The sequence below is a fragment of the Modestobacter lacusdianchii genome (assembly GCF_054177765.1).
In genome coordinates this window covers 55068-154970 of record NZ_JBJJTJ010000010.1, presented here as the reverse complement: position 1 = coordinate 154970, position 99903 = coordinate 55068, and the positions used below count along the sequence as shown (strand labels likewise).

102 protein-coding genes, 1 tRNA gene and 1 riboswitch (1 of these 104 cut by a window edge) are annotated in these 99903 nt (G+C 74.9%); of the genes, 52 read left to right on the top strand and 51 right to left on the bottom strand.

What is annotated here, in order from left to right; all coding sequences use genetic code 11:
- Positions 1-228 precede the first annotated feature (228 nt).
- The 3 genes from ACJTNH_RS09930 to ACJTNH_RS09920 all read left to right on the top strand — a co-directional run bounded on the left by ACJTNH_RS09930 (position 229) and on the right by ACJTNH_RS09920 (position 3214).
- Positions 229-789 (top strand): hypothetical protein, encoded by a 561-nt coding sequence (locus ACJTNH_RS09930; protein WP_458175112.1) that lies wholly within the window; start codon positions 229-231, stop codon positions 787-789.
- Positions 790-880: 91 nt separating this feature from the next.
- Positions 881-1846, top strand: coding sequence for a DUF389 domain-containing protein (locus ACJTNH_RS09925; RefSeq protein WP_458175110.1), 966 nt, complete (start codon positions 881-883; stop codon positions 1844-1846).
- 45 nt (positions 1847-1891) lie between these two features.
- The gene (locus tag ACJTNH_RS09920; RefSeq protein ID WP_458175108.1) at positions 1892-3214 is read left to right on the top strand and encodes a CynX/NimT family MFS transporter; all 1323 of its coding nucleotides are present in this window, start codon (positions 1892-1894) and stop codon (positions 3212-3214) included.
- An 8-nt stretch (positions 3215-3222) separates the two neighbouring features.
- On the opposite strand, the gene ACJTNH_RS09915 is transcribed toward ACJTNH_RS09920, so the two are convergent.
- Both ACJTNH_RS09915 and dcd read right to left on the bottom strand, forming a co-directional pair.
- Positions 3223-3996 carry a methylase gene (locus ACJTNH_RS09915; protein WP_458175106.1) on the bottom strand — a complete coding sequence of 258 codons (774 nt, stop codon included), beginning with the start codon at positions 3994-3996 and terminating at the stop codon, positions 3223-3225.
- Between the two features lie 89 nt (positions 3997-4085).
- Complete coding sequence (gene dcd, locus ACJTNH_RS09910) at positions 4086-4691, bottom strand: dCTP deaminase (RefSeq protein WP_458175104.1); 606 nt, start codon at positions 4689-4691, stop codon at positions 4086-4088.
- Between the two features lie 116 nt (positions 4692-4807).
- On the opposite strand from dcd, the gene ACJTNH_RS09905 reads away from it, so the two are divergent.
- The 5 genes from ACJTNH_RS09905 (at position 4808) to ACJTNH_RS09885 (ending at position 9924) form a co-directional block, all read left to right on the top strand.
- The gene (locus tag ACJTNH_RS09905) at positions 4808-5386 is read left to right on the top strand and encodes a PAS domain-containing protein (RefSeq protein WP_458175102.1); all 579 of its coding nucleotides are present in this window, start codon (positions 4808-4810) and stop codon (positions 5384-5386) included.
- Complete coding sequence (locus tag ACJTNH_RS09900) at positions 5383-6342, top strand: methyl-accepting chemotaxis protein (RefSeq protein WP_458175100.1); 960 nt, start codon at positions 5383-5385, stop codon at positions 6340-6342. The genes ACJTNH_RS09905 and ACJTNH_RS09900 overlap by 4 nt, the downstream gene beginning before the upstream one ends.
- A 133-nt stretch (positions 6343-6475) precedes the next feature.
- Positions 6476-9166 (top strand): S8 family serine peptidase, encoded by a 2691-nt coding sequence (locus ACJTNH_RS09895; RefSeq protein WP_458175098.1) that lies wholly within the window; start codon positions 6476-6478, stop codon positions 9164-9166.
- 85 nt (positions 9167-9251) lie between these two features.
- Positions 9252-9322, top strand: a tRNA-Gly gene (locus ACJTNH_RS09890).
- Positions 9323-9378: 56 nt separating this feature from the next.
- On the top strand, positions 9379-9924 hold the full coding sequence (locus ACJTNH_RS09885) for a GNAT family N-acetyltransferase (protein WP_458175096.1): 546 nt from the start codon (positions 9379-9381) through the stop codon (positions 9922-9924).
- A gap of 39 nt (positions 9925-9963) precedes the next feature.
- Here ACJTNH_RS09885 and fdhA read toward each other — a convergent pair whose 3' ends face one another.
- Entirely contained in the window at positions 9964-11190 is a 1227-nt protein-coding gene (gene fdhA, locus ACJTNH_RS09880) for a formaldehyde dehydrogenase, glutathione-independent (protein WP_458175094.1), read from the bottom strand.
- 216 nt (positions 11191-11406) lie between these two features.
- On the opposite strand from fdhA, the gene dhaK reads away from it, so the two are divergent.
- The 3 genes from dhaK to dhaM are packed head-to-tail and all read left to right on the top strand — an operon-like array spanning position 11407 to position 13450.
- Positions 11407-12408 (top strand): dihydroxyacetone kinase subunit DhaK, encoded by a 1002-nt coding sequence (gene dhaK, locus ACJTNH_RS09875; RefSeq protein ID WP_458175092.1) that lies wholly within the window; start codon positions 11407-11409, stop codon positions 12406-12408.
- A gap of 2 nt (positions 12409-12410) precedes the next feature.
- Positions 12411-13037, top strand: coding sequence for a dihydroxyacetone kinase subunit DhaL (gene dhaL / locus ACJTNH_RS09870; RefSeq protein ID WP_458175090.1), 627 nt, complete (start codon positions 12411-12413; stop codon positions 13035-13037).
- A 2-nt stretch (positions 13038-13039) separates the two neighbouring features.
- Complete coding sequence (gene dhaM, locus ACJTNH_RS09865) at positions 13040-13450, top strand: dihydroxyacetone kinase phosphoryl donor subunit DhaM (RefSeq protein WP_458175088.1); 411 nt, start codon at positions 13040-13042, stop codon at positions 13448-13450.
- 161 nt (positions 13451-13611) lie between these two features.
- Here the strand turns inward: dhaM and ACJTNH_RS09860 are convergent, their stop codons facing one another.
- Genes ACJTNH_RS09860 through ACJTNH_RS09850 form a run of 3 tightly spaced genes read right to left on the bottom strand, consistent with a single transcriptional unit; the run spans position 13612 to position 15794 of the window.
- Positions 13612-14640, bottom strand: coding sequence for a type III polyketide synthase (locus tag ACJTNH_RS09860; protein ID WP_458175086.1), 1029 nt, complete (start codon positions 14638-14640; stop codon positions 13612-13614).
- 43 nt (positions 14641-14683) lie between these two features.
- A complete protein-coding gene (locus tag ACJTNH_RS09855) occupies positions 14684-15430 on the bottom strand; it encodes a methyltransferase domain-containing protein (protein WP_458175084.1) in 747 nt (248 codons plus the stop codon).
- Positions 15431-15440: 10 nt separating this feature from the next.
- Positions 15441-15794, bottom strand: coding sequence for a DUF3140 domain-containing protein (locus ACJTNH_RS09850; protein WP_458175082.1), 354 nt, complete (start codon positions 15792-15794; stop codon positions 15441-15443).
- Positions 15795-15843: 49 nt separating this feature from the next.
- Here ACJTNH_RS09850 and ACJTNH_RS09845 point away from each other — a divergent pair, with 49 nt between their 5' ends.
- From ACJTNH_RS09845 to ACJTNH_RS09790, 12 genes are all read left to right on the top strand, one after another.
- A complete protein-coding gene (locus ACJTNH_RS09845; RefSeq protein ID WP_458175080.1) occupies positions 15844-16341 on the top strand; it encodes a DUF6328 family protein in 498 nt (165 codons plus the stop codon).
- A 33-nt stretch (positions 16342-16374) separates the two neighbouring features.
- Positions 16375-17298, top strand: a complete 924-nt coding sequence (locus ACJTNH_RS09840) for a ribokinase (protein ID WP_458175078.1) — start codon at positions 16375-16377, stop codon at positions 17296-17298.
- Positions 17299-17348: 50 nt separating this feature from the next.
- On the top strand, positions 17349-17510 hold the full coding sequence (locus ACJTNH_RS09835) for a hypothetical protein (RefSeq protein ID WP_458175076.1): 162 nt from the start codon (positions 17349-17351) through the stop codon (positions 17508-17510).
- A gap of 345 nt (positions 17511-17855) precedes the next feature.
- Positions 17856-18905, top strand: coding sequence for a metal ABC transporter solute-binding protein, Zn/Mn family (locus ACJTNH_RS09830; RefSeq protein WP_458175074.1), 1050 nt, complete (start codon positions 17856-17858; stop codon positions 18903-18905).
- Positions 18902-19699, top strand: coding sequence for a metal ABC transporter ATP-binding protein (locus ACJTNH_RS09825; RefSeq protein WP_458175072.1), 798 nt, complete (start codon positions 18902-18904; stop codon positions 19697-19699). The genes ACJTNH_RS09830 and ACJTNH_RS09825 overlap by 4 nt, the downstream gene beginning before the upstream one ends.
- Positions 19700-19702: 3 nt before the next feature.
- Positions 19703-20584 carry a metal ABC transporter permease gene (locus ACJTNH_RS09820; protein WP_458175070.1) on the top strand — a complete coding sequence of 294 codons (882 nt, stop codon included), beginning with the start codon at positions 19703-19705 and terminating at the stop codon, positions 20582-20584.
- Positions 20585-20662: 78 nt separating this feature from the next.
- Positions 20663-20788, top strand: a complete 126-nt coding sequence (locus ACJTNH_RS09815; protein ID WP_458175068.1) for a hypothetical protein — start codon at positions 20663-20665, stop codon at positions 20786-20788.
- A 140-nt stretch (positions 20789-20928) separates the two neighbouring features.
- On the top strand, positions 20929-21564 hold the full coding sequence (locus ACJTNH_RS09810) for a TetR/AcrR family transcriptional regulator (RefSeq protein WP_458175066.1): 636 nt from the start codon (positions 20929-20931) through the stop codon (positions 21562-21564).
- A 68-nt stretch (positions 21565-21632) separates the two neighbouring features.
- On the top strand, positions 21633-22055 hold the full coding sequence (locus tag ACJTNH_RS09805; protein ID WP_458175064.1) for a hypothetical protein: 423 nt from the start codon (positions 21633-21635) through the stop codon (positions 22053-22055).
- A 37-nt stretch (positions 22056-22092) separates the two neighbouring features.
- A complete protein-coding gene (locus ACJTNH_RS09800) occupies positions 22093-22245 on the top strand; it encodes a hypothetical protein (RefSeq protein WP_458175062.1) in 153 nt (50 codons plus the stop codon).
- Between the two features lie 83 nt (positions 22246-22328).
- Positions 22329-22562 (top strand): hypothetical protein, encoded by a 234-nt coding sequence (locus ACJTNH_RS09795; RefSeq protein WP_458175060.1) that lies wholly within the window; start codon positions 22329-22331, stop codon positions 22560-22562.
- A gap of 22 nt (positions 22563-22584) precedes the next feature.
- A complete protein-coding gene (locus ACJTNH_RS09790; protein WP_458175058.1) occupies positions 22585-22764 on the top strand; it encodes a hypothetical protein in 180 nt (59 codons plus the stop codon).
- Between the two features lie 86 nt (positions 22765-22850).
- On the opposite strand, the gene ACJTNH_RS09785 is transcribed toward ACJTNH_RS09790, so the two are convergent.
- From ACJTNH_RS09785 to ACJTNH_RS09765, 5 genes are read right to left on the bottom strand one after another with little or no spacing between them, the layout of a single operon-like run.
- Positions 22851-23165, bottom strand: a complete 315-nt coding sequence (locus ACJTNH_RS09785; protein WP_458175056.1) for a response regulator transcription factor — start codon at positions 23163-23165, stop codon at positions 22851-22853.
- Between the two features lie 20 nt (positions 23166-23185).
- Positions 23186-23446: a response regulator gene (locus ACJTNH_RS09780; RefSeq protein ID WP_458175054.1), complete on the bottom strand. Its 261-nt coding sequence runs from the start codon at positions 23444-23446 to the stop codon at positions 23186-23188.
- 38 nt (positions 23447-23484) lie between these two features.
- Positions 23485-24711 (bottom strand): sensor histidine kinase, encoded by a 1227-nt coding sequence (locus ACJTNH_RS09775; protein ID WP_458175053.1) that lies wholly within the window; start codon positions 24709-24711, stop codon positions 23485-23487.
- A gap of 53 nt (positions 24712-24764) precedes the next feature.
- Positions 24765-25580, bottom strand: coding sequence for an ABC transporter permease (locus tag ACJTNH_RS09770; protein WP_458175052.1), 816 nt, complete (start codon positions 25578-25580; stop codon positions 24765-24767).
- A gap of 45 nt (positions 25581-25625) precedes the next feature.
- Positions 25626-26567, bottom strand: coding sequence for an ABC transporter ATP-binding protein (locus ACJTNH_RS09765; protein ID WP_458175051.1), 942 nt, complete (start codon positions 26565-26567; stop codon positions 25626-25628).
- A gap of 176 nt (positions 26568-26743) precedes the next feature.
- Here ACJTNH_RS09765 and ACJTNH_RS09760 point away from each other — a divergent pair, with 176 nt between their 5' ends.
- Both ACJTNH_RS09760 and ACJTNH_RS09755 read left to right on the top strand, forming a co-directional pair.
- Complete coding sequence (locus ACJTNH_RS09760) at positions 26744-27664, top strand: 3-methyladenine DNA glycosylase (RefSeq protein ID WP_458175050.1); 921 nt, start codon at positions 26744-26746, stop codon at positions 27662-27664.
- A 17-nt stretch (positions 27665-27681) separates the two neighbouring features.
- Entirely contained in the window at positions 27682-28521 is an 840-nt protein-coding gene (locus tag ACJTNH_RS09755; protein WP_458175049.1) for a tyrosine-protein phosphatase, read from the top strand.
- A 168-nt stretch (positions 28522-28689) separates the two neighbouring features.
- Here the strand turns inward: ACJTNH_RS09755 and ACJTNH_RS09750 are convergent, their stop codons facing one another.
- Together ACJTNH_RS09750 and ACJTNH_RS09745 are read right to left on the bottom strand one after the other, a co-directional pair.
- On the bottom strand, positions 28690-28845 hold the full coding sequence (locus ACJTNH_RS09750; protein ID WP_222194547.1) for a hypothetical protein: 156 nt from the start codon (positions 28843-28845) through the stop codon (positions 28690-28692).
- Between the two features lie 305 nt (positions 28846-29150).
- Entirely contained in the window at positions 29151-30869 is a 1719-nt protein-coding gene (locus ACJTNH_RS09745) for a phosphoenolpyruvate--protein phosphotransferase (RefSeq protein WP_458175046.1), read from the bottom strand.
- Between the two features lie 226 nt (positions 30870-31095).
- Here ACJTNH_RS09745 and ACJTNH_RS09740 point away from each other — a divergent pair, with 226 nt between their 5' ends.
- The 4 genes from ACJTNH_RS09740 to ACJTNH_RS09725 are packed head-to-tail and all read left to right on the top strand — an operon-like array spanning position 31096 to position 35321.
- Complete coding sequence (locus tag ACJTNH_RS09740) at positions 31096-31869, top strand: DeoR/GlpR family DNA-binding transcription regulator (protein WP_458175044.1); 774 nt, start codon at positions 31096-31098, stop codon at positions 31867-31869.
- Positions 31866-32885 carry a 1-phosphofructokinase family hexose kinase gene (locus ACJTNH_RS09735; protein WP_458175042.1) on the top strand — a complete coding sequence of 340 codons (1020 nt, stop codon included), beginning with the start codon at positions 31866-31868 and terminating at the stop codon, positions 32883-32885. Before ACJTNH_RS09740 ends, ACJTNH_RS09735 begins: the two co-directional genes overlap by 4 nt.
- 17 nt (positions 32886-32902) lie before the next feature.
- Positions 32903-35029: a PTS fructose transporter subunit IIABC gene (locus tag ACJTNH_RS09730; RefSeq protein WP_458175040.1), complete on the top strand. Its 2127-nt coding sequence runs from the start codon at positions 32903-32905 to the stop codon at positions 35027-35029.
- Between the two features lie 31 nt (positions 35030-35060).
- Positions 35061-35321 (top strand): HPr family phosphocarrier protein, encoded by a 261-nt coding sequence (locus tag ACJTNH_RS09725; protein ID WP_458175038.1) that lies wholly within the window; start codon positions 35061-35063, stop codon positions 35319-35321.
- Between the two features lie 71 nt (positions 35322-35392).
- Here the strand turns inward: ACJTNH_RS09725 and ACJTNH_RS09720 are convergent, their stop codons facing one another.
- The 6 genes from ACJTNH_RS09720 to pdhA form a co-directional block, all read right to left on the bottom strand.
- Positions 35393-35920: a flavodoxin family protein gene (locus tag ACJTNH_RS09720; protein ID WP_458175036.1), complete on the bottom strand. Its 528-nt coding sequence runs from the start codon at positions 35918-35920 to the stop codon at positions 35393-35395.
- 258 nt (positions 35921-36178) lie between these two features.
- Entirely contained in the window at positions 36179-36637 is a 459-nt protein-coding gene (locus ACJTNH_RS09715) for an SRPBCC family protein (protein ID WP_458175034.1), read from the bottom strand.
- A gap of 224 nt (positions 36638-36861) precedes the next feature.
- A complete protein-coding gene (locus tag ACJTNH_RS09710; RefSeq protein WP_458175032.1) occupies positions 36862-38046 on the bottom strand; it encodes an AGE family epimerase/isomerase in 1185 nt (394 codons plus the stop codon).
- Positions 38047-38048: 2 nt separating this feature from the next.
- A complete protein-coding gene (locus ACJTNH_RS09705) occupies positions 38049-39557 on the bottom strand; it encodes a dihydrolipoamide acetyltransferase family protein (protein ID WP_458175030.1) in 1509 nt (502 codons plus the stop codon).
- A 3-nt stretch (positions 39558-39560) separates the two neighbouring features.
- Complete coding sequence (locus ACJTNH_RS09700) at positions 39561-40541, bottom strand: alpha-ketoacid dehydrogenase subunit beta (protein WP_458175028.1); 981 nt, start codon at positions 40539-40541, stop codon at positions 39561-39563.
- A complete protein-coding gene (gene pdhA / locus ACJTNH_RS09695) occupies positions 40541-41680 on the bottom strand; it encodes a pyruvate dehydrogenase (acetyl-transferring) E1 component subunit alpha (RefSeq protein WP_458175026.1) in 1140 nt (379 codons plus the stop codon). Before pdhA ends, ACJTNH_RS09700 begins: the two co-directional genes overlap by 1 nt.
- A 217-nt stretch (positions 41681-41897) precedes the next feature.
- On the opposite strand from pdhA, the gene ACJTNH_RS09690 reads away from it, so the two are divergent.
- Positions 41898-42386 carry an Lrp/AsnC family transcriptional regulator gene (locus ACJTNH_RS09690; protein ID WP_458175024.1) on the top strand — a complete coding sequence of 163 codons (489 nt, stop codon included), beginning with the start codon at positions 41898-41900 and terminating at the stop codon, positions 42384-42386.
- An 18-nt stretch (positions 42387-42404) separates the two neighbouring features.
- Here the strand turns inward: ACJTNH_RS09690 and ACJTNH_RS09685 are convergent, their stop codons facing one another.
- Positions 42405-42647 carry a DUF3253 domain-containing protein gene (locus ACJTNH_RS09685; RefSeq protein ID WP_458175114.1) on the bottom strand — a complete coding sequence of 81 codons (243 nt, stop codon included), beginning with the start codon at positions 42645-42647 and terminating at the stop codon, positions 42405-42407.
- 102 nt (positions 42648-42749) lie between these two features.
- Between ACJTNH_RS09685 and ACJTNH_RS09680 the strand changes: the two genes are divergently transcribed.
- Both ACJTNH_RS09680 and ACJTNH_RS09675 read left to right on the top strand, forming a co-directional pair.
- Entirely contained in the window at positions 42750-43268 is a 519-nt protein-coding gene (locus ACJTNH_RS09680) for a hypothetical protein (protein ID WP_458175022.1), read from the top strand.
- 68 nt (positions 43269-43336) lie between these two features.
- Positions 43337-43957, top strand: coding sequence for a pyridoxamine 5'-phosphate oxidase family protein (locus ACJTNH_RS09675; protein WP_458175020.1), 621 nt, complete (start codon positions 43337-43339; stop codon positions 43955-43957).
- On the opposite strand, the gene ACJTNH_RS09670 is transcribed toward ACJTNH_RS09675, so the two are convergent.
- The 4 genes from ACJTNH_RS09670 to ACJTNH_RS09655 all read right to left on the bottom strand — a co-directional run bounded on the left by ACJTNH_RS09670 (position 43942) and on the right by ACJTNH_RS09655 (position 47658).
- The gene (locus ACJTNH_RS09670) at positions 43942-44670 is read right to left on the bottom strand and encodes an aspartate/glutamate racemase family protein (RefSeq protein WP_458175018.1); all 729 of its coding nucleotides are present in this window, start codon (positions 44668-44670) and stop codon (positions 43942-43944) included. The genes ACJTNH_RS09675 and ACJTNH_RS09670 overlap by 16 nt on opposite strands.
- Positions 44670-45995, bottom strand: coding sequence for a serine hydrolase domain-containing protein (locus ACJTNH_RS09665; RefSeq protein WP_458175016.1), 1326 nt, complete (start codon positions 45993-45995; stop codon positions 44670-44672). The genes ACJTNH_RS09670 and ACJTNH_RS09665 overlap by 1 nt, the downstream gene beginning before the upstream one ends.
- A gap of 8 nt (positions 45996-46003) precedes the next feature.
- On the bottom strand, positions 46004-46345 hold the full coding sequence (locus tag ACJTNH_RS09660) for a DUF3817 domain-containing protein (RefSeq protein WP_458175014.1): 342 nt from the start codon (positions 46343-46345) through the stop codon (positions 46004-46006).
- Positions 46346-46515: 170 nt separating this feature from the next.
- Positions 46516-47658: a C40 family peptidase gene (locus tag ACJTNH_RS09655; RefSeq protein ID WP_458175012.1), complete on the bottom strand. Its 1143-nt coding sequence runs from the start codon at positions 47656-47658 to the stop codon at positions 46516-46518.
- A 16-nt stretch (positions 47659-47674) separates the two neighbouring features.
- Positions 47675-47829, bottom strand: a riboswitch (cyclic di-AMP (ydaO/yuaA leader).
- A gap of 445 nt (positions 47830-48274) precedes the next feature.
- On the opposite strand from ACJTNH_RS09655, the gene ACJTNH_RS09650 reads away from it, so the two are divergent.
- The 3 genes from ACJTNH_RS09650 (at position 48275) to ACJTNH_RS09640 (ending at position 51171) form a co-directional block, all read left to right on the top strand.
- On the top strand, positions 48275-48727 hold the full coding sequence (locus tag ACJTNH_RS09650) for a GNAT family N-acetyltransferase (protein ID WP_458175010.1): 453 nt from the start codon (positions 48275-48277) through the stop codon (positions 48725-48727).
- A gap of 87 nt (positions 48728-48814) precedes the next feature.
- Positions 48815-50275, top strand: coding sequence for a phytoene desaturase family protein (locus tag ACJTNH_RS09645; RefSeq protein ID WP_458175008.1), 1461 nt, complete (start codon positions 48815-48817; stop codon positions 50273-50275).
- A 62-nt stretch (positions 50276-50337) separates the two neighbouring features.
- A complete protein-coding gene (locus ACJTNH_RS09640; protein WP_458175006.1) occupies positions 50338-51171 on the top strand; it encodes a YhjD/YihY/BrkB family envelope integrity protein in 834 nt (277 codons plus the stop codon).
- On the opposite strand, the gene ACJTNH_RS09635 is transcribed toward ACJTNH_RS09640, so the two are convergent.
- The 3 genes from ACJTNH_RS09635 to ACJTNH_RS09625 all read right to left on the bottom strand — a co-directional run bounded on the left by ACJTNH_RS09635 (position 51162) and on the right by ACJTNH_RS09625 (position 54778).
- Complete coding sequence (locus ACJTNH_RS09635; protein WP_458175004.1) at positions 51162-51743, bottom strand: putative glycolipid-binding domain-containing protein; 582 nt, start codon at positions 51741-51743, stop codon at positions 51162-51164. The two genes, ACJTNH_RS09640 and ACJTNH_RS09635, sit on opposite strands and share 10 nt — an antisense overlap.
- Positions 51744-51831: 88 nt before the next feature.
- A complete protein-coding gene (locus tag ACJTNH_RS09630; RefSeq protein WP_458175002.1) occupies positions 51832-52686 on the bottom strand; it encodes a PPK2 family polyphosphate kinase in 855 nt (284 codons plus the stop codon).
- A 22-nt stretch (positions 52687-52708) separates the two neighbouring features.
- On the bottom strand, positions 52709-54778 hold the full coding sequence (locus tag ACJTNH_RS09625; protein WP_458175000.1) for a HelD family protein: 2070 nt from the start codon (positions 54776-54778) through the stop codon (positions 52709-52711).
- 101 nt (positions 54779-54879) lie between these two features.
- Here ACJTNH_RS09625 and ACJTNH_RS09620 point away from each other — a divergent pair, with 101 nt between their 5' ends.
- Positions 54880-55611 carry a YsnF/AvaK domain-containing protein gene (locus ACJTNH_RS09620; RefSeq protein WP_458174998.1) on the top strand — a complete coding sequence of 244 codons (732 nt, stop codon included), beginning with the start codon at positions 54880-54882 and terminating at the stop codon, positions 55609-55611.
- A 28-nt stretch (positions 55612-55639) separates the two neighbouring features.
- Here the strand turns inward: ACJTNH_RS09620 and ACJTNH_RS09615 are convergent, their stop codons facing one another.
- A complete protein-coding gene (locus ACJTNH_RS09615; protein ID WP_458174996.1) occupies positions 55640-56272 on the bottom strand; it encodes an alpha/beta hydrolase in 633 nt (210 codons plus the stop codon).
- 280 nt (positions 56273-56552) lie between these two features.
- Between ACJTNH_RS09615 and ACJTNH_RS09610 the strand changes: the two genes are divergently transcribed.
- Positions 56553-58379: an NAD(P)-binding domain-containing protein gene (locus ACJTNH_RS09610; RefSeq protein WP_458174994.1), complete on the top strand. Its 1827-nt coding sequence runs from the start codon at positions 56553-56555 to the stop codon at positions 58377-58379.
- A 36-nt stretch (positions 58380-58415) separates the two neighbouring features.
- On the opposite strand, the gene ACJTNH_RS09605 is transcribed toward ACJTNH_RS09610, so the two are convergent.
- The 4 genes from ACJTNH_RS09605 to ACJTNH_RS09590 all read right to left on the bottom strand — a co-directional run bounded on the left by ACJTNH_RS09605 (position 58416) and on the right by ACJTNH_RS09590 (position 63657).
- Positions 58416-59084, bottom strand: a complete 669-nt coding sequence (locus tag ACJTNH_RS09605) for an acVLRF1 family peptidyl-tRNA hydrolase (RefSeq protein WP_458174992.1) — start codon at positions 59082-59084, stop codon at positions 58416-58418.
- Positions 59081-60340: an alpha/beta fold hydrolase gene (locus tag ACJTNH_RS09600; protein ID WP_458174990.1), complete on the bottom strand. Its 1260-nt coding sequence runs from the start codon at positions 60338-60340 to the stop codon at positions 59081-59083. Before ACJTNH_RS09600 ends, ACJTNH_RS09605 begins: the two co-directional genes overlap by 4 nt.
- Entirely contained in the window at positions 60340-61554 is a 1215-nt protein-coding gene (locus tag ACJTNH_RS09595; protein ID WP_458174988.1) for an MFS transporter, read from the bottom strand. The genes ACJTNH_RS09600 and ACJTNH_RS09595 overlap by 1 nt, the downstream gene beginning before the upstream one ends.
- A 288-nt stretch (positions 61555-61842) precedes the next feature.
- Positions 61843-63657, bottom strand: coding sequence for a phosphoenolpyruvate carboxykinase (GTP) (locus ACJTNH_RS09590; RefSeq protein ID WP_458174986.1), 1815 nt, complete (start codon positions 63655-63657; stop codon positions 61843-61845).
- A 180-nt stretch (positions 63658-63837) separates the two neighbouring features.
- Here ACJTNH_RS09590 and ACJTNH_RS09585 point away from each other — a divergent pair, with 180 nt between their 5' ends.
- Positions 63838-64998, top strand: a complete 1161-nt coding sequence (locus tag ACJTNH_RS09585; protein WP_458174984.1) for an NADH:flavin oxidoreductase/NADH oxidase — start codon at positions 63838-63840, stop codon at positions 64996-64998.
- A gap of 99 nt (positions 64999-65097) precedes the next feature.
- On the opposite strand, the gene ACJTNH_RS09580 is transcribed toward ACJTNH_RS09585, so the two are convergent.
- Both ACJTNH_RS09580 and ACJTNH_RS09575 read right to left on the bottom strand, forming a co-directional pair.
- Entirely contained in the window at positions 65098-65598 is a 501-nt protein-coding gene (locus ACJTNH_RS09580) for an SRPBCC family protein (protein ID WP_458174982.1), read from the bottom strand.
- The gene (locus ACJTNH_RS09575) at positions 65595-65924 is read right to left on the bottom strand and encodes an ArsR/SmtB family transcription factor (RefSeq protein ID WP_458174980.1); all 330 of its coding nucleotides are present in this window, start codon (positions 65922-65924) and stop codon (positions 65595-65597) included. The genes ACJTNH_RS09580 and ACJTNH_RS09575 overlap by 4 nt, the downstream gene beginning before the upstream one ends.
- Positions 65925-66008: 84 nt before the next feature.
- Between ACJTNH_RS09575 and ACJTNH_RS09570 the strand changes: the two genes are divergently transcribed.
- The 3 genes from ACJTNH_RS09570 to ACJTNH_RS09560 all read left to right on the top strand — a co-directional run bounded on the left by ACJTNH_RS09570 (position 66009) and on the right by ACJTNH_RS09560 (position 67183).
- Positions 66009-66245 (top strand): hypothetical protein, encoded by a 237-nt coding sequence (locus ACJTNH_RS09570; protein WP_458174978.1) that lies wholly within the window; start codon positions 66009-66011, stop codon positions 66243-66245.
- 104 nt (positions 66246-66349) lie between these two features.
- The gene (locus ACJTNH_RS09565) at positions 66350-66592 is read left to right on the top strand and encodes an acyl carrier protein (RefSeq protein WP_458174976.1); all 243 of its coding nucleotides are present in this window, start codon (positions 66350-66352) and stop codon (positions 66590-66592) included.
- Between the two features lie 90 nt (positions 66593-66682).
- The gene (locus tag ACJTNH_RS09560; protein WP_458174974.1) at positions 66683-67183 is read left to right on the top strand and encodes an FBP domain-containing protein; all 501 of its coding nucleotides are present in this window, start codon (positions 66683-66685) and stop codon (positions 67181-67183) included.
- Here the strand turns inward: ACJTNH_RS09560 and ACJTNH_RS09555 are convergent.
- On the bottom strand, positions 67170-67646 hold the full coding sequence (locus ACJTNH_RS09555; RefSeq protein ID WP_458174972.1) for an NUDIX hydrolase: 477 nt from the start codon (positions 67644-67646) through the stop codon (positions 67170-67172). The genes ACJTNH_RS09560 and ACJTNH_RS09555 overlap by 14 nt on opposite strands.
- Positions 67647-67696: 50 nt before the next feature.
- Here ACJTNH_RS09555 and ACJTNH_RS09550 point away from each other — a divergent pair, with 50 nt between their 5' ends.
- On the top strand, positions 67697-68659 hold the full coding sequence (locus ACJTNH_RS09550; protein WP_458174970.1) for an NAD(P)H-dependent flavin oxidoreductase: 963 nt from the start codon (positions 67697-67699) through the stop codon (positions 68657-68659).
- Positions 68660-68701: 42 nt separating this feature from the next.
- Here ACJTNH_RS09550 and ACJTNH_RS09545 read toward each other — a convergent pair whose 3' ends face one another.
- The 4 genes from ACJTNH_RS09545 to ACJTNH_RS09530 all read right to left on the bottom strand — a co-directional run bounded on the left by ACJTNH_RS09545 (position 68702) and on the right by ACJTNH_RS09530 (position 71226).
- Positions 68702-69394, bottom strand: a complete 693-nt coding sequence (locus ACJTNH_RS09545; protein WP_458174968.1) for a DsbA family oxidoreductase — start codon at positions 69392-69394, stop codon at positions 68702-68704.
- Between the two features lie 40 nt (positions 69395-69434).
- Complete coding sequence (locus tag ACJTNH_RS09540; RefSeq protein ID WP_458174966.1) at positions 69435-70451, bottom strand: cation diffusion facilitator family transporter; 1017 nt, start codon at positions 70449-70451, stop codon at positions 69435-69437.
- Between the two features lie 75 nt (positions 70452-70526).
- Positions 70527-70820, bottom strand: coding sequence for a DUF1905 domain-containing protein (locus tag ACJTNH_RS09535; protein ID WP_458174964.1), 294 nt, complete (start codon positions 70818-70820; stop codon positions 70527-70529).
- Positions 70821-70860: 40 nt separating this feature from the next.
- A complete protein-coding gene (locus tag ACJTNH_RS09530; RefSeq protein WP_458174962.1) occupies positions 70861-71226 on the bottom strand; it encodes a MerR family transcriptional regulator in 366 nt (121 codons plus the stop codon).
- Between the two features lie 97 nt (positions 71227-71323).
- On the opposite strand from ACJTNH_RS09530, the gene ACJTNH_RS09525 reads away from it, so the two are divergent.
- Positions 71324-72028 (top strand): SDR family oxidoreductase, encoded by a 705-nt coding sequence (locus ACJTNH_RS09525; RefSeq protein ID WP_458174960.1) that lies wholly within the window; start codon positions 71324-71326, stop codon positions 72026-72028.
- Between the two features lie 150 nt (positions 72029-72178).
- On the opposite strand, the gene ACJTNH_RS09520 is transcribed toward ACJTNH_RS09525, so the two are convergent.
- On the bottom strand, positions 72179-72556 hold the full coding sequence (locus ACJTNH_RS09520; protein ID WP_299953032.1) for an FKBP-type peptidyl-prolyl cis-trans isomerase: 378 nt from the start codon (positions 72554-72556) through the stop codon (positions 72179-72181).
- 297 nt (positions 72557-72853) lie between these two features.
- Here ACJTNH_RS09520 and ACJTNH_RS09515 point away from each other — a divergent pair, with 297 nt between their 5' ends.
- Positions 72854-75526: an ATP-binding protein gene (locus tag ACJTNH_RS09515; protein WP_458174958.1), complete on the top strand. Its 2673-nt coding sequence runs from the start codon at positions 72854-72856 to the stop codon at positions 75524-75526.
- A gap of 9 nt (positions 75527-75535) precedes the next feature.
- Here the strand turns inward: ACJTNH_RS09515 and ACJTNH_RS09510 are convergent, their stop codons facing one another.
- Positions 75536-76579 carry a heparan-alpha-glucosaminide N-acetyltransferase domain-containing protein gene (locus tag ACJTNH_RS09510; RefSeq protein ID WP_458174956.1) on the bottom strand — a complete coding sequence of 348 codons (1044 nt, stop codon included), beginning with the start codon at positions 76577-76579 and terminating at the stop codon, positions 75536-75538.
- A 191-nt stretch (positions 76580-76770) separates the two neighbouring features.
- Here ACJTNH_RS09510 and ACJTNH_RS09505 point away from each other — a divergent pair, with 191 nt between their 5' ends.
- A complete protein-coding gene (locus ACJTNH_RS09505) occupies positions 76771-77691 on the top strand; it encodes a polysaccharide deacetylase family protein (RefSeq protein WP_458174954.1) in 921 nt (306 codons plus the stop codon).
- Between the two features lie 6 nt (positions 77692-77697).
- Here ACJTNH_RS09505 and ACJTNH_RS09500 read toward each other — a convergent pair whose 3' ends face one another.
- The 4 genes from ACJTNH_RS09500 to ACJTNH_RS09485 form a co-directional block, all read right to left on the bottom strand.
- Positions 77698-78960 (bottom strand): acyl-CoA dehydrogenase family protein, encoded by a 1263-nt coding sequence (locus tag ACJTNH_RS09500; RefSeq protein ID WP_458174952.1) that lies wholly within the window; start codon positions 78958-78960, stop codon positions 77698-77700.
- 95 nt (positions 78961-79055) lie between these two features.
- Positions 79056-80288 carry an amidase gene (locus tag ACJTNH_RS09495; protein ID WP_458174950.1) on the bottom strand — a complete coding sequence of 411 codons (1233 nt, stop codon included), beginning with the start codon at positions 80286-80288 and terminating at the stop codon, positions 79056-79058.
- A gap of 95 nt (positions 80289-80383) precedes the next feature.
- Positions 80384-81178, bottom strand: a complete 795-nt coding sequence (locus ACJTNH_RS09490; RefSeq protein ID WP_458174948.1) for a CPBP family intramembrane glutamic endopeptidase — start codon at positions 81176-81178, stop codon at positions 80384-80386.
- Entirely contained in the window at positions 81175-82089 is a 915-nt protein-coding gene (locus tag ACJTNH_RS09485) for an NAD(P)H-binding protein (protein ID WP_458174946.1), read from the bottom strand. The genes ACJTNH_RS09490 and ACJTNH_RS09485 overlap by 4 nt, the downstream gene beginning before the upstream one ends.
- A 102-nt stretch (positions 82090-82191) precedes the next feature.
- Here ACJTNH_RS09485 and ACJTNH_RS09480 point away from each other — a divergent pair, with 102 nt between their 5' ends.
- The gene (locus ACJTNH_RS09480) at positions 82192-82590 is read left to right on the top strand and encodes a DUF2237 family protein (protein ID WP_458174944.1); all 399 of its coding nucleotides are present in this window, start codon (positions 82192-82194) and stop codon (positions 82588-82590) included.
- An 89-nt stretch (positions 82591-82679) separates the two neighbouring features.
- Here ACJTNH_RS09480 and ACJTNH_RS09475 read toward each other — a convergent pair whose 3' ends face one another.
- Together ACJTNH_RS09475 and ACJTNH_RS09470 are read right to left on the bottom strand one after the other, a co-directional pair.
- Positions 82680-83633 (bottom strand): EamA family transporter, encoded by a 954-nt coding sequence (locus ACJTNH_RS09475; protein ID WP_458174942.1) that lies wholly within the window; start codon positions 83631-83633, stop codon positions 82680-82682.
- A gap of 270 nt (positions 83634-83903) precedes the next feature.
- Positions 83904-84386, bottom strand: a complete 483-nt coding sequence (locus ACJTNH_RS09470; RefSeq protein WP_458174940.1) for a hypothetical protein — start codon at positions 84384-84386, stop codon at positions 83904-83906.
- Positions 84387-84570: 184 nt separating this feature from the next.
- Between ACJTNH_RS09470 and ACJTNH_RS09465 the strand changes: the two genes are divergently transcribed.
- Positions 84571-84999, top strand: coding sequence for a hypothetical protein (locus ACJTNH_RS09465; protein ID WP_458174938.1), 429 nt, complete (start codon positions 84571-84573; stop codon positions 84997-84999).
- Complete coding sequence (locus ACJTNH_RS09460) at positions 84996-86258, top strand: glutathionylspermidine synthase family protein (protein ID WP_458174936.1); 1263 nt, start codon at positions 84996-84998, stop codon at positions 86256-86258. Before ACJTNH_RS09465 ends, ACJTNH_RS09460 begins: the two co-directional genes overlap by 4 nt.
- Before the next feature lie 66 nt (positions 86259-86324).
- Here the strand turns inward: ACJTNH_RS09460 and ACJTNH_RS09455 are convergent, their stop codons facing one another.
- Both ACJTNH_RS09455 and nhaA read right to left on the bottom strand, forming a co-directional pair.
- A complete protein-coding gene (locus ACJTNH_RS09455; protein ID WP_458174934.1) occupies positions 86325-87329 on the bottom strand; it encodes a DUF2332 domain-containing protein in 1005 nt (334 codons plus the stop codon).
- Positions 87330-87342: 13 nt separating this feature from the next.
- Positions 87343-89997 (bottom strand): Na+/H+ antiporter NhaA, encoded by a 2655-nt coding sequence (nhaA, locus tag ACJTNH_RS09450; RefSeq protein ID WP_458174932.1) that lies wholly within the window; start codon positions 89995-89997, stop codon positions 87343-87345.
- 114 nt (positions 89998-90111) lie between these two features.
- On the opposite strand from nhaA, the gene ACJTNH_RS09445 reads away from it, so the two are divergent.
- A complete protein-coding gene (locus ACJTNH_RS09445; protein WP_458174930.1) occupies positions 90112-90876 on the top strand; it encodes an SDR family NAD(P)-dependent oxidoreductase in 765 nt (254 codons plus the stop codon).
- A gap of 152 nt (positions 90877-91028) precedes the next feature.
- On the opposite strand, the gene ACJTNH_RS09440 is transcribed toward ACJTNH_RS09445, so the two are convergent.
- Entirely contained in the window at positions 91029-94403 is a 3375-nt protein-coding gene (locus tag ACJTNH_RS09440) for a pyruvate carboxylase (RefSeq protein ID WP_458174928.1), read from the bottom strand.
- A gap of 139 nt (positions 94404-94542) precedes the next feature.
- Between ACJTNH_RS09440 and ACJTNH_RS09435 the strand changes: the two genes are divergently transcribed.
- Both ACJTNH_RS09435 and ilvA read left to right on the top strand, forming a co-directional pair.
- On the top strand, positions 94543-95463 hold the full coding sequence (locus ACJTNH_RS09435; protein WP_458174926.1) for an SDR family NAD(P)-dependent oxidoreductase: 921 nt from the start codon (positions 94543-94545) through the stop codon (positions 95461-95463).
- A 544-nt stretch (positions 95464-96007) separates the two neighbouring features.
- On the top strand, positions 96008-97267 hold the full coding sequence (ilvA, locus tag ACJTNH_RS09430; RefSeq protein WP_458174924.1) for a threonine ammonia-lyase IlvA: 1260 nt from the start codon (positions 96008-96010) through the stop codon (positions 97265-97267).
- Between the two features lie 93 nt (positions 97268-97360).
- Here ilvA and ACJTNH_RS09425 read toward each other — a convergent pair whose 3' ends face one another.
- Entirely contained in the window at positions 97361-98419 is a 1059-nt protein-coding gene (locus ACJTNH_RS09425) for a zinc-dependent dehydrogenase (protein WP_458174922.1), read from the bottom strand.
- A 383-nt stretch (positions 98420-98802) separates the two neighbouring features.
- On the opposite strand from ACJTNH_RS09425, the gene ACJTNH_RS09420 reads away from it, so the two are divergent.
- Positions 98803-99903: the 5' portion of a PTS mannitol transporter subunit IICBA gene (locus ACJTNH_RS09420; RefSeq protein WP_458174920.1), read on the top strand. 978 nt of this gene lie beyond the right edge of the window; only the first 1101 of its 2079 coding nucleotides appear in the window; it begins with the start codon at positions 98803-98805; the stop codon falls past the right edge of the window.

The following is a 99903-nucleotide window of genomic DNA, read 5'->3' as shown; positions in this document are numbered from 1 at the left end:
TGGTCGCCGCCGAACTCAACGGCCGACCCCGCCAGACCCTCGGCTGGCGAACCCCCGCCGAAGCCCTCAACGACCTACTCTCACCACCTCAACCAACAGGTGATGCAACGACCGCTTGAACTCACCTCACCTGATCACCGACTGTCCCCCTGCACCAGCGTTGGTGCGGGGGGACAGTCGTCGGTGCAGGGGGACGGCGGGGGACGCCGCGCGGGGGACACTGACCCGGTGAGCTTCATCTTCGGCGGCGTCCGCGGCCACGAGGACCCGGAACTGGCGGCCGGCAACCGCCGCACCCGGATGCACTACGCCCGCGACGTCAACGACGAGCGCGCGCTGGCCGACGAGCGGCCGGCCATCCGCCGCGGGCGGAACTGGACCTGGCTGGCGGTGGCGGTGGCCGTCATGTCTGTGCTGGCCCTCGCCGGCGGGCGCGGCCCGCAGGACGTGCCGCTGACCGCCGACTGCGACCAGCCGGCGATCGCCGTGGAGTCCAGCCTGGTCACCGCGGGGCAGCCACTGCGGTTCCGGCTCACCGGCCCGGACGACGTCGACTACCTCGTGACCCTGGACGGCGCACCAGTGCGCGGGGACGCCGGCGGGACGGTGGCCTACACCGAGACCCCGGCCGGTCCGACGTTCCAGCTGGCGCAGTGCCTGAGCCCGACCCTCCGGCTGGCCACCCCGGCCGGCGACGGCCCGCACGAGCTGGCCGCGTCCCGGGTGGCCGCCGACGGCACGACCGAGGTCGTCACCGCGGTCACCCTCACGGTCACCGGCACCCGGTAGACCCCGGTCGGCCGCAGGCCCGCCCGGCGACGGGAGGCCCCACCGGGCGACCTGCGGGGAGTCCAGGGGGGCGGCACGGTAGACATCCCCCGTGCTGCTCCACCTGCGGGTCACCGTGCCGGCCGACCGCACCGACGCCGTCACCGACCTGCTCGACGCCTGTCCCGGCGTCGCACACCTCGCCGTGCTGCCCGCCGCCTCGTTGCGCCCGGCCGGTGACGTGTTCCTCGTCGACGTGGCGCGGGAGTCCGCCGACTCCCTGGTCAACGGACTGCGCCGGCTGCGGGTCGACGTCGACGGCGGCATCGCCATGGAGGCGGTGGACGCGGCCGTCTCCCGGATGGCCGAGGACGCCGAACGCCGGGCGCCCGGCGACGGGACCGACGCCGTCGTGTGGGAGCAGGTGGTGCGCACCACCGACACCGACGCCGCCCTGTCGGTCTCCTACCTGGCGTTCCTCACCATCGCCACGCTGCTGGCCACCGTGGCGATCGTCAACGACTCGGCGGTGCTGCTCATCGGTGCGATGGTGCTCGGCCCGGAGTTCGGTCCGCTGGCCGCGCTGGCCGTGGGCCTGGTGCACCGCCGGCGGGCGATGGCCCGCCGGGCGCTGGTCTCGCTGGCGGCCGGCTTCGCGGTCGCGATCGCGGTCACGGCGCTGGCCGTGCTGGCCGCCCGCGGGCTGGGCTGGTTCGGCCCCGAGCTGCTGGCCGAGGAGCGCCCGGCCACCGGCTTCATCACCCAGCCCGACCGGTGGTCGGTGGTGGTGGCCGTGCTGGCCGGGGTGGCGGGCGTGCTGTCGCTGACGTCGGCCCGCTCCGGGGCGCTGGTCGGCGTCTTCATCTCGGTGACCACCGTGCCGGCGGCCGGTGACATGGCGCTGTCACTGGCGCTCGGTGGCGGCACCGAGTTCCGCGAGGCGACCACGCAGCTGGCGATCAACCTGGTCGGCATCGTGTTCGCCGCGCTGGTGACGCTGGCCGTGCAGCGGGCGCTGTGGCACCGGGTGCCGGCCACGGCGCCCCGGGTCCGGGCGGTCGGCCGCGCCCACCACTGACCCGCTCCGCGGCGATCGCGCCGGGGTGGAGCAGGATGGTCGGACGTGACCCGCTCCGCCACCCCCGCCCACGCGACGAGCCGCCGGGGCCTGGTCCTGGTCGGGACGGCGATCGTGCTGACCGGCTTCAACCTGCGCACCGCGGTCAACAGCGTGGGCCCGGTGCTGGAGGAGATCGAGCACGGCCTGGGCATCTCCTCCGGGCTGGCCGGGCTGATCACCAGCATGCCGCTGATCTGCTTCGCGCTGATCGGCTTCGCCGGGCCCCCGCTGGCGGCCCGGTTCCGCGACGGGCACGTGCTCGCCGCGGCGCTGCTGGTGATGACCGTCGGCCTGCTGCTGCGGGTGGCGGTGCCGAGCATCTGGGTGTTCCTCGTGGGCACCGTGGCCACGATGGTCGGCGGCGCGCTGGGCAACGTGCTGCTGCCCGGGCTGGTGAAGCGCTGGTTCCCCTCCCGCACCGGCCTGCTGGTCGGCGCGTACAGCACGGCGCTGGCGATCGGCGGCGCGGTCGCCAGCGTCTCGACCGCCCCCATCGCCGAGGCGGTCGGCGCCGACGGGTGGCGCTGGGCGCTCGGCGTCTGGGCGGTCTTCGCCCTCGTCGCCGCGCTGCCCTGGCTCGCCGTCCCGGTGCGGCCGGGAGCCTCGCGCGGCGGGCACACCGCCGTCCGGCTGCGCGCGCTGGGCCGCAGCCGGCTGGCCTGGACGATGGCCGCCTTCTTCGGGCTGCAGGCCATGCAGGCCTACGTGATCGTCGGCTGGACGGCGCAGTACCTGCGCGACCAGGGCATGTCCGCGCACGCGGCCGGCTTCCTGGTCGGGCTGAACGCGCTGATCGTCATCCCGCTCAACGCCGTCGTCCCGCTGGGGGCGGTGCGCCAGCACCTGCAGCGGCCGATGCTGCTGGCCTTCATCGCCTGCTACCTGGCCGGCTGGACCGGCCTGCTGGTGGCCCCGCTGACCCTCACCTGGCTGTGGGTCTGCCTGCTGGGCCTGGGCATGGGCACCTTCGCGATGATCCTGGCGCTGTTCGGTCTGCGGGGGCGCACGCCGGAGTCGGTCGGTGCGCTCTCCACCGTCGCCCAGGGCTGGGGGTACGCCCTGGCCGGCGTCGGCCCGCTGCTCGTCGGCCTGCTGCGCGGGCTCACCGGCGGCTACACCGGCATGTTCGTGCTGGTCTACGCCGGCGTCGGCCTGCTGCTGGTCACCGGCTGGGCGATCTGCCGGGAGCGGTACGTCGACGACGAGGTGCCCGGGGCTGTCGTCCCGGCCGACCGCCCCATCCCCGACCGCGCCGTGCCCGGGCGGGACGACGAGGTGGAGGTCGCCGGCGCGGAGCCCCCGGTGGCCCTGCGCCCGCGCGAGTAGCCGGCCGCTCAGGCGGAGAGCTGGAGGGCGCGCTTGAGCTCGGTCGCGCGGTCCCGGCCCACGTGCGGGGAGCGGGTGAGCAGGGCGACGGCGACCACGTACTCGTCGTCCCCGGCCCAGCCGTGGCCCTCGGCGGTGAGCCGGGCGATGTGCTCGCGCACCTTGGGCTCGCGGCTGTAGGCGCCGAACTCCAGGCCCATCGCCAGGAAGTTCACCACCCGGTAGCCCAGCTCGGCGGCGGTGTCCAGGGTGGCCGCGGGGTCGGAGTAGCTGGGCAGGGCGACCAGCAGGTGGTCGAAGCCCGCCTTGAGCAGCCGGAGCACCAGGTCGTTGCCGTACCAGCCGCCCCACAGCTCGGGCATCATGATGTCGCCGTCCGGCGCGGGGATGTAGGGCGGGTTGGCGATCACCGTCGAGACGCTGCGGCCGCTCGGGGAGTCGGCCCAGCCGAAGAAGTCGCCGTGCTCGACGGTGTACCGGTCGGCGACGTCGAGGCCGCTGATCGTCTGCCGGGCCCGCTCGACCGAGGTCGCGCTGATGTCGGTGCCGTGCACCCGCAGGCCGGGCACCGCCCGCACCACGTGCGCGATGGCCCGCGCGTCACCGCTGCCGAGCTCCGCCACGCCCTCGCTCTGCCAGGGCACCACCGACGCGTACTGGGTGAGCAGCAGCTGCACGGAGAACGCGTAGTGCGCCGACTCCTCGGCGCAGTCGAAGAAGCCGTCCACGACGTGGTTGCCCGACGGCGGGGGCAGCAGAACAGCGGTGTCCCGGGGGTCCATGCCGACCTCCCTACCCCGCTGCGCGCTCCGTCACCCGGCGCCGACGCACCGTTCACCCGCTGGTGCGCCCAGCGTCGCCCGGGGACGGCTCAGGACGGCGGGGTCGCCGGGTCCGCGCGGCGGGTGTCGGCGCGGCTGAAGTTGCGGAACGAGCGGGACGGCGTGGGCCCCCGCTGGTCCTGGTAGCGCGAGCCGTAGACGGCCGACCCGTAGGGGTGCTCGGCGGCGGAGCTGAGCTGGAACAGGCACAGCTGGCCGATCTTCATCCCCGGCCACAGCGTGATCGGCAGGTTCGCCACGTTCGACAGCTCGAGGGTGATGTGCCCGGTGAAGCCCGGGTCGACGAAGCCGGCGGTCGAGTGGGTGAGCAGCCCGAGGCGGCCCAGCGACGACTTCCCCTCCAGCCGGGCGGCGAGGTCGTCGGAGATGCGCACGACCTCCAGCGTCGAGCCGAGCACGAACTCGCCCGGGTGCAGCACGAACGGGTCGTCCCCGGTCGGCTCGACCAGGGTGGTCAGGTCGTCCTGCTGCTGGGCCGGGTCGATGTGGGTGTACCGGGCGTTGTTGAACACCCGGAAGAACCGGTCGAGCCGGACGTCGATGCTCGAGGGCTGCACCATCGCGGGCTCGTAGGGCTCGATGCCGAGCCGTCCGGCGGTCAGGGCGGCACGGATGTCGCGGTCGGACAGCAGCATGGCGCGGAGTCTAGGGACCACCTGGCGACGGCGGCCGTCGTCCCGTCCACCCGGCCGTCGGACTGCCGATGACGAGGGGGCACCCGCCCGAACTCCAGCGCACAGAAGGGGGCGAGATGGTCACGACACGGCCGGCGCCCGACGAGGCCCGACCGAGGCGGCAGGTCGTCCGACCGACCGGCGTCGAGCGGACGTTCTCCGCCGACGAGCTCATCGTCTCCAAGACCGACACCCGGGGCGTGATCAGCTACGCCAACGACGTCTTCCTGCGGGTCAGCGGCTACGACCTGGACGAGGTCCTGGGTCAGCCGCACAACATGATCCGGCACCCGGAGATGCCCAAGGCGGTGTTCAAGCTGCTGTGGGACACCCTCGCCGAGGGGCAGGAGGTCTTCGCCTACATCGACAACCTGGCCGCCGACGGCGCCAACTACTGGGTGCTCGCACACGTGACGCCGTCCTTCGGCGCCGACGGGCGGGTGGTCGGCTACCACTCCAACCGGCGCCGCCCCTCGGCCCGCGCGGTGGCCGCGGTGCGACCGCTGTACGCGCAGCTGGTCGCCGAGGAGCGCCGCCAGCCCAACGGCCGGGCCGCGGTCGAGGCGTCGAGCCGGCTGCTGGGCGAGCTGGTGGCACAGCAGGCGTCGTCCTACGAGGAGTTCGTGTGGTCGGTCATCGGGGAGGAGGAGCTGTGAGCCCGCGTCGCCGTGCCGAGGGCCAGCTGAGCGCGGCCGCGGAGCTGGAGGTCTACCGGGCCTTCGTCAAGCAGCTCGTGGCGGCGTGCGAGAGCGCGGCCGCCGGCGACCTGGAGGCGCGCAGCCGCCCGGTGCCGGGTTCCTGCGACGTCCCCGAGCTCGTCGCGCTGCACAACAGCGTCAACCGGGTGCTGGACGTCTCCGACGCGTTCGTGCGCGAGGCCGGTGCGGCGCTGACCTCGGCGGCCGAGGGCCGCTTCCACCGCCGCCTGCTGCTGACCGGGCTGTCCGGTGCCTACCGCCGGGGAGCCGAGGTGATCAACACCGCCCGCGCCGCGATGCGGGAGTCGGCGGCCCGGGTGGCCGAGGCGCAGACCTCCCGGCTGCGGCTGGCCGACGAGTTCGAGACCGTCGTGCTCGGGATGAGCGAGCAGGTCGCGACGGCGTCCACCGAGCTGTCCGCGTCGGCGCACGGGCTGACCGCGGCCGCCACGGCGGCCAGCGCCGAGGTGTCCGCCGCCCGCGGCACGATCGACTCGCTGACCCGCTCGTCGGCGGAGATCAAGGGCATCGTGGCGATGATCGACTCGGTCGCGGCACAGACCCGGCTGCTGGCGCTCAACGCCACCATCGAGGCGGCGCGCGCCGGCGAGGCGGGCAAGGGGTTCGCCGTGGTGGCCTCCGAGGTCAAGGACCTCGCCGACGAGACCGCCCGCTCGACCGAGCGGATCACCGCCCAGGTGGAGTCCATGCGCACCGCGTGCGACGACGTCGCCGCCGGCATGAGCACCGTGGGGACGACGGTGGCGGAGATGAACGGCCTGGTCGACGGGATCGCCGCCGCGGTGGACGGCTCGGCGTCGCTCGGCCCGGCCGGGGACACCACCGGGCTGTCCCGGATGGCGGAGAAGCTGCGCACCGAGATGACCGGCTTCCTCGCCGAGATGCGCAGCTGACCCACCGCTGAGCGCGGCCGGCCGCTGGTCACCCGATGGGGCGAACCGCGGCCGGCCTGCTCCAGCGCGGCCGCCGGAACGCCGATGCCCTCCCGTCGAGCGCCCTCTCCGGGCGCGGGTGGAGGAGGACCGGATGGGTCTCGTGCGGACCAGCAGTCGGCAGGTGCGTGCCGTCGCCGTGGTGGCGGCCGCGCTCACCGGGTTCGGCGGCGCCGCCGCGGTCGACGCGATGGCCGGACGTGACCTGCCGATCGCCGAGGCCGACGGTTTCGGCGAAGGCGACGGACTCATCCGTTATGTGGTCACCGCCGCCAGTGGCGAGGCCACGCCCGAACTGCTCGCCACCCTGGACGGCACCGCCGGGGTCGAGTCTGCTCAGCCGCTCCCCGACGGGACGGCGCTGGTCGCCGCAGACGGGCTGCCGCCCGCAGCCTTGCGCTCGGTCCCCGGCGTCGCCGATGTCGAAGTGTCACCTCCGGTGCCGGTGCTGGGGTGGGTGAGCGATCCCTATGCCGCGCAGTACGGCTGGAACCTCGAGAACGACGGCACCAACGTGTACCAGCAGGCGGCCACGGCTGACGCGGATGTCGACGTCACCGACGGTTGGGCCGCATCGACCGGGCGGGGCATCGTGATCGCGCTGACCGACACCGGCTTTGACTCCGATCACCCCGACCTGGTCGGCTCGCTGTGGAACAACCCGGACCAGCCGTGCGGCTCCACCGACACCGACGGCAACGGCCTGGCTGGCGACTGCCACGGTTGGAACTTCTACACGGAGACCGCGGACATCGACAACGGCGCCGGCGGCTCGCACGGTGCCTCGGTGGCCGGGGTGCTGGGTGCCCGGGCCAACAACGGCGTTGGCTCGGCCGGCGTCGCCCCGCAGGTCAGCATCATGCCCCTGGTGATCGGCGGTGGGGGCCACGTCGACGCCAACCTGGGTGCAAAGGCGATCCGCTACGCCGTCGACCACGGCGCCACCATCGTCAACGCCTCCTGGGGCGGCCAATTCGCCGGCCAGCCGCTGGACAACCTGAAGTCGGCGATCGCGTACGCAGCGAGCAAGGGCGTGCTCGTCGTCGCCGCGGCCGGGAACGACGCGGCCAACCGGGACACGTCGATCCTCTACCCGGCGAGCCTGCCCGATGCCAACATCATCACCGTCGGCAGCTCGAACGCCGTCGACGGCGTCTCGGACAGCTCCGCCTACGGGGCGGCCATGGTCGACCTGTTCGCGCCCGGCAACAAGGTCGCGACCACGTGGAACGACGGCGGCATGCGGACGGTGTCCGGCACCTCGATCGCCGCACCGCACGTCGCAGCCGCGCTCGCCCTCTACCGGAATGAGATGCCCAGCGCGACCGCAGCAGAACTGAAGACCGCTCTGCTGGAGGACGTGGACCCGGTCCCGGTCTTCGCCGGGAAGTCGGTGACCGGCGGCCGGCTCACCCTGCGCCACCTCGCGCCGCCGCCGGCTGATCGCGTCGACTACCTGTTCAGCAGCATGACCAGCCCAGCGGGCACGGTCACGCCGGTCGTGCGCACCACCGGCCCCGACAGCCCCGGCACCTACGCCGTCACCGTCGGGCTCGGCATGGAGCACGCCGGTGAGGTGTGGGCTCTGGCGGACACGCCGATCTCGCTGTCCGGAACGTCCCTCACCACGGACGACGCCGGCACGGTCACCTTCCCGCTCGGTGCGCTGAGCACCGCGAGGAGCCTCACCCTGTCGCCCTCGGTCGAGCTCGGCGACGGCCGGTACGCGCTGAGCGTCCAGCTGACCAAGGACGGCAGGGCGCTGGGTCGCCCCTACGCTGCGCCGCTGCTGGTCGGCACCGCCGTTCCCGCGCCCGGCAGCCCGACGCCGGGCACGACGCCCGGCGACCCGACCCCGGGCACGACCGGCCCCGGCAACGGCACCACGCCGCCCGGCACGACTACGCCCGGCAGCCCGACGCCGGGGGCAACCGACCCGGACAGTGACACCACGCCGCCCGGCACCACGCCGCCCGGCACGACGCCACCCGGCACCCCAGCCCCCGGCACGACCGAGCCTGGCAGCGACACCACCCCACCGGGCACGGAGGACGGCACGCCCGTCCCCGGGAGCACCACGCCGGTCCCCGACCAGGACTCCAGCCCGGTGCCCACGCCCGATGGCGGGACCGACCCGGCACCGGGGGACGGCACCGTCCCCAACACCCCAGCGGGGAGTACGCCGCCCGGGACAACTCCCGACGGGGGCACCACGCCGGACACCACGGTGCCGGCGCCCGGCACGACGCAGCCCGGCACCGACCCGGATGACGAGCCGGGCGAGGAGACTCCGCCGGTGGTCACCTATCCCGAGGTGGGGCCGTTCGGGCTGACCAGCGTCTCGCCGTCCGTGGTCGGCACAGACGGGGGGACCCGAGTCACCATCACCGGGACCCGCGTGCCCGACCAGGTGCGGGTGCTGGTCGGCGCGACGGGCTCCGCGACGGTCGTGCGGTCCGACGACACCTCGATCGTCTTCATCGCCCCGGCGTTGGTGGCCGGCATCTACGACGTCTCGGTGTTCAGCCCGGGCGTCGCGGAGCCGACCGTGCTCGCGGGCGGACTCCGATACGTCGACGACCCCGACGTGGCCGCGCCGGACCAGAACTCCGGGACCGATGCTCCGGGAGACGACACCGATGGAACGGGTGGTGACTCGGCGCTGCCGACCGAGGCGGTGGGTCCCGATGGCCAGCGGCTCGTCCGTTCGGCAGCGTTCGGTTCGCTGGGGACGTCGTTCTGGTCGCTGAGGTGCAGCATCAGCTGCACCGGTGTGCAGTTGTGACCAGCTGAGACGCAGTCGCCCCCGACCGGGTACCGGTCGGGGGCGACGGTCTTGCTAGGCTGTCCACACAGGTCACTGGCCTGACGCGGGTGTAGTTCAATGGTAGAACATCAGCTTCCCAAGCTGACAGTGCGAGTTCGATTCTCGTCACCCGCTCTCCTCCTCCGGGCACTCCCGCTGCGCCGCACGCGCCGCTCGGCGACGCTGGCCCGGTGAGTTCCTCCCCCGCGGTCCGCACCGTCCCGACGGCTGACCTCTCCCCCGCCGAGCTCGACCGGCTGCGCACCTTCCTGGACACCGCCTACGCGGGCCGCTTCGGTGACGACGACTGGTCGCACGCGCTGGGCGGCGTGCACGTGCTCGCCACGGTGGACGGCGAGCCCGCGGGGCACGCGGCGGTCGTCGTCCGGCAGCTGATCGTCGGCGACACCACACTGCGCACCGGGTTCGTCGAGGCGGTCGCCACCGCCTCGCCCCTGCGCCGCCGCGGGGTCGGGACGGCGGTGATGGCCGAGGTCGAGCGCCTGGTCCGCGGCGGCTTCGAACTGGGCGCGCTCGCGGCGAGCGAGGACGGCGCCGCCCTCTACGCCCGCCGGGGCTGGCTGCGCTGGACGGGGCAGACCGCCGCCCTCACCCCCGACGGCATCGTCGACAGCCCGGACGAGGCGGTGTTCGTGCTGTCCACCCCGGCCACCCCGGCGCCGCTGGACACCGCCGTCCGGCTGGTGTGCGACTGGCGCCGCGGCGACCTGTGGTGACGCCGGCCCGGGGGTGGGCACCCCGGGCCGGCGACGACCTCAGGCAGCCTTCGTGCCGACCATGCCGTGCGGGTCGATCACGTACTTCTTCGCCGCACCGGAGTCGAAGTCGCGGTACCCCTGCGGCGCCTCGTCCAGCGAGATGACCGTGGCGTTGACCGCCTTGGCGATCTGCACCTTGTCGTTGAGGATCGCCTTCATCAGCCCGAGGTTGTAGCGCATCACCGGGCACTGCCCGGTGGTGAACGAGATCGACTTCGCCCAGCCGGTGCCCAGGCTCAGCGACAGCGCGCCGACCTTGGCAGCCTCGTCGATGCCGCCCGGGTCACCGGTGACGTAGAGCCCCGGGATGCCGATCGCACCGCCGGCAGCGGTGACCTCCATCAGCGAGTTGAGCACCGTCGCCGGGGCCTCCTTGCCCGCGCCCTCACCGTGGCCACGGGCCTCGAAGCCCACCGCGTCGACGCCCGCGTCGACCTCGGGCACGCCGAGGATCTGCTCGATCTGGTCCTGCGGTGCCCCCTTGGAGACGTCGACGGTCTCGCAGCCGAAGCTGCGCGCCTGCGCCAGCCGCTGCTCGACGAGGTCGGCGACGATCACGACGGAGGCGCCCAGCAGCTGGGCGCCGACGGCCGCGGCGAGCCCGACCGGGCCGGCGCCGGCGATGTACACGGTCGACCCGGGCTTCACCCCGGCGGTGACCGCCCCGTGGAAGCCGGTCGGGAAGATGTCCGAGAGCATGGTCAGGTCCAGGACCTTCTCCATCGCCTGGTCCCTGTCCGGGAACTTCAGCAGGTTCCAGTCGGCGTAGGGCACCGTCACGTACTCGGCCTGCCCGCCGACCCAGCCGCCCATGTCCACGTAGCCGTAGGCCGCACCAGGGCGGGCCGGGTTCACGTTCAGGCAGATCCCGGTCTTGCCCTCCTTGCAGTTGCGGCAGCGGCCGCAGGCGATGTTGAAGGGCACCGAGCACAGGTCGCCGACCTCGATGAACTCGACGTCGGGGCCCTTCTCGACGACCTCGCCGAGGATCTCGTGGCCCAGCACCAGGTTCGGCGGGGCCGTCGTCCGGCCGCGGACCATGTGCTGGTCGCTGCCGCAGATGTTGGACGTGACCACCTTGAGGATCACGCCGTGGTTGAGCTTGCGGCCCACGTTCGCCGGGTTCACCCCCGGCCCGTCCAGCAGTTCCAGCTTCGGGTAGTCGGTCTCGTGCACCTCGACCTTGCCGGGCTCGATGTACGCAACGCCTCTGTTGCCGGCCATCTGGCAGCTCCTCACCTCGCGGGACCGTGTCTGGGTCGCACCGCCCTCCGGCGTCCGGCTCCTCTCGTCTCATGCGGTGGAGGGCATGCGACCCGAGTGTGCTCCAGGTCACCGGCCGGTGCCCAGCGTCGTCCGACGATGCGGACCACCCCCCGTTGCCGTGAGACGTGGCCCACTCCTACGGTTCGCTGGCACCCAGATGATCAGGAGCCTGCGATGAAGAAGCTCATCAACGACCCGGCCGACGTCGTCGACGACGCCCTCCGGGGCATGGCCGCCGCCCACCCCGACCTGCGGATCGACCCCGCGCACCGGATCGTCTTCCGCGGCGACGCCCCCGTGGCGGACAAGGTGGGGCTGGTCTCCGGCGGCGGCTCCGGTCACGAGCCGATGCACGGCGGCTTCGTCGGCATGGGCATGCTCGACGCGGCCTGCGCCGGCGAGGTGTTCACCTCGCCCGTGCCCGACCAGGTGGTCGCCGCCACCCAGGGCGTGGACGTCGGCGCCGGCGTGCTGCACATCGTGAAGAACTACACCGGCGACGTGATGAACTTCGAGATGGCCGCCGAGCTGGTCGCCGCCGAGTCGGGCACCGAGGTCGTCTCGGTCGTCACCGACGACGACGTCGCCGTCACCGACAGCCTCTACACCGCCGGACGCCGCGGCGTGGGCGTCACCGTGCTCGTCGAGAAGCTGGCCGGCGCCGCCGCCGAGCAGGGCCGCCCGCTGGCCGAGGTCGCCGAGGTGGCCCGCCGGGTCAACGGCCAGGGCCGCAGCATGGGCATGGCGCTCACCTCCTGCACCGTGCCGGCCGCCGGCAGGCCCACCTTCGACCTGCCCGCCGACGAGATGGAGCTGGGCGTCGGCATCCACGGCGAGCCCGGCCGGCGCCGGGTGCCGCTGGCCCCGGCCCGCGAGGTCGCCGAGATGCTGCTGGAGCCGGTGCTCGCCGACCTGGACTTCACCGGCGGCGACGGGGTGCTCGCCTTCGTCAACGGACTGGGCGGCACCCCGCTGCTGGAGCTCTACGTGGTCTACGCCGAGGTGCAGGCGGTGCTGGCCAAGGCCGGCGTTCCGGTGGCCCGCTCGCTGGTCGGCTCCTACATGACCAGCCTGGAGATGGCCGGCTGCTCGATCACCCTGCTGAAGGTGGACGACGAGCTGATCCGGCTCTGGGACGCCCCGGTGCGCACCCCGGCGCTGCGGTGGGGGGTCTGAGCATGGCGCTGGACACCGACGCCCTGGGCGCCTGGGTGCGCGAGTTCGCCCGCGCCGTCCGCGAGCACCGCGACGAGCTGACCGAGCTCGACTCGGCCATCGGCGACGCCGATCACGGCACCAACATGGACCGCGGGATGACCGCCGCGGTCACCGCCCTGGACGCCACCCCGCCGGCCGATGCCGCAGCGCTGCTGAAGACCGTGGCGATGACGATGATCAGCAAGGTCGGGGGCACCAGCGGCCCGCTGTACGGCACGTTCTTCCTCCGGATGTCCGGCGCACTCGACGACGGCTCCCCGGCCGCCTTCGCCGCCGCCTTCCGGGCCGGCGTCGAGGGCGTGGTGGCCCGGGGCAAGGCCGAGCCCGGGGACAAGACGCTGCTCGACGCACTGCTCCCGGCCGCCGACGCGCTCACCGAGGCGGTCGGCGCCGGGCAGGAGCTGGACGCCGCCCTGCGCGCAGCCGCCGACGCCGCGGGGCGGGGCCGCGACGCGGTGACGCCGTCGGTCGCCCGCAAGGGCCGGGCCAGCTACCTGGGTGAGCGCAGCGCCGGCCACGTCGACCCGGGGGCCGCCTCCGCCGTCCTGCTGGTCGAGGCCGCCGCGACGACCCTGGCGAGGAGCTGACCGTGGCGCAGGTGGGGATCGTCGTCGTCTCGCACAGCCGGCCGCTGGCCGAGGCCGCGGTCGAGCTGGCCCGGCAGATGCTGCCCGGCTCCACCGTGCCGATCGAGGTGGCCGCCGGCACCGACGACGGCGGGCTGGGCACCGACGCGGTCGCCGTCTCCGCCGCCATCACCGCGGCCGACTCCGGCGACGGTGTCCTCGTGCTGATGGACCTCGGCAGCGCGGTGATGTCGGCCGAGACGGCGCTGGAGCTGCTCGACGACGACGTCCGGGCCCGGGTGCTGCTCAGCGCCGCGCCGCTGGTCGAGGGCCTGGTCGGCGCGGCCGTGGTCGCCGCCGGCGGCGCCGACCGCGACCGGGTCGCCGCCGAGGCCCTCCGCGGCCTGGCCCCGAAACAGGCCCACCTGGGCTGAGCGCTCCGGCGCCGGGCGGGTTGCCGCACGGCGGGTTGAGCCGGGTGAGCTGACGGTGAGCCGAGTCGTGGCGCGGCTCAACGTCAGCTCACCCGGGTTGACCCAGCCGGCGACAGGCCAGCCGACGTGGCAGCCGGTCCACTCGGGCGGATCCGCCGCGCTCAGGCCGGGAGCAGGAGGGTGGCGTAGAGGGTCAGGCCGGGGCCGAACGCCATGGCCACGATCGGGCCGTCGACGTGGGCGAGCTCCTCGAGCACCAGGAGCACGGTCGCCGACGAGCAGTTGCCGTGCTCGGCCAGCACCTTGCGCGAGGCGGTCATCTGCTCCTCGGCCAGCCCCAGCTCGTCCCGGACGACGTCCATGATCCGCGGGCCGCCGGGGTGCACCGCCCAGCCGGCGACGTCCTCGATGCGCAGGCCGGCCCCGGTGAGCAGCTCGTCGACGACGCCACCGACGTGCCGGGACAGCACGTCGGGCACCTTCGGCGACAGCCCCATCCGGAAGCCGAGGTCGGTGACGTCCCAGGTCATGTGGTCGGCGGTGGCGTGGTCGGTGCGGGCGACCATCCCGGCGACCCGGCGGCCCTTCCCGGCGCCGGGCTCGACGACGACCGCGGCCGCGGCGTCGCTGAACAGCGCGTGGGTGACCACCTGCTCCAGGTCGGCGACGGTCGGCTGCACGTGCAGGCTGGTGAGCTCCAGGCACAGCAGCACGGCCGGACGGGACCGGGCCGTCACGAAGTCGCTGACCGCGGCCAGCCCGGGGAGCGCGGCATAGCAGCCCATGTGGCCGACGAGCAGCCGCTGCAGCCCCAGCGGCATGCCGAGGTCGCTGGACAGCCGGATGTCGATGCCCGGTGTCGCGTAGCCGGTGCAGGTGGCCACGGCGAACTGCCCCACGTCACCCGGCGCCAGGCCGGCCGCGTCCAGCGCGGCGGCGACCGCCTGCTTGCCCAGCGGCATCGCCTCGGTGACGAAGCGCTCCATCCGCGCCCCGGTGCCCCACTGCGACACGTCCTCGTCGACGGGGTTGACCACCGCGTGCCGACTGCTGACACCGGCGCCGCGGAACACCCGCTCGGCGGCCCGCAGCCCGGCGTACCTCTCGGCGAAGTACCCGTCCCAGACCTCGCCCTGCTCGTACCGGGCGGGCAGGGCGTGCCCCGCGCCGGTGACGACGGCGGCGGTCACCAGGCCGTTCCCGGCGCGTGCGGGGCCACGGGACGGCTGTCGCTCATGCCCCGACGGTACGTGCGGACCCCGTCGTCCGCCGCTCGGCTGCGGGCACCGGGCTCTTGGTGGCCGTGCCGGCGAAGAGGATCCCGGTCCACGGCATGGTCCGCATCCGCACGCCCTCCCGCCGCCCGCGCCGCCAGGCGACCAGGTCGCGGACCGAGGGGCGCAGGCCGACCAGCCGCAGGTCCAGGCCGAGCCCGCGGGCGGTGGCCAGCAGCTCACGGCGGTCGACGAACAGCGCGGGGTCGTGGATGCCCGGGGGTGGTCCGCCGGGCAGCCGCTCGGCGATCCGCACGGCCACCAGCGGGGCGAGCCGGGAGGCCGCGATCGAGTCGATGACCAGCAGGCCCCCCGGCTTGAGCAGCCGGGCGCTCTCGGCCAGCACCTGACCGGGGTCGGCGACGTGCTCGAGGATCTCCCCGGCGGTCACCACGTCGGCGCACCCGTCGGCCAGCGGGACGGCGAGCACCGACCCGCGGACGGCGGAGACCCCGTGCCGGCGGGCGATCTCGAGCCCCGCGCGGCCGATGTCCACGCCGACGTGCCGGTACCCCAGCCGCTGGACGTGCGGGGCCATCAACCCGCCGCCGCAGGCCAGGTCGACCAGCACGGCGTCAGGGGTGGCCGCCGGCGGCACGTGCCCGGCCCGGGAGGCGGCGATCCACTGCAGCATCGCGAACCCCCCGCGAGGGTCCCACCACTGGTCGGCCAGCTGGTCGTACTGCGCGGGGTCGTTGCGCTGCACGCCGCGGACGCTACTTCTTCTTCAGCGGGTCGTGGCCCCAGTTCATCAGCGAGTACCGCCACCGCGACGTCTCGACGTCCTCCTTGGCCGGCTCCTGCGCCAGGTGACGCTGCACGTAGCCGTGCACCTTGCGCATGTGCGCGAGGTCGTCGTCGGTGAGGTCGGCCTTCTTCGTGTGCAGGAGCTGCACGATCCGCCGGCCCGACTCGTGCCCGGTCGACTCCCCCGACCCGCCGCTCTTCTGCCCGACCGACTGGGACTCCTCGGTGCCCAGCCACTCCTCCAGCTCGCCGGCGGTCATGTTCACCGCCTCACCGAACTCGCGGCGGATCGTGTCGGCGTCCTCGGCCTCGTGCTCGGGCATGATCGTCTCCCCGGGTGTCGGTCGGCTGCGCCTGCGGTACCGCAGGCAGGTGGCGGAGAAACGGAGCGACGCCGAGCGGTCGGCGCAGGCCCGCGGGGAGAGCCCCGACGCGGTGCTGGACCGCAACGTCAACGAGGTGCTGCAGGAGATCCGGGTGGCGATCACCGCCGTCCAAGTGCTGTTCGCCTTCCTGCTGACCCTGCCGTTCCAGTCCCGCTTCGCCGACCTGGGCACGTTCGGGACGACGGTCTACGCGGTGACGATGATCAGCACCGCCCTGGCCACGGTGGTGCTCATCGCCCCCGTGTCCTTCCACCGGATGCTGTTCCGGCGGCGGCAGAAGGCCGCGATCGTCCAGTTCGCCGACCGGTCGCTGGTGGTCGGGCTGACCCTGCTGCTCACCGGCATCACCAGCGCGGTGCTGCTGGTGCTGGACGTCGTGCTCGGCCGCGGCCCGGCGGTCGTGGTCTGCGCCGCCGTCGTCGTCATCGGGCTGGTCACCTGGTACGGGTTGCCGCTGCGGCAGCGGGCCACCCGGCCCTCCTAGGCTGCCTCCCGTGGTGATCACCGGGAGCACGCCGTGTCCGTGACCGTGGTGGGCAGCCTCAACGAGGACGTCGTGGTGACCGTCGACCGGCTGCCCGGCCGGGGCGAGACCGTCGTCGGCTCGGGGGTCGCGGTGCTGCCCGGCGGCAAGGGCGCCAACCAGGCGGCCGCGGCCGGCCGGCTGGGCACCGGCGTGCACATGGTCGGCCGGGTCGGCGACGACCCCGCCGCCGGCCGGCAGCTGGCCGCGCTCGCCGACTGCCGGGTGAACGTGGGCCGGGTGCACCGCACCCCCGGCGCACCCACCGGGACGGCGACGATCCCGGTGGAGGCCGACGGCGGGGAGAACCTGATCGTCGTGGTGCCCGGGGCCAACGCCGAGCTCACCCCGGCCGACGTGGACGTCGAGTCGGTCCACCGGGCCGGGGTGCTGCTGCTGCAGCTGGAGACCCCGCTGGCCACCGTGCAGGCCGCCGCCACGGCGACCCGGGGCACCGTCGTCCTCAACCCCGCGCCCCCGCAGCCGCTGCCGGCCGAGCTGCTGGCCCGGGTCGACGTGCTGGTGCCCAACGAGCCGGAGCTGCGCCGGCTGGCCGGGGCCCCCGACGGCGACCTGACGCTGCCCGACCTGGCCGGGCTGGCCCGCGGGCTGGCCGCCACCGACGTGGTGGTCACCCTCGGCGCCCGGGGGGCGCTGGTCGTGCCGGGGGCGGGCCCGGCGCTGCTGCAGGCGCCACCGCCGGTGCGCCCGGTGGACACCACCGGGGCCGGGGACTGCTTCTGCGGGGCACTGAGCAGTGCGCTCGACCGGGGTGAGGCGCTGGCCGACGCGGTCCGCTACGCGGTCACCGCGGCTGCGCTCTCCACGACCGGGGCCGGCGCCCGGGGCGCGCTGCCCGACGACGACGCCGTCCGGGCCCTGCTGCCGGACACCCCTGCGGCGACCGACGTCGGCTGAGGCCGGCGGGGCGATGGTTGCCGCCGCGCGGGCCGGGGCACGGGGCGGACATGACCGAGAACACCGGGCACACCCCGCACTCCGAAGAGCCCGCCGAGGGCAAGACCGACGCCGAGCAGCCGGACTCCGGCCGGACCCCGCACCCCCAGGAGCCGGCCGAGGGCGGCGCCGAGCAGGGCACGGACCCGGAGAACCGGATCAGCGAGGTCTGACCTCGCATCGGAGCCGGCACCGGCCTGGCCGCGTCAGGGGCGGCCGGTGCCCGGCTCCGCCGGGTCCGCCGGTGCCGGCACCGGCTCGGCCGGGGGCGTCGCGGCCGGCGGGGGCTCGGGCGCAGGGGCCGGCGGGCGGTCCGGGGCGCGCGGCGCCCGGCGTGGCGGCGCGGTGGGTGGTCGGACCGGGGTACGCCCGGGCTGGATGGGCACGGCCGGGACGCTAGTGGAGGCGCCGCGGGGCTGGGCGGGCCGGTGTGGCAGGGCCGACGTCGACGGCTGGTCGTCCCAGGGTGATACTGATTGTGACGACCATTCCCAGTAGCTGCCCCAGTGAGGACCGCCGTGCCCCGCCTTGCCCTCTCCCGCCGTCCGGCGCTCACCGCGCTGGCCGCCACCGCCACGCTGACCCTGGCCGCCTGCGGCGGCTCCAGCGGCGCCGGCACCACGACGAGCGAGGCCGACGCGGACAGCTGCCCCGGCGAGGTGCTCGACGTCGTCGTCTCGGTGAGCCAGTGGGGCTCCGTCGTCGAGCAGCTGGGCGGTGACTGCGCCAACGTCACCACCGTGCTCGCCTCCTCGGCGGTCGACCCGCACGACTACGAGCCGACGACGGCCGACATCGCCGCCTTCGGCGACGCGGACCTGGTCGTGCTCAACGGCGCCGACTACGACCACTGGGCCGCCGACGCGGCCGCCACCGCCGACTCCGACCCGGTCGTGGTCGACGCGGCCGAGGTGGTCGGCATCGAGACGGGGGAGCACGCCGAGGGCGAGCACGCGGAGGGCGAGGAACACGCCGAGGGCGAGGAGCATGCGGAGGGCGAGGAGCACGCCGAGGAGGAGGGGCACGCCCACGGTGGGGTCAACCCGCACCTGTGGTACTCCCCCGAGTACGTCCAGGACGTCGCCGCCGAGGTGACCGCGCAGCTCAGCGAGCTCTCCCCCGACGCCGCCGACCACTTCACCGAGCAGGCACAGGCCTGGGAGTCCGACCTGCAGCCCTACCTGGACGAGGTGGCGAGCCTGCAGTCCGCCGCCGCCGGGCGTTCCTACGCCGCGACGGAGAGCGTGTTCCAGTACACCGCCGAGGCGATCGGCCTGACCGACGCCACTCCCGAGGGCTACCGGGAGGCCGCCAGCAACGAGGCCGACCCCGCGCCCGGCGACGTCGCCGCCTTCGAGACGGCGCTGTCCGACGGCTCGGTCGACGTGCTGGTGTACAACTCCCAGACGGAGGGCAGCGTCCCCGAGCAGCTGCGCGCCGCCGCGGAGTCGGCCGGCGTGCCGGTCGTCGAGGTCACCGAGTCGGCGCCGGACGGGGAGCAGTCCTTCGTGTCCTGGCAGCTGGACCAGCTGCAGCAGCTCTCGAACGCACTCGGTGGGGGTCAGTGACCGACGTCCCGACGACCGACCCGGCCGCCGCGCGGCCACCGGCACTCGTCCTCGACGACGTGTCGGTGGTGCGCGGCGGCCGTGTCGTGTGGTCCCAGGGCACGCTGCGGGTGCCCACCGGCGCCGTGGTCGGGGTCATCGGCCCGAACGGGGCCGGTAAGACCACCCTGTTCCAGCTGCTCCTCGGCATGCTCGCACCGGCCGGCGGCCGCCTCGAGGTGCTGGGCCGCACCCCCCGCCGCGGCGACCGCCGGATCGGCTACGTGCCGCAGAACTACACCGCCGCGCTCGGCGAGGCGGTGCGCGCCCGCGACCTGGTCATGCTGGGCCTGACCGGCGGCCGTTTCGGGCTGCGCCGCGCCTCCGCCGCCGAGCGGGCACGGGTGGACGACGCGCTGCGCCGGGTCGGCGCGCAGGACTACGCCGACCGGCGGATGTCGGAGCTCTCCGGCGGCCAGCAGCAGCGGGTCGCCATCGCCCAGGCCATCGTCGACGACGCGGAGCTGCTGCTGCTCGACGAGCCGCTGGCCAACCTCGACCTGCGCAACCAGCACGAGGTGGTCGAGCTGCTCGCCGAGCTCACCGCCGAGGGGCGGGTCACGGTGATGATCGTCGCCCACGACCTCAACCCGCTGCTGCCCGTGCTCACCGACGCCGTCTACCTGCTCGACGGCCACCCGCACCACGACCCGATCGACGCCGTCGTCACCGAGGACCTGCTCACCCACCTGTACGGCACCCCGGTCCGGGTGGTGCGCACCGCGCAGGGCGATCTCTTCACGCGGGGCGGTTGAACCGTGGTCACCTTCCAGGACAACTGGCTGCAGGTGCTGCAGACGACGTTCATGCAGCACGCCCTCATCGGCGGGTCGATGGTCGCGCTGGCCGCCGGGCTGATGGGCTGGTTCGTCGTCACCCGGCAGAACGCCTTCGCCGCCCACGCACTGGCCCACATCGGCTTCCCGGGCGCGACCGGCGCGATCCTGGTCGGCGCCCCGGTGACGCTGGGCCTGGCGGTGTTCTGCGTCGGCGGTGGGCTGCTGATCGGGCTGTTCGGCAAGCGGGTCGCCGACCGCGAGGTGGCCACCGGCACGATCCTGGCCTTCGCCACCGGCCTGGGCGTGCTCTTCGCCTCGCTGGCCACCGCGAACGCCAGCAGCACCACCTCCGTGCTGTTCGGCAACCTGCTGGCGATCTCCACCGAGCAGCTGTGGGTCTTCGGCGGGTTCACCGCGGTCGTCGTCGGCGTGCTCGCGGTCATCGCCCGCCCGCTCGTCTTCTCCTCGGTCGACGCCACCGTCGCCGAGGCACGCGGGGTCCCGGTCCGGGCACTGGGCGTGGCCTTCGTCGTGCTGCTGGCGCTCACCATCACCATGGCCGTGCAGGTCGTGGGCACGCTCCTGCTCTTCGCGCTCGTGGTGACCCCGGCGGCGGCGGCCCTGCGGATGACCGCCCGGCCGGGGCTGGTCGCCGTGATCGCGGTGCTCATCGCTCTGGGCAGCGTCTGGCTCGGGCTCGTCCTCTCGGCGATGGTCAACCTGCCGCCCAGCTTCTTCGTCACGACCCTCGCCGTCCTCACCTGGGTGGTGACCCTCGTCGTGACCCGGGACCGCGCGCCGCGCGAGAGCACCGCCCCGGTGCTGGACGTGCCCCGGCTGGTCTCCGAGCGGACCGGGTGACCGACGTCTCACGCCCTGACGGGGGTCCACCCGGTCGGGGGCTGTTTTCGCCCCGCTGACCGGGGGAAGGTCGCACCCATGCACGTAGACGACCGCGACCAGCAGACCGACGACGCCCGCACCCCCCTCACCGGCCACGAGCAGACCGCGCAGCAGGTGGTCGCCCGGATGCTGGCCAACCCGCGGCGGGTCCGCCGCACCTGATCGACGGCGGGGAGTCCCACTCGTCCCACCCATCCCCGCTGCCCCCGAGCGCCTCTCCCGCCCCGGACGTGCTGGTCAGGGGCCCGTGCACCTCGGCGTGCCGCGAACCGCTCCGTCACGCCGTGCTGCACGATCGGGTCGTGACCGCCGCAGCCCTCCCCCTGCACACGTCCGAGGACGGTTCCGCCCCGGCCCGCCGCACTCGCGCGGAGCGCCAGGAGATCGTCCTGGACACCGCGGAGCGCCTGTTCTCCGCCCGCAGCTCGCGCAGCGTCGGCATGGACGAGCTGGTCCGCGAGACCGGGCTGGGCAAGATGACGGTGTACCGGCTCTTCAAGAGCAAGGACGACCTGGTCGGCGCCTACCTCTCGCGCAAGGCCGCCACCGTGCTGTCCTACATCGACGCGGAGCTGATCCGGCTCCAGGGCGACCCCCGCGCCGCGCTGCTCTCCGTGGTCGACGCGGTCGAGCGGGACGTCACCCGCACCGGCTTCCGCGGCTGCCCGTTCACCAACGTCAGCAGCGAGTACGACGACCCGCAGCACCCGGCCCGCAGCGCGGCCGCCGACTACAAGTACGAGCTGCACATGCGGCTGCTCGGCCTGGCCGGCGAGCTGGTGCCCTCGGGCGCCGAGGACCTCGCGGCGCAGGTGCACCTGATCATCGACGGCATGTACCTCTCCGGTGGGCTGCTGGGCCCCGACGGCCCGGCCTCGCACGGCCGGCAGCTGGCCGAGAAGCTGATCGACACCGCCATCCGGGACGCCACCGCCTGACCGCGGCCCCCTGCCGGGTCGGCGACGCACGACGAGCGGGGCGGCGCGGCCGGCCGCACGATGGACCGGTGACCGACCGCTCGCGCCCCGACCTCGACGACGACACCGTCACCGCCCTCGGCAAGCTGTCCGAGGCCCTGGAGACCGTGGAGCAGGCCCGCGGCCTGCTGTACGGCTTCCACCAGCTCACCGGCAAGGCCGACCTGCTGCTGCAGGACGCCGTCTCCGGCCTGCGCGAGGCCGGGCACACCGAGCTCGCCGACGACCTCGACCGCGACCTGGTCGGCCGGAACGTGATCGCCGACCGGTGGACCTTCCAGGTCGTCGAGGACTACGACGCGAACTACTGGTCCACCTTCCGGGCGTTCGACCAGCGCGCCCGCGACGAGCTCTCCGGCGGCGACCGGCACGTGTTCGAGGCGCGGATGAAGCAGCGCGAGCGGACCGCCGGGCACCCGCGCCACGAGGCCGGCCCGGTGCTGGACGACTGAGGTCGCCACCGCGCCGCCCGGGCACGACACTCGGGCGATGACGACCGCAGGCAACGAACCGCGAGACGACCGGGACGTCGAGCCGCTGGGCGGCGCGACCTCGCCTCCACCGGGCGACGACGACGCCGACGGCATGGCCGGCCCGGTCTTCCCACCGCCGGAGACCGAGCCCGACGCCCGTCGGGACTGACCCACCCCGCGATGCCCCCGGTGCATGCCCTCTCGGGATCACGGGCATGGGCAGCGGACGACGTCCACGTGAGGAGTGCAGCGATGAGCGATCCCGGCGGCAGCGACCGCATCCAGCAGGACGTCCCTACCGCCTCGGGGACGGGCGACAACAGCGACCTGGGCACCGGCGCCGAGGACACGGACGAGACCGGCACCCGGGAGGGCGTCCCGCTGACCCGGGAGGCGGCGCTGGAGCGGGACGCGGCCAGCGACGACCTCCAGCCCGAGCGCGCCACCACCGAGCCCTCCCTGGCGCAGCGCGCCGACCCGTCCTGATCCCCGATCGAGAGGCCACCCCATGACCGAGCCCACCAGCAGCGGCTACCACGACTCCCCGGCCACCTCCGACCCCGAGGGCGACCTGGTCGACGGCACCCCGGGGCACGACCGCGGCGACGGCGGCGAGAAGGACACCGTCCTGCTCACCGACGACGAGGCCCAGCGCGAGGACTCCGTCGCCCGCCCCGGCAACGACTGACGAAACACCCCGTGCCCCCCACCGCTCGCGAGCTCGCGGCGGGCCCCTGCACGGGGCCGAGGCGTGGGGGGCGAGGGGGTCCTTCCTCAGATCCAGCCGTGCCGGCGCGCGGCCTCCACGGCGGCGTGCCGGTTCGGCGCCCCCAGCTTCGCCGCGGCCGCCGAGAGGTAGTTGCGCACCGTCCCCGGCGACAGGTGTGCCCGGGCGGCGATCTCCTCCACCGGCGCACCACCGGCGGCCAGCTCGAGCACGTCGGCCTCCCGCGGGGTGAGCGGGCTGTCCCCGGCGCTGATCGCCTCGGCCGCCAGCTCGGGGTCGACGTAGCGGCCACCGCGGTGCACCGTGCGCACCACCTCGGTCAGCACGGCCGCGCTCACGGTCTTGGGCAGGAAGCCGCGCACCCCCGCCTCCAGTGCCCGCTTCAGGTGCCGGGCCGGCCGTGGCCGGTGACGATGACCAGCCCGCAGCCGGGCAGCACCGTGGTCAGCTCCGCGGCGACGCTGATCCCGTCGCGGTCGGGCATCTGCAGGTCCAGGACGGCGACGTCCGGCCCCTGCGCCCGGGCCATGGCCAGCGCCTCCGCGCCGGACGACGCCTGGGCGACCACCTCGACGTCGTCCTCCAGGCCCAGCAGCGCGGCGAAGGCCGAGCGCACCAGGTTCTCGTCGTCGGCCAGCAGCACCCGGATGGCACCCTGCCCCCCGACCGACGCGCCCCCGATCACACTGTGCCCCCGTCCGGCAGCGTGGCGGTGAGGCAGAACCGGTTGCCGTCCCGGGCGGTGCCCAGCGACCCGCCGGCCCCGGCCAGCCGCTCCTGGAGCCCGGCGAGGCCACTGCCCGACCCCGCCTGGCCGGCCGACCCGGCCGGCACCCTGTCGTTGGTCACCGTCAACCGGACCTCCCCGCCTCCGCGTGCCAGCACGATCGCGCACTCGGCGGCAGCGCTGTGCCGCAGCACGTTGGTCACCGCCTCGCGGACCACCCAGCCCAGCGCCGCCTGCACCGGCTCGGGCAGCGAGCCGGCGTCGTCCTCACCCTGCACCGTGCAGGCCACCCCGGCCGCCCGGAGCACCGAGCGCGCCCCGGCCAGTTCACTGGTCAGGTCGGTGCTGCGGTAGCCGCGGACCACCTCGCGCACCTCCCGCAGCGACTCCTCGGCGATCCGGTGGATGTCGGCCACCTCGTCGGCCGCCTCCGGCCGGGACCGGCGGACCAGCTCACCGGCCAGCTGGCTCTTGACCGCGATCGCCGACAGGTTGCGGCCCATCACGTCGTGCAGGTCCCGGGCGAACCGCAGCCGCTCCTCGGCCACCGCGAGCTGCACCTGCACACCCCGGGTGCGGTCCATCTCCACCACCACGTCGAGCACCCAGACGGAGAACCGGAAGGCCAGGACGACGCCGAACACTGCGACCGCCAGTGCGCCGCCCTGCGCGGCGGCCGCGGCCGCCGGGCTGCCGGCGAGGAAGCTGGCGAACCCGCTCAGCACGCCGATCGTGATCGCGTGCGGGCTGAGCTGCCGCGTGGTCCACGCCGTGGAGCACGCCGTCAGCACCATCCCCAGCGGCAGCGCCACCGACCAGGGGACGGCGGCGTTCAGCTCCTGCCCGTCGCTGCTGAAGGCCCACACCCCGGCGGCGGCGGTCACGCCGGCGGCGATGAACGCGGCGAGCACCGGACCGCGGGGCAGCTCGTCACCGCGGCGGTGCGCGGCGAGCCCACTGCGGGTCACGACGATGCCCCCGGCCGCGGCGACGACCGAACCGGCCAGGAACAGCGTCACCGGGCCCCGCGGCGCCGGGCCGGCCGCTGCGCCCAGCACGGCGAGGGCGAGCAGCGGGAGCATCGCCAGGTACCCGTAGAAGGACCAGCGCGTGTAGAGGTCCAGCCGCTGCGGGGCGCTGCGGCTCCTCCACCAGCGCGAGACGGTCGGCACGGCGGTCATGCTGCCGTACCGTGCGGGCCGGCCCCGGCGCCCCGGCGCCGGGGCCGGCCGGCTCAGCGGCGGGGTGCCCACCGGAACCACCGGATCGCGGCGAGCGTGCCGAGCGTCAGCCACCCGGCCAGCACCGCGAGCGGGAGGAGCGCGGCGGTCCACGCCGCACCGCCGTCGACCAGCCGGCCGTCCCAGGTCACCCCGCCCAGGCCCAGCTGCAACAGCTCCACGACCGGGGTCACCGGCAGGAACCGGGCGACCGTCGCCAGTGCGTCGGGGAACGAGCTGAGCGGGGTGATCAGGCCGGACAGCGCCGTGGTGGGCAGCACCAACGGGAGAGTGGTGATCTGCGCGCTCTCCGCCGTCCGGGTGAAGACCGTGCTCACGGCGGCCAGCACCGTCATGAGCGCAGCCCCGCCGAGCACCGCGATCAGCGGCAGCACGGGGTCCACTGGTGCGCTCCACTCCCCGATGGCCACCACCCCGACCGCGACGAGGACGATCTGGCCGAGGGTGACGAGCAGGGTCGGGGCCGCCGTGCCGAGCAGCACCTCGGGCCCGGTCAGCTCACCGGTGCGCATTCGCTGCAGCACCAGTTCCTCGCGGCGGGCCACGTAGGTGGTGACCAGGTTGTAGTAGGTCAGGAAGACGAGCGTGACGCCGACGCCGGTGAGGATGAGCTGCGGCCCCAGCGGGACGTCGCTGGACAGCCCCAGCGCCGGGACGGCGGCCACCAGCAGCAGCGGCACGACGACGGAGTTCACCAGGGCGGTGCGGTTGCGCAGGAACAGCCGGTTCTCCCCGGCGGCCAGGGCGGCGACGCGGCGCACCCGGCTCGGTGGGGCGACGGGGCGGACGGGGGCGGTCGAGGCGGTCATCGCGGGGTCCTCTCGGAGCGGGTCGTGGGCTTCGGGCTGGTGGGCTCAGGGAGTCTCGGCGCCGGCGGCGACGGCGAGGAAGGCCTGCTCGAGCGAGGCGGCCCGCGCGTCGAGTGCGCGCAGCACGACCCGGTGCTCGGCGGCCCAGGCCAGCAGCTCGGCGAGCACGGGCTGCAGGGCGCGGGTGTGCCACTCCATCCGCGGCCGCTCGGCGACCACCTGGACACCGGCCGGCCGCGGCGGCTCGGGGGCGTCCTCGTCGAGGGTGAAGCGGATGGTGGCCGGCTGGGTCTCGGCGATCTCCTCCTGCGTCCCGGCCAGCACGATCTGACCGGCGCGCAGGACCGCCACCCGGTCGGCGAGCTCCTCGGCCTCCTCCAGGTGGTGGGTGGTGAGCACCACCGCGGCGCCCCCGGCGACCAGGTCGTGCACCAGCTGCCAGACCTGCCGCCGGCTCTCCGGGTCCAGACCGGTGGTCGGCTCGTCGAGCACGACCACGTCCGGGCGGCCGAGCAGCGCCAGGGCCAGGTCGAGCCGGCGCCGCTCCCCGCCGGACAGGCTGCGCACCCGGACGTCGGCGCGGCCGGTCAGCTGCACCTGTGCCAAGGCCTCGTCGACCGGGCGGGGGTCGGTGAGGGTGCCGGCCCAGGTGCGGAGGGTCTCGGCGACGGTCAGGTCGCCGGGCAGGCCGCTGAACTGCAGCAGCACGCCCAGCCGCGGCCGCACCCGGGCCCGGTCACGCACCGGGTCCGCGCCCAGGACGCGGACCGAGCCGCCACCGGCCGGGGCGAGCCCCTCCAGCACCTCCAGGGCCGAGGTCTTGCCCGCCCCGTTGACGCCGAGCAGGGCGAAGACCTCGCCGGGCTGCACCTCGAAGGAGATCCCGCGGACCGCCTCGAAGTCGCCGTAGCTCCGTCGCAGGTCCCGCACCTCGATCGCCGGGGCGGTGGCGGTGGGGGTGGGCACGGGCGGGGCAGTGGGCTGCACGGGGACCTCCTCGGTGCGCCGCCGGCCACCGTCGGGCCGGTCCGTCGGACGCACCCCTGACGGTGCCGCCGCCCACCGGCCGGCACAGGTGCCTGCCGTCACCTCTTCGCGGCGCCGCTGCACGGCCACCCCATGACACGTGTCATGGCCCGCGGGTGCGCACCTACCCTGGGCCGGTGCTCCCGCTCGTCCAGACCGCGCCGACAGCCCTGCCCGAGGCGGAGTGGACGGCGCAGGCGGCGGCGCACGAGCAGCGGATGGACCGCTGGCTGGTCCCGCACCGGGAGCGCCGCCGGGCCGGTGTCGCGCACCCGGTGCACGACTTCCTGTTCACCTACTACTCCGAGACCCCGGGCCGACTGCGGCGCTGGCACCCCGGGGTGGGCACCGCACTGACCGGCGATGCGGCCGCCGAGCGGCTGGCCTGGCCGTTCCACGCCGAGGTCGACGCCCGCACCGCCGACGGCCGGACCGTGCGCGCGGTGGGCCTGGACCTGCCCGCCTTCCTGGCGAAGCGACGGGCCTCGGTCGGCTGGATCGAGGGGCTGCTGCGGGGCACGGCGGCCCGGTCCGGGCAGTTCGGCTGCTTCGGCATGCACGAGTGGGCGATGCTCTACCGCCCCGGCGACGGCGAGGTGCGGCACGAGCAGCTGCCGCTGCGGCTGGGGCAGGCCGGCACCGACGCCGTCGTCGAGTCGCACAAGGTGCAGTGCAGCCACATCGACGCGTTCCGCTTCTTCACCCGGGCCGCCGAGCCGCGCAACGCGCTCCGCCCGACCCGGGAGACCCAGCAGCAGCTGGAGCAGCCGGGCTGCCTGCACGCGACGATGGACCTGTTCAAGTGGGCCTACAAGCTCAGCCCGGCCGTCCCCGGCACGCTGCTGGCCGACTGCTTCGCCCTCGCCGCCGACGTCCGGGAGCTGGACATGCGCGCCTCCCCCTACGACCTGCGGGAGCACGGCTACGCACCGGTCGCGGTGGAGACGGCCGAGGGCAAGGCCGAGTACGTCGCCGCCCAGCGCGGTTTCGCCGCCCGCGGCGCCGTGCTGCGGGAGCGGCTGCTCGGCGTGTGCGAGGAGCTGCTCGGCGCCGCCTGACGTCGTACGGTCGGGGCGTGACGTCGACCCGCACCGACCGCTGGCTGCACCTGGACGGGACCACCAACACCCGCGACCTGGGCGGCCTGCCGACCACCGACGGCGGGACGACGCAGTTCGGGCGGGTGCTGCGCAGCGACAACCTGCAGACGCTCAGCGAGGCCGACGTCGCGGCGCTGGTCGAGGAGGTGGGGCTGACCGAGGTCGTCGACCTGCGGACCACCGCGGAGTTCCTGCTGGAGGGCCGCAGCCCGCTGCGGGACGTCGACTCCGTCGTCCACCGGCACTTCACGCTGCTGCCCGAGCGGGGCCGGCGCACCGACGTCTTCGCCGCCGAGGAGAGCGACGAGGAGGTGCGGGCGCAGCTGCCGGCGGACTGGGCCGAGTCGCTGCTCCCCCGCCAGGTCGCGCCGGGGGACGAGGGCGAGCCGCCCGCCGTCCGCTCCTACCTCGGCTACCTCACCGACGGCACGGACAACGTGCTGGCCGCGCTGCGCTCGCTGGCCACCGGTGGTCCGGGTGCGGCGGTGGTGCACTGCGCCGCCGGCAAGGACCGCACCGGTGTGGTGTGCGCGCTGGCCCTGGCCGTGGCCGGGGTGACGCCGGAGGCGATCATCGCCGACTACGCGCAGACCGCCGAGGTGATCGACGCGCTCGTCGCGAAGCTGGCCAGCAGCCCGACCTACGCCGAGGACATGACCCGGCGGGACGTCGCCAGCCACACGCCGCGGGCCGAGTCGATGCGCCGCGTGCTGGAGCTGCTCGACGAGCGGTGGGGCGGCCCGGTCGGCTGGCTGGAGCAGCACGGCTTCGGCGCCGACGAGCAGGCCGCGCTCCGCGCCCGCCTCCGCGAGTAGCCCCTCCCCTGCGGGACGGACGTCCGGCCCCCTCGCAGGGGCCCGCCACGAGCGTGCGAGTGGTGGGGGGCGAGGGGGTCCTTCAAGCAGAGGACCCCGGCTCCCTGTGGGAGTCCGGGGTCGCGGTGCGTGCCTGTGCTCGCCCTCGTCGTCGAGGGCGGGGGTGGATCAGCGCAGGACGTTGGTGAACTGGCTGCTGTTGGCCAGGGTCAGCAGCTCGTCCCGCATGGCGGGGCTGCTGGTGCGGGCGACGGCGGCGCTGAGGGCCCGCCGCGTACGCGACGCCTGCCGACGCTGGCGCCAGCTGGAGGTCACGCTGCTCATGTCACTGCCTTCTTCCGGTGGTCCCGAGTGGGTGTTACACCTGCATTAAACCAGGCGCAACGGCTTCCATTCCAACGGATCCAAGGTCGTGTCGCTGAAGGTTCCGACGGATTCTTCACCCGAAGGGGGTATCGGCCATCGATCCGTCACCTCGGGGTCACTTGTCCAGCACCTACGCAGTGCAGTCGGTCACCTCGGCCGGGTGACCGGGTCACCCTGCGGAGACGACGACGCCCCGCCGGTCCATCGACCGGCGGGGCGTCGTCCTTGAGCGAGTGCGTGGCCCGGCCGCAGCGGGCGGGGCGTCAGGAGGCGGCGGCGAGCACCTCGCGCACCGCAGCCCGCGCCGACGCCGGGTCCGCGGCGGCCAGCGCCACCTCCGCAGCCCGCTGGCAGGTGGCCAGGTCGACCGTCGCCAGCCGGGCGCCGACGCCGGCCACCGAGCTGGCCGCGCAGGACAGCGAGGTGATCCCCATGCCGACCAGGACGCAGGCCAGCACCGGGTCCGCGGCCGCCTCGCCGCAGACGCCCACGGGCTTGCCCGCCCGCTGCCCCGCGGCGGCGGTGGCCTGCACCAGCGCCAGCAGCGCCGGCTGCCAGGGGTCGGTCAGGTCGGCCAGGTCCGCCGACAGCCGGTCGGCGGCCAGCGTGTACTGGGACAGGTCGTTGGTGCCGATGGACAGGAAGTCCAGGTGCTCCAGGAACCGGTCGGCCAGAACGGCCACCGAGGGCACCTCGACCATGACGCCGGGGACCATGCCCCGCTCCCGCACCTGGGCGGCGAAGTCCGCGGCCTCGGCCACGGTGGCCACCATCGGCGCCATCACCCACGGCTGCGCACCGGTCTCCCGGGCGGCCTGCGCGACCGCGTCCAGCTGGCGGGTGAGCAGGCCCGGGTCGCGCCGGGCGGTGCGCAGGCCCCGGACGCCGAGGGCCGGGTTCGCCTCGTCCGGCGGGGTGGCGAAGGGCAGCGGCTTGTCCGAGCCGGCGTCCAGGGTGCGCAGCACGACCTTGCCGCCGGGGAAGGCGGCGAAGACGCCGGCGTAGATGCCGGCCTGCTCCTCCACCGAGGGCTCCTCGGCGCGGCCGAAGAAGGCCAGTTCGGTGCGCAGCAGCCCGACGCCCTCGGCGCGGGCGGCCGCGGCGGCCCGGGCGCCGGCGCCGTCCTGCACGTTGGCCAGCACGGCGACGGCGTGCCCGTCCCGGGTCGCGCCGGGGCCGCGGTAGCCGGCCAGGGCGGCGGCGGCCTCCCGCGACGCGGCGACCCGCGCGGTGGCCTCCTCGGGGTCGGGGTCCACGGTCACCGTGCCGTGCTCGCCGTCGACCAGGACGACCGCGCCCTCGGGGACGTCGCCCAGCCCGCCGACGCCGACCACGCAGGGCAGGCCGAGCTGCCGGGCGATGATCGCGGTGTGGCTGGTCGCCCCGCCCAGCCGGGTGGCCAGCGCGACGATCTTGGTCGGGTCCAGCCCCGCGGTGTCGGCCGGGGCGAGGTCGTCGGCCAGCAGCACCGACGGGGTGTCCGGCGCCGGCACGCCGGGCTCGCCCTGGCCGGTCAGCTCGGCGACGATCCGGTTGCGCACGTCGCGGACGTCGGTGGCCCGCTCGGCCATCACCCCGCCCAGGCTGCTGAACAGCTCGACGAACTGCTCCGCGGCCCCGACCGTGGCGGCCTCGGCGGAGGCCCCGTCGCCGATCCGCTGCTCGACGGTGGACAGCAGGCCGCGGTCCCGGGCCAGCTGCGCGGTGGTGTTCAGCACCTCGGCGCTCACCCCGGTGGCCGCTGCCGCTCGCGCCGCGAGCCGCTCGGCGACCGCGTCGGCGGCCGCGGCGAACCGGTCCTTCTCGGCCGCGCGTTGGTCCTCCGGGACGACCGGCCCCTCGGCCGCGGGCAGCTCGACCTCCCCGACCGGGCGGACGACGGGCCCGACGGCGACCCCGGGCACCACCGGCGTGCCGGTCAGCACGCTCTCCTGGCTGAGGGCGGCCGGGGAGATCCGGGTGCCGGTCGGGGTGCTGGACATGGAGGCCTCACTGTCTGCTCGGACCCGCGGGCTCGGCCGGTACCGGGCTCGTCGTGGGGGGTGGCGGTGGGAAGACTGTCGCAGCGACGATGATGCGGTCGGTGACCAGGGTCACCAGTGGGGCTTGACTTGTCAACTGATCCCACGTAGAACAACAAGAACGCAGCCCAGATGCCACACAGTCGGGCACCAGAGCACGTACCCGCACTGCGACGCTGGTCAGGGGGTGACCGTGTACGCCGAGGAACGACAGCAGGCCATCGCCGGTCTGGTCACCCAGCGCGGCCGGGTCGCGGTCACCGCGGTCGCCGAGCACTTCGGCGTCACCACCGAGACGGTGCGCCGCGACCTCGCCGTCCTGGAGCGCGCCGGGATGCTCCGGCGGGTGCACGGGGGCGCCGTCCCGGTGGGCACGCTGACGGTGGTCGAGCCCGGGCTCGGCGAGCGGCGCACCACCCGGATCGAGGCCAAGCGCCGCATCGCCGCCGCGGCCCTCACGCTGGTCCCGCCGGCCCACGGCAGCCTGATCCTGGACGGCGGCAGCTCCACCGCCGCGCTGGCCGAGGTCCTGCCCGGCGACCGGTCCCTGCTCGCGGCCACCAACTCCGTCCCGATCGCCGCCCGGCTCTCCAGCGCCCCCGGCGTGACGCTGCACGTGCTGGGCGGCCGGGTGCGCGGCATCACCCAGTCCGCGGTGGGCGAGTCGACCGTGGCCGCCCTCGCCGAGCTCCGCGCCGACGTCGTCTTCCTGGGCACCAACGGGATCAGCCTGGCGCACGGCTTCTCCACCCCCGACGAGGCCGAGGCCGCGGTCAAGCGCGCCATGACCCGGGCCGGGCAGCGGATCGTGGTGCTGGCCGACAGCAGCAAGCTCGGCCGCGAGCACCTGGTGCGCTTCGCGGCCCTCGCGGACGTCGACGTCCTGATCACCGACGACGAGGCCGACCCGGCCGTCGTCGCCGAGCTCGAGCAACAGGGGATCGAGGTGCTCGTCGCATGAGGACGGACTCCGCACCGGGCGGACGGCGGGTGGTCACACTGACCGCCAACCCCAGCCTGGACCGGACGCTGGGGCTGCCCGGCCCGCTCGAGCGGGGCGCCGTGGCCCGGCTCGGCGCCCGCAGCTCCGTCGAGCCCGGCGGCAAGGGCGTGAACGTCTCCCGCGCCCTCGCCGCCTCCGGGGCCGACGTGGTCTCCGTGCTGCCGGCGGCCGACGGCGACCCGATCGTCGTCGCGCTGCAGGCGCTCGGCCTGCCCCTGGCGACCGTGCCGGTCAACTCCCCGGTGCGCACCAACTACACGCTCACCGAGCCCGACGGCACCACCACGAAGCTCAACGAGCCCGGCGCCCGGCTGCACGAGCAGACCTTGGCCGCGCTGCAGGCCGCCGTCTGGGAGCACGCCGCCGACGCCAGCTGGGTCGTGCTGTCGGGCTCACTGCCGCCCGGCACGCCGCTCGACTGGTACGCCACCCTGGTGCGCACCCTGCGCGGCACCAGCGCCCGGATCGCGGTGGACACCTCCGAGGCCCCGCTGGTGGCGCTGCTGTCCGCCGGCCGGGACGCCGCCCCTGACCTGCTCAAGCCCAACACCGAGGAGCTCGCCCAGCTCGCCGGCGTCACCGAGGAGACCCTCCTCGCCGACCCGACGGCGATGCTCGCCGCGGTCGACTCGCTGCACGCCCGCGGGGTCGCCGAGGTGCTGCTCACCCTGGGCGGCGACGGGGCGCTGCTCTCCACCGCCGACGGCGGGCGCTGGTCCGCCCGCCCACCCCGGGTGACCGTGCGCAGCACGGTGGGCGCCGGCGACTGCAGCCTGGCCGGCTACGTGCTGGCCGACCTGGCCGGTGCCGCCCCGGCCGAGCGGCTGCGCTCCGCGGTCGCCTACGGCTCGGCCAGTGCGGCGCTGCCGGGTTCCGCCGTCCCGACCGCGGGGCAGGTCGACCTGGCCGCCGTCGAGGTGACCGCAGGCACGCCCGCCCACGCCGGGGCCACGCCGGTCGCCGGCTCGCGCTGAACGACCCAGGGGGAACCATGTCCGCTCTCATCACCACCGAGCTGGTGGCGCTCGACGCCGACCTCGGTGCCGACAAGGACGCCGTCGTCCGCCGGCTGGCCGGCCTGGTCGCCGGTGCCGGCCGCGCGACCGGCGCCGAGTCGCTGCACGCCGACGCCATGGCCCGGGAGGCGAAGGCGGCGACCGGGCTCCCCGGTGGGATCGCCATCCCGCACTGCCGCTCGGCGGCCGTCACCCAGGCGTCGCTGGCGTTCGCCCGGCTGCGGCCGGCGGTGGACTTCGGGGCACCCGACGGCCCGGCCGACCTCGCCTTCCTGATCGCCGCGCCCGAGCACGGCGACGCCGACCACCTGACCCTGCTGACCGCGCTGGCCCGCGCCCTGGTGCGACCGGAGTTCGTCGCCTCGCTGCGGGCCGCCGGGTCGGCCGCGGAGGTCGTCGCCCTGGTCCAGGACGTCGTCTCCCCACCCGAGGCCCCCGCCCCCCAGTCGACCGGCGGCGCCACCGCGTCCGCCGCTCCGGCGCCGGCCCCGGCAGCTCCGGCCACGGCGGGCCGCAGCATCGTGGCGGTCAGCGCCTGCCCGACGGGCATCGCGCACACCTACATGGCCGCCGACAAGCTCACCGCCGCGGCCAAAGAGATGGGCGTCGAGCTGCACGTGGAGACGCAGGGCTCCTCCGGCTCCACCCCGCTGGACCCTGCGGTGATCGACCGGGCCGCCGCCGTCATCTTCGCCGTCGACGTGGGCGTCAAGGACCGGGACCGCTTCGCCGGCAAGCCGCTGGTGCAGTCGGGCACCAAGCGGGCGATGAACGAGCCCGAGGTGATGATCCGCGAGGCGCTCGCCGCCGCCGACGACCCGAACGGCCGCCGGGTGCCCGGCACCGCCGGGGCCGGGACGGCGCCCGCTGCCGGCGGTGACCGGCCCAGCACCGGGTCGGAGATCCGCCGCTGGCTGCTCACCGGCGTGAGCTACATGATCCCGTTCGTCGCTGCGGGCGGCCTGCTCATCGCGCTGGGCTTCCTCTTCGCCGGCTACCCGATCGTCAACGCCGACCCGACCACGGACGGCGCGCAGAGCTTCGCCCTCAACTGGGCGCTGAACAACAACTTCTTCGACCTGCCCGCCGACCCCGGCGTCGACTACCTCCGCGGTGGACTGCTCGGCTACCTCGGCGCGCTCTGCACCGTGCTCGGCCAGGCCGCGTTCGGCTTCCTCGTCCCCGCGCTGGCCGGCTACATCGCCTACGCCATCGCCGACCGGCCCGGGATCGTGCCCGGCTTCGTCGTCGGCGCGGTCTCGCTCACCGTCGGCGCCGGCTTCCTCGGCGGCCTGGTGGGCGGGATCATCGCCGGCTTCGCGGCCCTGTGGATCAGCCGCTGGAAGCTGCCCGCCTTCGCCCGCGGTCTCCAGCCGGTCGTGATCATCCCGCTGCTGGCCACGCTCATCTCCAGCGGCCTGATGGTCGTCGTGCTCGGCCAGCCCCTGGCCTGGGCCCTGGAGTCCCTCGGCGACTTCCTCAACGGGCTGACCGGCACCTCGGCCGTGCTGCTCGGGGTCGTCCTCGGCCTGATGATGTGCTTCGACCTGGGCGGTCCGGTCAACAAGGCCGCCTACGTCTTCGCCACCACCGGGCTCACCGCCGCGGCCACCAGCGGCCCGCTGGTCATCATGGCCACGGTCATGGCGGCGGGCATGGTGCCGCCGCTGGCGATGGCCCTGTCGGCCACGGTGCTCCGGCCGCGGCTGTACACCCCGGCCGAGCGCGACAACGGCAAGGCCGCCTGGCTGCTCGGCGCCTCGTTCATCTCCGAGGGCGCCATCCCGTTCGCCGCCGCCGACCCGCTGCGGGTCATCCCCTCGATGATGCTCGGTGGCGCCACCACCGGGGCGCTGGTGGCCGGGCTGGGCCTGGAGCTCCGCGCCCCGCACGGCGGCATCTTCGTCTTCTTCGCGATGAGCAACGCGCTGCTGTTCCTGCTGTCCGTGCTCGCCGGCGCCGTCGTCGGTGGTGTCGCGGTCACCGTGGCGAAGAGCATCGGCCGTACCCCGGCGGACACCCCGCCGGCCGGCGACCTCACCGCTGACCTGGACGGGGGCACCTCCCCGGCGCACCCCGCCGCCGCACGCCCGGCACACTGACCCCAGCACGCCGACCAGAAAGCAGGCACCGATGCCCTCCAAGACCGTGACCGTCGGCTCCGCCGTCGGCCTGCACGCCCGTCCCGCCGCGCTGATCGCCGAGGCCGTCAGCAAGTCGGGGGTGCCGGTCACCCTGGCCACCCCCGGCGGCAACCCGGTCGACGCCGGCTCGCCGCTGATGATCATGACCCTGGGCGCCAAGCAGGGCACCGAGGTCGTCGTCAGCAGCGACGACGAGGCGGTGCTCGGCCAGATCGCCGACATGGTCGCCAGCGACCTCGACGCCGAGTAGGCACCCCCTGGCCCCTCGAGGGGCGACTCGACAGCGCCCGTCCCCCACCGGGGACGGGCGCTGTCGTCGGTTCAGGAGGCCGGCGGGTAGGGCGAGGTCTTCAGCAGCCGGGCCAGGTGGGCGGCGTTGCGGGCCACCGTGGCGGTCGTCGTGGCCGTCGCCTCCGGGGTCTCGTCCAGGTCCTGGTAGTCGGTGCCGTGCATCGCCTCGCCGTTCCAGTACGTGGCGCCCTGGGCGGGAACGGTGAACCCGACGTCGTCCAGGGCCTGGAACAGGTCGGCGCTGATCTTGTGGGCGCCGTCCTCGTTGCCGACGACGGCGACGATGCCGACCTTGCCGAACACCAGCGGGCGGCCCTGGTCGTCGGTCTCGGAGATCTCGGCGTCCAGCCGCTCCACCACCCGCTGGGCGACGCTGCTCATGTGCCCCACCCACGTCGGGCTGGCCAGCAGGAGCACGTCGGCGGCCAGGATCTTCTCCCGGATCGACGGCCAGGCGTCACCCTGGCCCATGTCGACCTCGACGCCGGGCTTCACGTCGTGGTCGACGACCCGGAGCAGCTCACCCTCCACTCCGTGCTCGGCGAGGGCGTCGAGCACCTGGCGGGCCAGGAGGTCGGTGCTGGAGGGGGGCGGGGGACGGCTTGAGGCTGCAGGTCAGCGCGAGTGCGCGCAGCGGGGTCGATGTGGTCATGATCTTCCCTTGCCCCGTCCGGTCGTGCACTGCACATCCGACCTGCCCCGCCGGAGACGACGGCGCCCGCCCCCTCGAGCGAGGGAGCGGGCGCCGTCGTATCCGGCCCCTCTGCAGGGGCCCACGCCGAGCGTGCGAGGCGTGGGGGGCAGAGGGGTCCTTCCTCACCCCTCGCGCGGGACGTCACCGCGCCAGGCACCGGTCTCGGTGCCGCGGCTCTCGATGAACTCCTTGAACCGCTTGACGTCGGCGCTGATCTGCCGGTCGTCGACGCCGACGGCCGCGCCGACCTTCTCCACGACGCCCTCGGGCTCCCAGTCGATCTGGACCATCACCCGGGTCGTGGTGTCGCTGATCTTGTGGAAGGTGACCACGCCGGCGTGCGACTTGCCGTCGGTGCTCTTCCAGGCCACCCGCTCGTCGGGGTGCTGCTCGGTGATCTCCGCGTCGAACTCGCGCTCGACCCCACCGACCTTGGTGACCCAGTGGGTGTGCCGGTCGTCGAGCTGGGTGATCCGCTCGACGCCGTTCATGAACTGGGGGAAGGTCTCGAACTGCGTCCACTGGTCGTAGGCCTGCCGGATCGGCACGTCCACGTCGATCGACTTCTCCACGTTCGCCACGGGGAGCCTCCTCTGCTCGGGGTCTCGTACGTCCAGCGGCTCCCTACCCGGCGCCGCACCCCGGACACACGCCCCGTCGCCGGACGTCCCCGTCCCACTCGGCGATCACCTCGGGCTGGTGGCTGCCTCACGACACCGCGGGCAGCCACCAGCCCGTTCTCGCAGCGCCTCCGCCCGGGGTCGCCGCAGCGCTCGAGGCGAACGAACAGCTCTCCCGGGGCAGGTCAGCGCGTGGCGAGGACGGCGGCGGCCACGCTCCCGCGCACCGGGCGGCCGGGCAGCAGCAGCATCTGCACCAGGTGGTAGGCATCCGGCTTGCCCGCCCAGGTGCCGCTGCCCACCGCACCCTCGGGGGTCAGCTCGTGGTGCCAGCTGCCCACCGCCGGGTCGAGGAACAGCCGGTCGCCCAGCTCGGCCCAGCGCTGCTGCAGCGTCGCCGTCCGCGGGTCACCGGTGAGGGTGTGGCGGACGGCGGCGGCGGCCACCGCCTCGCAGAGCACCCAGTGCATGCGCGCACCGACCACCGGCTGGTCGGACCAGTCGAGGGTGTACGGGAAGCCCTCGTGCCCGTCGGCGGCCCAGCCGCGCTCCACCGCGGCGGTGAACAGCGCATCGGCGTCGGCGTGCAGCCAGCCGGGGGCGTGCTCACCGAGCGCGGCGGCCAGGTGCCAGCACAGCCGGGCCCACTCGAACTGGTGCCCGACGGTCACCCCGTAGGGCCGGAACGGGTCGGCCGGGCGGTCGCGGTTCAGCTCCGGCAACGGCTCCCAGCTGGTGGTGAAGTGCTCGGGCAGCCGCCAGTCCCGCTCCCGGGTCCAGCCGTGCACGATCCGCTCGGTGGCCCGCAGCGCACGGGTGCGCAGCCGGGCAGCCGCACCCGGGTCGGACGGCGCCAGGGCGTCGGCGGCCGCGAGCGTGGACTCCACGCCGTGCATGTTGGCGTTCGCGCCCCGGTAGTCCTCGGGCGTGGTCCAGCTCCGGTCGAACGACTCCCGGGCCAGCCCCTCGTCGTCGTCCCAGAACCGCTGCTCCCACACGCCCAGCGCCTCGTCCAGCAGCTCGCGCCCACCGGGCACCCCGGCGGCGGTGGCGGTGGCGCCGGCCAGCACCACGAAGGCGTGCACGTAGGCGGCCTTGGTGTCGTCGTCGGTGGCCGCCCGCCAGCCGCCGTGCTCGGCGTCGTGCAGCGGGCCGGTGCGCAGGGCGGTGACGCCGTGCTCGGCCAGCTCGGCGGCGCCGGGGTGGTCCAGCAGCGTGGCCAGGCCGAAGACGTGCGTCATCCGGGCGCTGATCCAGGTCTCGACCGGGCGGTCGGGCAGCACGGTGCCGTCGTCCCCGGCGTAGCCGAACCCGCCGGGGACCCGGGAGCGGGCGGCGAAGGAGAGCAGAGGTGCCAGTTCGGTGCGCACCGTCAGAACGCCAGCGCCGTGCCGGGGTCGTGCAGCAGCGCCCCCACGTCGGCGAGGAACCGCGAGCCGAGCTCGCCGTCGATGACCCGGTGGTCGAACGACAGCGCCAGCTGGGTGACCTTGCGCGGCACGACCTTGCCCTTGTGCACCCACGGCATGTCGCGGACGGCGCCGAAGGCCAGGATCGCCGACTCGCCGGGGTTGAGGATCGGCGTCCCGGTGTCGACGCCGAAGACGCCGACGTTGGTGATCGTGATCGTGCCACCGGTCATGTCCGCCGGCGGGGTCTTGCCGGCCCGTGCGGTGGCGGTCAGCTCGGTGAGCGCCCCGGCCAGCTCGGCCAGCGACAGCCGGCCGGCGTCCTTGACGTTCGGGACGACGAGCCCGCGCGGCGTGGCCGCGGCGATGCCCAGGTTCACCGACCCGTGGACGACGATCTCCTGCGCCGCCTCGTCCCAGGAGCTGTTCACCATCGGGTGCCGTTGGGCGGCCAGCAGCAGCGCCTTGGCCACGAACAGCAGCGGGCTGACCTTGACCCCGGCGAGCTCCGGCCGGGCGGCGAGCCGGTCGCGCAGCTTCATGGTGCGGGTGACGTCGACGGTGAGGAACTCGGTGACGTGCGGAGCGGTGAACGCACTGGCCACCATCGCCGCCGCGGTGTGCTTCCGCACCCCCTTGATCGGGATCCGCGTCTCCCCCGCCGTGCTCTCGCGCGCGGGACCACCCGCGGTTTCGCGCGCGAAACCACGCGTGGTTTCGCGCGAGTAGGTGCGCTCGGCGGGGGTGGTGAGGACGGCGTCCACGTCGGCGCGGGTGATCACCCCGCCGGGGCCGGTGCCGGTGACCGTGGTCAGGTCGACGCCCAGGTCCTTCGCGTACTTGCGCACCGGCGGCTTGGCCAGCGGCCGCAGCGCTCCCCGCCCGGGGGACGCCGAGGTCGCCGGTGCCGGGGTGGCGTCGGCGGCGGCCACGTGGGCCTCCGCGGCGCGACCGGCCTCCAGGCCGCCGTGCCGCACCGGCTTGACGGTGGCGTCGGGGGCGGTGGCCAGCAGGGGCGGCCGCTCGCCGCCGGAGCCGTAGTCGGCCTCCGGGAGGACCTGCGGCGCGGTCGCCCGGGCCGCCGCGGTCTCGGCCGGCTGGCCCCGCCGGGGACGGCGCTTGGCCTCGGTGCTGCGCGGGCCGTAGCCGACGAGCACGGCGGTGCGGCCGTTGGCGTTGGTCTCCCCGATCAGCCCGCTGCCGGCCGGCTCGGCGGCACCTGCTCCTCCCCCGACGTCGATGGTGATGATCGGGGCACCGACGTCCACCGTCGTCCCGGGCTCGAAGAGCAGCTCGGTGACCGTGCCGGCGAACGGGCTGGGCAGCTCGACGGCCGCCTTCGCCGTCTCGACCTCGCACAACGGCTGGTTCACCGTGACCGTGTCGCCCACGGCGACCAGCCACGACAGGATCTCGCCCTCGGTGAGCCCCTCACCGACGTCGGGCAGCTTGAACTGGCGCAGGTCGGCCATCGGTCAGAACCCCAGCGATCGGTCGACGGCGTCGAGCACGCGGTCGAGGTCGGGGAGGTACTCCTCCTCCAGCTTCGACGGCGGGTACGGGGTGTCGTACCCGCCCACCCGCAGCACCGGCGCCTCGAGGGAGTGGAAGCACGTCTCGGTCACCCGGGCGGCGATCTCCGCGCCCAGGCCCAGGGTCACCGGCGCCTCGTGGACGACGACGCACCGGCCGGTGCGGCGCACCGAGTCGAACACCGGGTCGAGGTCGAGCGGGGAGAGGGTGCGCAGGTCGATGACCTCCAGCGAGCGCCCCTCCTCGGCGGCGGCCTCGGCGGCCTGCAGGGACGTCTTCACCATCGGGCCGTAGGCCAGCACGGTGACGTCGTCGCCGCCACGGACCACGCGGGAGCCGAACAGCGGGTCGGGGGTGGCGTCGGTGTCGACGGCGCCCTTCTCCCAGTACCGGCGCTTGGGCTCCAGGAAGACGATCGGGTCGGGGGCGGCGATGGCCTGCTGGATGCCCCAGTAGGCGTCGGCCGGGGTGCTGACCGCGACCACCTTGAGGCCGGCGGTGTGCGCGAAGTACGCCTCCGGGCTCTCGCTGTGGTGCTCGACCGCGCCGATGCCGCCACCGAAGGGGATCCGGATGACGATCGGCATCGGCAGCGCGCCGCGGGAGCGGGCGTGGATCTTGGCGACCTGGGTGACGATCTGGTTGTAGGCGGGGAAGACGAACCCGTCGAACTGGATCTCGCAGACCGGCCGGTAGCCGCGCATCGCCAGCCCGACGGCGGTGCCGAGGATGCCGGCCTCGGCCAGCGGGGTGTCGACGACGCGGGCCTCGCCGAAGTCCTTCTGCAGGCCGTCGGTGATCCGGAAGACCCCGCCGAGCTTGCCGATGTCCTCGCCCATGAGCACGACCTTGGCGTCGTCCTCCATGGCCTTGCGCAGGCCCAGGTTGAGCGCCTTGCCGATGGTCAGCGTCTCGGTGGCCATCAGTGCTCGCCTCCCTCGAAGGACGCGTGGTAGGCCACGAACTCCTCGCGCTGGCGGGCCAGCTCGGGGGTCTGCTCGGCGTAGACGTGGTCGAAGATCTCGGTGCCGGCCGGGTCGGGCATCTCCAGCGTGCCCTGCCGGATTCGGGCGGCCAGCTCGTCGCCCTCGGCGTCGACCCCGGCGAAGAAGTCGGCGTCGGCGATGCCGGCGCGGGACAGGTGGGCCTTGAGCCGGGCGATCGGGTCGCGCAGCTTCCACTCCTCCAGCTCGCTGGCCAGCCGGTAGCGGGTCGGGTCGTCGGAGGTGGTGTGCGCGCCCATCCGGTAGGTGAACGCCTCGATGAACGTGGGGCCGGAGCCCTCGCGGGCGGCGGCCAGCGCCGCCCGGGTGACGGCCAGGACGGCGAGGACGTCGTTGCCGTCGACCCGCACACCGGGGAAGCCGAACCCCGCGGCGCGCTGGTACAGCGGCACCCGGGACTGGCGCTCGATCGGGACGCTGATCGCGTACTGGTTGTTCTGGCAGAAGAAGACGACGGGCGCGGCGAAGGTGGCCGCCCAGATCATCGCCTCGTTGACCTCGCCCTGGCTGGTCGCGCCGTCACCGAGGAAGGCGAGCGCCGCGCTCTCCGCGCCGTCACGCTGCAGGCCCATCGCGTAGCCGGTGGCGTGCAGGGTCTGCGCGCCGATGACGACGGTGTACAGGTTGAAGTTCCGCTCCACCGGGTCCCAGCCGCCCTGGTCGACGCCGCGGAACAGGCTGATCACGTGCAGCGGGTCGACGCCGCGGGTCCAGGCGACGCCGTGCTCGCGGTAGGTCGGGAAGGCCATGTCGTCGGGGGCGAGCGCCCGGCCGGCGCCCACCTGGGCGGCCTCCTGGCCCAGCAGCGAGGCCCAGATGCCGAGCTCGCCCTGCCGCTGCAGCGCGGTGGCCTCGACGTCCCAGCGGCGGACCAGGGCCAGGTCGCGGTAGAGCGCGCGCAGCTCGTCGTCGGAGACGTCGAGCGCGTAGTCGGGGTGCTCGACCCGCTCACCCTCCGGGGTCAGCAACTGCACCAGCTCCGGCTGGCCGGGCAGGTGGGGAGCGCCGGCCCCGGGTACGGGGTCGACCACCTCGGTGGTCTGCTGCAACGCCGTCACGCCACTCTCCTCGCCGTCTCGCGGAGCCCGGGGTCACCGGAGCGCCCGTCGTTGGACGTCCTGTGCGGCACCGGGGTGTGGCGCCACTCACACATGGTGGCACGCCGGTGCGCTGCTGTGGAGCAGATCACTGCGCGGCCGATCTGCGCAACACCCTGCCCACGTGGTGAGCACCATGACCAGTAGTAGGACGTCCTCGCATGTCAGACTGAGCAACGTGCCCGCACTGGACGCCACCGACGCCCGGCTGCTGCTCGCCCTGTCGGCGGACCCGCGGGCCACCGTGCTCGCGCTCTCCCAGCAGCTGGGGCTGGCCCGCAACACGGTGCAGTCACGACTGGCCCGACTGGAGGCCGGCGGGGTGCTCGACCCCTTCGAGCGGCGGGTCCGCCCAGAGGCGCTGGGCTACCGGCTGGGCGCCTACGTGACCGTGCAGGTGGTGCAGCGCAGCCTGGCCGACGTCGGTGACGCGCTGGCCGCGATCCCCGAGGTGCTGGAGGTCATCGGCCTGTCCGGCGTGGCCGACCTGCTGGTCCAGGTGGTCGCCCGGGACGCCGACGACCTGTGGCGGATCACCGAGCAGGTGCTGGCCATCCCGGGGGTGCAGCGCACCGACACCAACCTCGCGCTGCGCCGCTTCGTCGACCACCGGATGACCCCGCTGCTGGAGCGCGCCGCGGGCACCGCCCGGCCGACCGAGGACTGACCGACCGCCCCGGTGCGCTCAGCGCGGACGCCGCACCCGCACCGGCCCGCGCGCCGTCGCCACGTCGACGACCTCGCCGCGCTGGGTGACCTGCACGTCGCCGGCCGCGGCCAGCCGGCCGGCGGCGGCACGCGCGGCGGGCATCAGCTCCCGCCACCCCTCGGGGTCGACGGCGCGGGCGGCCTCCGACGGGCAGATCGAGGTGCCGGGGCGCCGCTGGTCCAGCAGCGCCCCGAGGGTGCGCTCGAGCACCGGGCCCATGTCGTCCACCCGCTCAGGATGGGCGCCGGGCGGCACTCGCGCGCCCGGAGGTGCGGGCGGGGGCCGTTTGGTCCGCGACACGGCCCGGGTAGGGGCGCGCGCATGGCGAAGCGGACAGCGATCGGGACCATGGGCACGGGCCGCCGCGGGATCAGCTCGGTGGGCTGGGTGCTGCGCGGCGCGGCGGCCGGCGCGGCCGGCACGACGGCGCTGAACGCGGTCACCTACCTGGACATGGTGGTGCGCGGGCGGGGCAGCAGCTCGACGCCGGAGCAGACCGTCGAGGCGCTGGCCGACAAGGCGCACGTGCAGATCCCCGGCGACGAGGAGACCCGGCAGAACCGGGTCTCCGGACTCGGCCCGCTGACCGGCCTGTTCGCCGGCGTCGGGACGGGCGTCGCCGTCGGCGTGGCCCGCGCCGCCGGCTTCCGGTCCCGGCCCGCCGTGGGCACCGCCCTGATCGCCGGCGGGGTGCTGGTCGCCGCCAACGGGCCGATGACCGCCCTGGGCATCACCGACCCGCGCACCTGGTCGGCGAGCTCCTGGCTGAGCGACCTGGTGCCGCACATCGCCTACGCCGCGGTCGTGAAGACGACGATGGACGCCTTCGACCGGCTCTGACGGGACACCCCGGCTGCGAGCACGCCCAGCAGGACGCCTCCGCCGCAGCCGGGGGCCAGACTGGCCGGGTGGACGAGATCACCACCGAGGCCGAGCTCCGCGAGCTGATCGGTGAGCCGCTGCCCCGGGCCGCGACCAAGGACCGTCCGTCGCTCGACGAGGTCGACCGCCGGTGGCTGGCTGCCTCACCCTTCTGCCTGGTGGCGACGTCGTCCGCCGACGGCAGCTGCGACGTCTCCCCCAAGGGCGACCCACCCGGGTTCACCGTCGTCCTCGACGACCGGACGATCGCGCTGCCCGAGCGGGCCGGCAACCGCCGGGCCGACGGCTTCCGCAACGTGCTGAGCAACCCGCACGTCGGGCTGATCCACCTGGTCCCCGGCCGCACCGACACGCTCCGGGTGCAGGGCCGGGCCCGGCTGGTGCGCGACGCGGACCTGCTGGACCGGATGGTGGTGCGGGGCAACCGGCCGCTGCTGGCGATGGTGGTGGAGATCGAGTCGGTCTTCTTCCACTGCGCCAAGGCGTTCATGCGGTCCCAGCTCTGGGACCCGGCCACCTGGGACGCCGGCGGCCTGCCCACCCGGGCCGAGATCGCGCACGCGCAGGAGGCGGCCGCCACCCCGCTGGCCGAGCTGGAGAGGTACTACGGCGAGCAGTACGCCGCCGGCCTCTACCCGACCGTCTGATCGGCTGCGGCCAGCGCCGCGGTGACCGCGGCCTCCGCGTGCAGCCGGGTGGTCGGGAAGACCGGCACCGGGCTGTCCTGCTGGCCGATCAGCAGCTCGATCTCGGTACAGCCCAGCACCACGCCCTGCGCCCCGGCGTCGACCAGCCGCCGGATGACCTCGCGGTAGGCGGCCCGGGACTCCTCCCGGACGACGCCAAGGCACAGCTCGTCGTAGATGACCCGGTGCACCAGGGCCCGGTCGTCGGCCGGCGGAACCAGCACCCGCAGCCCGTGCCCGGCGAACCGGTCGCGGTAGAAGTCCTGCTCCATGGTGAAGGCGGTGCCCAGCAGCCCCACGGTGTCGAGACCGGCGGCGGTCACCGCAGCCGCCGTGGCGTCGCCCAGGTGCAGCAGCGGGATGCCCACGGCGTCCTGCACCTGGTCGGCGACCTTGTGCATGGTGTTGGTGCACAGCAGCAGCTCGGCACCGGCGGCCTCGAGCCCGCGGGCGGCGTCGGCCAGCAGCTCGCCGGCCTGCGCCCACTCACCGGCGACCTGCAGCCGCTCCACCTCGGCGAAGTCCAGCGAGGCCAGCAGGCACCGGGCCGAGTGCAGCCCGCCCAGCCGTTCCCGCACCAGTTCGTTGACCAGTCGGTAGTACTCCGCGCTGGACTCCCAGCTCATCCCGCCGAGCATCCCGATCACCCGCTGCCGTCGCACGGGCGACAGCATCACGCCTGCCAGCCGCCCTCGTCCACCCCTCCCGGCACGGGGGCTCCGGGGTCGTACGGCGTGCGGGTGAACACGAACGTCGCCAGGTCCAGGTGGTCGGGGGCGATCCGCAGGGTCTCCCCGGCGTAGTAGCCGTCGAGCCCGACCCAGGTGCCGTCCTCGCGTGCGGCGAACCGGCTGGCCCGCCCGGCCCGGCCGGGCAGCGGCCCCAGGTGCAGCAGCCCACCCGGCTGGGCCCGCAGCACGTGCGGTGCGGGGCCCCAGAACCAGACGCCCAGCACCTCGAGCGGGACCGGCGGCGCGGACGGCGTCCACGCCTCGACGACGCGGGGCTCGGCGGACCGGACGTCGGAGAGCAGGCCCGGCACCAGCGGCTCGAGCCCGCTCGTGGTGTTCGCCAGGCTCACCGCGCCGAGCTGCTCGGCCCGGTCGACGAACACCCCGGCCAGGAACCCGGGCATCGAGCCGCCGTGACCGACGAGCGTGTGCCCGTCGACCCGGAGCACCTGCAGGCCCAGCCCGTACGCCGACCAGCCGGGCACCGACGGGTCGACCCCGGCCGGCACCGTCATCTCCTCGAGCGTGGCCGGCGAGAGCACGTCACCGGTGTCGCCGAGCAGGAAGGCGGCGAACCCGGCCAGGTCGGTCAGCGTGGCCCAGAGCTGCCCGGCGGCGGCCATCACCCCGGCGTCGTGCTCGGGCTCGGGCAGCACCACGTCGGCCCAGGGGTGCACCGCCGACCCCTGCGCCGCCCGCCCGCTGGGCCGGGGGGTCGTGCGGGTCATGCCGAGCGGGCCGAGCACCTCGTCCCGGACGACGTCCTCCCACGACCGCGCCCGGTGCCGGGCGACCAGCTCACCGAGCAGACCGAAGCCCAGGTTGGAGTAGTGGAACCGCCGGGCCGCGCCGAGGACGACGTCGGCGCCGGTGAGCTGCAGGTCGGCCAGCGACCCACCGGGCACCCGCTCCCACCAGCCGCCGGGGCTCTCGGAGGTCGCGCCGGCCAGGTGGGCGAGCAGCTGGCCGATGGTGCGGTCGCCCAGCGGCGTGCCGGGGACGTGCCGCTCGAGCGGGTCGTCGAGGCCGAGTCGCCCCTCGTCGCGCAGCCGCATCACCACGACCGCGGTGACCGTCTTGCTGATCGAGCCGAGCCGGTACTGGACGTCGGTGTGCGGCTCGGCGACGTCGCCGCGGCCGGCCGACCAGGCCAGGCCGCCGTCCCGGACGACGCCGGCGACCAGGCTGGGTGCCCGGCTGTCGCGCTGCACCCGGGCGGTGCGGGCGAGCAGCGTGCGGGCGGTGGTGGGGAGCACCGGCTCGGCCACGGCGCGGCTCAGCGGACCGGCTCGGCGGTGTCCACCGGCAGCCGGCCGGTGCGGTGCGCCCAGCGCTCGAACCAGATGGTGACCAGGGGCGGCACGGAGGCGGCCAGGGCCAGCAGACCGGTGAGCGGCGTCCAGCGGAGCACCCGCCAGGCCAGCAGGGTCACCAGCACGTAGCCGACGAACACCGCGCCGTGCACCGGACCGGCGATCTGCACGCCGAGCTCGGTGGTCTCCGGGACGTACTTGACGAACATGCCGGCCAGCAGGAGCACCCAGGACACCGCCTCGGCGATGGCGACGGCCCGGAAGGCACGGGCGACGGTGCGCGGATCGGTCAGGGCGGGGGGCACGGTGCTCCTCGGGGTGTCGGGCCGGTGGGCTGCTGCTCATCGTGCCCGGCGGGACGACGCGCCGGCGCAGCCGCCCGCGTGATCGTCACCACCGGCCCGACCGGGACGCACCGGGCCCCGGTCGCCTGACGGCGGCCGGGGCCCGGTGGGTGTCGCGGGTGGTGCGGGTGTCAGCCGACCCGGCGCATCGCGGTGATGCTGCCCATCACGTCGATGCTGGCGACCTTGACCACGTCACCCGACGTCGGCGCGTGGACCATCTGGCCGTTGCCGATGTAGATGCCGACGTGGCTGACCGGCGAGTAGAAGGCGATGATGTCGCCCGGCTGCAGCTCGGACCGGGAGACGGCCCGGCCGACGGTGGCCTGCTGGCTGCTGCTGCGCGGGAGGTTGACCCCGGCGGCGGCGTAGGCGTACTTGACCAGGCCGGAGCAGTCGTAGGAGCCCGGGCCGGTGGCGCCCCACACGTAGGGCTTGCCGCGCTGCGCCATCGCGACGCTGACCGCGGTGGCCGCGGCGCCGCTGCCGGCCACGACCGGCGTGGAGGCCGCCGGGGCGGGGGCCGACGAGGACGACGACGACGCGGAGGCCGACGCGGAGGAGGACGGGCGGTCGGCCCGCGAGGCCGACTGCGAGGCGTTGCGCTCGGCCGCAGCCGCGGCGACCGCGGCGGCGTGCTGCTCGGCCAGGATGCGGGCCCGCTCGCGCTCCTCGGCGGAGAGGCGGTCGTACTCGGCCTGGTACTCGGCGATCTGGGCGTTCAGGTCGGCCTGCCGCGCGGCGACCTCGTCGACGAGCGCCTTGGCGTCGGCGGCGGCCTTCTCGGCGGCGGCCTTGGCCTCGTCGGCGACGACGGTGGCCTGCTGCGCGTCGCCCAGGATCTCGTTGTTGTGCCCGGCGATGCTGTCGAGCGTGCCCATCCGCTCGAGCATCTGCTCGGCGGACTCGCTGGTCAGCATGGCCTGCAGCGAGGTGAGCTGCTCGCCGGTGAAGGCGCTGCGGGCGACCTGGCGCACGTGGTCGCGGGCCTCGGCGACGGCGGCCTCGGCGGCCTCCAGTTCGGCGGCGGCCTTCGCGGCGGCGTCCTGCTGAGCGGTCAGCTCGTCACTGGCGGCGTGCAGCTCCTCGGTGACGACCTCGAGGTCGTGACCCCGCTCGGCGATGAGGGCGGCGGCCTCCTGGGAGGTCTCCGGGGTTTCGGGAGCGGCGAGCGCGGGAAGCGGGGAGAGGGCGACGCCGCTGGCGGCGACGACGGTGAACAGCACCCGGCGGCCGGAGCGGCCACGCCGAGCAGAGGTGTGCGTACTCGCCATGTTCGGCGGGTGTGTCCTTTCTTCCACCTGCCGCCTACCGAGTTAGCTGACGGGTTCGGGCGGGAAGACGCCCGGCACCTCGGACCCGGTTCGGGTCACGAGGAGCTTCACCCCAGTGCTGCGGTGGGTCCCCGGTCCACGAGCCCGCGAGTGTTGCGGCGAGCCGTGTGGTTCGGCGGCGGCCCTGTCGGTCGTCACCCGGGTGGGCGACTGCGTTGCCCGTCAGGACCGCTGGTGACCGTACGTGCGTTATGGGCTCGTGACAAACGGCTGAACGCAATTTGTGGAGAAACTCCCGGCGTGTGCTGCAACACGCTCACCGAGCGTGACAGACGCGCCGACCCGCTGGCCGTACCGGACCACGACTCCCTGCCCGGTGGCCGGGTCGACGGTCCGACACGCGTCCTGACCTGGTCGCTCGGAGTGCTGGTCAGGAGGGGGTCGAGACGTCCAGCGCGGCGGCGTCGACCGGTCGTTGGCGTCCACCCGGTGACGCTCCGCAACCGCCGCGCTGACCGTCCACCGGTGCACCGCGCGGTGCGCCGACGGGATGGACACACCCCCACGAAACTGCCGAGGCCGACGCGACTCGACGCCGGCGGGCCAGGATGACCCCGTGCCGACCCTCGCCACCACCACCTGGGACGACCCCGCCGTCGCGTCGCTGACCGCCGCCCAGCAGGTCGAGCTGCGCGCCCGCTACGACGGGGCGGGCGAGCCGGGGGTGCCGCCGTCCGCCGCCGACGTGGCCGTCGTCCTGCTCGCCCGCGACGACGACGGGACGCCGATCGGCTGCGGCGCGCTGCGGCCCCTCGAGGCGGGCACCGCCGAGCTGAAGCGGATGTACGTCGTCCCCGCGGCCCGCGGCCGTGGGGTCTCCCGGCTGCTGCTCACCGCGCTGGAGGCCGAGGCGGTGGCCCGCGGCTGGACCACCGTGCTGCTGGAGACCGGGCCGCGGCAGCCGGAGGCCGTCGGGCTCTACACCGCAGCCGGCTACCGGCCGGTGCCGGCGTTCGGCCACCACGTGGACGACCCGTTCTCGCTCTGCTTCGCCCGGGAGCTGGCGTGACCACCGCGACGCGGTACGACGCCGTCGTCGTGGGGGGGCCACAACGGCCTGACCGCCGCGGCCTACCTCGCCCGGGCCGGCTGGTCGGTGCTGGTGCTCGAGCGGCGGGCCGGCCTCGGTGGTGCCGCGGTCAGCGAGCAGGTCTTCCCGGGGGTCGACGTCCGGCTCTCCGCGTACTCCTACCTGGTCAGCCTGCTGCCCGACCGCATCGTCGCCGACCTCCGGCTGCCGATCCGGCTGCTCGACCGCCCGGTCGCGTCCTTCACCCCGCTGCTGCGCGGCGGCCGCCCGGGCGGGCTGCTGGTGGAGCGGGACGAGGGGCCGGAGACGGCGGCCTCCTTCCGGGCGCTGACCGGCTCGGACGCCGAGCTCGCCGGCTGGCAGCGCTTCTACGGCCGGCTCACCACCCTGGCCGAGGACCTCGCCCCGACGTTGACCGAGCCGCTGCCCACGGAGGCGGAGCTCACCGCCCGGCTGCGCGACCCGGCGCTCTGGCACGACCTGCGGCAGCGGCCGCTGGCCGACGTGGTCGCCGACCACCTCACCGACGACGACGTACGGGGCATCGCGCTCACCGACGGGCTGATCGGCACCTTCGCCGACGTGCACGCCGCCGACGGCCTGGCCGGCCGCTGCTTCCTGTACCACCTGGTCGGCAACGGCACCGGCCGCTGGCGGGTGCCCGTCGGCGGGATGGGCGCGGTCAGCGGCGCCCTCGCCGACGCCGCCCGTTCCGCCGGCGCCTCGCTGGTCACCCGGGCCACCGTCACCGCCCTCGACACCCGGCCCGACGGCGTCACCGTGCACTGGACCGACGACGACGGGACGGCGCACGCCGTCGACGCCGGCCACGTGGTGGGCGGCGCCGCCCCCACGGTGCTGGACGAGCTGCTCGGGTCACCGGCGCAGGTCCGCCCATCGGGGTCGCAGCTGAAGGTGAACATGGTGCTGCGCCGGCTGCCCGGGTTGCGGTCGGGCGCCGACCCGCACCGGGTGTTCGGCGGCACCGTGCACGTCGACGAGGGCGCCGGCCGGATCGATGCCGCGTACGCCCAGGCCGCCGCCGGGCGGCTGCCCGACGTCGTCCCGTTCGAGGTGTACTGCCACTCGCTGACCGACCCCTCGATCGTCGGCGGCACCGGCCTGCACACCCTGACCCTGTTCGGGCTGCACACCCCGGCCGAGCTCTACGCCGCCGACCCGGCGGGCACCCGGGCGGAGGCCGTGCGGCGGGTCGTCGCCCAGCTCGATGCGCACCTGACCGAGCCGCTGGCCGACTGCCTGGCACTGGATGCCGACGGGCGGCCGTGCCTGCAGGCGTCCTCACCGCTGGACGTCGAGGCGTCACTGGCCATGCCCGGCGGGCACATCTTCCACGGCGACCTCTCCTGGCCGGTCGCGCTCGACCCGGCCCAGGCCGGCACCTGGGGCGTGGCGACGGCGCACCCCCGGGTCGTGGCCGCCTCCTCCGGCGGCACCGTGCGCGGTGGCGCGGTCAGCGGCCTGGGCGGCTTCGCCGCCGCCCAGCACCTGCTCGGTCACCGCTGAACACCGTCGACGCGCCGCGCCGCCGACGGGCACGCGCGGCGAGGCCGTGGTCACCTGACACGGTGCAGGTGGCGAGGGAGGCGCGCGGCCTGCTGGGCGCGATGCGGGCTCGGCTGCGCAGCCGGGACACCGCGCTCATCGCCGCGGGGCTGACCTTCTACGCCGGGATCGCCGTCGTCCCGGCGCTGGTGCTGTCGCTCGGGCTGACCAGCTGGGTCGCCGGCGCCGACACCGTGCACCGGCTGACCGACCGGCTGACCGAGGTGCTGCCCGCCCAGCTGGGCGCCCCGGACGCGGTGGACCGGCTGGCCGCCGCCGGCACCGACCTCAGCCCGGTCGAGGCGTTGCTGACCCTGCTGCCCATCTCGCTCTACGGGGAGGGCCTGCGGCGGGCGCTGCTGCGGTTCAGCCCCGAGCACGACCGGTTCACCGCCTGGCGCGGGCGGCTGCTGGCGCTGCCCATGCTCCTGCTGGCCCCGCTGCTGATGTACCCGCTGCTGCTGGTCGCCGACCTGCTCGCCCGGCTGGCCGCCACACCCGGGTTCGCGTCGGCGCTCGGCGGGTTCGCGGCCGGCTACTACGCGGTGCTGTTCGCCCTCACCCTGCCGCTGGTCTGGACCTTCCGTGTGGTGGCCGCCGGCCGGCTGCGCTGGCGGGCGGCGGTCGCCGGCGCCCTGTTCACCGCCGCCTCGCTGTCGGGCTTCCTGCAGGGCTTCGTGCTGTTCCTCGCCCTGCCGATCGACCTGGGCGCGCCGTTCGGCGGCCTGACCGTGGTCGGCGGGGTGGTCGCGGTCGGCTTCTGGCTGTTCCTGCTGCAGTTCGTGGTGCTCTTCGGCTGGCTGGCCACCCAGGCGCTGGACGAGCGGATCACCCGCGGGACGCCGTTTCAGAGCTGACGCACGGCGATGCCGGGGTACTCGAGCACCAGCCCCGCCGGGTCGAACACCAGCTGGCAGCTGAAGTCGGAGGCCGGGGACTTGTAGTGGTACTGCTGGTGCGGGCCGTCGTCGTGCAGCCGGGTGTAGGACTGCTCGAGCCGGTCGACGCCCAGGCCCACGGCCCGCACGAACGCCGCCGGGGCCGACGCGCGGCGGCCGACCGCCAGGCCCAGCCGGTGCACCGGCAGCGCGTTGGTCATCACCGAGCACTCCAGGTCGACGTCCTGGCAGCCGTCCAGGTCGGGGGCCGGCAGCCCGTCGACCAGCCACCGCGCGTCCCCGACCGCCTCCAGCACGGTGCTGCGGGGCCCGGCCGGCGAGCGCCCGGCGATCGCGGCGCGGCGGGTGGCCCAGCCGGCGTCCAGGTCGAGCAGGTACTCCACCGTCCACGGCACACCGTCCTGCACGGCGGTGGTGCAGCCGGCGACCTGGACACCGCCCGGCGTCCGGCGGAAGTGCACGACCTCAAAGCCGGTGCGCGCCTGGTGGTGGCGCCACGCGGCGGCGTACGGCAGCTCGGCGAAGGTCACGCGTACGTCCCGTCCTCGGGTCGGCGGGAGGCCCGCTCGGTGCGCTGGGCTACCCGGTGGTGCCGCGGGGCACACCGCCGGGCGGCGGTCAGCCGGTGACCGGGTGCTCCTCGATCAGCCGGTCCCGCTGCTCGGCGACGTCCCAGGTGGGCTCGGGCAGCCGCGGGTCCAGCTCCTCCACGGTCTCCAGCAGCAGCCGGCCCACCGCCCAGTTGCGGTACCACTTGCGGTCGGCCGGCACGACGTACCAGGGGGCGGTGTCGGTGCTCGTGCGGTCGAGCACCGTCTCGTAGGCGCGCTGGTAGGCCGGCCACAGCGCGCGGTCGTCGAGGTCGGAGGGCTGGAACTTCCACCGCTTGGCCGAGTCGTCGAGCCGGGCCAGCAGCCGCTGCTTCTGCTCCCACGGCGACAGGTGCAGGAAGACCTTGACCAGGGTGACCCCGTCGTCGGTCAGCTGCTGCTCGAACCGCACGATGTCCCGGTAGCGCCGCTCGATCACCGCGGGGGTGGCCAGCTCGCGCACCCGGCCGACCAGCACGTCCTCGTAGTGCGACCGGTCGAAGACGCCGAGCATCCCCGGCCCGGGCACCGCCCGGCGCACCCGCCACAGGAACCCGTGCCTCAGCTCCTCCGGCGTGGGCTGCTTGAAGCCGGTCACCGCGACGCCCTGGGGCTGGACGGCGCCGACCACGTGCCGCACGACGCCGCCCTTGCCGCTGGTGTCCATCCCCTGCAGCACCAGCAGCACGCGCCGCCGTCCGCCGGTGACCCCCTCGGCGTACAGCCGTTCCTGCAGCTCGGCCAGCCGCCGCCCCTCGGCCGCCGCGACCTCCTTGGTGCGCTCCTTGTCGCCGGGGGCCATCGGCGTCGCCCGCGGGTCGGCGTCGGCGAGGGAGACCGGGGCAGCGGGTGCGCGCAGCGCTGTGCGCAGGGAGTCGGCCATCCCCGCAGCCTAGGGACCTGCCTCAGCCGGCGAGCTGGGCCGGCAGCTCCTCCCGGTGCAGCACGACCAGGGTGCTGACCGCCCGGGTGAGGACGACGTAGAGCCGGTGCAGCCCGCGCGGCTCGGCGGCGACGATCGCGGCGGGCTCCACCACCACGACGGCGTCGAACTCCAGCCCCTTGGCCAGGGTCGCGGGCACCACCGAGACGCGGGTGGTCTCCGCGCCGTCGTCGGTGAGCGCGGCGACGTCCAGGCCGGCGCCGACGAGCAGGTCGACCACCTCGGCCACGGCGGCGTCGGCGCAGACGACGCCGGTCGAGCCCTCCCCCGCGGCCAGTTCCCGGACCACCTCGACCAGCGGCTCGGCGAGCAGCGCGACCGGCCGCAGCCGCAGCGAGCCGGGCTCACGGCGCACCGCGGTGGCCTGGCCCAGGCCGGGGGCGAGCGAGGGCAGCAGGCGGTTGGCGAAGTCGAGCACCTCGCCGGGCACCCGGTAGCCGCGGGTGAGCGGCCGCACGGTCGTGTCCGGCCGGCCCAGGGCGGTCAGCGTCTGCGACCAGTCGGCCACCGACCAGGGGCTGGTGGCCTGGGCCAGGTCGCCGAGCACCGTCAGCGACCCGGCGGCCAGCCGGCGGGCCACCGCCCGGCACTGCATCGGGGAGAGGTCCTGCGCCTCGTCGACGACGACGTGCCCGTAGCCGGGGGTGCGCTCCAGCATCCCGGCGACCTCGTCGACCAGCACCGCGTCGGCCGGGGTCCAGCGGGCGGCCCGCACCGACCGCGGCGGCCTCGGCCAGTGCAGCAGCGCCTGCTCCTCCGCGGTGAGCACCCCGTGCGCCGCCCGGGCCAGCCGCTCGGGGTCGGTGAACAGGTCGTGCACCAGGCCGGCGGCGTCCACCGCGGGCCAGACCGCGTCGCAGAAGGCGCGCACCTCGGCGCTGCGGGCGCACCGGCGGGTCTCGGCGTCCGTCGGGCTGCCGCCGCCGGCCTCCTTGAGCCGGCGGGCGTACTCGGCCAGGCCCATGGCCAGCCGCTCCCGGCCGGCCGCGTAGTGCACCAGCTGCTGCTCGTCGACGCCGCTGGTGCCGGCCCGGCGCAGGTCGTCGACGAAGCGCTTGAGCCGGTCCTCCCCGATGCGGTACTTGCGCCCGGACAGCGTCACCTGCACCGACTCCACCGGCTTGCGCACACCGCTCCACAGCGCCCGCCGCAGCACCTCGGCCATCCGCGGGTCGCCCTTGAGGACGGCGACCTCCGGAGCGTCCTGCGCGCGCACCGTGACCCGTGCGGTGAGGCTCTCCACCGTCGCCTGGTCGACCTCCACCTCCCCGAGCGCCGGCAGCACCTGCTCGATGTAGCGGAGGAAGGCCTTGTTCGGCCCGACGACCAGCACGCCGGTGCGGGCCAGCTGCTCACCGTGGGTGTAGAGCAGGTAGGCGGCCCGGTGCAGCCCGACCGCGGTCTTGCCGGTGCCCGGGGCGCCCTGCACGCAGATCGACTCGGTCAGCGGAGCCCGGACGATGTCGTCCTGGTCGGGCTGGATGGTGGCCACGATGTCGCGCATCGGGCCGCTGCGCGGGCGCTCGATCTCCTGCCGCAGGATGTCGCCGGTGCCGCCGTCGTCCTCGCCCTCGGCCAGGTGCTCGTCCTCGTAGCTGGTCAGCTCGCCCTCGGCGAAGCCGAACCGGCGGCGGCGGGCCAGCCCCTGCGGTTCGGCGGCGCTGGCCTGGTAGAACGGCCGGCTCATCGGCGCCCGCCAGTCGATGACCACCGGGTCACCCGCGGCGTCCCGCACGTGCCGGCGTCCGATGTGGAAGGTCTCCGCCACCCCGTCGGGCCCGGACCCGGCGGCGCCGTCGGTGCGGCCGAAGAACGCCGGCACACCGGGGTCGTGGGCCAGCGAGCGGAGCCGCTCGGCGCGGGCGGCACCCAGCCGCTCGGAGGCCCAGGCGTCGACGCCGGCGTCGGCGACGGACACCGCGGCGGCGCGCATCTGGGTGAGGCAGTCGGCGGCGCGGAGCAGGTGGTCGCGCTCGGCGGCGAGGACGGGGTCGGCGGCGGTCTGGGTTCCCTCGGCAGCGGCAGCAGACACGGTCGGAGGACGTTACGCGCGGACGGCGACCGGGCCAACCGACTTCCCGGCCGACGCGCCGGAGATGTGTAGACCCCCCGGTTCCGGATCAATCCAGGGGCATGGCCAGTGACTCCGCTCTGCCCCCGGTGATCGGGGCGATCGCCGACGACCGGGACGGGCAGCCCCTGGGCACGGTCACCGCCGTGTTCCTGGACGACGTGACCGGGCAGCCGACCTGGGTCGGGCTGACCCCCGGCCTGCACGCCCACCCCGACTCCGACGACGTGCCGGTGATCGCACCGATCGCCGGCGCCGACCACGCCGACGGGCGGGTGCGGCTGCCGGTCTCCGCCGCGGCCGTCGAGGCCGCGCCCCGCGTGTCCAGCCCCGACCGGCTCACCCCGGCCGAGGAGACCACCCTGCGGGCGCACTACGCCGGCACCCGCCCCCCGGCCACGTCCGGTGCGGCGACGGACGGCGCGATGACCCGCGCCGAGGAGCAGCTGGACGTGACCACGGTCGTGGAGCCGTGGACCCGCGCCGTGCTGCGGATCGAGGAGGTCACCGAGGAGGTCATGGTGCCGGTCACCGTGACCCGGCAGCGGGCCCGGATCGAGCACCTGCCGCTGACCACCCGCGACAGCGCCCGCGATGCCGGGGCCCCGGGCGGCCGGCGGGAGACCAGCACCAGCGAGTGGGTCACCCTCTACGCCGACGAGCCGGTGGTCACCGTCGAGCGGCGGCCGGCCGAGCGGGTGCGGCTGGCCACCTCGTGGGTCACCGAGCAGACCACCGTCTCCGACCGGCTGCGCAAGGAGCAGGTCGAGCTGACCACCACCGACACCGTCTGAGCCCGGTGCCCCGGGGCGCCCCCGGCCCTCACGCCGTGGGCGTCCCGGTGCCCGGCGCGCCGAGCCACCAGTCCAGACCGGCGGTGACCAGGTCCGGGGTGACCACGTGACCGCCGGTGAACTCCTCGTACGTCACGTCGTAGCCGTCGGCCAGCAGCTCGGCGGAGACCCGCCGGCCGCACCGGTCGACCGGCAGCACCCGGTCCTGGGTGCCGTGGCTGATCCAGAACCGTGGCCGGCCGTAGCGGCCCGGCGAGGAGACGAAGCCCGGGGAGAAGGCCAGCACCTCCCCGGCGAGGTCGCCGTTGGCCACCCCGATCGACAGGGCGTAGGAGCCACCGTCGGAGAAGCCGGCCAGCGCGACCCGGCTCACCGCGCAGGTGGCGAACACCTCCGCCAGCGCGGCATCCAGCACGGCGACGTCCCGCTCGAGCCCGCCGGCGATCAGGTCCCAGGTGCTGCCGGCCGAGGTGGGCGCCAGCACGAGCACCCCGCGGGCGGTGGCCAGCTCCCCGACGGCGGCCAGCGACTGCTCCGCCGTCCCGCCGGCGCCGTGGAAGAACACCAGCAGCGGCCGGGGCACCGGGTCACCCGGCGGGACGGCGAGCAGCACCTCCGCGCCCGGCCCCAGGTCGAGCCGGGAGACGCCCGGGCCGGGCACGGCACCGGCCCGTGGTGGTCCTGGGCGACTGTCGAGGCGGCCGTCCGCGGCGCGCGAGGAGGGGGACACGGTGCTCCCCTACCCCGGGGAGGCCTGCCTGCACGACCCCGGCCACGGGGGCGGCCGCTCACCTCGTGTGACGCACATCTCACTCGGAGTCCGCGGCGCTCGGCAGCCGGGGCACCCCCGGCGGGTCGGGCCTCCCACCCGCCCGCCGGTGGGTGGTCAGCTGCACCCGGCCGCCGGTGGCGGCCACTCCTCCGACGACGCAGGAGCACCGGTGACCCAGACCCTGGACCCGACCGACACCTCGACCGCCGCCGACGACCCCGGCAGCCGGGTGAGCTCGTGGCTGGAGACGTTCCAGTCCGCGCTCACCGCCCGGGACGTCGACCGGGTGGTCGACCTCTTCGCCCCCACCTGCTTCTGGCGCGACCTGATCGCCTTCAGCTGGAACATCACCACCGTCGAGGGGCACGACGGCGTCCGGGACCTGCTCCAGGCGACGCTGGAGCGCACCGGCCCCCAGGGCTTCCGGGCCGTCGAGCCGCCGACCGCCGCGGACGGCGTCGACGAGGCGTGGGTCGAGTTCGAGACGGCGGTCGGGCGGGGCCGAGGGCACCTGCGGCTGCGCGACGGCCGCGCCTGGACGCTGCTCACCACGCTCTACGAGCTGACCGGGCACGAGGAGCCGCTCCGGGACCGGCGGCCGATGGGCGCCGAGCACGGCATCCACCGCGACCGCGAGACCTGGCGGGACCGGCGCGAGCGGGAGGCGCGGGAGCTGGGGTACCAGACCCAGCCCTACGTGCTCGTCGTCGGCGGCGGCCAGGGCGGGATCGCCCTCGGCGCCCGGCTGCGGCAGCTCGACGTGCCGACGATCGTGATCGACAAGCACCCGCGCCCCGGCGACCAGTGGCGCAGCCGCTACAAGTCGCTGTGCCTGCACGACCCGGTCTGGTACGACCACCTGCCCTACATCAAGTTCCCGGACAACTGGCCGGTGTTCGCGCCCAAGGACAAGATCGCCGACTGGCTGGAGTCCTACACCCGGGTGATGGAGCTGGACTACTGGTCGAGCACCCGGGCCGTCGGCGCCACCTTCGACGAGGCGACCCAGGAGTGGCGGGTCACCGTCGAGCGGGACGGCGTGCCGGTGGAGCTGCGCCCGAAGCAGCTGGTGCTGGCCACCGGGATGTCGGGCAAGCCGAACGTGCCGGTGCTGCCGGGCCAGGACGTGTTCCGCGGCGACCAGCACCACTCCTCGGCACACCCCGGCCCGGACGCCTACCGCGGCAGGAGGTGCGTCGTCATCGGCTCGAACAACTCGGCGTTCGACATCTGCGGGGCACTGTGGGAGGTCGGGGCCGACGTCACCATGGTGCAGCGCTCGTCCACCCACATCGTGCGGTCGGACTCGCTGATGGAGATCGGGCTGGGCGCGCTCTACTCCGAGCAGGCCGTCGCCTCGGGCACGACCACCGAGAAGGCCGACCTGACCTTCGCCTCGCTGCCCTACCGGATCATGCACGAGTTCCAGATCCCGCTGTACGAGCAGATGCGGGAGCGGGACGCCGACTTCTACCAGCGGCTCGAGGCCGCGGGCTTCGACCACGACTGGGGCGACGACGGGTCCGGGTTGTTCATGAAGTACCTGCGCCGCGGCTCGGGCTACTACATCGACGTGGGCGCGGCCGACCTCGTCGCCAACGGCGACGTCCGGCTGGTGCACGGGCAGGTCGACCACCTGACCGAGGACTCGGTGGTGCTGGCCGACGGCACCGAGCTCCCCGCCGACCTGGTCGTCTACGCCACCGGCTACGGCTCGATGAACGGCTGGGCGGCCGACCTGATCAGCCAAGAGGTCGCCGACCGGGTCGGCAAGGTGTGGGGCCTGGGGTCGGACACCACCAAGGACCCGGGCCCGTGGGAGGGCGAGCAGCGGAACATGTGGAAGCCCACCCAGCAGGAGGGGCTGTGGTTCCACGGCGGCAACCTGCACCAGTCACGGCACTACTCGCTGTACCTGGCCCTGCAGCTCAAGGCCCGCCAGGTCGGCATCCCGACCCCGGTCCACCGGCTCCAGGAGGTCCACCACACCTGCTGATGCCTCCCCGGGGGGCCAAAATCGCGACTTTGGCCCTCAGGGGCGGTCGGTGGGTTCGGTGATGTGCACCCGGACGGCGCGGAACTGGGCCGGGGTGGTCAGTAGCACGGCCTTGGTGGGGTCGCCGACGTCCAGCGGGCCCAGCCGGCGGAGGTCGGCCAGCAGGCGCAGCCGGGGGTCGGTGAGCACCTCGGCGGCCAGCCCCCTGTCGCCGCCGGTGGCCAGCGCGACCACCTCGCCGGCGTGCGGCAGCAGCACCCGGTCGGCGGTGTCGGCGGCATGGCTGACCACCGCGTCGGTCTGGTGGCCGCGCCGCCGGGCGAACCGCTGCTGCGACCACCCACCGGCCGCGGTGCGCCCCTGCACCTGCCGGGCGTCGACCTTGGAGACCACCAGCTCGGTGCCGTCGAACACCCCCACCGCCCAGCGGCCGCGCCGCACCAGCAGGACGGCGGTGCGGCGGGGCGCCCGGGCCGCGGCGGTGAAGGCGGTCAGCGGCGCCGGTCCCGGCGTCCAGCCGTAGGGAGCGGTCAGCGCGACGGTGGTGCTGTCCTGGCAGGTCACCGTGAGCACGCCGGCGTCGTCGGCCCGCACGTCGGTGAAGGCGCCGTGCCGCTGGGCGACGCCGTCGAGCCAGCGGTCCAGCCGCTCGGGCGCGACCCCGAGCACCCGGCCCCCGCCGGCGGCCGGGCGAGGAGCGGTCACGGGTGGTCGGCGCGCCAGGCCAGCAGCCGGTCGAGCACGTCCCCGGTGCGCAGCCCGTCGTGCTCGAACTCGTTGGTCACCCAGGTGCGGACGTTGCCGACCCGGGCCGCGGTGTCGAGGGAGAGCCCGGCGTCGACGTACATGTCGTCGGCGTAGACGGCCGCGTCGACCGGGACGTCGTTGGCCGCCAGCCGCACCGGGTCGTACAGCGGCGGGAACTCCGGGACCTCGGCCAGCGCGTGCGCCGCCGGGCCGAAGGCCCGCAGCGAGGTGATCTCCTCGAACACCCAGGGGAACACCATCTCGCCGGTGAACAGCAGCGGACGGCGGTCGGTGTCGAACTCCGGCCCGCGTTCGGCCTCCGCCGCCCAGCCCGTGGCACCCGGCCCGCTGGCGTAGATGACCTCCTGCAGCGTCATGTACAGCGGGTTCTCCCAGTAGGAGGTGCGCCGCGCGACTGCGTCCAGGAAGCCGTCGGAGGGCTCGCCGTCGGCGTCGAGGGCCTCGTCGAGCAGCCAGTGCAGCTCCTCGGCCCCGGAGAGGGTGCCCAGCGCGTGGCCGAGGGTCTGCAGCCGCCGCACGGTGAGCCGGTCGCCGTCGGGCAGGTGCACCGGAGCGGCGTCCAGCCGGTCGGCCACCGCCGCCAGCCGGCCGGCGTCGTCCGGGTACCGCGCGTAGAAGCCGGCCGTCTTCGCCGCCACCCGTGGCCAGGTGCGCCGGTAGACCTCGCGGGGGCCGGCGGTGAGCCCGGCCAGCCCGCCGGTGACCAGGCAGCGGTCGAGCCCCTCGGGCGCCGTGGACAGGTAGCTCAGCGTCAGGAAGCCGCCGTAGCTCTGCCCCAGCGTCGTCCACCGCCGGCCGCCGTAGACCGTGCGGCGCAGCTCCTCGGCGTCCCGGACGATCGAGTCGGCCCGGAAGGCCAGCAGGTGGCGCGCCGCGGCCGCCGGGTCGGTGAAGGCGCTGATCCGGCGCCCGGTGACCCGGGAGCTGCGGCCGGTGCCCCGCTGGTCGAGCAGCACCACACGGAAGTCGCGCAGCGCCCGGTCGAGCCAGCCGCCCCGGGTGGGCCGGGGCGCCTTGCCGCCCGGTCCGCCCTGCAGGAAGAGCAGCAGCGGGAGGTCGTCGTCCCGCCGGTCGGGGGCGACCAGCTCGCGGGCGAAGACGGTGATCGTGCCGGCGTCCGGGTCGCCCCAGTGCAACGGCACCGGCACCTCGTGCTCCCGGACGAGCGCGCCGGGGATCGCGTACCCGGCCATCAGCGGGCCAGTGCCGCCGTGGCGGCGTGCTCGGCGGGGACGTGCAGGCAGCGCTGCCCGAAGGCGACGGCGATCGCGGCCAGGCCGGCGGCGACGGTGGCCACCAGGAAGCTCGCGTTGGCGCCGACCGAGTCGACGATCTTGCCGGCCACCGAGGCGCCGACGGCCACGCCGAGGGCGAGCGCGGTGCCGATCCAGGTGAACGCCTCGGTGACGGCCGAGCGGGGCACCAGCACCTCCGCGAGGGTGAACGCACTGATCAGCGAGGGCGAGACGGCGATGCCGGCGAGCACCACGACCGGCAGCATCACCCAGTAGCTGGAGATGAGCAGCAACGGCACCGTGAGCACGGTGAGCAGCGCGAGCGCCCCGACCAGGCGGTGACGCAGCGGGATCTGCCAGTGCACCGCACCCCAGCCGATCCCGGCCAGCATCGACCCGGCGGCCAGCCCGGCGATCAGCAGCCCGGACAGCGACCGGGCTCCCACCTCGTCGGCGAAGGCCACCAGGGCGATCTCCAGCGTGCCGAGGATCGCGCCGACGGCCGCACCGACGACGAACAGCACCCGCAGGCCGTGCACCCGCATCGCCGAGGCCCCCCGGCGGTGCTCGTGCTCGGCGGGCGGCGGTTCGGTGTGCCCCTGCGCGGCGAACAGCAGGCTGCCGACGGTGGCCAGGGTGAAGGCGGTGACCACCCCGGAGGTGGTGTGCCCGGTGGTGGACAGGAAGGTGACCAGCACCGGCCCGACGATGAAGACGAACTCGTCGACGACGGACTCCATCGCCAGCGCGGTGGGCAGCCGGGGCGTGCCGCGCAGGAGGTGGGTCCAGCGGACCCGGATCATCGAGGAGACCGGCGGGATGCTCGCCCCGGCCAGGCCGGCGGTGAGGAAGACCGTCCACAACGGCCAGCCGGCGCGCACGGAGAACAGGAAGCCGACGCCGGAGACGATGAAGACGGCCAGCACCCCGAGCAGCACCCGCCGCTGGGCGTGGGTGTCGGCGAGCCGTCCGATCAACGGCCCGGTCACGGCGGTGGCCACCGCGCCGACCGCGGCCACCGCACCCCCGAGCCCGTAGGAGCCGGTCTCGGACTGCACCAGCAGCACGCTGCCCAGCCCGATCATCGACAGCGGCAGCCGCCCGATGAACGCCGCCAGCACCATCGGCAGGGCGTGCGGGGTCCGCAGCACGTGCAGGTACGGGTTGGGCACGAGCGGACTGGCTCCGTGGTGTGGGGGGATGCCTCGGGATGGGCGCGCCGCAGCCACGCTAACCGACCGGGCGCCCACCCGCGGGACGACGCGAACGACGTCGTCTCCGAGAGCGACGAGGCCCCGCCCCCGACGACGCTGTCGGGGAGCGGGGCCTCGTCCGAGGGGCGGACACCGTGGCGACGCTGCCACGCCGTCCGACCCGGCTGATGCGGTCGCGGAGCGACCGTCGGCCCCGTCCGGAGGCCCGCCCCGAGCGTGCGAGGGGGAGGGGGACGGGGCCCTTCGTCAGGCCAGGCGGCTCTTCAGGATCTCCAGCTCGTCCCACATGGTGCTGGGCAGCTTGTCGCCGAACTTCTCGAACCACTCGGTGATCTGCGGGACCTCGGCCTGCCACTCGTCCCGGTCGACCCGCAGGGCCTGCTCGACCTGCTCGCGGGTCATGCCCAGACCGGAGACGTCGAGGGAGTCCGGGGTGGGCACGTGCCCGACCGGGGTCTCCTCGGCGGCCGCGGTGCCCTCCAGGCGCTCGACGACCCACTTGAGCACCCGGCTGTTCTCGCCGAAGCCCGGCCACAGGAAGCCGCCGTCGGCGTCCCGGCGGAACCAGTTCACGTAGAAGACCCGGGGCAGCTTGCTGGCGTCGTGCTGCTTCCCGGTGTCGACCCAGTGCTGGAAGTAGTCGCCGGCGTTGTAGCCGATGAACGGCAGCATGGCGAAGGGGTCGCGGCGGACGACGCCGACCGCCCCGGTGGCCGCGGCGGTGGTCTCCGAGGAGAGCGTCGCCCCCATGAAGACGCCGTGGTTCCAGTCCCGCGCCTCGCTGACCAGCGGGATCGTGGTCTTGCGCCGGCCGCCGAAGAGGATCGCCGAGATCGGCACGCCCTTCGGGTCCTCGTACTCCGGGGCCAGGATCGGGCACTGGGTGATCGGGGTGCAGAACCGGCTGTTCGGGTGGCTGGAGGGCTCGTCGGACTCCGGCGTCCAGTCCCGGCCCTTCCAGTCGGTCAGGTGGGCGGGGGCGTCGTCGGTCATCCCCTCCCACCAGATGTCGCCGTCGTCGGTGAGTGCGACGTTGGTGAACACCGAGTTGCCCCGGTCGATGGTGCGCATCGCGTTGGGGTTGGTGTCCCAGCCGGTGCCCGGGGCGACGCCGAAGAGGCCGAACTCGGGGTTGAGCGCGTAGAGCCGGCCGTCCTCGCCGAACCGCATCCAGGCGATGTCGTCGCCGAGGGTCTCGACCTTCCAGCCCGGGATGGTCGGCTCGAGCATGGCCAGGTTGGTCTTGCCGCAGGCGCTGGGGAAGGCGGCGGCGACGTAGTAGGTCTTCTGCGCCGGGCTGGTCAGCTTGAGGATCAGCATGTGCTCGGCGAGCCAGCCCTCGTCGCGGGCCATCACCGAGGCGATCCGCAGCGAGTAGCACTTCTTGCCCAGCAGCGCGTTCCCGCCGTAGCCCGAGCCGTAGGACCAGATGGCCCGCTCCTCCGGGAAGTGCACGATGTACTTGGTGTCGCTGCACGGCCACGGGACGTCGGCCTGCCCGGGCTCCAGCGGGGCGCCGAGGGAGTGCATGGCCGGCACGAACGGCCGGTCGCTGCCCATCGCCTCGAGCACCCGGGAGCCGATCCGGGCCATGACCCGCATGGAGACGACGACGTACTCGGAGTCGGTGAGCTCGACGCCGAACATCGGGTCCTCGGCCTCGACCGGGCCCATGCAGAACGGGATGACGTACATGGTGCGGCCGCGCATGCACCCGCGGTACAGCTCGGTCATCACCGCCTTCATCTCGCCCGGGTCCATCCAGTTGTTCGTCGGGCCGGCGTCGGCCTCGTCGACCGAGCAGATGAAGGTGCGGTCCTCGACGCGGGCGACGTCGCTGGGGTCGGAGGCGCACCAGAACGAGTTGGGCTTCTTCTCCAGCCGGGTGAAGGTGCCGGCGTCGACCAGCTTGGTCGTGAGGCGCTCCCACTCGGCGTCGCTGCCGTCGACCCAGACCACCTGGTCAGGGGTGGTCAGCTCGACCATCTCCTGCACCCAGGAGAGGAGCCGGGCGTGCGTGGTGGGGGCGTTCTCGAGACCGGGGGTGGCCACGGAAGTCACGGCGTCTCCTCCTTCAGGGGCGCACCGGCGCGGGCGCCGACGCTGGCTCACGGACGGTCCCCCGGCCACGTCGTCGGGGCCGGGAGATCAGGTGAGACTACTCGTATAGGACGTCTGGTCGCAGTGTGACGTGGGTCGCCCCGGGGATGCCCGACGCCGGCCACCTGGTTGGGTGGCGACGTGACCGTCCTGCAGCCCCTGACCCTGCGCGGGGTCACCCTCCCCAACCGGCTGGCCGTCGCCCCGATGTGCCAGTACTGCGTCACCGACGGCGTCGTCGGTGACTACCACCTGGTGCACCTGGGCCGGTTCGCCCTCGGCGGCTTCGGCCTGGTGATGGTGGAGGCGACCGGGGTCACCGCCGACGGGCGGATCAGCCCCGGCGACGTCGGCCTGTGGAACGACGAGCAGGTGCCCGGCCTGGCCCGGGTGGCCGCCTTCCTCCGCGAGCACGGCAGCGTGCCGGCGATCCAGCTGGCCCACGCCGGCGGCAAGGCCAGCACCCTGCGCCCCTGGGACGGCAGCGGCCAGGTCACCGCCGAGAACGCCCGCCCCGGCGACGTCCCCTGGACGCCGGTCTCCCCCAGCGGCGTGCCGATGGGCGAGGGCTGGTCGGCCCCGCACCCGCTGTCGCTCGAGGAGCTCGCCGGGGTGCGCGAGGCGTTCGTCGCCGCCACCCGACGGTCGCTGGCCGCCGGCTACCAGGTCGTCGAGGTGCACGCCGCCCACGGCTACCTGCTCAACCAGTTCCTCTCCCCGCTGACCAACACCCGCACCGACGCCTACGGCGGCTCCCGGGAGAACCGGATGCGCTTCCCGCTGGAGGTCGTCGCCGCCGTCCGCGAGGTGTGGCCGGCCGACCTGCCGCTGATGGTGCGGGTCTCCGCCGTCGACGCGACCCGGGACGGCGTGACGCTGGAGGACACCATCGCCTTCGCCCGCGAGCTCAAGGCGCTGGGCGTCGACGCGATCGACGTCTCCGGCGGCGGCATCGGCCCGGGCTGGGAGCACCCCATCGGCTACGGCTACCAGGTGCCCTTCGCCGCGGCGATCCGCGAGCAGGCCGGCATCCCGACGATGGCCGTGGGCCTGCTGGTCGACCCCCAGCAGGCCGAGGCGGTCGTCGCCGGCGGGCAGGCCGACCTGGTCGCCGTCGCGCGCGAGGCCCAGGACGACCCGAACTTCGCCCTGCACGCCGCCCGGGCGCTGACCGGCTCCTACGAGACCTACCCCGTGCAGGCGGGCCCGCGGCTGGCCTCCCGCGACCGGCTGCTCGACCGGCTGGGCCCGTGGGCCGGCCCCGACCCGGTCCAGGTCGAGGAGCCCAGCGCCCAGGCCTGAGCCGGCCGACCGGGGTGGAGCCGCGTCGCCGCCCGGGTCGAGCCGCCGGACCTGAGGTGGGGCCGCGTCGTGGCGCGGCTCCACCTCAGGTCGACCGACTCAACCCGCGGCGCGGCCGTAGGCGGGGCCGTGCTCGGCGAGGAAGTCGTCCCAGCTGCCCGGCTGGGGGCCGCCGGCGACCTCGGCGGCGAACCTGTCCAGGTACCAGTGCCAGCCGAGCACGTAGTCGGTGACCTCGGTGCCGGCGGCGAAGACCTGGGTGAACAGCAGGACCGTCTCCTCACCCTCGCGGCTGAGGTCGAGCTGCACCCGCCAGCCCTCCTCGGTGTCCCAGTCGACCACCAGCCGGTGCGGCGCGGCGCACTCCACGATCCGCATCGGCTCACCGATCGGCGTCTCCTCGTGGGTCATGGTGAAGGTGCCACTGCCGCCGACGCGACGCTCGCCCTCGTAGGTGCCGATCCAGCGGGCCATCCGGTCGGGCTCGGTGAGCGCCGCCCAGACGTCCTCGATCGGGTCGGGCCAGCTGCGGCGGAACTGCAGCCGCACGCCCTCGGGCCCCTCGCTGACCTGCCCCAGCCGCTCGTCCAGCGTGCTCATCGACCGTCCTCCGGTGCTCGGGCCCGCCGTCCGCGGGCGATCTCGGTGTCCAGCGCGTCGAGGCGCTGCGCCCACAGCCGCCGGTAGGGCGCCAGCCAGGCGTCCAGCTCCGACAGCGGCCGGGGGTCCAGCGCGTACACCCGGCGCTGCCCCTCGGCCCGCACCTGCACCAGGCCGGCCTCACGGAGCACCCGCAGGTGCCGGCTGATCGCCGGCCGGGTCACCGGGAAGTGCCCGGCGAGCTCACCGGCGCCCTGCTCACCGGTGGCGAGCAGGGCGACGATCTGCCGCCGGGTCGGGTCGGCCAGGGCCGCGAGCGCCTCCACGGGCGAATGTGTAACAGAAGTCTTACGTAAAGGTCCAGTTACGCACAACGGTTCGGACGACGTCCGGCCGGGCAAGCGACCGGCATGACCGTCACCGACCCCGACACCCCCGACCCGCTCAACGACCCACGCACCACCCAGGCCGACCCCGGCGCACTGGGCCAGGGCGAGGACCTCGCCTCCACCGCGGACGACGACCTCACCGCCGGCGAGGACGAGCTCGCCACCTCCCGGACCGAGGCCGACGAGGCCGGTGGCGGCGACGTCACCGGCGGGTTCGCCGGCGCGGTCGGCGAGGCGCCGACCAGCGACCAGACCTGAGACGGACCGGTTCGACACCTGCGTGTGTCGTGCTCCGGGGAGTCGGGTAGCGCGGGACGGCAGGCTCAGCAACCGGCCGCGTGCACGCTCCCCGAGGAGGACCCATGGCCACCGGTGAGACCGGCTTCGCCGACGTCACGTTCGACCTGATCTCCGTCCAGTACCACTCGCTCAAGGCCGGGCACGACTACGGCCAGTACGTCCGGGACGCCGAGAACGCCGGCCTGGACGACGTCGCCTCGTTCTTCCGCGAGGTGATGGAGCAGGACTCCCAGCGCGCCCAGCGGGCCCACGACCTGCTGCGCGAGCTGGCCGGCACCGAGCACGGCGGTCCCGCCACCAGCTGACCCGGTCCGCCGGGAAACCCAGGTGCGCCGGGACGGGCGCGGTACGTAGCCTCTGCGGCCGCCCCGTCCCGACCGTCCTGGAGGTCTCCCGTGCTCGCCCTGACCGAGGCGGCGATCCGTCGCTCGCTGGTCAACTGCTCCCGCAGCGAGGCCGCCGCGCTCGCGTTGCCCCGCGACTTCGCCGACCTGGACTGGGCGTCGCTGGACGTGCTCGGCTGGCGCGACCCCAGGGCCGAGCTGCGCGGGTACCTCGTGCACGAGCAGGACGGCGGCCCGGTCGGCATCGCACTGCGGGCCGCGGACACGAAGATGTCCAGCCGCCGCTCGGCGATGTGCCTCCTCTGCCACGCGGTGCAGTCGGCCGACGCGATCTCGCTGTTCACCGCCCGCCGGGTCGGTGAGGCCGGGCGCAACGGCAACACGGTGGGCACCTACGTCTGCGCCGACCTCGACTGCGCCAGCCGGGTGCGGGTGGTCCCGCCCTCGGCGCAGCACCTGGACGAGGAGCTGCAGGCCCTCGCCGTCGAGGAGCAGGCGGCGGGGCTGCGTCAGCGGCTGCGGGCGTTCACCGCCGACGTCACCCGCCGCTGACCGGGCCGGCGAAGCCGTGGGTGCCGATCGGGGTGACCCGCCCGGCGCGCAGCTGCTCGATCACCTGCCGTTCGTGCGGCACCACCGGCTCCGGCAGGGCGTCCAGCGGGAACCAGCGCAGCTCGGCGGCCCGGTCCTCCTCGACCCGGCGCGGGGTGCCTGCCCAGCGGCGGCAGGCGAAGAAGAAGTCCACCCGCTCGTCCACCGGGCCGTGCGGGGCCGCGGTGCGGTGCAGCACGCCCAGGGGCTCGAGGTCGGCCGGGTCGAGCAGCACGTCCAGCTCCTCCCGCGCCTCCCGGACGGCGGCGGCCAGCACCGACTCGCCCGCCTCGACGTGGCCGGCGGCCGCGGCGGCCCAGTGCTCGTCCATGAAGCCGGTCCCCCGGCGGAGCTGCAGCAGCAGCTCGTCGTCACGGAGGAAGAGCACGTAGGCCGCGGGGACGACGCGGAACCGCTGGGTCACCCCTGGACCGTAGTGCTGCGCCCACCGGCGCCGGGGACGACGATGGGCCGGTGATCAAGACCCCGCTGACCCGCTGGTTCGACCTCGACGTCCCGCTGTTCGGGGCGCCGATGGCCGGTGTCGCCGGCGGCGAGCTGGCCCGCGCGATCTCCCTGGGCGGTGGGCTGGGGATGATCGGGGTCGGTTCGGAGACCCCGGTGGAGTGGCTGACCGACCAGGCGCGACTGCCCGCCGAGGCCGACGTCTCGCACGGTGTCGGGCTGATGGCCTGGGCCCTGGAGCGGCGCCCGGAGCTGCTGGCCGCGGCGATCGCCACCGAGCCGGTGCTGGTCTCGGTGTCCTTCGGCGACCCGGCGCCGTTCGTCGGGCCGCTGCACGACGCCGGCATCGCCGTGGCCACGGCGGTGAACTCGCTGGCCGACCTGGACCGCGCCCTGGACGCCGGGGCCGACGTGATCGTCGCCCAGGGCACCGAGGCCGGCGGGCACACCGGGCAGCGCGCCACGCTGCCGTTGCTGCAGGAGGTGCTGGCCGCGACCGACCGGCCGGTGCTCGCCGCCGGCGGGGTGGCGACCGGCGCCGGGCTGGCCGCCGTCCTGGTGGCGGGCGCGGCCGGCGCCTGGATCGGCACCCCGTTCCTGTCCTGCACCGAGGCGGCGAACACCCCGGCCACCCGGGAGCGGGTGCGGGCCGCCGCCGGCGACGACACGGTGCTGACCAGTGCCTTCGACGTCGCCCAGGGGCTGCCGTGGCCGGACCGCTGGCCCGGCCGGGCCCTGGTCAACGACTTCACCCGGACCTGGCACGGCCGGGAGGACGAGCTGCGCGGCGACACCGCGGCCGCCGACCTGGTGCGCCGGGCGCGGGCCGAGGGCGACCTGCAGAACGCGCCGGTCTACGCCGGGGAGTCCGTCGGGCTGGTCACCGCCGAGGAGTCGGCCACCGACGTCGTCCGGCGGCTGACCGCCGACGCCCGCACCGCGCTCGAACGCGCCCCCCGCCTCCTCGGCTGAGCCGGCGCCTGCGGCCCCGGTGCAGGGGCGAGGGAGCCTCCCTCAGATGCTGCAGGTGCCGTCGGCGCAGCCCTCGGCGGCGGGGACGGTGGTGAGCGGGTGGGCGTCGGCCCAGGCGCGCTCGAGCAGCTGCAGCAGCACCTCGGCCGGCTGCGCGCCGGCGGCGCCGTAGGTGCGGTCGACGACGAAGAACGGGACGCCGGTGGCGCCCAGGGCCCGGGCGGTCTCGACGTCCTCCCGCACGGCGGGCAGGAAGCGGCGGTCGGCGAGCGCGGCGCGCACCTCGGCCTCGTCCAGCCCGACCTCGACGGCCAGCGGCACGAGCGCGTCGACGTCGAACACCGACCGCTGCTCGGTGAAGTGCGCGTGCAGCAGCCGCTCCTTCATCTCGCTGCGCAGCCCGTGCTCGGCGGCCAGGTGGATGAGCTGGTGGGCGAGCAGGGTGTTGCCGCTGACCCCGTCGGCCAGGTGGTACTCCAGGCCCTCACCGGCGGCGATCTCCTCGACCCGCTGCATCTGCTGGGCCATCTGCTCGACGCTGCTGCCGTACTTGGCGGCCAGTGCCGGCAGGGTCGGCTCGGTGTGCCCCTCGGGGATGCTCGTGTCGAGCTGGAAGGAGCGCCAGACCACCTCGACCTGGTCGGCGTGCGGGAAGCGGGAGAGCGCCGTCTCCAGCTTCCGCTTGCCGATGTAGCACCACGGGCACACGACGTCCGACCACACCTCGACCTGCATGACCCGCGCAACCCGCGGGCCGGTGCGGGCATTCCGGGGGTCACCCGGCCGGAGGAGCCGCCGCCTGCGCCCGGCCGTCGCCGGGCGTGGGGTCGAGGAACACGTACCGGACGCCGCCGTGCCGGGCGACCAGCCGCCGCTCCGCCTCGTCGGAGGCCCGCTCGATGTCGGCGACGGTCGCGGTGTCGGCGAAGTCGACCTTCGCCGACACGATCAGCTGCCCGGGCCCGATCACCGAGGTCAGCAGGAACGGGACGGCGTCGACCTGGTCCAGGCCGGCGATCTCGGCGCGCAGCTCCTCCTGGACCGAGGCCGGCACGGACTGGCCGATCAGCAGCGACGTGTTGGCGCGGGCCAGCGACCAGGCGACCGCGATCAGCACCAGGCCGATGAGGATCGCCGAGAGGCCGTCCCACAGCGGGTCACCGGTGACCTGCTCGAGGAACAGGCCCAGTGCGGCGAGCACGAGACCGACCAGGGCGGCGCTGTCCTCGAAGGTGACCGCCTTGAGCGTGGTGTCCGTGGTGCCCCGCAGGTACCGGAGGGGGCTGATCCCCCGCGACCGGGCCTCGCTGCGCACCTGCCGCACCGCCTTGAGCAGCGAGCTGGCCTCCAGCACGAAGGAGACGGCGAGCACGACGTAGGAGATGGTCGGCGAGCCCTGCTCCTCCCCCTCCCGGATCGTCTCGACGCCCTGGTACACCGAGAAACCGGCGCCGACGGCGAAGGTGCACAGCGAGGCGAGGAAGGCCCAGAAGTAGGTCTCCCGCCCGTACCCGAAGGGGTGCCGGGCGTCCGCGGCCTTGTTGCCCCGCTTGAGCGCGACGAACAGCAGCACCTCGGTCACCGTGTCGGCCAGCGAGTGCGCCGCCTCGGACAGCATCGCCGAGGAGTGGCTGACCAGGCCGCCGACCAGCTTGGCGGCGGCGATGGCCAGGTTGACCGCCCCGGCCAGGACGACGGTGCCGGTCGACTCGCCGCCGGAGCCCCCGCCGGACCCGCCGCCCTCGGCCTCCTGGACGAGGGCGTGCTCGGTGCCGGGGGTCGGTTGCGTCATGCACCGGCCGTTTCCCCGGGTCGCTGATCGACAACCACCCGGGACCGGGCGCCCGGCGACGGTCGGCCCGTCCGGTCAGCTGAGGCGCTGCTCCAGGTGCACCAGCACCGGCGCTCCGGCCTCGCTCTTGCCGATCCCCACGCACAGCGCCTTGCGCAGCGGCAGCCAGTGCGGGCCCTGCCCCGAGGGCATCAGGGTCGCGGCGAACGGGTGGCCGTCCAGCGTGCCGGTGACCTTGACCGCCCGCCGGGTGCCGAGCACCTCGGCCGAGCCGGGCAGCTCCAGGTAGGTGGGGAACGCGCCGTCCTTCTCGATGACGCAGCGGAAGACGGCGTCGAGCGGCTGAGCAGGGGTGTCCGTGGTGGTCATGGCGAGAGGACTCCCGGGGCGGCGTGAACTCATCGCCGGGTCAGGAGGCGGCGACCGCCGGCACGTGCTCCTGGCCGATCCGGATGATCTCGTCCAGCCGCGCGCGGGCCTCGGTCAGCTCGGCGATCTGCCGGTCGATGCCGTCCCGCTGCTCGACCAACCGACCCAGCATCGCCGGGGTGGCGACGCCGGTGTGCACGCACGGCAGCACCTCCAGGACGTCCTGGCTGTTCAGCCCGGCGGCGTACAGCTGCTGGATGAACTGCACCCGGCCGACGGCGCTCTCCGGGTACCGGCGCTGCCCGCTGGCGCTGCGCTCGGCCTCCAGGAGGCCCTGCTCCTCGTAGTAGCGCAGCGCCCGCACGCTCACGCCGGCGCGGGTGGCGACCTCACCGATGCGCAGCACCGGGCCTCCCCAGGTGATCGGACTCACTGTTGACCCTGACGTCAGCGTGAGGTCCTAGCGTCCCGGACAGCCCATCCCGAACGCAAGGAGAACCACCATGGACATCACCGGATCGGTCGCCCTCGTCACCGGCGCCAACCGCGGCCTCGGCCGCCAGTTCGCCCAGCAGCTCGTCGAGCGCGGCGCCGCCAAGGTCTACGCCACCTCCCGCCGTCCCGAGCTGGTGGACGTCCCCGGCGTCGAGGTGTTCCGGCTCGACATCACCGACCCGGAGTCGGTCGCCGCGGCAGCCGCGGCCGCCGGCGACGTGACCCTGCTGGTCAACAACGCCGGCATCACCACCCGCGCGAACCTGGTCACCGGCGACCTGGCCGACGTCCGACGGGAGATGGACACCCACTTCTTCGGCACGCTGGGCGTCGTCCGGGCGTTCGCGCCGGTGCTCGCCCGCAACGGCGGCGGCGGGATCGTCAACGTGCTCTCGGCGCTGTCCTGGTTCTCCACCGACGGCGCGAACGCCTACGCCGCGGCCAAGGCGGCGGCGTGGAGCCTGACCAACGGCGTGCGGATCGAGCTCACCGGCCAGGGCACGCAGGTGACCGGCGTGGTGCTGGGCGCGGCCGGCACCGACATGATGGCCGGCTACACCGGCCCGATGAGCGCGCCGGCCGACGTCGTCCGGGCAGCGCTCGACGGCGTCCAGGCCGGCGACTGGGAGGTGCTGGTCGACGACTGGAGCCGGGGCGTCAAGGCCTCGCTGGCCGCCGACCCGCGCGACTTCTACGGCCAGCTCACGGTCTGAGGCAGGGCCCCGCTCCCCCACCGCCCGAGCCCGGGTGCCCCGGTGCAGGGGCCTGCCGCGAGCCTGCGAGCGGTGGGGGGGCGACGGTCAGGCCCCGGTGCAGGGGCCCGCCGCGAGCCTGCGAGCGGTGGGGGGCAACGGGGTCCTTCCTCAGCGGACGCCGACGAGGTCGACGACGAAGACCAGGGTGGCGCCGGGCTTGATGACGCCGCCGGCCCCGCGCTCGCCGTAGGCCTTGTGCGGCGGGATGGTCAGCCGGCGACGGCCGCCGACCTTCATGCCGACGATGCCCTCGTCCCAGCCCTGGATGACCATGCCGACGCCGATCCGGAACTCCAGCGGGTCGCCGCGGTCCCAGGAGGCGTCGAACTGCTCGCCACCGTCGTGGGTGACACCGACGTAGTGGGCGCTGACGAGGCTGCCGGCGGTGGCCTCGGGGCCGTCGCCGACCACCAGGTCCTCGATGACGAGGTCGTCGGGGGCCGGGCCGGTCGGCGGCTCGACGTCGGGGCGGGTGAGCTCTGCCACGGGGGTCTCCTCGGGGTCGGCGCCGGGGCTGTCCCGGCGGGTCCCGGCCCATCCAACCCGCCGACCGGCCACCGGCGACAGTCGGCCTCCGAGGCGGAGCGACTGCGCCGGAGGTGAGTTGCACGCCGCGGGTGGGTCGCCGGCGACCGGCTCCAGTGGCCGCTCGGCGACCACTGGCTCGCGAGCGTGCTGGTGTCCTGGTTGGAGGTGTGCGTGGCTCCGGATCCGTCGTCGGGCCCTGGGAGCGTTCCCACCGCCGCCGACCTCTTCACCGGAGGTGGTGAGGCGGGCCGGCTGATGGCCGCCCACGACTGGTCGCGCACCCCGGTCGGCCCGGTGGAGAGCTGGCCGGCCGGGCTGCGCTTCGCCGTGCGCACGGTGCTGGCCTCCCGCTTCCCGATGGTGCTCACCTGGGGCCCGGAGTACGTCCAGTTCTACAACGACGGCTACGCGCCGTTCATCGGCGACAAGCACCCGGCCATCGGGGAGGACATCCGGGTCACCCTGGCCGAGGGCTGGGCCGCGCTGGCCGGTCCGGTGGAGCACGCCATGGCCACGCGCGAGGCGTCCTGGCTGCCGCGGCTCCCCCTGCTGCTGGAACGGGCCGGCTACCGCGAGGAGACCTACTTCACCGTCTCGCACGCCCCGGCCTTCGGTGACGACGGTGCCGTCGCCGGCATGCACGGGGTGTGCACCGAGGTCACCGGCGAGGTGCTCGCGGAGCGGCGGCAGCGGCTGCTGCACGACCTGTCCACCGCCGGGGGTGCCCTCGACGACGAGGGGGCGCTGCTGGCCGACCTCGGTGAAGCACTGGCCGGCGGCCCGCTGGACGTGCCGTTCGCCGCGGTCTACCTGCAGGACGGCGGCGTCCTCCGACGCGCCGTGACGGTCGGCTGCCCGCCGGAGCTGCTCCCCGCGACCGTCGCCGATGCCGCGGCCCTCCCCGGGCCGGTCGGCGACCTGGGCCTGGTGGGCGGGTTCTGGCAGGACCCGGTGCGCGAGGCGGTGACGCTCCCGCTGACCGCGGCCAACGGCGGCACACCGATCGGCGTGCTGGTCGCCGGGGTGAGCCCGAACCGGGCGCTGGACGCCGAGTACCGCACCTTCCTGGAGCTGGTGGCCGGGCAGTTCGTCAACGCGCTGGGCAACGCCCGGGCCTTCGAGGCGGAACGCCGGCGGGCCGAGTCGCTGGCCGAGCTCGACCGGGCCAAGACGGCGTTCTTCTCCGACGTCAGCCACGAGCTGCGCACCCCGTTGACCCTGCTGCTCGGGCCGATCGGCGACGCGCTGGCCGACACCGGCCAGCCGTTGCCCGAGGCCACCCGGGAGCAGCTCACCCTCGCCATGCGCAACGGCCAGCGCCTGCAGCGCCTGGTCAACGACCTGCTCGACTTCGCCAGCATCGAGGCCGGGCGGGCCGCCGCCGTCCGCGTCGAGACCGACGTGGCCGGCTTCACCGCCGAGCTCGCCGGGGTGCTGCGCGCCGCGGCGGAACGGGCCGGCCTCCGCCTGACCGTCGACTGCCCACCGCTGCCGCGACCGGTGCACGTCGACCCGCGGATGTGGGAGAAGGTCGTCCTCAACCTGCTGTCGAACGCGGTGAAGTACACGTTCGTCGGCGGTATCGAGGTGACGCTCCGCGACGAAGACGACGAGGTGGTGCTCACCGTCTCCGACACCGGCATCGGCATCCCGGCCGCCGAGCTGCCGCTGGTGTTCGACCGCTTCCACCGCGTGCCGGGCTCGCTGGCCCGCAACCGGGAGGGCACCGGCATCGGGCTGGCGCTGGTGCGCGAGCTGGTCGCCCTGCACGGCGGCACGGTGACCGTGGCCAGCGAGCCGGGCGCGGGCAGCACGTTCAGCGTGCGCATCCCCTACGGCGTCGCGGACGCCGAGGCCGACGCCGCCCACCCGGCTGCCCCGTCGGAGGCCGCGCACGGCACCGCGCAGGCCTGGGAGCAGGACGTCGCCGCGCCCGAGCTGCCCAGCGCCCCGGCCGACCCGGGCACCACCGTGCTGGTCGTCGACGACAACGCCGACATGCGCACCTACCTGACCCGGCTGCTGTCGCCGGTCTGGCGGGTGGAGACGTGCGCCAACGGCGAGGAGGCGCTGGCCCGGATCGCCGAGCGGCGGCCCGACGTCGTCCTGACCGACGTGATGATGCCGCGGGTCGACGGCTTCGAGCTGCTCCGCCGGCTGCGTGCCGACCCGGCCACGGCCGCCGTCCCGGTCATCATGCTGACCGCGCGGGCCGGCCAGGAGGCCGCGGTCGAGGGCTTCGCCGCCGGGGTCGACGACTACCTGGCCAAGCCGTTCCAGGCCGCCGAGCTGATCGCCCGGGTGCGGGTCGCGATCGACCGCGCCGCCGGCCTCCGCGCAGGCACCGCCGTCGCGCCTCCGGCGCCCCCGCTCGCCCCGGCGGCGGCCGACCCGGACGTCCGCACCCTGGTGCCGGCCAGCCGGGCCTCCGCCGGCTCCGTACCGGCCCCGGCCCCGGCCCCGGCGGCCCCCGTACCGGCAGCCGCCGTACCGGTGGCAGCGGTCCCGGCGGCCCCGATCCCGGTGGAGCCGGTCCCGGCAGCCGCCGCACCGGGCCGGCTCACCGAGCGGTGGCGGCTCCCGACTTCCCCCGGGTCGGTCCCGGCGCTGCGCCGCGCACTGCGCCGGCTGCTCACCGACGCCGGGCTGGACGAGGACCAGGCCTACGACCTGCTGCTGGCCGCCTGCGAGGCCGCGACCAACGCGATCGAGCACGCCCAGCACCCGACCCAGCCGTTCGTCGAGGTGACCGCCGAGGCGTCGGCCGACGAGGTGGTCATCGTCGTGCGGGACCACGGGCAGTGGCGGGAGCGGGTGCCGAGCATGGACCGCGGCCGCGGGTCGGCCCTGATGAGCGCGTTCGCCGACATCACCGTCGTCCCCGCGCCCGAGGGCACCACGGTCACCATCCGCGCGCCGCGGGTCTGACCCGCGCGGTCAGACCCGGACGACGACACCGCGACGGAGCAGCACCGCGCACACCGCCCAGATCACCGTGACCGACACCGCCGGGTACAGCCAGGCCGAGGCGGTCGCCCCGGCCACCGAGCTGACCCACCCGTCGACGGCGGGCTGCACCGTGCCGCCGAGCGCCGCGCGGAAGACCAGCTCGGAGAAGACGAACGCCACGATCGCGTTGGCCCCCAGCACCTCGGCCGGCCGCAGCGGGCGCCGCACGCCCCGCTGGTCGGCCAGCCAGTGCACCGCGGCCAGCGCCAGCAGCGCGATCCCGGCGGTGACCAGCACGAACGACGGCGACCACAGCCGCTTGTTCACCGGCACGAGCGGGGCGAGCGCGAGCCCGGCGGCCAGCACCGCGGCCCCGCCACCGGCCAGCCGCACCAGCGCGGGCCGCCCCGGGGCCCGCTGGAGCGCCCGGCCGGCGAGCACCCCCAGGTAGACGGTGACCGCGCTGCCCAGGTAGGAGTGCGGAGCTTCGGCCGAGAACGGCAGCCCGAGCGCCCCGTCGACGACGTGCCCCCACGACCGGTCCGGCGCCGCCCCGGCGACCCGGCTGGCCACGGTGAGCCCGGCCAGCACCGCGGCGGCCGCGACGGGCTGGGCCGCCCGCGGCAGGCGCAGCAGCAGCCAGCACAGCAGGTAGGCCCCGGCGATGTGCCCCAGCACCCCGGCGCCGACGACGCCCGGACCGTACTTGGCGGTCACCACCAGCCAGCCCAGCAGCGTCAGCTTCAGCACCCGGGTCAGCACGTCTCGCGGCCGGGCGGCCCGCCGGGAGAAGGGCATCGAGACGCCGACGACCAGCAGGAAGACCGGGAAGACGACGTCGGCCAGGTGCAGCCCGTCCCAGTCGGTGTGCTGCAGCTGCGGGGTGATCGAGTCGTTGCCGCGGTTGTCCACCGCGAGCATCCCGACCACGGCCAGCCCGCGCAGCGCGTCGACCCCGCGCAGCCGGAGCGGCGCGGCCGGGGGGCGCGCCACCTCGGCCGTACGCGGTGGTGCCACCAGCTGGCTGGTCACGCAGCCACGCTAAGGCGGCCCACGCCGGCGCGCCTGCCGAGCGCGCTCCCTCCCCCGGACGGACGACACGCCCAGGCACGCACCGCCCGGCGCCGTCGGGGTGGGTTAGCGTCCGCCGACCGAGCGGGCCGACCCGCGTACCGCCTGCTCCCGCCCGGGACCCGGCCCGGCAGCGAGACGAGGAGCGACGGATGGCGGGGAGCACCAGCCGGCGGCGCTTCCTGCTGGGCGCCGGCGCGACCGGCCTGGCCATCGGACTCGGCTCGGCGGCCACCGCCGAGGCGGTGTCCGGCGCGAAGGGCCTGGTCCCGGCACCCCGTGTGCCGGCCGACGGGACGTCGGGGCAGGGGGTCGGCGCCGCGTTCCCGGAGGTGTGGGAGGAACCCGGCCGCTTCGGCGCACCCCGGGTGGTCTGGTCGCTGCCGGTGGAACGGCCGCTGGCCGCGCTCACCTTCGACGACGGCCCCACCCCCGAGTACACGCCCCGGGTGCTGGCGGCCCTGGCCGCCGCCGGGGTCACCGCCACGTTCTACGTGATGGGCTCCAACGCCGTCGCCCACCCCGGCCTGCTGCGCGAGATCGTCGCGGCCGGGCACGAGCTCGGCAACCACTCGTGGAGCCACCGGGACCAGACCGGCCTCACCGTCGCCGAGACCCGCACCGAGATCGTCCGCTGCGCCGACGAGGTCGGGGCGATCACCGGCCGGCCCCTGACCGGCTTCCGGCCGCCCCGCGGCAAGCTGACCGGCTACGGCCTGCGGGTGTGCGCCGAGCTCGGCTACGACGTGTGGATCTGGTCGTGCACCCGCGGCCCGGACGGCACCGGGACCACCGACGTGGTCAGCACCCACCTGGCCCGCACCGTCCGGCCCGGGGACGTCGTCTGCCTGCACGACGGGCTGGGCCGGGGCACCTTCCAGCCCGGGACGGCCTTCGCCGCCGACCTGGCCGCGCGCCGCGAGGTGGAGGTCCGGGCACTGCCCGACGCGCTGCGCCGGATCGCCGACCGGGGGATCACCCTGACCAGCGCCGGCCGGCTGCTGGCCGCGGCCGACCGGGAGGCCGCCGTCCGCACGCTGACGGCGGCCGGCCTCCCCGTCGGGACCGCCTGAGGCCGGTCAGCCCAGCGGGCTGCGGGGCAGCAGCCGGTTGCTGATGATCCGCTTCTGGATCTCGCTGGTGCCCTCGAAGATGGTGGTCAGCCGGGCGTCGCGCCAGTGCCGCTCGACCTGCCGCTCGGTGGTGTAGCCGTTGCCGCCGTGCAGCTGCATCGCCTGGTTGGTCACCCGCACCGCCATCTCGGTGGCCTGCAGCTTCACCATCGCCGCCTCCCGCTCGCAGGGCAGCCCCTCGTCGAGCAGGTGGGCGACCTGCCGGTAGAACGCCCGCGACTGCTCCACCTCGGCGGCCATCTCGGCGAGGGCGAAGCGCAGCGCCTGGAAGTCACCGATCGGGTGGCCGAACTGCGCCCGTTCCTGCAGGTACAGCGTGCAGTCCTCGACCGCGGCGCGGGCCAGGCCGACGGCGCGGGCCGCGGTGTGCACCCGGGCGGTGTTCAGGAACGCCTGCGCCTCCCGGAAGCCGGCGCCGGAGTCCGCGCCGTCCGTGCCGCCCTCGCCGGGGGCGACGATCAGGTCCCCGGCCGGGATGCGCACCCGGTCGAAGGTGAGGTCCCAGGTCAGGAAGCCGTGGTAGCCGACCTTGTCGATGGCGTAGCCGGACAGCCCCGGCGGGAACGAGCCACGCTCCTTGACCAGCAGCAGGTTCCGCAGCCCGCGCGACCGGGACTCCCCCGGCTGCGGGTCGGCCACCCGCACCAGCACCTGGATGAAGTCGGCGGCCTTCGCGTTGCCGCACCAGCGCTTGTGACCGGTGACCACCCACTCGTCGCCCTCGAGCACCGCGCGGGTCTGCACGTTCGCCAGGTCCGAGCCCGCCTCCGGCTCCGACAGCGCCACCGCGCCGATCCACGAGCCGCCGGCGCTGCGGCGCAGCAGCTCGCGACGGCGCGCCGGGTCGGCCACCGCCGTGCCCATGCCCTGCGAACGGGCCAGGATGCTGGCCACGCTCATCCACGCCCGGGCCAGCTCCTCGCTGACCATGCAGTACTCGAAGACGCCGAGCCCCAGCCCGCCATCGTCCGCCGGGACGGTGATGCCGAACCACCCCAGCTCGCCCAGTCGCTCGAGCAGGTGCTGCGGGATCTCGCCCTTCTGCGGGTCCAGCTCGTCCGCGACCGGCAGCACCTCGTCCATCGCGAACCGGCGGGCCTGCTCCTGCAGCGCCGCACGGGCGGGCGTGTGCCACGGCGGGAGCAGCGCCGGCGGCTCGGGCGGCCAGGGCTGGTCGGGGGTCGCGGTGCGGCGGGCGGTCGACGTCATCGTCGCAGGCCTCCTGGAACGTCAGCGGTCCGGTCCGCTCACTGTCCAGGCACGGGGCGGCGGACGCACCCCTGAGTGATCAAGACGACACCGGTTCAGTCGACGGAGCACGGCGGCCGCTGCGCGTGCCAGGGGGTGCGCTGCTGGAACCAGGCGCCGGCGTCGAGCAGCCGGTCCTCGCCGCCTGCCGGCGCGGTCAGCTGCGCCCCGACCGGCATCCCGGAGAGCGGGTGCCGGCCCACCGGCAGCGCCAGCGTGGGGCCGGCGTGCAACGACCAGGGCGCGGTGAGCAGGGCCAGTCGCCGGGTGAGGGCCAGGACGTCGTCGTCCGTCGCCGCCAGCGGGACGTCGACCGGCAGCGTGGGGGTGAGCAACACGTCGACGCCGGCGAAGACCTCGTCCAGGCCCCGCTGGAACTCCGCCCGGGCCTCGAGCGCCTCCGCCCGGTCGCCCTCGGTGACCCCGGTGCCGACCCGCACCCGGGCGAGCGTGTCGGGGTGGAACAGGTGCGGGGCGGCCAGCCGCGCCTCGTGCAGGTCGGCCATACCGGCGTAGACGATCGTGTAGAGCACGTCCTGGGCCGAGCAGATGCCCGGCACCTCGACCGGCACCAGCTCGGCGCCGCCGTCGGCGAACACCTGCGCCGCCGCCGCGACGACCTCCTCGACGCCGGCGTCGATCTCGCCGTACCAGTGCGCCGGCAGCCCGATCCGCGCCGGCCGCGCGGGGACGGGCTCGCGCACCGGGCGGCCGGCGAGCACCGCGAACGTGCGGGCCACCAGCTGCACGTCCCGGGCGATCGGGCCGACGGCGTCGACCAGCTCGCAGACCGGGAAGGTGCCCGCCTGCGGGACGACCGACCCGCCCGGCCGCAGCCCGGTCACCCCGCACGCCGCGGCCGGCACGCGCACCGACCCGCCGGTGTCGGTGCCCACGGCCACGTCGACCAGCCCGGCGGCGACCGCGGCCGCACTGCCGCCGCTGGACCCGCCGGGGATGCGCGCGAGGTCCCAGGGGTTGCGGCACGGGCCGGCCGCGGAGTTCTGCGAGGTCAGCCCCACGGCGAACTCGCTGAGGTTGGTCTTGGCCACCACCTGCGCGCCGGCGTCGACCAGCCGGGTGACCACCTCGGCGTCGTCGGTGGGCACCCGGTCGGCGAAGTGCGCCGACCCGCAGGTGGTGCGCACCCCGGCGGTGTCGATGTTGTCCTTCAACCCCATGCGCAGGCCGGCCAGCGGACCCTCGGGGGCGTGCGGCAGCGGCGGGTCGACCACCGTGACCACGGCGTTGGTCGCGGCCAGCACCTCCTGCCGGCGGTGGGCGCTCACCGCCACGCCCGGGCTCGGGGACGGGAGGTCTGCGCGGTCACGGGCGGAGCCTGCCATCCGCACGGCCTCCCGTCAGCCCAGCCGCGCGCGGCAGGTCAGGCGGGCTGGGCCGGGCTCGGGTCGTCGACCGACGGCTCGTCGGCGAACAGCGGTGGCAGGTACCGCAGCATCAGCACCGACCAGGTCACGTGCGAGATCACCGGGGCCTGGATGCCGCCGCTGGCCCGGCGCTGCAGCGCGAACAGCAGCCCCATCGGCACCGACGCGAGCACCAGCGCCGGGTTGCGGGTGGCCACGGTGGCCAGCGAGTAGACGGCCGAGGACTTCAGCACCGGGTGCTCGACCCCGACCGCGGCGTACAGCGCGCCCCGGAAGAACACCTCCTCGGCGACCCCGTTGGCCAACGTCGTCGCCGTCACCATGCCCGGGTTGCCCTGCTGGGCGTACCGCAGCACCCGGGTGACCGCGGCGTCCAGCGGCGGGATGCGCTTGGCCACCAGGGCGGCGCCGTAGAACAGCCCGAACGCCCCGGCCCCGGCGACCACCGGGGTCAGCAGCGGACGGCGCAGGGTGGCCCTCGGGGTCTGCACCCAGCCCAGGTGCAGCGGCCCGGAGGCCACCCCGCCGGCCGCCCAGGTCGCGGCGACGCCCAGGGTGAGCGCGTAGAACGACGGCGAGTTCGGCCGGCGGGACAGCGAGACGCCCAGCAGCCCGGCCCCCAGCACCGAGACCGCCCCGGTCACCCGGCGGCGGCGGCGGAACGCGGCGTCGGACTCCCGGTGGTCGCGGGGCACCTTGTCCACCAGCCAGGACGGCGCCCGCGCCAGCAGCCGGGTGAGCCCCGCGTCGGAGACCAGGGCCTGCCCCAGCCGCCGTCGGGCGCGGGTCACCGGCCCCGCCCCTCGCGCGCCGCCCGCCGTTCCCGGGCCCGTTCGCCCAGGGCGGTGAGCACCGCGTCGTCGTAGCTCATCGGCTCGAACGGGACGACCGCGCGGATCGCGTCGTCGCGCACCACGACCTCGTTGGTCATCGAGTCGATCAGCGACCGCCCGGTCTGCAGGTCGACGTCGGTGACCAGCGACAGCCACCGGGAGGACAGGTGGGGGGTCAGCAGCGGCACCGGCACGATCAGCATCCGCCGGCCCTGGATCTCCGCCAGCCGGGTGAGCATCTCCAGGTACTCGAGCACCTCGGGGCCACCGACCTCGAACACCCGGCCCTCGGCCTCCGGCGCCTCGAGCACCCCCACCAGGTACCGGACGACGTCGGCGACCGCGATCGGCTGGGTGCGGGTGTGCACCCAGCGCGGCGTGATCATGGCCGGCAGGTGCGCGACCAGCTGGCGGGTCATCTCCCAGGAGACCCCGCCGTGGCCGATCACGATGCCGGCCCGCAGCACGGTGACCGGCACCCCGGTCTCACCCAGCAGGTGCTCGACCTGGCGCCGGCTGCGCAGGTGCGGGGACAGGTCGTCGGAGTCGTCGCCGAGCCCGCCCAGGTAGACGATCCGCCCCACCCCGGCGTCGGCCGCGGCCCGGGCGAAGGACCGGGCAGCCGCGGCGTCCTTCTCCTGGAAGTCCGCAGAGTCCAGCGAGTGCACCAGGTAGTAGGCCGCCGCGCAGTCGGCCAGCGCGCCCCGCAGCGAGGACTCGTCGCCGACGTCTCCCTGCACCGGGGTGCCCGCCCCGGGGTACGTGTCCGGGTGCCGGGTCATCGCCCGCACCTCGTGCCCGGCCTCCTCCAGCGCCGTGCACAGCCTGCTGCCGACGAACCCCGACGCCCCGGTGACCAGTACTCGCACGTGCCCCACCCTGGTCGTCGCGGCGTGGGCGCGCGACTCGGCCGTGCACGATCGGACCGTCGCCGGGGCGCGCGGGCCGGGCCGGCGCGGCAGGATCAGGGGATGACCGCCCCCCGCGACGAGCGGAACGTGCTGGGCGGGCCTCTCGAGCCGTGCGGCACCGACCCGATGACCGGTTTCACCCGCGACGGCTCGTGCACCAGCGGCCCGGAGGACCGGGGCAGCCACACCGTCTGCACCGTCGTCTCCGCGGAGTTCCTGGAGATGCAGCGGGAGCTGGGCAACGACCTGACCACCCCCCGCCCCGAGTACGGCTTCCCGGGGCTGCGGCCGGGCGACCGCTGGTGCGTGGTCGCCGTCCGCTGGCTGCAGGCGTTCCAGGCCGGGGTGCCGGCCGGGGTGGTGCTGGCGGCGACCAACGCCCGCGCGCTGCAGGTGGTGCCGCTGGAGGCGCTGCGCTCCCAGGCGGTCGACGTCCCGGACGACCCCTCCTCGCTCTGACCTGCCCGCGCACTTCCCGATCACCGCCGCCGAGCGGCGGGTCGCCGGCCTGCGCACCCCGGCGAGCCGGACCTCCGGCTGCGCCGAGCTCAGCTGGGCACGGTCTCCGGCACTGGGGCGGGCGCCGGCGCCCGGGCGGTCTGGGCCAGCACGATCCCGGTCAGGACGACGGCCCCACCGGCGACCTGCCAGGGCGTGAGCACCTGCTCGACCCACAGCCAGGCCACGATCGCCGCCAGCACCGGCTCGGCCGTGGCCACGATCCCGGCCGTGGTCGGTGGCAGGTGCCGCAGCGCGGCCAGCGACAGCCAGAAGGGCAGCGCGGCGCCCAGCACGGCGATCCAGCTCACGAGCACCCACAGCGGCAGCTGGGCACTGCCCACGGAGACCGGCACCCGCTCGGTCAGGACGCCGGTGTCGAACTGCCACCACGGCGCCGCGATCGCCCAGAACACCGCGGCCGCCGCGAAGCTCCAGGCGGTCACCGCCATCGGGTCGAGGCCGGCGGCGCTGCGCTCACCCACCAGGTAGTACGTGGCCAGGCAGATCGCGGCGGCCAGGGCCACGGCGACGCCGAGCGGGTCGAGCGACCCGCCGCCGGACCAGACCTCGGCGACCAGCACCAGGCCCGACAGCGAGAGGGCGAGGGCCCACCACAGCCGGTTGCGGACCTGCTCCCGGCGGACCAGCCACACGTAGAGCGCGATGAACACCGGCGCGGTCATCTCGAACACCAGGGCGATGCCGACGGGCAGCCGGTCGTCGATGGCGGTGTAGAAGAGGAACTGGGTGGCCGCGATGCCGACCACGCCCAGCAGTGCGACGAGCGGGACGTCCTGCCGCCGCAGCCGCAGCCGGCGCGGGGCCACGACGGCGAGGGCCAGCAGCAGGGCGATCGCCGCGCCGGTGCAGCGCAGTGCGGTCAGCCGGGTCGGCTCGACCCCCGCCTGCAGCGCCAGCGTGGAGACCGTGCCGTTGATCGCGAAGACACCGGCCGCGGCCAGGGTGAGCAGGTGGCCCACGGCGGGGCGGCGGGCAGACACCCCGTCAACGTAGCGGGTGATCACCGTTTAGCCACCTACTCATCGGCCGCCGCCGCCGAGTGGTGAGCTGTGCACCTCTCGCGCTCGGCGCAGACGTGCACGGCTCGCCACTCGGCGTGCGGGTCAGCTCTGCGCGGTGGGGTCCATCCACACCGTCTCCCAGACGTTGCCGTCCGGGTCGGCGAAGCTGGTGCCTCGGTGAGTGGGGCCGTGGTCGGCCCTTCAGCAGCTCAGACGCCCCGGTCGCGGGGAACTCATCGGTGCCGCTGGTCAGCTGTCCAGCGTGGTCGAGGAGGAGCCGTCGCCCTCGTTCGCGGTCCCGTCGTCCGGGCTGCCGTCGTCGGTGCTCCCGTCGGGGGCGGTGCCACCGAGGCCGCCCATCCCACCCGGCGGCACGCCCCGACCGCCGGGCAGGTCGCCGTCCGGGAGCGTGCCGTAGCCGGAGCTGCCGTCCGGCACGGTGCCGCCGGGCGCGGTCTGACCGGTCGACGAGCCGGTGTCCGCCGTCGCCGTCCCGGCGGTCGCCTGGCCGACCAGCACGCCGACGACGACACCCACGGCCAGCAGCCCGGCGCCGGCCAGCCCGGTGAGCACGGCGGCCCTGCCCGGCCGCCGCCGGGCGGTCGACGCACCGGCGTCCGCCGACTGCACGGTCGGGGCGTCCGCCGCGGCGGCCGGGGACGGGCGGGTCTCCTGGCGCGCCGGGACGCCTGGCCCCGGCTCGGCGTCGCCGGGGCGGGTGGGCTCGCTCATCGGTGCTCCTCGGGCTCGGGGGTCTGCACCCGAGACCCTCGACGCCCCGGCTGTGGGCGCCGGCGGCACGGACTGGGCGGGGCCTGTGAAGATGGACGCGCGGGGGTGGGTGTGCACCGCTCACGCGGGTCCGACAGCATGTGCGGGTCCGTACCCGCGGGACGCCCAGGTGAGGAGCGAGACGGTGACCACGTCGAGGAGCAACCGGGTGAAGGCCGCGATCGGGACGGTCAGCCTGACCGGCGCCGCCATGGGCTTCCTGTCGGCCTGCGGCGTCGAGGGCGACGACGACCAGGAGGCCCGCACCGTCTACTGCGTCGACGAGCAGGACCAGGTCGTCGACGAGGAGCAGTGCGAGGAGGCAGAGCGCAACGGCGGCTTCGTCGGCGGGGTGCCCTTCTTCTTCCTGCTCGGCGGCTTCGGCGGCAACCGCTACTCGGTCGGGCAGACGATCCCCAGCCAGTACACCGGCCCGGCCACCCGGGTGAACCCCTCGGACACCAGCGCCCGCTCCCGCAACGGCCTGCCCGGCACCGGCCGGGTGAGCTCGGGCACCCGCATCTCCGGCGGCATCGGCTCCGGCCGGGTCGGCGGCGGCAGCGGCGGGTCGTGAGGCGCCTCTACGGCACGGCCCGGCTCGGCTGGGAGGCCGAGATCGAGAGCCAGGGCCTGGTCTACAACAAGACGACGGTGCCCGGCGGGGACACCCGCTCCTACTGGCGCGAGGACGTCTTCTACGACTTCACGGGCGCCGAGATCGACCGGCTGGCCGAGACCACCGACCAGCTGTTCGCCGCCTGCGTGGAGGCCGGGGAGCTGGCCTTGTCCGACGAGCGGTTGCTGGACCGGATGCGCATCCCGCGCGACGCCCGCGACGTCATCCGGGCCACCTGGGAGCACGAGCCGCCGAGCGTCTACGGCCGGTTCGACCTGTGGTGGGACGGCACGGCGCACCCCCGGCTGCTGGAGTTCAACGCCGACACCCCGACCTCGCTGGTCGAGGCAGCGGTCGTGCAGTGGGCCTGGCACCTGGAGACCGGCCAGGGCAAGGACCAGTGGAACCAGCTCGACGACCGGCTGGTGGAGGCCTGGCGCCGCAACCTGTCCCGCTGGGAGGCCCAGCACCGCCGCCGCCCGAAGGTGCACCTGGCCTGGACCAACGGCGACCGCAGCGGCGAGGACTGGATGACCGTGGCCTACCTGGCCGACACGGTGCAGCGGGCCGGCTACGAGACGGTGGTGCTGACCACCGAGGAGATCGGGCTGGACACCGGCGACGCCCGGTTCTACGACCCGAAGGGCGACCGGATCGACGTCGTCTTCAAGCTCTACCCCTGGGAGTGGCTGCTCCAGGACGAGTACGGCCCCTCGGTGATCGCCGACGTCCGCGACCCCGACGGGACGACGTGGGTCGAGCCGATCTGGAAGATGCTCTGGTCGAACAAGGGCCTGCTGCCGGTGCTCTGGCAGCGCTACGAGCACGACCCGGTGATCTCGCGGCACCTGCTGCCCTCGTTCTTCGCCGACGACCCGCGGGCCGAGGAGCTGCGCGCCACCGGTTTCGCCCGCAAGCCGCTGTTCGGCCGCGAGGGCAACAACGTCGAGCTGGTGGCCCCCGGCGGTGAGGTGCTGGCGTCCCTGGGCGGGCAGTACGGCGCGGAGGGCTGGGTGGTGCAGCAGCTGTGCGCGCTGCCCGACTTCGCCGGCCCCGACGGCCCGCACCACCCGGTGCTGGGCGCCTGGGTGGTGGACGGCGAGGCGGCGGGCCTGGGCATCCGGGAGTCCGACGGCCTGATCACCGACGACCTGTCCTTCTTCGTCCCGCACACGATCGACTTCGTCCGGCCGCCGAACACCACCTGGTCGGCCTGACGCCCGGAGTCGAGCGTCGGCTCGTGGTCGGCTGCGTCGGCGAGCGGGGCAGCCATCCGCCGACGGTCAACCCGCCAGGGCCGCCGCGGCCGGGAGCCAGTCGATCGAGCCGCCGTGCGGGGCGGTGTAGGCCAGCGGCTCCCCGTCCAGGGCCAGCACGAACCGCGACTCCTCCGGCGCCGGCGGCTCGGACAGCCGGCTCCGCACGGCGGGCAGCACGGGCACGCCCTCCTGCGAGACCCACCGCACCGGCAGCCCGGTGACCAGCTCGGTGAACGCCTCCTTCGCCTCGGCCGGCAGGTAGGCGAGCACCGCGGTGTGGAACACGACGACGGTCGCCTCCGCGGGCATGCGGGTGACCAGCCCCGACAGCTCCGCCACCAGGTCGCCCTGGACGATCTCGGCGGGCTCGCGGGCGGCAACGGCCGCCGCGGCGGTGAGCCGGTCGCGGCGCTCCTCCATGCCGGGCCAGACGAGCGCACTGAGCCAGGCGACGGTGTCGGGGTCGGCCGGGTCCAGCGGGTTGAGGTCGATCCCGGCCCGCCGCACCACCTGCGGCACCCCGACCGGCACCGGGCCGCGGCCCGAGACCGTGCACCGCAGCTGCACCGGGCTGTCGGACGGCCCGACCCGGGCGCCGCCGGGGTACTCGTAGCCGTACCGGTCGGGGTACAGGCAGAGCCCGGCCGACGCGCCGACCTCGATCAGCGCCAGCGACCCCGGCATCGTCGCGAGCACCGGCAGCAGGGCCGTGCAGCGGGCCGCCTCGTTGGTCTGGGTGGCCCGGGCGAGCATCGTGGCGCGCAGCCGGTCGGCGTCGCCGAGCACCCGGTCGCGCAACTGCGCGCCGTCGGCCGGCGGGCCGTCGTGCAGGTACTGCAGCGCGCCGAGCAGCAGGTTGGCCTGCCGCTTGGGCCTCGGCAGGGTGCGGAGGAAGGCCAGCACATCGCCGTCCTCGGCGACCGCCGCGGCGAGCTCGGCGTACCGCGGTGAGACCGGTGCGGCCTCGACCGCGGCGAACCACCGGTAGTGGTCGGCCAGGTCGGTCAGCTCCTCGTCCAGCGCGCGCACGCCGCCTCCCCGGTCAGGTCGTGGTCAGGTCGCGGGTGGCCGTGCCGGCGGCCTGCAGCAGGTCGTCCCGGGTCGGGTCGACGAGCACCCGACCGTCGGGCCGGATCACCAGCGGGGTGGTGGTGCCCTCCACCCCGGCCTCGGCGAGCAGGGTGCGGGCGGCGGCGTCATCGGCCGGGTCGAGCCACTGGTGGGCGATGCCGTCCGCGGCCAGCCGGGCCTGCAGCTCGGCGCTGGCCGGCCAGCGGCGGTCGCCGACCACCCGCAGGCCACTGGCCTGGCCGATCAGCATCGCCCGGCGGAGCAGGAACGACCGGGTCACCAGGTCGTTCAGCTCCCGGTTGCGCGCCAGCAGCGACCGCAGCCGCTCCAGCGTGACCACCAGCACCTCCCCCGGATCGACGGCGACCAGCGAGCGCACCGGGCGCTGCCCGGCCAGCTGGTTGAGCCCACCGAGGAAGCGCCCCGGACCGTTGACGGCGACCACCCGCGGCGGAGCACCGTCGACGCCGTCCAGGGGGCCCTCGACGATCGCCACCGAGCCGGACAGGATCACGAAGAAGTCGTACTCGGCGGCACCCGAGCGCAGCAGCACCTGGCCCCGCTCGGTGCGCACCCGCCGGCCGGCCCGCAGGAAGGCGCTGACGTGCTCGTCGCTCAGCCGGGGGGTCGAGCCGTCGTCCGGGGTCTCCTCGAACCGGCCGTCGGGCAGCTTCGTCAGCCCCGGCAGCCGGGCCGGCGGGGAGAGGGTGCGCACGTTGCGCGGGCCGTCGGTCGGCTCGGACACCGGCAGCGGCTGGCGCTGCGGGCCGCGCGGGTCGCTGGCGAGCAGGGCGGCGGCGAGCGCGTCGGTGGCCGTCGGCCCCTCGTGCCGGACGCCGTTGACGAAGAAGGTCGGCGTCCCCCGGACGCCGCTGGCCTCGGCGGAGGCGACGTCCTCGCGCACCCGGCCGGCGTGGGTGCCGTCGCCGAGCTCCTGGGCGAAGCGGCCGAGGTCGAGGCCGAGCGCGGCGGCGTGGTCGAGCAGCTCGCCGGCCTCCAGCTGGTCCTGGTGGGCGAACAGCCGGTCGTGCATCGCCCAGAAGGCGCCCTGGGCGCCGGCGGCCTCGGTCGCCTCGGCGGCGAGCTCCCCGTGCGGGTGCACCTCGGGCAGCGGCAGGTGCCGGAAGACGTAGCGCAGGTCGTCGCCGAACCGACGCCGCAGGTCCTCGACCACGCCGGTCGCCCGGCCGCAGAACGGGCACTCCAGACCGCCGTACTCGACCAGCTCCAGCGGCGCGTCGGCCGGGCCGCGCACGTGGTCGCGCTCCGGGTCGACCGGCGGGTCGAGCACGGTGGCACCGGCCGGCTGCTGCACCGGGTCGCGCCGGGACAGCCAGCGGAACAGACCCATGCCCAGCGCGGCGGCGACCACCGCGGCGGCCAGGATGCCGACCATCGCCCCGTCCCGCAGCTCGCTGTCGGGGAAGGCCAGGTCGGCGACGAACAGGGAGACGGTGAAGCCCAGCCCGGACAGCGCGGCGCCGCCCCAGACGCTGCTGAGCGGCACGCCCGGTGGCAGCGAGCCCAGCCGCAGCCGGACCGCCAGCGCGGCCGCACCACCGACGCCGATCAGCTTGCCGACCACCAGCGCCGCCAGCACGCCGAGCGTGACCGGCGAGGTCAGCGACCGCTCCAGCAGCTCGGAGCTGAACTGCACCCCGGCGTTGGCCAGGGCGAAGATCGGCACCACCACGTAGCCGCTCCACGGCACCAGCAGAGCGCCGATCCGCTCGTTGGGCGAGATCGCCCGCTCGACCGACAGCTTCGCCTGCCGGGCCAGCGACACCTGCGGCGACTGCCGGAAGGCCCGGGTCAGCAGACCGGCGGACTCGACCGCCTCGCGCCGCGGCGGGTAGGCGCTGACCAGCATGCCCAGGACGACGCCGCCGATGGTCGCGTGCACCCCGGAGGCGTGCATCGACAGCCACATCGCCACCCCGACGGCGAAGTAGGCCGGCCCGCGCCAGACCTGCAGCCGCGCCAGCACCTGGAAGGCGACGATGCAGAGGGCGGCGATGCCCAGCGCGCGCAGGTCGATGTCCTCGGAGTAGAAGACCGCGATGACCGTCAGTGCCCCGATGTCGTCGACCACCGACAGTGACAGCAGGAAGACCCGCAGCTGGGTGGAGGCCCGCGGCCCGGCCAGCGCGAGCGCGCCGAGCAGGAACGCGGTGTCGGTGGCGATCGGGATGCCCCAGCCGTGTGCGCCCGGCCCACCGGCGTTGAACGCCAGGTAGACCAGCGCCGGGACGACCAGGCCGGCCAGCGCCGCGATGGCCGGGATGGACAGCCGGCTGCGCTGGGTCAGCTCGCCCATCTGCAGCTCGCGGCGCACCTCCATCCCGATGAGGAAGAAGAAGAAGCACATCAGGCCGTCGTTGACCCAGTGCCGCAGGTCCATCGCGACGCCGGTCGTACCGACCTCGAACGAGAGCTCGGTGTGCCAGAACCGCTCGTAGCTGTCGCCCCAGGGCGAGTTCGCCCACAGCAGCGCGGCCAGCGTCGCCGCGACGAGCAGGCCGGCGCTGGCCGCCTCGGTCTGCAGCATCCGCCGCGCCTGGGCCGACAGCTGGGCGATCAGGTGACTGGACCCCGCTCGCGTGGTGGTCCGTGCTGGGGCGCTCACCCGGTCTTCCTACCCTGCGGACGTGACACCGCGGAATCCGTCGGATGACCGGTCCTGGCCCGCGGCACCGTCCGCCGGACGACCGTGCGGTGGACCAGCGACAGGAGGACGACGATGACGCCCAGCGGTTCGCTCGAGGGACAGGTCGCGGTGGTCACCGGCGCGGCGCGGGGCATCGGCCGGGCGATCGCCCTGGAACTGGCCCGGGCCGGTGCCGGCATCGGCCTGGGCCTGCGCGACGTCGCGGCCGACGGCGGGCTCACCGGCGAGGTCGCCGCGCTCGGCCGCCGGGTGGTCGCCGTCCCGATGGACGTCACCGACCTGGCGCAGAGCCGAGCGGCGATCGACCGGGTGGTCGACGAGCTGGGCTCGGTCGACGTGCTGGTCAACAACGCCGGCGGCGGGGTGATGGCCTCGGCGCTGGAGCTGACCGAGGCCGACTTCGACGCGGTCTGGTCCCGCAACACCCGCTCGACGTTCTTCCTCGCCCAGCACGCCGCCCGGCACATGGCGCGCACCGGTGGCGGGGCGATCGTCAACGTCGCCTCTCAGGCCGGCCTGGTCGCCCTGCCCGGCGAGTCGGCCTACTGCACCGCGAAGGCGGCGGTCATCCACCTGACCCGCTGCCTGGCCGTGGAGTGGGGCGAGCTGGGCATCCGGGTCAACGCCGTGGCGCCCACCTTCGTCGACACGCCGGGCACCGAGCCGGCGCTGTCGGACCCGGCGTTCCGCGCCGACGTCGTCGACCGGATCGCCGCGCTGCACCGGATCGGCCGCCCGGAGGAGGTGGCGACCGCGGTGGCCTTCCTCGCCTCCCCCGCCGCCAGCCTCGTCACCGGCCACACCCTCACCGTCGACGGCGGCTGGACCGCCCGCTGACCCCACGCGCTTTCTCGCGCTAAAGCGCGCGTGCTTTGTCGCGCGAAAGCGCGCGTACTTAACCGCGCGAAAGCGCGCGCACTTAACCGCGCGAAAGCGCGCGTGCTTTGTCGCGCGAAAGCGCGCGTGCTTTGTCGCGCGAAGGCGCGGGGCTAGTCGAGGACGACGAGGAGGTCGCCGCCCTCGACCTGCTGGACCTGGCTGATCGCCAGCCGGGTCACCGTGCCGGCGCGGTGGGCGGTGATCGCGGCCTCCATCTTCATCGCCTCGATCGTGGCCAGCTGCGCCCCCGCCTCGACCTGGTCGCCCTCGGCCACGCTCAGGGTGACCACGCCGGCGAACGGCGCCGCCACCTGCCCCGGGTCGGTGCGGTCGGCCTTCTCGGTCGGCGGGACGTCGGAGGTGACGGACCGGTCCCGCACGCTGACCGGCCGCAGCTGGCCGTTCAGCGTGCACATCACCGTGCGCATGCCGCGCTCGTCGGCGTCGGAGACCGCCTCGATGCCGATCAGCAGCCGCACGCCCGGCTCCAGGTCGACCGAGTGCTCGACCCCGGACCGCAGCCCGTACAGGAACTCCTTGCTCGGCAGCACCGAGGTGTCGCCGTGGGCCTCCCGGTGCGCCAGGAACTCCGCCGTCGGGCCGGGGAACAGCAGCCGGTTCAGCGTGGGCCGCGGGTCCTGCGCCAGACCCGCCCGGTCCTCGTCGGTCAGCTCCGCCGGCGGCTCGGCCGGACGACGGCCGGCCAGCGCCTTGCTGCGGAACGGCTCGGGCCAGCCGCCGGGCGGGTCGCCCAGCTCACCGCGGAGGAACCCGACCACCGAGTCGGGGAGGTCGAAGCGGCCCGGGTCGGCGGCGAACTCCTCGACGTCCACCCCCGCGCCGACCAGCTGCAGCGCCAGGTCACCGACGACCTTGGACGACGGGGTGACCTTCACCAGCCGGCCGAGCAGCCGGTCGGCCGCGGCGTACATCGCCTCGACCTCCTCGAACCGCTGGCCCAGCCCCAGGGCGATCGCCTGCTGGCGCAGGTTGGACAGCTGCCCGCCGGGGATCTCGTGGGTGTAGACCCGCCCGGTCGGCGCCGGCAGGCCCGACTCGAACGGCGCGTAGACCCGGCGCACCGCCTCCCAGTAGGGCTCCAGGTCGTTGACCGCGCGCAGGTCCAGGCCGGTGGCCCGCTCGGTGTGGTCGGTCGCCGCCACGATCGACGACAGCGCCGGCTGGGACGTCGTCCCGGCCAGGGCGGCGCTGGCGCCGTCCACGGCGTCGACCCCGGCCTGCCACGCGGCCATCAGGGTGGCCAGCTGCCCGCCGGGGGTGTCGTGGGTGTGCAGGTGCACCGGCAGGTCGAAGCGCTCGCGCAGCGCGCTGACCAGGGTCGCCGCCGCCGGCGGGCGGAGCAGCCCGGCCATGTCCTTGATCGCCAGCACGTGTGCGCCGGCGTCCACGATCTGCTCGGCGAGGCGGAGGTGGTAGTCCAGGTCGTAGAGCTGCTCAGCCGGGTCGGAGAGGTCGGCGGTGTAGCAGAGCGCGACCTCGGCGATCGCCGTCCCGGTCTCCCGCACGGCGTCGATCGCCGGGCGCATCTGGCTGACGTCGTTGAGCGCGTCGAACACCCGGAAGACGTCGATCCCGGTGCGGGCGGCCTCGGCGACGAACGCCGTGGTGACCTGTTCCGGGTAGGGGGTGTAGCCGACGGTGTTGCGGCCGCGCAGCAGCATCTGCAGGCAGATGTTGGGCACCGCCTCGCGCAGCGCGGCCAGCCGCTCCCACGGGTCCTCGTGCAGGAAGCGCAGCGCGACGTCGTAGGTCGCCCCGCCCCAGGCCTCGATGCTCAGCAGCTGCGGGGTCGACCGGGCCACGTGCCCGGCCACGGCCAGCAGGTCCTTGGTGCGCACCCGGGTGGCCAGCAGCGACTGGTGCGCGTCCCGGAAGGTGGTGTCGGTGACCGCGAGGGCCCGCTGCGCCCGCAGGTCGGCGGCGAACCGCTCCGGGCCCAGTTCCCGGAGCCGGTCGCGTGACCCGTCGAGCGGGTGCAGCGCCATGTCCACCCGGGGCAGCTTCTCGACGGGGTCGACCAGGTGCGGGCGCTCACCGTTCGGCTGGTTGACCGTCACGTCGGCCAGGTAGGTGAGGATCTTGGTGCCGCGGTCGGCGGAGCTGCGGGCGGTCAGCAGCTCGGGGCGCTGCTCGATGAACGAGGTGGTCACCCGGCCGGCCCGGAACTCCGGGTCGTCCAGCACCGCCTGCAGGAACGGGATGTTGGTGGAGACGCCGCGGATGCGGAACTCGGCCACCGCGCGGCGGGCGCGGGCCACCGCGATCTCCCAGGTGCGGCCGCGGCAGGTCAGCTTCACCAGCATCGAGTCGAAGTGGGCGCCGACCTCGGCGCCCAGGGTCGCGGCGCCGTCCAGCCGGACCCCGGCGCCGCCGGGCGAGCGGTAGGCGGTGATCCGGCCGGTGTCCGGGCGGAAGCCGTTGGCCGGGTCCTCGGTGGTGATCCGGGTCTGCAGCGCCGCACCCCGCAGCACGATCGACTCCTGGGACAGGCCCAGGTCGGCGAGGGTCTCCCCCGCGGCGATCCGCAGCTGGGACTGCACCAGGTCGACGTCGGTGACCTCCTCGGTGACCGTGTGCTCCACCTGGATCCGCGGGTTCATCTCGATGAACACGTGCCGGCCCTCGCGGTCGACCAGGAACTCCACCGTGCCCGCGCAGCTGTAGCCGATCTGCCGGGCGAACGCGACGGCGTCGGCGCAGATCCGCTCCCGGAGGGCTGGGTCCAGGTCTGGCGCCGGGGCGATCTCGATGACCTTCTGGTGCCGCCGCTGCACCGAGCAGTCGCGCTCGTAGAGGTGGATGACCTCGCCGGCCCCGTCGGCCAGGATCTGCACCTCGATGTGCCGCGGGTCCACGACCGCCTGCTCGCAGAACACGGTGGCGTCGCCGAACGCCGACTCCGCCTCCCGCATCGCCGCCTCGATGGCGCTGCGCAGCTGGGCGCGGTCGTCCACCCGGCGCATGCCGCGCCCGCCACCCCCGGCGACGGCCTTGACGAACACCGGGCCCTCGATCGCCTCGGCGGCTGCCAGCAGCGTGTCGACGTCGTCGCTGGGCTCGGTGCCCTGCAGCACCGGCAGGCCGGCGGCCCGGGCGGCGGCGATCGCCCGCGACTTGTCGCCGGTGAGGGTCAGCACCTCCGCCGACGGGCCGACGAAGGTGATCCCCGCCTGCGCGCAGGCCTCCGCCAGGTCGGGGTTCTCCGACAGGAAGCCGTAGCCGGGGTAGACGGCGTCGGCGCCGGCCCGCTGCGCGGCCCGGACGATCTCGGCGACGTCCAGGTAGGCCCGCACCGGGTGGCCGGGCTCGCCGATCTCGTAGCTCTCGTCGGCCTTGAGCCGGTGCACCGAGTTGCGGTCCTCGTGCGGGAAGACGGCGACCGTGCCGGCGCCCAGCTCGTAGGCGGCGCGGAACGCCCGGACGGCGATCTCCCCGCGGTTGGCGACCAGGACCTTCTCGAACACGGGCGCGTCCTCTCGGCTCGCGGGGAGCCGGCGCCGGCCCTCCCTGGATCCGCCCGACCGTAGCGGCGGGCGGGTCGATCGGGCGTTCCCGTTGTGCACGATGTGCTTGCCCGGCAGCGCACGGGGTAGCACCGCCGTCGTGACTGCTGAGACCACGGCCGACGACCTCACCTCCGCCCGCACGCTGAGGGAGGTCGTGCTCGTCACCGGCGCCTCCAGCGGCATCGGCCGGGCCAGCGCCGTCCAGTTCGCCGAGCGGGGCGCCTCCCTGGTGCTGGTGTCGCGCAGCGCCGCCGCGCTCGCCGACGCCGCCGCCGACTGCCGGGCCGCCGGGGCCACCGCCGTGGAGTGCGTGCCGGCCGACGTCCTGGAGCCCGACGCGGTCCAGGCCGCCGTCGACCGGGCCGTGCAGTCCTTCGGCCGGCTGGACGTCGTCGTCCACTCCGCCACCGTGATGGCCTACGGCGCGGTCGAGGACCTGCAGCCCGGGGTGTTCGAGCGGGTGGTGGACACCGCGATCAAGGGCACCTACCACGTCTTCCGGGCCGTGCTGCCGCAGTTCCGCAGCCAGCAGCGCGGGTCGATCGTCGTGGTCAGCTCGCTGCTCGCCTCGGTCACCACCCCCACGATGGGCGCCTACACCACGGCCAAGTGGGGCCAGCTGGCACTGATCCGCACGCTGCAGCAGGAGCTCCGCGAACTGCCGGACGTGCACGTCTCCGCGGTCGCCCCGGGCGGGACGACGACCCCGATCTACCGGCAGGCGGCCACCGTGCTGGGCAACACCGGCCATCCGCCGCCGCCGGTCTACACCCCGGAGCGAGTGGCCCGCGCCGTCGTCGACCGGGTGGCCCACCCGCGCCGGCTCAAGCAGTCCGGCTTCGCGAACCCGCTGATCATCGCCGGGTTCCGGCTGTTCCCGCCGGTGTACGACGCACTGGTCGGGCCGCTGCTCAAGGTGTTCGGCTACGCCCGGGACTCCGTGGCCGCCACCACCGGCAACGTGTTCGCCCCGGTGCCGGAGAAGGAGGCCACCCGCGGTCCCTTCACCGGCATCTGACCTCGCGGACCGACCGCGGGAGGACGCCGAGGGAGCTGCCGCGCCTCCTCCCAGGGGCTGACGCCCCGACCCCCGGACCCCGACCTCCGGCTCCACCGGATCAGACCTGCGGACGATGTGCGCTCGCCCCGGCGCGCGGGAGGCTCTCCCCATGACCCGCACCCGGCCTCCCGTCCCGGCCGCACCGCGCGAGAGCACGTCCGTGCGCCGCGGCCGCGGGGCGGCGCGCCTCCGGCTCCAGCTGCTGATGACGCGGCTCGCGTTCCCGGAGGCCAGCTGATGCCCTGGTACGACCCCGAGGCACCCAGCGTCCTGGCCGCCCGCCAGCTCGCGGAGGAGTCCCGGCAGCAGCGGCACGAGGGGGGCCCGCCGCCGTCCGGGCGGAGGGCGGTCAGGGCGCCGCGTGCGGCGCCCGGCGCCGCTGCCGCCCGCCCGCAGCGCACCGGCCCGCGGCCCCCTCGTGGGCACCTGACCCCGGCGGTCACCGCCCGGCTTCTCGGCGGCGCTCACCCGTGGCCGACGGGGCGTCGGGGAGGATGACGCGGTGACCGACCTCCGCACCGACTTCTCCGCCGGGGTCTCCGCCGCAGCCACCCGCCTGGCCGGCGTCGCCGAACGGACGCCGCTGCAGCGCAACGCCCGGCTGTCCGGGCTCACCGGCGCCGAGGTGTGGGTGAAGCGGGAGGACCTGCAGGTCGGCCGGTCGTACAAGGTGCGCGGCGCCTACAACACGATCAGCCAGCTGGACGCCGCCGGCCGGGCCGCCGGCGCGGTGACCGCCAGCGCCGGCAACCACGGCCAGGGGGTGGCCTACGCCTGCCGGGTGCTCGGCGTCCGCGGCCGGGTGTTCGTGCCGGGGACGACGCCGCGGCAGAAGCGGCAGCGGATCGCCGCGCTCGGCGGGGACACGGTCGAGCTCGTCGTCCACGGCGACACCTACGACGACGCGGCCGTCGCAGCCGCCGCGCACGCCGCCACGACCGGGGCCACCCTGGTGCCCGCCTTCGACGCGCTGTCGACCGTCGCCGGCCAGGCCACGGTGGCCCTCGAGCTGCTCGACCAGCTGGGCCGCGCGCCGGACGTCGTCGTCCTGCCCGTGGGCGGGGGCGGCCTGCTGGCCGGCTGTGGCACCTGGCTGCGCGAGCACGCCCCCGGCGTCCGGCTGGTCGGGGTCGAGCCGGCCGGGGCGGCGAACATGGCAGCCGCGCTGGCCGCCGGCCGACCGGTGGAGCTGGCCGAGATCGACACCTTCGTCGACGGGGCCTCGGTGCGCCGGGCCGGCGACGTGACCTTCCCGCTGGTCCGTGACTCCGGCGCGGAGCTGGTGACCGTGCCCGAGGGACAGGTCTGCACCGAGATGCTCGACCTCTACCAGGTCGACGGGGTGATCGCCGAGCCCGCCGGCGCCCTGGCCAGCGCCGCGCTCACCGGCGGCTCCGTGCTCGTCGAGCCCGGGCAGACCGTGGTCACCGTGCTGTCCGGGGGCAACAACGACGTCAGCCGGTACGCCGAGGTGGTCGAGCGGTCACTGGTGCACCGGGGGCTCAAGCACTACTTCCTGGTCGAGTTCCCGCAGGAGCCCGGCGCGCTGCGCCGGTTCCTCGACGAGGTGCTGGGCCCGGACGACGACATCGTGCTGTTCGAGTACGTCAAGCGGGACAACCGGGAGACCGGGGCGGCGCTGACCGGCATCGAGCTGGGCAGCGTCGACGGTCTCGCCCCGCTGCTGGCCCGGATCGAGGCCGGCCCGCTGCGGATCCAGCACCTCGCCCCCGGCACGACCGCCTACCGCTTCCTCGTGTAGTCCGGCAGCGCTGCGCGCCAGGCGCCCGAGCTCCGCAGCGGTGTGCGCTGAGTGCCCGTTCCGGCCAGGCGGTGGGCACTCAGCGCACAGTGGTCACGGCTCGACGGTGACCTTGATCGCCTCGCCCTTCTGCACGATGGAGAAGGCGTCGAGGACGCGGTCCAGCGGCAGGTGCTCGGTGATCAGGTCCTTGACCGGCACCTGACCGCTGGAGATGTACTCCAGCGCCCGCTTGTTGTGCTCGGGAGCGGAGCCGTTGGCGCCGTGGATGTGCAGCTGGCGGTAGTGCACGACGTTGGAGTCGCAGGTGATCGTCGGGTTGGTCTTGGGCAGCCCACCGAAGAAGGAGATCCGGCCGTTGCGGGCGGCCATCGCGATCGCCTGCTCCTGGGTGACGTTGGCCGCCGTCGCGGTGATGATCACGTCGGCGCCGCGGCCCTCGGTGAGCTCCATGACCCGGGCGATGACGTCGGTCTCGGCGCCGTTGATGACCTCGTCGGGCTGGACGGCGTTGGCCGACATCTCCAGCCGCTCGGCGTTGACGTCGACCAGGATGACCTTCCCGACCTTGTGCACGCCGCGGGCGATGCGGATGTGCATGCAGCCGATCGGCCCCGCGCCGAAGACGACGAGCGTGTCGCCCTCCTCGATGCCGAGCAGCTCCTGGGCGTTGATGGCGCAGGCGAACGGCTCGGCGGCCGAGGCCTCGTCGTAGCCGACGTTGTCCGGGATCCGGTTCAGGCCGTCGACCTTGAGCACCTGCTGCGGCACGATCATGTACTCGGCGAAGCCGCCGTCGTACTGGTAGCCCATCGAGGTCTGGTTCTGGCAGACGGCCATCCAGCCCTTGCGGCACTCGTGGCAGTGCCCGCACGGCACGGCGGCGATGACCTGCACCCGGTCGCCGGGCGCCCAGGTGCTGCCGTGGGTGGCGTTGACGTTCGCGCCGACCTCCACGACCTCACCGGCGATCTCGTGCCCGATGGTGCGCGGCGGGGTGAGGTTCTGGTGGCCGTTGTGGAAGATCTTGACGTCGGTGCCACAGGTCGAGGTGTTCTTGACCTTGATCTTGACCTCGTCCGGGCCGCACTCGGGCTCGGGGACGTCCTCGAGCCGCACGTCTTCCGGTGCGTAGAACCGCAGGGCCTTCATGTCGTCCTCCGAGTGCTGTGTCGTTGGGGGGGGTGCCGACGGGTGCGTCGACCAGGTGCGTGGACCGGGGTGGCCGCTCGACACCAGGGTGCGTCGACGGGGTGGTGGCCGGCGGGCGGGTGCGTGGTCGTCGGCGTCGACGCGACCCGGGCTGCGACCCGCCGCCCGTGTCACCGGTCACTCTAGGACCTGCTCTTCCGCCCGGTTGCGTGGTTCTCGGTGAGAACGTGTGGCTTTCACCCCCTTGACCGCGGCTTCTCGGGTATATATACAGACACTCTCACAGACTGGTGACTCCGATCACAGGTCGGTGACGACCGCCTCTCGGCGCCTCGGGACGACTCCGTGCCGAGCGACTCCACCCCAGCTCAGGAAGGTCCGCCATGGCCACGACGACCCACCCGGCCGCCCGATCGGGAGGGATGCGGCTGCACGTGCAACGGTTCGGCACCTTCCTGTCGAACATGGTGCTGCCGAACATCGGTGCCTTCATCGCCTGGGGGCTGATCACCGCCCTCTTCATCGAGACCGGCTGGATCACCACCATCGGTGACGCGCTGGGCTACACCGGGGGTTACGGCTTCGTCGAGGACCTCGGCGCATGGGGCTCCGGCGCCGAGGGCACCGGGATCGTCGGTCCGATGATCACCTACCTGCTGCCGCTGCTCATCGGCTACACCGGCGGCCGGATGATGTACGACGACAACCTCCGCGGTGGTGTCGTCGGCGCGATCGCCACGATGGGCGCGATCACCGGCGCCAGCGTGCCGATGTTCCTGGGCGCCATGGTCATGGGCCCGCTCGGCGGCTGGACGATGAAGAAGCTCGACGCACTGTGGGCGCACAAGATCCGCCCCGGCTTCGAGATGCTGGTCAACAACTTCTCCGCCGGCATCTGGGGCGGCATCCTGGCCGTCGTCGGCTTCGTGCTGGCCGGCCCGTTCGTGCAGGCCTTCAGCAACCTGGCGTCCAACGTCGTCGACACCCTGGTCGAGAGCAACCTGCTGCCGCTGACCTCGATCTTCATCGAGCCGGCGAAGATCCTCTTCCTGAACAACGCCATCAACCAGGGCATCCTCACCCCGCTGGGCACCACCGAGGCCGCCGAGGCCGGCCAGTCGATCCTGTTCCTGCTCGAGGCCAACCCCGGCCCGGGCCTGGGCCTGCTGCTCGCCTTCGCCCTGTTCGGCCGCGGTGCCGCCAAGGCGTCGGCCCCCGGTGCGATCCTCATCCAGTTCATCGGCGGCATCCACGAGATCTACTTCCCCTACGTGCTGGCCAAGCCGAAGCTGATCGCCGCGGTCATCCTCGGCGGCATGGCCGGCGTGGCCACCAACCTGCTCTTCGGCTCGGGCCTGCGCTCGCCGGCCTCCCCCGGCTCGATCATCGCCGTCTGGGCCGCCTCCCCGCCCAGCAGCCTGCTCGGGGTCACCGCCTCGGTGCTGGTCGCCGCCGGCGTCACGTTCCTGGTCGCCGCCTTCCTG

Bases quoted from the DNA above. Each gene is read 5' to 3' on its own strand.
- ACJTNH_RS09655 (WP_458175012.1), bottom strand. From the start codon at position 47,658: ATGGCGAGTACGCACACCTCTGCTCGGCGTGGCCGCTCCGGCCGCCGG.
- ACJTNH_RS09795 (WP_458175060.1), top strand. From the start codon at position 22,329: ATGAGCGATCCCGGCGGCAGCGACCGCATCCAGCAGGACGTCCCTACC.
- ACJTNH_RS09515 (WP_458174958.1), top strand. From the start codon at position 72,854: ATGGCCGCCCACGACTGGTCGCGCACCCCGGTCGGCCCGGTGGAGAGC.
- ACJTNH_RS09470 (WP_458174940.1), bottom strand. From the start codon at position 84,386: ATGAGCGAGCCCACCCGCCCCGGCGACGCCGAGCCGGGGCCAGGCGTC.
- ACJTNH_RS09750 (WP_222194547.1), bottom strand. From the start codon at position 28,845: ATGAGCAGCGTGACCTCCAGCTGGCGCCAGCGTCGGCAGGCGTCGCGT.
- ACJTNH_RS09545 (WP_458174968.1), bottom strand. From the start codon at position 69,394: ATGCAGGTCGAGGTGTGGTCGGACGTCGTGTGCCCGTGGTGCTACATC.
- ACJTNH_RS09570 (WP_458174978.1), top strand. From the start codon at position 66,009: ATGACCGTCACCGACCCCGACACCCCCGACCCGCTCAACGACCCACGC.
- ACJTNH_RS09445 (WP_458174930.1), top strand. From the start codon at position 90,112: ATGACGCCCAGCGGTTCGCTCGAGGGACAGGTCGCGGTGGTCACCGGC.
- ACJTNH_RS09915 (WP_458175106.1), bottom strand. From the start codon at position 3,996: ATGGACCCCCGGGACACCGCTGTTCTGCTGCCCCCGCCGTCGGGCAAC.
- ACJTNH_RS09680 (WP_458175022.1), top strand. From the start codon at position 42,750: ATGGCGAAGCGGACAGCGATCGGGACCATGGGCACGGGCCGCCGCGGG.
- ACJTNH_RS09525 (WP_458174960.1), top strand. From the start codon at position 71,324: ATGGACATCACCGGATCGGTCGCCCTCGTCACCGGCGCCAACCGCGGC.
- ACJTNH_RS09620 (WP_458174998.1), top strand. From the start codon at position 54,880: ATGGCCAGTGACTCCGCTCTGCCCCCGGTGATCGGGGCGATCGCCGAC.
- ACJTNH_RS09565 (WP_458174976.1), top strand. From the start codon at position 66,350: ATGGCCACCGGTGAGACCGGCTTCGCCGACGTCACGTTCGACCTGATC.
- dhaK (WP_458175092.1), top strand. From the start codon at position 11,407: ATGAAGAAGCTCATCAACGACCCGGCCGACGTCGTCGACGACGCCCTC.
- dhaL (WP_458175090.1), top strand. From the start codon at position 12,411: ATGGCGCTGGACACCGACGCCCTGGGCGCCTGGGTGCGCGAGTTCGCC.
- ACJTNH_RS09685 (WP_458175114.1), bottom strand. From the start codon at position 42,647: ATGGGCCCGGTGCTCGAGCGCACCCTCGGGGCGCTGCTGGACCAGCGG.
- ACJTNH_RS09600 (WP_458174990.1), bottom strand. From the start codon at position 60,340: ATGGCCGGGTACGCGATCCCCGGCGCGCTCGTCCGGGAGCACGAGGTG.
- ACJTNH_RS09835 (WP_458175076.1), top strand. From the start codon at position 17,349: ATGACCGAGAACACCGGGCACACCCCGCACTCCGAAGAGCCCGCCGAG.
- ACJTNH_RS09815 (WP_458175068.1), top strand. From the start codon at position 20,663: ATGCACGTAGACGACCGCGACCAGCAGACCGACGACGCCCGCACCCCC.
- ACJTNH_RS09700 (WP_458175028.1), bottom strand. From the start codon at position 40,541: ATGGCCACCGAGACGCTGACCATCGGCAAGGCGCTCAACCTGGGCCTG.
- ACJTNH_RS09580 (WP_458174982.1), bottom strand. From the start codon at position 65,598: ATGAGCACGCTGGACGAGCGGCTGGGGCAGGTCAGCGAGGGGCCCGAG.
- ACJTNH_RS09775 (WP_458175053.1), bottom strand. From the start codon at position 24,711: ATGACCGCCGTGCCGACCGTCTCGCGCTGGTGGAGGAGCCGCAGCGCC.
- ACJTNH_RS09725 (WP_458175038.1), top strand. From the start codon at position 35,061: ATGCCCTCCAAGACCGTGACCGTCGGCTCCGCCGTCGGCCTGCACGCC.
- ACJTNH_RS09790 (WP_458175058.1), top strand. From the start codon at position 22,585: ATGACCGAGCCCACCAGCAGCGGCTACCACGACTCCCCGGCCACCTCC.
- ACJTNH_RS09500 (WP_458174952.1), bottom strand. From the start codon at position 78,960: ATGACGTCGACCGCCCGCCGCACCGCGACCCCCGACCAGCCCTGGCCG.
- ACJTNH_RS09850 (WP_458175082.1), bottom strand. From the start codon at position 15,794: ATGCCCGAGCACGAGGCCGAGGACGCCGACACGATCCGCCGCGAGTTC.
- dcd (WP_458175104.1), bottom strand. From the start codon at position 4,691: ATGCTGCTGTCCGACCGCGACATCCGTGCCGCCCTGACCGCCGGACGG.
- ACJTNH_RS09770 (WP_458175052.1), bottom strand. From the start codon at position 25,580: ATGACCGCCTCGACCGCCCCCGTCCGCCCCGTCGCCCCACCGAGCCGG.
- ACJTNH_RS09425 (WP_458174922.1), bottom strand. From the start codon at position 98,419: ATGAAGGCCCTGCGGTTCTACGCACCGGAAGACGTGCGGCTCGAGGAC.
- ACJTNH_RS09540 (WP_458174966.1), bottom strand. From the start codon at position 70,451: ATGACGCAACCGACCCCCGGCACCGAGCACGCCCTCGTCCAGGAGGCC.
- ACJTNH_RS09670 (WP_458175018.1), bottom strand. From the start codon at position 44,670: ATGCTGTCGCCCGTGCGACGGCAGCGGGTGATCGGGATGCTCGGCGGG.
- ACJTNH_RS09800 (WP_458175062.1), top strand. From the start codon at position 22,093: ATGACGACCGCAGGCAACGAACCGCGAGACGACCGGGACGTCGAGCCG.
- ACJTNH_RS09895 (WP_458175098.1), top strand. From the start codon at position 6,476: ATGGGTCTCGTGCGGACCAGCAGTCGGCAGGTGCGTGCCGTCGCCGTG.
- fdhA (WP_458175094.1), bottom strand. From the start codon at position 11,190: ATGGCCGGCAACAGAGGCGTTGCGTACATCGAGCCCGGCAAGGTCGAG.
- ACJTNH_RS09730 (WP_458175040.1), top strand. From the start codon at position 32,903: ATGTCCGCTCTCATCACCACCGAGCTGGTGGCGCTCGACGCCGACCTC.
- ACJTNH_RS09505 (WP_458174954.1), top strand. From the start codon at position 76,771: ATGGCGGGGAGCACCAGCCGGCGGCGCTTCCTGCTGGGCGCCGGCGCG.
- ACJTNH_RS09480 (WP_458174944.1), top strand. From the start codon at position 82,192: ATGACCGCCCCCCGCGACGAGCGGAACGTGCTGGGCGGGCCTCTCGAG.
- ACJTNH_RS09535 (WP_458174964.1), bottom strand. From the start codon at position 70,820: ATGACCACCACGGACACCCCTGCTCAGCCGCTCGACGCCGTCTTCCGC.
- ACJTNH_RS09745 (WP_458175046.1), bottom strand. From the start codon at position 30,869: ATGTCCAGCACCCCGACCGGCACCCGGATCTCCCCGGCCGCCCTCAGC.
- ACJTNH_RS09905 (WP_458175102.1), top strand. From the start codon at position 4,808: ATGGTCACGACACGGCCGGCGCCCGACGAGGCCCGACCGAGGCGGCAG.
- ACJTNH_RS09705 (WP_458175030.1), bottom strand. From the start codon at position 39,557: ATGGCCGACCTGCGCCAGTTCAAGCTGCCCGACGTCGGTGAGGGGCTC.
- ACJTNH_RS09630 (WP_458175002.1), bottom strand. From the start codon at position 52,686: ATGGCCGACTCCCTGCGCACAGCGCTGCGCGCACCCGCTGCCCCGGTC.
- ACJTNH_RS09735 (WP_458175042.1), top strand. From the start codon at position 31,866: ATGAGGACGGACTCCGCACCGGGCGGACGGCGGGTGGTCACACTGACC.